102 protein-coding genes, 1 tRNA gene and 1 pseudogene (1 of these 104 cut by a window edge) are annotated in these 114,229 nt (G+C 70.4%); 29 read left to right on the forward strand and 75 right to left on the reverse strand.

What is annotated here, in order from left to right; all coding sequences use genetic code 11:
- Window positions 1-766: 766 nt before the first annotated feature.
- From rlmN to EDF24_RS10080, 3 genes are all read right to left on the reverse strand, one after another.
- Window positions 767-2,008 carry a 23S rRNA (adenine(2503)-C(2))-methyltransferase RlmN gene (gene rlmN / locus EDF24_RS10070; RefSeq protein WP_123656462.1) on the reverse strand — a complete coding sequence of 414 codons (1,242 nt, stop codon included), beginning with the start codon at window positions 2,006-2,008 and terminating at the stop codon, window positions 767-769.
- Window positions 2,009-2,038: 30 nt separating this feature from the next.
- Window positions 2,039-2,977, reverse strand: a complete 939-nt coding sequence (locus EDF24_RS10075; RefSeq protein WP_123702672.1) for a C40 family peptidase — start codon at window positions 2,975-2,977, stop codon at window positions 2,039-2,041.
- A gap of 172 nt (window positions 2,978-3,149) precedes the next feature.
- Window positions 3,150-3,917 carry a pyridoxamine 5'-phosphate oxidase family protein gene (locus tag EDF24_RS10080; protein WP_123702674.1) on the reverse strand — a complete coding sequence of 256 codons (768 nt, stop codon included), beginning with the start codon at window positions 3,915-3,917 and terminating at the stop codon, window positions 3,150-3,152.
- 57 nt (window positions 3,918-3,974) lie between these two features.
- Here EDF24_RS10080 and EDF24_RS10085 point away from each other — a divergent pair, with 57 nt between their 5' ends.
- Window positions 3,975-5,483: a PLP-dependent aminotransferase family protein gene (locus EDF24_RS10085; protein WP_123702676.1), complete on the forward strand. Its 1,509-nt coding sequence runs from the start codon at window positions 3,975-3,977 to the stop codon at window positions 5,481-5,483.
- Here EDF24_RS10085 and EDF24_RS10090 read toward each other — a convergent pair.
- From EDF24_RS10090 to EDF24_RS10120, 7 genes are all read right to left on the reverse strand, one after another.
- The gene (locus EDF24_RS10090; protein WP_123702678.1) at window positions 5,473-6,312 is read right to left on the reverse strand and encodes an alpha/beta fold hydrolase; all 840 of its coding nucleotides are present in this window, start codon (window positions 6,310-6,312) and stop codon (window positions 5,473-5,475) included. The genes EDF24_RS10085 and EDF24_RS10090 overlap by 11 nt on opposite strands.
- Window positions 6,313-6,668: 356 nt before the next feature.
- On the reverse strand, window positions 6,669-7,583 hold the full coding sequence (locus tag EDF24_RS10095) for a phosphogluconate dehydrogenase C-terminal domain-containing protein (protein ID WP_123702680.1): 915 nt from the start codon (window positions 7,581-7,583) through the stop codon (window positions 6,669-6,671).
- On the reverse strand, window positions 7,580-8,410 hold the full coding sequence (locus EDF24_RS10100; protein WP_123702682.1) for a sugar phosphate isomerase/epimerase: 831 nt from the start codon (window positions 8,408-8,410) through the stop codon (window positions 7,580-7,582). Before EDF24_RS10100 ends, EDF24_RS10095 begins: the two co-directional genes overlap by 4 nt.
- Window positions 8,407-9,198 (reverse strand): triose-phosphate isomerase family protein, encoded by a 792-nt coding sequence (locus EDF24_RS10105; protein WP_123702684.1) that lies wholly within the window; start codon window positions 9,196-9,198, stop codon window positions 8,407-8,409. Before EDF24_RS10105 ends, EDF24_RS10100 begins: the two co-directional genes overlap by 4 nt.
- A complete protein-coding gene (locus EDF24_RS10110) occupies window positions 9,195-9,677 on the reverse strand; it encodes a ribose-5-phosphate isomerase (protein ID WP_123702687.1) in 483 nt (160 codons plus the stop codon). Before EDF24_RS10110 ends, EDF24_RS10105 begins: the two co-directional genes overlap by 4 nt.
- Before the next feature lie 29 nt (window positions 9,678-9,706).
- The gene (locus EDF24_RS10115) at window positions 9,707-11,428 is read right to left on the reverse strand and encodes a dihydroxyacetone kinase family protein (protein WP_123702689.1); all 1,722 of its coding nucleotides are present in this window, start codon (window positions 11,426-11,428) and stop codon (window positions 9,707-9,709) included.
- A complete protein-coding gene (locus EDF24_RS10120) occupies window positions 11,425-12,807 on the reverse strand; it encodes an MFS transporter (protein ID WP_123656438.1) in 1,383 nt (460 codons plus the stop codon). Before EDF24_RS10120 ends, EDF24_RS10115 begins: the two co-directional genes overlap by 4 nt.
- Before the next feature lie 115 nt (window positions 12,808-12,922).
- Between EDF24_RS10120 and EDF24_RS10125 the strand changes: the two genes are divergently transcribed.
- Both EDF24_RS10125 and EDF24_RS10130 read left to right on the forward strand, forming a co-directional pair.
- Complete coding sequence (locus tag EDF24_RS10125; RefSeq protein WP_123656437.1) at window positions 12,923-13,669, forward strand: FadR/GntR family transcriptional regulator; 747 nt, start codon at window positions 12,923-12,925, stop codon at window positions 13,667-13,669.
- Between the two features lie 125 nt (window positions 13,670-13,794).
- A complete protein-coding gene (locus EDF24_RS10130; protein WP_123702691.1) occupies window positions 13,795-14,451 on the forward strand; it encodes a bifunctional 2-polyprenyl-6-hydroxyphenol methylase/3-demethylubiquinol 3-O-methyltransferase UbiG in 657 nt (218 codons plus the stop codon).
- Here EDF24_RS10130 and EDF24_RS10135 read toward each other — a convergent pair.
- From EDF24_RS10135 to EDF24_RS10150, 4 genes are all read right to left on the reverse strand, one after another.
- Window positions 14,404-15,384 (reverse strand): sugar phosphate isomerase/epimerase, encoded by a 981-nt coding sequence (locus EDF24_RS10135; RefSeq protein ID WP_123702693.1) that lies wholly within the window; start codon window positions 15,382-15,384, stop codon window positions 14,404-14,406. The two genes, EDF24_RS10130 and EDF24_RS10135, sit on opposite strands and share 48 nt — an antisense overlap.
- Window positions 15,381-16,547: a dihydrodipicolinate synthase family protein gene (locus EDF24_RS10140; protein ID WP_123702695.1), complete on the reverse strand. Its 1,167-nt coding sequence runs from the start codon at window positions 16,545-16,547 to the stop codon at window positions 15,381-15,383. The genes EDF24_RS10135 and EDF24_RS10140 overlap by 4 nt, the downstream gene beginning before the upstream one ends.
- Window positions 16,544-17,752: a Gfo/Idh/MocA family protein gene (locus EDF24_RS10145; protein WP_123703421.1), complete on the reverse strand. Its 1,209-nt coding sequence runs from the start codon at window positions 17,750-17,752 to the stop codon at window positions 16,544-16,546. The genes EDF24_RS10140 and EDF24_RS10145 overlap by 4 nt, the downstream gene beginning before the upstream one ends.
- Window positions 17,753-17,881: 129 nt before the next feature.
- Window positions 17,882-18,937 (reverse strand): LacI family DNA-binding transcriptional regulator, encoded by a 1,056-nt coding sequence (locus EDF24_RS10150; RefSeq protein WP_123702697.1) that lies wholly within the window; start codon window positions 18,935-18,937, stop codon window positions 17,882-17,884.
- Window positions 18,938-19,143: 206 nt separating this feature from the next.
- Here EDF24_RS10150 and EDF24_RS10155 point away from each other — a divergent pair, with 206 nt between their 5' ends.
- The 5 genes from EDF24_RS10155 to EDF24_RS10175 all read left to right on the forward strand — a co-directional run bounded on the left by EDF24_RS10155 (window position 19,144) and on the right by EDF24_RS10175 (window position 26,119).
- Window positions 19,144-20,424 carry an extracellular solute-binding protein gene (locus EDF24_RS10155; protein ID WP_123703423.1) on the forward strand — a complete coding sequence of 427 codons (1,281 nt, stop codon included), beginning with the start codon at window positions 19,144-19,146 and terminating at the stop codon, window positions 20,422-20,424.
- 109 nt (window positions 20,425-20,533) lie between these two features.
- Entirely contained in the window at window positions 20,534-21,511 is a 978-nt protein-coding gene (locus EDF24_RS10160) for a carbohydrate ABC transporter permease (protein WP_260233410.1), read from the forward strand.
- Window positions 21,508-22,428 (forward strand): carbohydrate ABC transporter permease, encoded by a 921-nt coding sequence (locus tag EDF24_RS10165; RefSeq protein ID WP_243698426.1) that lies wholly within the window; start codon window positions 21,508-21,510, stop codon window positions 22,426-22,428. Before EDF24_RS10160 ends, EDF24_RS10165 begins: the two co-directional genes overlap by 4 nt.
- Entirely contained in the window at window positions 22,428-24,116 is a 1,689-nt protein-coding gene (locus tag EDF24_RS10170; protein WP_123702701.1) for a hypothetical protein, read from the forward strand. The genes EDF24_RS10165 and EDF24_RS10170 overlap by 1 nt, the downstream gene beginning before the upstream one ends.
- Window positions 24,113-26,119 carry a DUF6807 family protein gene (locus tag EDF24_RS10175; RefSeq protein WP_123702703.1) on the forward strand — a complete coding sequence of 669 codons (2,007 nt, stop codon included), beginning with the start codon at window positions 24,113-24,115 and terminating at the stop codon, window positions 26,117-26,119. The genes EDF24_RS10170 and EDF24_RS10175 overlap by 4 nt, the downstream gene beginning before the upstream one ends.
- 64 nt (window positions 26,120-26,183) lie before the next feature.
- On the opposite strand, the gene EDF24_RS10180 is transcribed toward EDF24_RS10175, so the two are convergent.
- The 5 genes from EDF24_RS10180 to EDF24_RS10200 form a co-directional block, all read right to left on the reverse strand.
- Window positions 26,184-27,266, reverse strand: coding sequence for an NAD(P)-dependent oxidoreductase (locus tag EDF24_RS10180; RefSeq protein WP_123702705.1), 1,083 nt, complete (start codon window positions 27,264-27,266; stop codon window positions 26,184-26,186).
- A complete protein-coding gene (locus EDF24_RS10185; protein WP_132050527.1) occupies window positions 27,263-28,303 on the reverse strand; it encodes a hypothetical protein in 1,041 nt (346 codons plus the stop codon). Before EDF24_RS10185 ends, EDF24_RS10180 begins: the two co-directional genes overlap by 4 nt.
- A gap of 132 nt (window positions 28,304-28,435) precedes the next feature.
- Complete coding sequence (locus EDF24_RS10190) at window positions 28,436-29,428, reverse strand: aldo/keto reductase (protein ID WP_311316797.1); 993 nt, start codon at window positions 29,426-29,428, stop codon at window positions 28,436-28,438.
- On the reverse strand, window positions 29,425-29,826 hold the full coding sequence (locus EDF24_RS10195) for a cupin domain-containing protein (RefSeq protein ID WP_123702709.1): 402 nt from the start codon (window positions 29,824-29,826) through the stop codon (window positions 29,425-29,427). The genes EDF24_RS10190 and EDF24_RS10195 overlap by 4 nt, the downstream gene beginning before the upstream one ends.
- Entirely contained in the window at window positions 29,783-30,706 is a 924-nt protein-coding gene (locus EDF24_RS10200) for a helix-turn-helix domain-containing protein (RefSeq protein WP_123703430.1), read from the reverse strand. Before EDF24_RS10200 ends, EDF24_RS10195 begins: the two co-directional genes overlap by 44 nt.
- A gap of 133 nt (window positions 30,707-30,839) precedes the next feature.
- Here EDF24_RS10200 and EDF24_RS10205 point away from each other — a divergent pair, with 133 nt between their 5' ends.
- Together EDF24_RS10205 and EDF24_RS10210 are read left to right on the forward strand one after the other, a co-directional pair.
- Entirely contained in the window at window positions 30,840-31,553 is a 714-nt protein-coding gene (locus EDF24_RS10205) for an alpha/beta hydrolase (RefSeq protein ID WP_123702712.1), read from the forward strand.
- 71 nt (window positions 31,554-31,624) lie between these two features.
- The gene (locus tag EDF24_RS10210) at window positions 31,625-32,563 is read left to right on the forward strand and encodes a PD40 domain-containing protein (protein WP_123702714.1); all 939 of its coding nucleotides are present in this window, start codon (window positions 31,625-31,627) and stop codon (window positions 32,561-32,563) included.
- A 134-nt stretch (window positions 32,564-32,697) separates the two neighbouring features.
- On the opposite strand, the gene EDF24_RS10215 is transcribed toward EDF24_RS10210, so the two are convergent.
- Window positions 32,698-33,165, reverse strand: a complete 468-nt coding sequence (locus tag EDF24_RS10215; RefSeq protein WP_123702716.1) for a MarR family transcriptional regulator — start codon at window positions 33,163-33,165, stop codon at window positions 32,698-32,700.
- Window positions 33,166-33,258: 93 nt separating this feature from the next.
- On the opposite strand from EDF24_RS10215, the gene EDF24_RS10220 reads away from it, so the two are divergent.
- The 4 genes from EDF24_RS10220 (at window position 33,259) to EDF24_RS10235 (ending at window position 38,149) form a co-directional block, all read left to right on the forward strand.
- Window positions 33,259-35,103 carry an NAD(P)/FAD-dependent oxidoreductase gene (locus EDF24_RS10220; protein ID WP_123702718.1) on the forward strand — a complete coding sequence of 615 codons (1,845 nt, stop codon included), beginning with the start codon at window positions 33,259-33,261 and terminating at the stop codon, window positions 35,101-35,103.
- A gap of 130 nt (window positions 35,104-35,233) precedes the next feature.
- Window positions 35,234-36,436, forward strand: a complete 1,203-nt coding sequence (locus EDF24_RS10225; RefSeq protein WP_148070871.1) for a sensor histidine kinase — start codon at window positions 35,234-35,236, stop codon at window positions 36,434-36,436.
- Entirely contained in the window at window positions 36,433-37,146 is a 714-nt protein-coding gene (locus EDF24_RS10230) for a response regulator transcription factor (protein ID WP_123702723.1), read from the forward strand. The genes EDF24_RS10225 and EDF24_RS10230 overlap by 4 nt, the downstream gene beginning before the upstream one ends.
- A 106-nt stretch (window positions 37,147-37,252) precedes the next feature.
- Window positions 37,253-38,149, forward strand: coding sequence for a type II CAAX endopeptidase family protein (locus tag EDF24_RS10235; RefSeq protein WP_221181374.1), 897 nt, complete (start codon window positions 37,253-37,255; stop codon window positions 38,147-38,149).
- An 89-nt stretch (window positions 38,150-38,238) separates the two neighbouring features.
- Here the strand turns inward: EDF24_RS10235 and EDF24_RS10240 are convergent, their stop codons facing one another.
- The 3 genes from EDF24_RS10240 to EDF24_RS10250 all read right to left on the reverse strand — a co-directional run bounded on the left by EDF24_RS10240 (window position 38,239) and on the right by EDF24_RS10250 (window position 41,840).
- Window positions 38,239-39,846 (reverse strand): carboxylesterase/lipase family protein, encoded by a 1,608-nt coding sequence (locus tag EDF24_RS10240; RefSeq protein ID WP_123702725.1) that lies wholly within the window; start codon window positions 39,844-39,846, stop codon window positions 38,239-38,241.
- The gene (locus EDF24_RS10245) at window positions 39,843-41,093 is read right to left on the reverse strand and encodes an MFS transporter (protein ID WP_123656424.1); all 1,251 of its coding nucleotides are present in this window, start codon (window positions 41,091-41,093) and stop codon (window positions 39,843-39,845) included. The genes EDF24_RS10240 and EDF24_RS10245 overlap by 4 nt, the downstream gene beginning before the upstream one ends.
- A 90-nt stretch (window positions 41,094-41,183) precedes the next feature.
- The gene (locus tag EDF24_RS10250) at window positions 41,184-41,840 is read right to left on the reverse strand and encodes a GntR family transcriptional regulator (RefSeq protein ID WP_165931573.1); all 657 of its coding nucleotides are present in this window, start codon (window positions 41,838-41,840) and stop codon (window positions 41,184-41,186) included.
- 135 nt (window positions 41,841-41,975) lie between these two features.
- Between EDF24_RS10250 and EDF24_RS10255 the strand changes: the two genes are divergently transcribed.
- Window positions 41,976-43,208: an MFS transporter gene (locus EDF24_RS10255; protein ID WP_123702729.1), complete on the forward strand. Its 1,233-nt coding sequence runs from the start codon at window positions 41,976-41,978 to the stop codon at window positions 43,206-43,208.
- A gap of 7 nt (window positions 43,209-43,215) precedes the next feature.
- On the opposite strand, the gene EDF24_RS10260 is transcribed toward EDF24_RS10255, so the two are convergent.
- The 12 genes and pseudogenes from EDF24_RS10260 to EDF24_RS10310 form a co-directional block, all read right to left on the reverse strand.
- A complete protein-coding gene (locus EDF24_RS10260; RefSeq protein WP_123656421.1) occupies window positions 43,216-45,258 on the reverse strand; it encodes a hypothetical protein in 2,043 nt (680 codons plus the stop codon).
- Window positions 45,259-45,307: 49 nt separating this feature from the next.
- A complete protein-coding gene (locus tag EDF24_RS10265; protein WP_123702731.1) occupies window positions 45,308-45,973 on the reverse strand; it encodes a TetR/AcrR family transcriptional regulator in 666 nt (221 codons plus the stop codon).
- Window positions 45,970-47,409, reverse strand: a complete 1,440-nt coding sequence (locus EDF24_RS10270) for an MFS transporter (protein WP_123702733.1) — start codon at window positions 47,407-47,409, stop codon at window positions 45,970-45,972. The genes EDF24_RS10265 and EDF24_RS10270 overlap by 4 nt, the downstream gene beginning before the upstream one ends.
- Before the next feature lie 563 nt (window positions 47,410-47,972).
- Window positions 47,973-49,292 carry a Shedu anti-phage system protein SduA domain-containing protein gene (locus EDF24_RS10275; RefSeq protein WP_185021632.1) on the reverse strand — a complete coding sequence of 440 codons (1,320 nt, stop codon included), beginning with the start codon at window positions 49,290-49,292 and terminating at the stop codon, window positions 47,973-47,975.
- 129 nt (window positions 49,293-49,421) lie between these two features.
- Window positions 49,422-51,278 carry a hypothetical protein gene (locus EDF24_RS10280; protein WP_148070872.1) on the reverse strand — a complete coding sequence of 619 codons (1,857 nt, stop codon included), beginning with the start codon at window positions 51,276-51,278 and terminating at the stop codon, window positions 49,422-49,424.
- A gap of 8 nt (window positions 51,279-51,286) precedes the next feature.
- Complete coding sequence (locus EDF24_RS10285; protein ID WP_148070873.1) at window positions 51,287-53,851, reverse strand: sensor histidine kinase; 2,565 nt, start codon at window positions 53,849-53,851, stop codon at window positions 51,287-51,289.
- Window positions 53,844-55,211, reverse strand: coding sequence for a hypothetical protein (locus EDF24_RS18895; RefSeq protein WP_148070874.1), 1,368 nt, complete (start codon window positions 55,209-55,211; stop codon window positions 53,844-53,846). Before EDF24_RS18895 ends, EDF24_RS10285 begins: the two co-directional genes overlap by 8 nt.
- Window positions 55,208-55,810, reverse strand: coding sequence for a DUF1643 domain-containing protein (locus EDF24_RS19675; RefSeq protein WP_395868104.1), 603 nt, complete (start codon window positions 55,808-55,810; stop codon window positions 55,208-55,210). The genes EDF24_RS18895 and EDF24_RS19675 overlap by 4 nt, the downstream gene beginning before the upstream one ends.
- Window positions 55,811-55,833: 23 nt before the next feature.
- Entirely contained in the window at window positions 55,834-56,184 is a 351-nt protein-coding gene (locus EDF24_RS19630; RefSeq protein WP_311316798.1) for a helix-turn-helix domain-containing protein, read from the reverse strand.
- Window positions 56,114-56,533 carry a hypothetical protein gene (locus EDF24_RS10300; protein ID WP_260233411.1) on the reverse strand — a complete coding sequence of 140 codons (420 nt, stop codon included), beginning with the start codon at window positions 56,531-56,533 and terminating at the stop codon, window positions 56,114-56,116. Before EDF24_RS10300 ends, EDF24_RS19630 begins: the two co-directional genes overlap by 71 nt.
- A gap of 154 nt (window positions 56,534-56,687) precedes the next feature.
- Window positions 56,688-60,223, reverse strand: a pseudogene (gene mobF / locus EDF24_RS10305) (MobF family relaxase).
- A 55-nt stretch (window positions 60,224-60,278) separates the two neighbouring features.
- Complete coding sequence (locus tag EDF24_RS10310; protein WP_123703433.1) at window positions 60,279-61,157, reverse strand: hypothetical protein; 879 nt, start codon at window positions 61,155-61,157, stop codon at window positions 60,279-60,281.
- Between the two features lie 512 nt (window positions 61,158-61,669).
- Between EDF24_RS10310 and EDF24_RS19165 the strand changes: the two genes are divergently transcribed.
- The gene (locus EDF24_RS19165) at window positions 61,670-61,834 is read left to right on the forward strand and encodes a hypothetical protein (protein WP_185021633.1); all 165 of its coding nucleotides are present in this window, start codon (window positions 61,670-61,672) and stop codon (window positions 61,832-61,834) included.
- A gap of 181 nt (window positions 61,835-62,015) precedes the next feature.
- On the opposite strand, the gene EDF24_RS10315 is transcribed toward EDF24_RS19165, so the two are convergent.
- Window positions 62,016-62,282 carry a PQQ-dependent sugar dehydrogenase gene (locus tag EDF24_RS10315; protein ID WP_260233412.1) on the reverse strand — a complete coding sequence of 89 codons (267 nt, stop codon included), beginning with the start codon at window positions 62,280-62,282 and terminating at the stop codon, window positions 62,016-62,018.
- Here EDF24_RS10315 and EDF24_RS10320 point away from each other — a divergent pair.
- Complete coding sequence (locus EDF24_RS10320) at window positions 62,269-63,093, forward strand: site-specific integrase (protein ID WP_260233413.1); 825 nt, start codon at window positions 62,269-62,271, stop codon at window positions 63,091-63,093. The two genes, EDF24_RS10315 and EDF24_RS10320, sit on opposite strands and share 14 nt — an antisense overlap.
- 235 nt (window positions 63,094-63,328) lie before the next feature.
- On the opposite strand, the gene EDF24_RS10325 is transcribed toward EDF24_RS10320, so the two are convergent.
- Window positions 63,329-63,402, reverse strand: a tRNA-Pro gene (locus EDF24_RS10325).
- A gap of 276 nt (window positions 63,403-63,678) precedes the next feature.
- On the opposite strand from EDF24_RS10325, the gene EDF24_RS10330 reads away from it, so the two are divergent.
- Together EDF24_RS10330 and EDF24_RS10335 are read left to right on the forward strand one after the other, a co-directional pair.
- The gene (locus tag EDF24_RS10330) at window positions 63,679-65,193 is read left to right on the forward strand and encodes a hypothetical protein (protein ID WP_123702744.1); all 1,515 of its coding nucleotides are present in this window, start codon (window positions 63,679-63,681) and stop codon (window positions 65,191-65,193) included.
- Window positions 65,194-65,259: 66 nt separating this feature from the next.
- Entirely contained in the window at window positions 65,260-67,434 is a 2,175-nt protein-coding gene (locus tag EDF24_RS10335) for an ATP-dependent DNA helicase RecQ (protein ID WP_260233414.1), read from the forward strand.
- 37 nt (window positions 67,435-67,471) lie between these two features.
- Here EDF24_RS10335 and EDF24_RS10340 read toward each other — a convergent pair whose 3' ends face one another.
- The 8 genes from EDF24_RS10340 to EDF24_RS10375 form a co-directional block, all read right to left on the reverse strand.
- Window positions 67,472-68,344 carry an oxidoreductase gene (locus tag EDF24_RS10340; protein WP_123703440.1) on the reverse strand — a complete coding sequence of 291 codons (873 nt, stop codon included), beginning with the start codon at window positions 68,342-68,344 and terminating at the stop codon, window positions 67,472-67,474.
- 35 nt (window positions 68,345-68,379) lie between these two features.
- Window positions 68,380-68,694 (reverse strand): hypothetical protein, encoded by a 315-nt coding sequence (locus tag EDF24_RS10345; protein WP_123702746.1) that lies wholly within the window; start codon window positions 68,692-68,694, stop codon window positions 68,380-68,382.
- Between the two features lie 9 nt (window positions 68,695-68,703).
- Window positions 68,704-69,219 carry a hypothetical protein gene (locus tag EDF24_RS10350; protein WP_395867846.1) on the reverse strand — a complete coding sequence of 172 codons (516 nt, stop codon included), beginning with the start codon at window positions 69,217-69,219 and terminating at the stop codon, window positions 68,704-68,706.
- A gap of 126 nt (window positions 69,220-69,345) precedes the next feature.
- Window positions 69,346-69,891, reverse strand: coding sequence for a hypothetical protein (locus tag EDF24_RS10355; RefSeq protein ID WP_123656415.1), 546 nt, complete (start codon window positions 69,889-69,891; stop codon window positions 69,346-69,348).
- A gap of 41 nt (window positions 69,892-69,932) precedes the next feature.
- Window positions 69,933-71,459, reverse strand: a complete 1,527-nt coding sequence (gene der / locus EDF24_RS10360) for a ribosome biogenesis GTPase Der (RefSeq protein ID WP_123656414.1) — start codon at window positions 71,457-71,459, stop codon at window positions 69,933-69,935.
- Window positions 71,460-71,494: 35 nt separating this feature from the next.
- Window positions 71,495-72,148 carry a (d)CMP kinase gene (cmk, locus tag EDF24_RS10365; protein ID WP_243698430.1) on the reverse strand — a complete coding sequence of 218 codons (654 nt, stop codon included), beginning with the start codon at window positions 72,146-72,148 and terminating at the stop codon, window positions 71,495-71,497.
- A 206-nt stretch (window positions 72,149-72,354) separates the two neighbouring features.
- Window positions 72,355-73,470 carry a prephenate dehydrogenase gene (locus tag EDF24_RS10370; protein WP_123656466.1) on the reverse strand — a complete coding sequence of 372 codons (1,116 nt, stop codon included), beginning with the start codon at window positions 73,468-73,470 and terminating at the stop codon, window positions 72,355-72,357.
- Between the two features lie 5 nt (window positions 73,471-73,475).
- On the reverse strand, window positions 73,476-74,162 hold the full coding sequence (locus tag EDF24_RS10375; protein WP_123702748.1) for a TetR/AcrR family transcriptional regulator: 687 nt from the start codon (window positions 74,160-74,162) through the stop codon (window positions 73,476-73,478).
- Between the two features lie 92 nt (window positions 74,163-74,254).
- Here EDF24_RS10375 and EDF24_RS10380 point away from each other — a divergent pair, with 92 nt between their 5' ends.
- Entirely contained in the window at window positions 74,255-75,511 is a 1,257-nt protein-coding gene (locus tag EDF24_RS10380) for an NAD(P)/FAD-dependent oxidoreductase (protein ID WP_123702750.1), read from the forward strand.
- A gap of 22 nt (window positions 75,512-75,533) precedes the next feature.
- Here the strand turns inward: EDF24_RS10380 and EDF24_RS19365 are convergent, their stop codons facing one another.
- Window positions 75,534-76,295, reverse strand: coding sequence for a pseudouridine synthase (locus tag EDF24_RS19365; RefSeq protein WP_123703442.1), 762 nt, complete (start codon window positions 76,293-76,295; stop codon window positions 75,534-75,536).
- 198 nt (window positions 76,296-76,493) lie between these two features.
- Here EDF24_RS19365 and EDF24_RS19370 point away from each other — a divergent pair, with 198 nt between their 5' ends.
- Window positions 76,494-77,735, forward strand: a complete 1,242-nt coding sequence (locus EDF24_RS19370; protein WP_148070875.1) for a hypothetical protein — start codon at window positions 76,494-76,496, stop codon at window positions 77,733-77,735.
- Here EDF24_RS19370 and scpB read toward each other — a convergent pair.
- From scpB to EDF24_RS10430, 9 genes are all read right to left on the reverse strand, one after another.
- Entirely contained in the window at window positions 77,662-78,426 is a 765-nt protein-coding gene (gene scpB / locus EDF24_RS10390; protein ID WP_260233415.1) for an SMC-Scp complex subunit ScpB, read from the reverse strand. The genes EDF24_RS19370 and scpB overlap by 74 nt on opposite strands.
- Entirely contained in the window at window positions 78,416-79,273 is an 858-nt protein-coding gene (locus EDF24_RS10395) for a ScpA family protein (protein WP_123702752.1), read from the reverse strand. The genes scpB and EDF24_RS10395 overlap by 11 nt, the downstream gene beginning before the upstream one ends.
- The gene (locus EDF24_RS10400) at window positions 79,257-80,135 is read right to left on the reverse strand and encodes a ParA family protein (RefSeq protein WP_123656408.1); all 879 of its coding nucleotides are present in this window, start codon (window positions 80,133-80,135) and stop codon (window positions 79,257-79,259) included. The genes EDF24_RS10395 and EDF24_RS10400 overlap by 17 nt, the downstream gene beginning before the upstream one ends.
- A 47-nt stretch (window positions 80,136-80,182) precedes the next feature.
- A complete protein-coding gene (locus tag EDF24_RS10405) occupies window positions 80,183-80,992 on the reverse strand; it encodes an SseB family protein (protein WP_123702754.1) in 810 nt (269 codons plus the stop codon).
- Window positions 80,993-80,997: 5 nt separating this feature from the next.
- Entirely contained in the window at window positions 80,998-81,744 is a 747-nt protein-coding gene (gene priA / locus EDF24_RS10410; protein ID WP_123702756.1) for a bifunctional 1-(5-phosphoribosyl)-5-((5-phosphoribosylamino)methylideneamino)imidazole-4-carboxamide isomerase/phosphoribosylanthranilate isomerase PriA, read from the reverse strand.
- Between the two features lie 55 nt (window positions 81,745-81,799).
- The gene (gene hisH, locus EDF24_RS10415; RefSeq protein ID WP_123702758.1) at window positions 81,800-82,435 is read right to left on the reverse strand and encodes an imidazole glycerol phosphate synthase subunit HisH; all 636 of its coding nucleotides are present in this window, start codon (window positions 82,433-82,435) and stop codon (window positions 81,800-81,802) included.
- Complete coding sequence (gene hisB, locus EDF24_RS10420; RefSeq protein ID WP_123656404.1) at window positions 82,432-83,034, reverse strand: imidazoleglycerol-phosphate dehydratase HisB; 603 nt, start codon at window positions 83,032-83,034, stop codon at window positions 82,432-82,434. Before hisB ends, hisH begins: the two co-directional genes overlap by 4 nt.
- Window positions 83,031-84,137 carry a histidinol-phosphate transaminase gene (locus tag EDF24_RS10425; protein ID WP_123702762.1) on the reverse strand — a complete coding sequence of 369 codons (1,107 nt, stop codon included), beginning with the start codon at window positions 84,135-84,137 and terminating at the stop codon, window positions 83,031-83,033. The genes hisB and EDF24_RS10425 overlap by 4 nt, the downstream gene beginning before the upstream one ends.
- Window positions 84,138-84,223: 86 nt before the next feature.
- A complete protein-coding gene (locus EDF24_RS10430; protein WP_185021636.1) occupies window positions 84,224-84,643 on the reverse strand; it encodes a hypothetical protein in 420 nt (139 codons plus the stop codon).
- 239 nt (window positions 84,644-84,882) lie between these two features.
- On the opposite strand from EDF24_RS10430, the gene lexA reads away from it, so the two are divergent.
- Window positions 84,883-85,527, forward strand: a complete 645-nt coding sequence (gene lexA / locus EDF24_RS10435; RefSeq protein WP_123656402.1) for a transcriptional repressor LexA — start codon at window positions 84,883-84,885, stop codon at window positions 85,525-85,527.
- 169 nt (window positions 85,528-85,696) lie between these two features.
- On the opposite strand, the gene hflX is transcribed toward lexA, so the two are convergent.
- Window positions 85,697-87,229 (reverse strand): GTPase HflX, encoded by a 1,533-nt coding sequence (hflX, locus tag EDF24_RS10440; protein ID WP_123656401.1) that lies wholly within the window; start codon window positions 87,227-87,229, stop codon window positions 85,697-85,699.
- 61 nt (window positions 87,230-87,290) lie between these two features.
- On the opposite strand from hflX, the gene EDF24_RS10445 reads away from it, so the two are divergent.
- Window positions 87,291-87,905 carry a class I SAM-dependent methyltransferase gene (locus tag EDF24_RS10445; RefSeq protein ID WP_123702764.1) on the forward strand — a complete coding sequence of 205 codons (615 nt, stop codon included), beginning with the start codon at window positions 87,291-87,293 and terminating at the stop codon, window positions 87,903-87,905.
- A 69-nt stretch (window positions 87,906-87,974) separates the two neighbouring features.
- Here the strand turns inward: EDF24_RS10445 and dapF are convergent, their stop codons facing one another.
- The 14 genes from dapF to EDF24_RS10515 form a co-directional block, all read right to left on the reverse strand.
- Window positions 87,975-88,865, reverse strand: coding sequence for a diaminopimelate epimerase (gene dapF / locus EDF24_RS10450; RefSeq protein WP_123656399.1), 891 nt, complete (start codon window positions 88,863-88,865; stop codon window positions 87,975-87,977).
- On the reverse strand, window positions 88,862-89,839 hold the full coding sequence (gene miaA, locus EDF24_RS10455; RefSeq protein ID WP_185021637.1) for a tRNA (adenosine(37)-N6)-dimethylallyltransferase MiaA: 978 nt from the start codon (window positions 89,837-89,839) through the stop codon (window positions 88,862-88,864). The genes dapF and miaA overlap by 4 nt, the downstream gene beginning before the upstream one ends.
- Window positions 89,826-91,319: a tRNA (N6-isopentenyl adenosine(37)-C2)-methylthiotransferase MiaB gene (gene miaB, locus EDF24_RS10460; protein ID WP_123702766.1), complete on the reverse strand. Its 1,494-nt coding sequence runs from the start codon at window positions 91,317-91,319 to the stop codon at window positions 89,826-89,828. Before miaB ends, miaA begins: the two co-directional genes overlap by 14 nt.
- Before the next feature lie 28 nt (window positions 91,320-91,347).
- Window positions 91,348-92,247, reverse strand: coding sequence for a regulatory protein RecX (locus EDF24_RS10465; protein ID WP_123702768.1), 900 nt, complete (start codon window positions 92,245-92,247; stop codon window positions 91,348-91,350).
- On the reverse strand, window positions 92,244-93,311 hold the full coding sequence (recA, locus tag EDF24_RS10470; protein ID WP_123656395.1) for a recombinase RecA: 1,068 nt from the start codon (window positions 93,309-93,311) through the stop codon (window positions 92,244-92,246). Before recA ends, EDF24_RS10465 begins: the two co-directional genes overlap by 4 nt.
- A 257-nt stretch (window positions 93,312-93,568) precedes the next feature.
- Window positions 93,569-93,793, reverse strand: a complete 225-nt coding sequence (locus EDF24_RS10475; protein WP_123656394.1) for a DUF3046 domain-containing protein — start codon at window positions 93,791-93,793, stop codon at window positions 93,569-93,571.
- A gap of 100 nt (window positions 93,794-93,893) precedes the next feature.
- Complete coding sequence (locus tag EDF24_RS10480) at window positions 93,894-94,202, reverse strand: helix-turn-helix domain-containing protein (RefSeq protein WP_058725115.1); 309 nt, start codon at window positions 94,200-94,202, stop codon at window positions 93,894-93,896.
- 154 nt (window positions 94,203-94,356) lie between these two features.
- The gene (locus EDF24_RS10485; protein WP_260233416.1) at window positions 94,357-94,884 is read right to left on the reverse strand and encodes a CinA family protein; all 528 of its coding nucleotides are present in this window, start codon (window positions 94,882-94,884) and stop codon (window positions 94,357-94,359) included.
- Window positions 94,881-95,516 (reverse strand): CDP-diacylglycerol--glycerol-3-phosphate 3-phosphatidyltransferase, encoded by a 636-nt coding sequence (gene pgsA, locus EDF24_RS10490; protein ID WP_165931567.1) that lies wholly within the window; start codon window positions 95,514-95,516, stop codon window positions 94,881-94,883. The genes EDF24_RS10485 and pgsA overlap by 4 nt, the downstream gene beginning before the upstream one ends.
- A gap of 5 nt (window positions 95,517-95,521) precedes the next feature.
- Window positions 95,522-98,494, reverse strand: a complete 2,973-nt coding sequence (locus EDF24_RS10495) for a DNA translocase FtsK (protein WP_123702770.1) — start codon at window positions 98,492-98,494, stop codon at window positions 95,522-95,524.
- Between the two features lie 152 nt (window positions 98,495-98,646).
- The gene (locus EDF24_RS10500) at window positions 98,647-100,323 is read right to left on the reverse strand and encodes a ribonuclease J (protein ID WP_123656391.1); all 1,677 of its coding nucleotides are present in this window, start codon (window positions 100,321-100,323) and stop codon (window positions 98,647-98,649) included.
- A gap of 48 nt (window positions 100,324-100,371) precedes the next feature.
- Complete coding sequence (gene dapA / locus EDF24_RS10505; RefSeq protein ID WP_123656390.1) at window positions 100,372-101,349, reverse strand: 4-hydroxy-tetrahydrodipicolinate synthase; 978 nt, start codon at window positions 101,347-101,349, stop codon at window positions 100,372-100,374.
- A 114-nt stretch (window positions 101,350-101,463) separates the two neighbouring features.
- Window positions 101,464-101,988 carry a dihydrofolate reductase gene (locus tag EDF24_RS10510; protein ID WP_123702772.1) on the reverse strand — a complete coding sequence of 175 codons (525 nt, stop codon included), beginning with the start codon at window positions 101,986-101,988 and terminating at the stop codon, window positions 101,464-101,466.
- Window positions 101,988-102,818: a thymidylate synthase gene (locus EDF24_RS10515; RefSeq protein WP_123702774.1), complete on the reverse strand. Its 831-nt coding sequence runs from the start codon at window positions 102,816-102,818 to the stop codon at window positions 101,988-101,990. The genes EDF24_RS10510 and EDF24_RS10515 overlap by 1 nt, the downstream gene beginning before the upstream one ends.
- Before the next feature lie 103 nt (window positions 102,819-102,921).
- Here EDF24_RS10515 and EDF24_RS10520 point away from each other — a divergent pair, with 103 nt between their 5' ends.
- The gene (locus tag EDF24_RS10520) at window positions 102,922-103,833 is read left to right on the forward strand and encodes a TIGR01777 family oxidoreductase (RefSeq protein ID WP_123702776.1); all 912 of its coding nucleotides are present in this window, start codon (window positions 102,922-102,924) and stop codon (window positions 103,831-103,833) included.
- Here the strand turns inward: EDF24_RS10520 and EDF24_RS10525 are convergent.
- Both EDF24_RS10525 and dapB read right to left on the reverse strand, forming a co-directional pair.
- Window positions 103,830-104,273, reverse strand: coding sequence for a tetratricopeptide repeat protein (locus EDF24_RS10525; protein WP_395867861.1), 444 nt, complete (start codon window positions 104,271-104,273; stop codon window positions 103,830-103,832). The genes EDF24_RS10520 and EDF24_RS10525 overlap by 4 nt on opposite strands.
- A 2-nt stretch (window positions 104,274-104,275) precedes the next feature.
- On the reverse strand, window positions 104,276-105,022 hold the full coding sequence (dapB, locus tag EDF24_RS10530; RefSeq protein ID WP_123703453.1) for a 4-hydroxy-tetrahydrodipicolinate reductase: 747 nt from the start codon (window positions 105,020-105,022) through the stop codon (window positions 104,276-104,278).
- Window positions 105,023-105,045: 23 nt separating this feature from the next.
- On the opposite strand from dapB, the gene EDF24_RS10535 reads away from it, so the two are divergent.
- Entirely contained in the window at window positions 105,046-105,549 is a 504-nt protein-coding gene (locus EDF24_RS10535; protein WP_123702778.1) for a GNAT family N-acetyltransferase, read from the forward strand.
- Here EDF24_RS10535 and EDF24_RS10540 read toward each other — a convergent pair.
- Complete coding sequence (locus tag EDF24_RS10540) at window positions 105,546-106,148, reverse strand: histidine phosphatase family protein (RefSeq protein ID WP_123653899.1); 603 nt, start codon at window positions 106,146-106,148, stop codon at window positions 105,546-105,548. The genes EDF24_RS10535 and EDF24_RS10540 overlap by 4 nt on opposite strands.
- A gap of 8 nt (window positions 106,149-106,156) precedes the next feature.
- Window positions 106,157-107,491, reverse strand: a complete 1,335-nt coding sequence (locus EDF24_RS10545) for a pitrilysin family protein (RefSeq protein WP_123702780.1) — start codon at window positions 107,489-107,491, stop codon at window positions 106,157-106,159.
- Between the two features lie 240 nt (window positions 107,492-107,731).
- On the opposite strand from EDF24_RS10545, the gene EDF24_RS10550 reads away from it, so the two are divergent.
- From EDF24_RS10550 to EDF24_RS10560, 3 genes are all read left to right on the forward strand, one after another.
- Window positions 107,732-108,382 carry a TetR/AcrR family transcriptional regulator gene (locus EDF24_RS10550; RefSeq protein WP_185017162.1) on the forward strand — a complete coding sequence of 217 codons (651 nt, stop codon included), beginning with the start codon at window positions 107,732-107,734 and terminating at the stop codon, window positions 108,380-108,382.
- A 186-nt stretch (window positions 108,383-108,568) separates the two neighbouring features.
- Complete coding sequence (locus EDF24_RS10555) at window positions 108,569-109,534, forward strand: ferritin-like domain-containing protein (RefSeq protein ID WP_123653902.1); 966 nt, start codon at window positions 108,569-108,571, stop codon at window positions 109,532-109,534.
- A gap of 435 nt (window positions 109,535-109,969) precedes the next feature.
- Complete coding sequence (locus tag EDF24_RS10560) at window positions 109,970-110,497, forward strand: YbhB/YbcL family Raf kinase inhibitor-like protein (RefSeq protein WP_123702782.1); 528 nt, start codon at window positions 109,970-109,972, stop codon at window positions 110,495-110,497.
- Window positions 110,498-110,568: 71 nt separating this feature from the next.
- Here the strand turns inward: EDF24_RS10560 and EDF24_RS10565 are convergent, their stop codons facing one another.
- Window positions 110,569-112,857, reverse strand: a complete 2,289-nt coding sequence (locus EDF24_RS10565) for a polyribonucleotide nucleotidyltransferase (protein WP_123702784.1) — start codon at window positions 112,855-112,857, stop codon at window positions 110,569-110,571.
- A gap of 278 nt (window positions 112,858-113,135) precedes the next feature.
- Here EDF24_RS10565 and EDF24_RS10570 point away from each other — a divergent pair, with 278 nt between their 5' ends.
- Window positions 113,136-114,229: the 5' portion of a hypothetical protein gene (locus EDF24_RS10570; protein ID WP_132050389.1), read on the forward strand. 97 nt of this gene lie beyond the right edge of the window; 1,094 of the gene's 1,191 nt are visible here — the first part of the coding sequence; the start codon lies at window positions 113,136-113,138; its stop codon lies off the right edge, out of view.

Here is a 114,229-nt window from a genome sequence, read left to right on the forward strand (position 1 = left end):
GAATTGTCTCCGGACGTCCCACAAGTGGAACGCCACGGGGTCAATAAATTGGCATTGACAATGTGCACGCTGTTGAGTTCTCAAGGACCAGACGCACTCCCCGCTCGACCCGTAACAGGTTCCGCCAGAGAGGCATTCGTTCTTGTTACCGCCCGAGGACACGTCGAATTACTTCGACTTCTTCGGGGGCTGGTTGCCTGAGCGGGACCCCGTCCGGACTGCGTCTCCAGGGCTTGCACCCTGTGACCGTCTCGGCCGTTCCGTTCTCCGCCTCAGCGGCAACGAGTGATTACTTTACACAGGCCCTGGGGGCCCCGCCAACCGTCGTGCCTCCCGGGCGTGTCGCGGGGCTGGATCCCCGTGGTTCCGCGGATCGGGGCTCCGGATGTGGCGGCGGGCGACGGGTGCGCGCGCATCGTCCGACAGTGCAGAGGTCGATCGACTTCCGTCGTGTCGGAGCATGCGGACGCATCCGTTGCGTCCGCATGGGTCGACAGCGCGCGAGTCGATCGTCGAGCGCTGTGTCGGAAGGGTTGCGCGGATCGGGAGCGGCTCGCGCGTCGCCGCGGGCCGCAGGCTTCGGGCGGCAGCCGGCAGCGGGCACCGCGGGCAGCAGCCGGCAGCCGGCAGCGGGCAGCAGCGGGCGGCAGGCAGCGGGCACCGCGGGCAGCGGGCCGGGCAGCGCGGGCCGGGCTCCCCGGGAACGACGAAGGGCACGATGCGCGAACGCATCGTGCCCTCGGACCGGGCGCCAGGGACCGGGCGGCTACTCGGCTGCGGCGAGCTGCCCGCAGGCGCCGTCGATCTCCTTGCCGCGGGTGTCGCGGAGGGTCGTCGGGATGCCGGCGGCGTTGAGGCGGCGGACGAACTCGTCCTGCACGTGCACCTCCGACGAGGTCCACACGGAGCCGGGCGTCGGGTTCAGCGGGATCGGGTTCACGTGCACCCAGCCCTTGCCACGCTTGTTGAGCTTCTCCGCCAGGAGATCGGCACGCCAGGCGTGGTCGTTCATGTCCTTGATGAGCGCGTACTCGATCGAGACCCGTCGACCGGTCTTGAGGTAGTAGTTGTGGGCGGCATCGATCGCCTCGTCCGCCTTCCACCTCGAGTTCACCGGGATGAGCTCGTCGCGGAGCTCGTCGTCTGGCGCGTGCAGGGACAGCGCGAAGGTGATCGGGATGTCTTCCTCGGCGAGCTTCAGGATCGCGGGCACCAGGCCGACGGTCGACACCGTGATGCCGCGTGCACTCATCCCGAGTCCGTGCGGCTGCGGGGCCACCATCGTCCGGACGGCGTCCATCACGCGCTTGTAGTTCGCCAGGGGCTCCCCCATGCCCATGAACACGATGTTCGTGACGCGTTCGGCGTCGACGCGGTCCTTGCCGCCCTTGCGCGGGTCGCCGCCGAGCTCCCCGGCGGCGATGGCGGCGTTCGCGCGGACGATCTGCTCGATGATCTCCGCGGTGGACATGTTCCGCGTCAGCCCCTGCTGGCCGGTCGCGCAGAACGGGCAGTTCATGCCGCAGCCCGCCTGGGACGAGACGCAGAGCGTGATGCGCCCGGGGTACCGCATGAGCACCGACTCGACGAGGGCGCCGTCGTGCAGTTTCCAGAGGAACTTGATCGTGTCGCCCTTGTCCGTTGCGAGACGCCGGGTCTCGGTCAGCAGGGGCGGGAGCATGCCGGCGACGAGTTCCTCGCGCTGGGCAGCGGGCAGGTCCGTCATCCGGTCGGGGTCGGACGTGTAGTGCGTGAAGTAGTGCGTCGAGAGCTGCTTGGCGCGGAAGCCGGGCAGCCCGAGCTCCTTGACCTTCGCCTCACGCTCCGCGACCGAGAGGTCCGCGAGGTGCTCCGGCGGCTTGCCGCGCTTCGGCGACGCGAACTGCAGCAGCGGCCGGCCCTCGCCGTCGGTGGCCTGGGTCCAGCCCTCGGTCCGGGGACGCACCTGCGGGCGGGCAGAGCGTGCTGCCTGCTGTTCCTCGAACGGGGTGCGGGTCTCGGTGGCCATCACTCCAGCTTACGGGACGGGCGCGCCTCGTCAGGAACCGGCGGGCAGCAGGCGTGCGAAGTGGTGTGCGGCGGAGTACATCGGCACGATGTCGACGACCTCGCCCGGGTGCGGCGCCTGCAGCACGAGGCCGTCGCCGAGGTAGAGCCCGACGTGGTCCTCGTTGTCGTAGACGACCATGTCGCCCGGCTTCGCCTCGGAGTCCGGGATCGTCGTCGCGGCGGCGTCCTGCGTCGGGACGTAGTGCGCGAGCTGGATGCCCACCGCCTGGTACGCCACCATCGTCAGGCCGGAGCAGTCGATGCCCGCGTGACTCGCGCCGCCCTCGACGTACGGGTCGCCGAGGTACTGCAGTGCCGTCTGGAGGATCGTCGCCCGGTCGCCGCCGGCGGACAGTGCGGCGGAGATCGTGGCCTCGGCCTGCGCGGTCGTCACGCCGAAGCGGGTGACGAGTGTCGGGTAGGACACCACCGAGGTGGTCGTCATGCCGTCGGTCGAGGTGATCGGGATCTCGACGTCGTGCGCCACCGTGTACGTCTGCAGGTGCTGCGACGTCGTGGTGGTGGTCGGCGCCGCCGTGACCTCGGGCGTCGCGGCGTTCGCCGGCATCGAGAGGGTCAGCGCCGAGGTGAAGGCCAGGGCCGGTGCGAGCAGGATCGCCGCACGCTTGGCGTTGGCGGCACGGCGGACGTGCCGCGGGTCCAGGGCGCGCTCGGCACGGAGCGCTCCGGTGCGTGAGACGAACGCGGCACCGGCGGCAGCGCGGGCGACGGGTTCCGACGGACGCGCCGGGGCCAGCGAGACGACGCGGGCCGGCTTCTGGTGCTCGACGAAGGTGGAACGGGCCACGACGGGACCGGCGGCCGAGCGACGTCCGCGCGGACGAGCCGGGGGTGCCACGGGTGCTGCTGTCGACGGGGTCGGTGCGTGCAGGCCGTCGTCGGCTGCGGGCAGAGCGTGGCGTCCCATGGTTCCTTCCGGGTACGAGTCGACCGCCTCGGGAACGGGACTCGGGAAGATAACGTATTGGTCACGAACCTGATCCCGGCTGGGGAAGCGCTGTCGTTTCCTGCAGCCCGTCACAGGAACGACGGTCCGGTCCAGCCGTTCCCGAGCCGTTCGGGGCCCTGCAGCTGACCCGTCAGACGGACGTTGGCCGCATGACGGCGGCGAGTCGGGCCTCCCGGGCGGTCGCGACGGCCTCGAGACGTGACGCGAGCCCGACGACGGACGGGTCCACGCGCGCGTCCCCCGGCGTGTCCCCCGAAACGGTCCCCGGGATCGGAGCGCCTGCGCGGACCGCGAGCGGCAGGACCCCCGCCCAGACGCCGTGGTCCTCGCCGTCGTCGGCGGCCTCGCCGACGCCCGCGAACCGTACCTTGACGCTCGCGTGCTCGAGCGGGAGCTGCAGGACCTGGGTCTGGCGGACCTCCTTCGCGGTCATCTCGCGGACCTCGTCGCGGCGGCCGGGCATCAGGTGGTCGCTGACCTGCCAGAGCGCCTCGGCGCGGAGCTCGGCCGGGACGACGGTGGCGCGACCGGCGATCATCGCGCTGCGGTAGTTCGCCGAGCTGTCGAAGGTCGAGCGCGCGAAGACGATGCCGTCGAGGTGCGTGACGGTCGCCGCGACCTGGACTCCTTCCGGACCGGCGTCGAGGAACAGGCCACCGCCGGTGGATCCGTGCAGCAGGAGGACCGGACCCGCGCCGAGGTCGCCGACGCCGCAGAGGAAGGGCAGCACGATCGGGTGGCCGCCACGGACGAGGCCGACGTGGGCGACGAAGGCCTCGCCGAGGACCTCGCGGAGGGCCTCCGGGTCGGTCTGCTGGCGGTCGCGCTTGCGGCGGACGGTCATGTCGGGGTGGTCGGGGTGGTCGGGGAGGTGCGGGGCGGGGTCGGGCGTCGTCATGGGCCCACGCTAGGTTCGGGAGTGGACCAGTCAGTAGTCCAGATGACGGGATGATGCATGGACCAGTTCGGGAAGACGGCCGGGGTCGTCGCGCGGATCCGTGGGATGGTCCACGACGGGACGCTGCGGTCCGGGGACGCGCTGCCGTCCACGCGTGCACTGGCCGCGGAGCTCGGTGTCGCGCGGGGCACGGTCGTGGCGGCGTACGAGCAGCTCGACGGCGAGGGGTACATCCGGACGCGGCACGGGGCGGCGGCGCGGGTGGCGGCCTCGGTCGGCGGGCCGGTGCCGGTCGGCGCCGCTGCCGGCGTCCGGGTCGTGCCGGGCGTCTCGGCGGCCTCGGCCGCGGCGGGCGCGGGCGCCTCGGCCGCCTCGGGCGCCTCGGCCGCCTCGGCCGCCTCGGCGACGGACACGCCGGCCGTCTCCGCCGACGCACCGCGGGCCGCCGTGATCGACTGCCGCCCGGGCATCCCCGCGGTCACCGCGATCTCGGACCGGGACTGGCGGGCAGCCTGGCGCGCCGCAGCCGACCTGCCACTCCGCAACGCGCTCTCGGACCCGCTCGGCCTCCCCGCGCTCCGCGAGCAGGTCGCCGCCCAGCTCGGGCTGAGCCGGGGTTTCGCGCCGGATCCCCGCCGGGTGGTCGTGGCCGCGGGTACTTCGGAGGCGCTCTCCCTCGTCACCGAGGCGCTCCGGGTCTCGCTCGGCCGCGCCCCGCGGATCGCCGTCGAGGACCCCGGGTACCGGACCGGACACCGGGCGGTGGTGAGCGCCGGCGGCGAGGTCGTGGGGGTCCCGCTCGACGAGGACGGGATCGACCTCGACGTCCTGCGCGCGGGCGGCCGGTTCGACGCCGTGATGGTCACGCCGACGCACCAGTACCCGCTCGGGTCGGTGATGCCGGTCGCGCGGCGGCGAGCGCTCCTCGACTGGGCCGACGCGACCGGGACGCTCGTCATCGAGGACGACTACGACTCCGAGTTCCGGCACCGCGGGCAGCCCGTCCCCGCGCTCGCGGCGCTCGACCCGGGCGTGCTGCACGTCGGCGGGTTCTCGAAGTCCTTCGACCCGCGGCTGCGGTGTGCGTACGTCGTGCTGCCCGCGGGGCGCCCCGACGTCGCGCTCGCCGTCACGGCGGCCCGGGTCGCGCGGGGCGCCGTCGTCGCGGAACCGGTGCAGGCAGCGGTCGCGCACCTGCTGCGGACGGGCGCGTTCCGGCGGCACCTCGGCCGGGTGCGGCGGGACTACACGCACCGGCGTGCGCTGATCGTCGCGCGGCTCACGTCCGCCGCGGGCTCCGTCCCCGGCCTGGAGGCTCGGGCCCTGACCGGCGGGCTGCACACGGTGGTGTCGTGGTCGGGTCCACTGCGCGGTGCGGCCGTGGTGGGCCGGCTCGCGTCGCGCGGGGTGCTCGTGGCGGACCTGGCGGACTACGAGGTCACGGCGGGGAGCGCCGGCGAGGGGGTGGTCCTCGGGTACGGGGCGGTGTCGCTGCCGGCGTTGGAGCGTGCGCTCGACGCGTTGGTCGAGGTGCTCGGCGCGGGGTGTGGTTCGGTCACGGGGTGAGGTGCGCCCGCGCGCGGGCCTGCACGGCTGCGGCGTCGCGGTGGTCCCAGAAGGCGAAGTGCGTGCCGCCGGGGAGCATGACGAGCTCGGCGTCCGGCAGCTCCGACGCCGCCCGGGTGCTGTGGACGGGGAGGACCTCGGTGTCCGCGTCGCCGTGGACGAGGAGCACCGGCGCACGGACCTCCTCGAGTCCGAGCGACGTGATCGCCCCGAGGGTCCGGACGTCGTTCGACCACCCGGTGCGGTGCCGACCCGAGGTGTTCCCGGTCGCTGCGACGTCGAGCATGAAGGCGCGCCGATCCGGGTCCGCGAGCACGTCCGACACGTGGTCCCGCAGCGCTCGACCGCGGAGCGAGCTCACGCCGGACATCGCAGCGAGCACGGTCGTCCGCGGGGCATGCGCGGCGAGCCACCCGGACGCCCGGGCGCCGACGGCGGTGTGCGACACGACGTACTCCGCCAGGTGTGGTCGTGCGGGGGCCCACGCACCGCTGACCGCCGAGGCCGCGACGACCGCGTGCACCCGGTCCGGGTGGCGCGCCGCGAGCCGGTAGGCGGCCGGTCCCCCACCGGACCACGCGAGGACCCCGACCCGGTCGATGCCGAGGCCGTCGAGCACACCGGCGAGGAGGTCGGCCTCGTCGTCGATCGACGCGTGCGCCGGGTCGAGCGGAGTGCCGAGGTAGCCGGGTCGGGAGACGAGCACGCTCCGGAACGTGTCCTCCGGCAGGAAGCGGGACATCACCCGGGCGGCGTCGATCCCGCCCGGGGAGCCGTGGAGCACGAGGACGGGGACACCGGCGCCCCTGGTCGTGGCCTCCACGTGCATGCACCGAACCTAGTGGCCGCGCCCATGCGCACGCTGCCACCAACCGGAGACGTCGTTCAGGACGTGCGGCTCAGGACAGCGCGGCCACGATCGAGGCCAGGTGCGCCCGGCGCGCGAGGAAAGCGACAGCACCCCAGGCAAAGCGGCGCGCAACCGTGTACCCGATGTCGCACGATGGCGTGCACCGACCCGCGCGCGAGGGAAGCGACAGCGCCCCAGGCGAAGCGCCGCGCGATCGTGTACCCGATGTCGCATCGCTCACACGGGCGAGCAGCACGAACGCGACAGCGAACGCGACAGTCCCCGCCCGGGATCCGGACGGGGACTGTCGCGGCAGCGCGCAGCCGCAGCGCGCGTCAGCGCTTGACGGCGTCGATCTTGAGCATCTTGGCGATCACGCTGTCGAGCTCGCTGTCGTCGAAGACCTGCTTCCAGTCCTCCTTGATGAGCTTCTCGCGGCCGTAGCCCATCGCGATGTGGCAGGCGTCGGAGAACGGGTTCGAGCCGCGGAGACCGTTCGTCAGCGCGATCCAGGTGTGGCCGTAGAGCATCGCGCGGGCGGCATCGCGGGGCACGCCGACACCGGTCACGGTCTCCTCGAGCGCGTCGTTGAGGAAGTCGCCGATCATGCAGGCGATGGTCTCGACGAGCGTCGGCTCGAGCACGGCGAGCTGCTTCACGGTGACCCAGTGCACCTGGATGACGGGCGCGTACATCGTCGAGATCACGGCCTCGGCGATCGCCTTCGCGTGGTCACCCTCGTCGCCGAGGGACTCGGACGCGTCGAAGGCCGCGATGACCTCCTGCGGGGCGGCGATGCCACCGAAGGTGTCGTCCCACTCCTCCTTGGTGGTGCGCTCGAGGAACACCGACGGGTGGCACGGGTGCGCCACGGCGTAGTGGATGTCCGAGCGCTTCGCGAGCAGCCCGGCGTAGGCGGCGGCCGGGTCGAGCGTCAGGATCGTCGCGCCGGCCTTCATGGCCGGGACGAGCTGCTCGGAGATGCTGCCGAGCAGGACGTCGGGGACGGCGAGGATCACGACGTCCGCCGCGGCTGCTGCCTCGAGGCTGTCCGTGATGGAACGACCGAGGCCCTCGATGCGCTCCTGCCCTGCGGGCGAGGCCTCGCTGTAGAGCGTCGTGTACTCGCTCTTGGCGAAGTTGTTCGAGACGCGGGTGCCCATCTTGCCGCCGGCGCCGATCACGGCGACGGTGACGTCGGCGGTGCCCGAGCCGGCTGCGGTGGTGTGGCTGATGGCGGTGTCGGTCATGATTCCTTGCTCCTGGTGTACTCGATGGTCTGTGTGGTCCACGCCGCCTCGGTGCGGGTGGTGGTCTGTGCGGGGTCGCCGGTCGCTCCGACGGTGGCGTCCTGCCACGGCAGCCAGAACTCGATGACCCGGTTGATGCCGCGGACCTCGGGGGCGATCGCGGCACGGACGGCGTCGTGGTCGATGCGGCCGGTGCCGATCGGGACGCCGGTGTACTGGAACCCGACCCAGCCCGGCGAGCGGGTGAAGTCGGCGTCCTTGACGTGCCAGTTCACGACGTACGGCAGGCACGCCTCGACGACGCCGGACGGGTGCTCGAGGTTCGCGACGGTGTTCGCCGGGTCGAGGCAGATCCCGAGCGACGGTGAGCCGATCGCGGCGACGACGGCGACGAGCTCCGCGGTGGGCACGACCTCGTACGTCTCGAGGGCGAGCACCACGCCGGCCGCCTCGTACGCGGGAAGCGCCTCGCGCAGGCGTCGTTCGGTCTCGGCGGCGGAGGGCAGGTCGTCGCCGGAGCTCCACATCGAGCGGACCAGCGTCGCCCCGAGCGCGAGCGCGATGTGGAGCCAGCGCGCGAGGTGGGCGGGCGCGGTGCCCCTGGTCCCGACCTCGAGCGTGAGCCCGAGCGACGCCGCGAGCCCGCGGATCGATGCCAGACGCTCGTCCGACGCGGTGTCGAGCGGCAGGTGGTCGCAGATCTGGAAGAGGTCGACACCCTGTGCGGCGGCGTCGCGCATCGCGTCGTCGAGGGACATCGGCGACGGGACGCGGTCCGACATCCGCCAGAAGTACGCGTACGTGGAGAGGCCGAGGAGGGAGGTCATGCCGTCACCGCCAGCGCCTGGGCCTCGTCGAGGATCGTGCGGATCGCGGCGGGGTCGTGCGCGAACCGCCCGAGGAACAGGCCGCCGATGCGGCCCCGCCCGCGGGTGAGGAGGCCCGGTCCGGCACTGCCGCCGTAGACCACGACGCTGCCGGCGAGCTCGGGCTGGGTGGCGAGGTGCTCCTCGATGCCCGCGAGGACCTCGACGATGTGGTCGTCCGGCGCCGGCTGCGGTGCCCCGATCGCCCAGACCGGCTCGTACGCCACGATGACGGGACCGGCGATGCCGTCGGCGACGGCCGTCGAGACGAACCGGTCGAGCTGGCCGGTCACGTCCGCGATCGCGCTCTGCCGGGAGGCCCGGGTCGGCTCCCCGACGCAGATCAGGGGTCGCAGGTGGTTGCGGAATGCGGCGTGCACCTTCCCGGCGACGTCCTGGTCCGTCTCGTGGAACAGTCCGCGACGCTCCGCGTGCCCGATCTCGACGAGGTCGACGCCGATCTCGGCGAGCTCGCGGCCGGAGACCTCACCGGTGAAGGCGCCCTCGTCCGCCCACGCCAGGTCCTGGGCGCCGAGGAGCACCGGAGTCCCCTCGAGCGCGGCACGGACGGGGACGAGCGACGGGAACGTCGGGATCACGAACAGCTCGACCGCACCGCTGGTGACGGCGGGGTGGTGCCGGGCGATGTCGGCCACGGCGGATGCCCACGCCAGCGTCCGGGCGTGCCCGAAGTACATCTTCAGCGACACCCCGATCGTCAGCCGGGGCGTCGCCGTGGCCAGGCTCATGCGTCGGTCCCGACCGGGGCGCTGCCGTCGTAGGAGCAGATGGCAGCGACCTTCTCGGCGCTGGCGGACGTGGTGTCGAACTCGTAGCCGAGCCACTCCTTCGCCATCCGGCGGGCGACCTCGACCCCGACGACGCGCTGGCCCATGCAGAGCACCTGCGCGTCGTTGGAGAGGACCGAACGCTCGACGCTGAAGGAGTCGTGCGCGGTCACGGCACGGATGCCGGGGACCTTGTTCGCCGCGATCGCCACACCGAGGCCGGTGCCGCAGATCAGGATCGCCCGGTCCGCTTCACCGGCGGCGACCATGCGGGCCGCGTCGACGGCGACGTGCGGGTAGGCGGTGTGCCCGTCCGCGTCGACACCGACGTCGACCACGGACATGACGCGCGGGTCCGCCTCGAGGTCCCGCTTGATGATCTCCTTGTAGTCGAAGCCGGCGTCGTCCGAGCCGACGACGAGACGGAACTGGGTGCTCATGGGTGTGCCTTTCGTGTGGTGCGTGCGGGTCAGGCCGGGACGGAGATCGTCGACAGGACGGCCGCGGTGATGAGGGCGAACGAGATCGCTCCGGCGTCGGGCGTGCCGACCGCGTCCTCGCCGTGGGTCCGCGCGCGGCCCATCTTCGGCAGCAGTGCGGCGGTGGCGTCGGCGGCGGCGGTCGCAGCCGCGGTGGCCTCCGACCATGCGGTCACGAGGGGGTCACCGGCAGCGATCCGGGCGGCGAGCACGTCGTCGAACGGGACGAGCGCGTCGACCATCGTCTTGTCCCCGACGACCGCGCCGAAGGCGAGGACCGCGTCGACCGCGGCGTGCACCGCGCGCTGGACGGTGGCGGGCTCCGGACGTTCCTCGTCCCCGATGACGCGACCCATGGCCTCCAGGGCGGCTCCCCAGATCGCACCGGACGTGCCGCCGGCCTTGTCGGACCAGGCATCTCCGGCGATCGCGAGGACGCTGCCGGCGCCCGCACCGCGCACTGCGGCGTCGGTCGCGGCCGCGTCGGCGGCGGTGGACCCACGCTGCATGCCGATGCCGTGGTCGCCGTCGCCGGCGACCGCGTCGATCCGGCCGAGCTCGTCGGCGTGCGCGTCGATCGTGCGGCGGACCGCGGTGATCGCCTCGGCGACGACGCGGGCGGACTCCTGGGACTCGGGGGTGCCGGGGGTGACCGGGACCTCGACGCCGGCGGCGAGCACGGCCTCGGGCAGGCGCTCCTGCGGCACCGCACCGCCCTTGCGGAAGGCGGGGCTGTCGGCGGGCGCTGCCCACAGTTCCTCGAGCTCGGCGTCGAGCCAGAACAGCGTCAGGGAGACGCCGGCCATGTCGAACGACGTGACGAGTTCGCCGACCTCGGGCTCGACGACGATCGCACCGGCGGCGGTGAGCTGCTGCTGGACGGCACCGAAGACGACGAAGAGCTCCTCGTACTTCACCGAACCGAGGCCGTTGAGGATCGGCACGACCCGCGCACCGTCGACCGCGACGCCGGACGGCAGCTCGGTGAGGAGCTTGCCGACCAGCAGCGTCGCGAGCTCCGACGCCGTGGGGACGTCGGCCTCGTCGATGCCGCGCTCGCCGTGGATGCCCATGCCGATCGCCATCCGGCCCTCGGGGACGGTGAAGAGCGGCTCGTCGGCGCCGGGGAGCGAGCAGCCGGAGAAGGCGACGCCGAAGCTCCGGGTGCGGGCGTTGGCGCGGCTCGCGATCGCGGTGACCTCGTCGAGGGAGTCGCCGCGTTCGGCCGCGGCCCCGGCGACCTTGAAGACGCAGAGGTCACCGGCGATGCCGCGGCGCTCGTGCGCCTCGGTGCTCGGCGCCGAGGCGACGTCGTCGGTGACCCGGACCGTGCGGACGTCGATGCCGGCATCGGTCAGGGCACGGGCCGCCGCGTCGAAGTTCAGGACGTCGCCGGCGTAGTTGCCGTAGGAGAGGAGGACACCCCCGCCGTGCTCGGCCGCCTTCGCCACCGCGGTGACCTGCTGGGCGCTGGGGCTGGCGAAGAGGTTGCCCATCGCCGCTCCGGCAGCGAGTCCGTGACCGACCAGCCCGCCGAACGCCGGGTAGTGGCCGGAGCCACCGCCGACGACGAGGGCGACCGTGCCGTCCGGGCTGGTGGTCGAGCGGGCGACGCCGCCGTGCACCCTCCGGACCCGTGCCCGGTTCGCGGCGACGAAGCCGTCCACCATCTCGTCGGCGAAGTCCGCCGGGTCGTTGAACAGCCGGGTCATGCGCCTGCCTCCTGCGTGACCGCACGCTCGGCGTCGGTCGTCGTCGGTGCGTCACCCAGCCGGTGCCGACGGGAGACGATCACCATCAGCACGCTGGAGAGGACCATGAAGAACCCGACGATGAACATCGGGACCTGGTAGCCACCGGTCCACTCGCTCACCGCACCCGTGATGTAGGGGGCGGCGAAGCCACCGAGGTTGCCGACGGTGTTGATCAGTGCGACACCGGCGGCCGCTGCGGCCCCGGAGAGGAACTGCGTCGGGACGGTCCAGAAGTTCGGCAGCGCGGCGAAGATCGAGCACGCGGTGATCGCGATCACGGCCACCGTGGCGGCAGGCGAGTTCATGAACAGCGCCACCGGGATGCTGAGGCCACCGACCAGGGCGGGGAGCGCGATGTGCCAGACCTTCACACCGCGACGGAACGCGTCACGCGACCAGAAGTAGAGGACGACGGCCGCCGGCACGTACGGGATCGCCGTGATGAGGCCCTTCTGGAACAGGTCGAACGTGGTGCCGAACTGCTCCTGGAAGCCGTCGATGATCGTCGGCAGGAAGAAGCTCAGGGCGTAGAGGCCGTAGATGAAGCCGAAGTAGACGAACGCGAGCATCCAGACGCGGCCGTTGCCGAAGGCCGCGCGGAGGCCGCCCTTGCCGTGGCCGTCGTCCTTCGCCGTGTTCTCCTTGGCGAGTGCGGACTCGAGCCAGAGTTTCTCGTCCTCGTCGAGCCACTTCGCCTGGGACGGCTTGTCGCGGAGCACGAAGAGGCAGAGGATGCCGACGATGATCGCCGGGATCGAGACGCAGAGGAACATGAAGCGCCAGCCGGCCAGACCGCCGAGCAGTCCCTCGTGGGTCATCAGCCAGCCGGCGAGCGGGGAGCCGATGACGCTCGTGAGCGGCTGCGCCAGGTAGAACAGCGCGAGCATCTTGCCGCGGTGCCGTGCCGGGACCCATGTGGAGAGGAACAGGATCGCGCCGGGGAAGAACCCGGCCTCCGCGACGCCGAGCAGGAAGCGCAGCCCGACGAGCTGCGGGTAGTTCTGCACCCACGTGAAGAGCAGCGAGACGAGGCCCCACGTGATCATGATGCGGGCGAGCCACACGCGAGCACCGAACTTGTGCAGCGCGAGGTTCGAGGGCACCTCGAGCACGAGGTAGCCGATGAAGAACACCCCGGACGCGAAGCCGAACTGCGCTGCGGTCAGGCCGAGGTCGGCTTCCATCCCGTTCGGCGCCGCGAAGGAGATCGCGGTGCGGTCGAGGAAGTTGATGAAGAACATCAGGGCCACGAAGGGCACGATGCGGATGGCGATCTTCCGGATGGTCGTCTTCTCGACGATGGAGGTCGGAATGCCTCGCGTGGCGGGGATGTCCACGATGACTCCTGCTCGGTGATGGTGACGGGCGCTTCGGTGCGCCCAGAACAGTGTGCAGCGCCTCGTCACAATTTGTCAACCGGTTGACCAGTTGACCGACCGGTACGCTTCCCCCATGCCCGCGTTCAGCGAGAACGACCCCCTCAACATCCGGCTCGAACTCGAGTCCGTGCCGACCGGGTCCCCCGCCTCCGAGGTCGCCCGCCAGCTCGTCGCGCTGCTCACCGCCGGCGACCTCGCACCCGGCTCACGGTTGCCGTCGGAGCGCGTGCTCGCGGAACGGCTCGGCGTCGGCCGGTCGGCGGTGCGCGAGGCCCTCGCCGCCCTCGAGATCCTCGGCATCGTGCAGATCCGGCCCGGATCGGGCACGTACCTCCGTGGCGGGACGTCCGACCTGCTGCCGACGACGCTGTCCTGGGGGCTGATGCTCGCGTCGAACCGCACCCGTGAGCTGCTCGAGATCCGGTCCTCGCTGGAGCGGACGGCCGCGATCCTCGCCGTGCAGCGTGCCAGCGACGAGGAACTCGACGCACTCGGCGCGACGCTCGACCAGCAGGCCGCGGCCCTCGACGACCCGCCGGTGTTCATCGAGGCCGACGTCCGCTTCCACATCCTGCTCGCGCGGGCCGGCGACAACGACGTCCTCGCCGACCTGCTGCAGAGCCTCCGCTCGATGCTCAGCGTGTGGGTCGGCCGACGGGTCACCACGCGCGAGGCCACCGAGGCGGCGTACCGGGAGCACCGGGAGGTCTACGACGCGATGCGCGCCCGGGACGTCGCGGCGACCCAGCGGGCGATGGACGCGCACATGGCGACGGCGAGCGCCCGAATCGAGCACGCGGACCCCGTCCCCGCGGAGTAGCGGGGCGCGGACCCGCGCTGGGCCGGGCGGGAGGCTCGGGGTACGTCCGGCACCGAGCCTCCGGTCCGTTGCCGGTCCGGCAACGGGACTTGCCCCATGAACCCGAACTGTGTCTGACTCGGCGCATGCCGATCGATGCCGAGCCCTCCGCCGCCACCTACTGGGAGCGGCGGTATGCCGACGAGCAGCGGATGTGGTCCGGCCGGGTCAACGCCGTGCTCGCGGACGTCGCCGCGCAGCTGGTGCCCGGCACCGCGCTCGACCTCGGGTGCGGTGAGGGCGGCGACGTGCTCTGGCTCGCCGGTCAGGGGTGGACGGCCACGGGCGTCGACCTCTCCCCCACCGCCGCGGCACGGGGCGACGCCGCTGCTGCCGCCGCGGGCCTCGACACGAGGACACGGTTCGTCGCGGCGGACCTGGCGACGTGGGAGCCCGGGGAACGCTTCGACCTGGTGACCGCGTCGTTCCTGCAGTCCTGGCCGGTCGAGATCCCGCGGGAGGCGATCCTGCGCCGGGCGACGGGGTTCGTGGCGTCGGGCGGACACCTCCTGGTGACGGCGCACGCCGCGGCGCCGCACGCGCACGACCACGAGCACGCACAGGAGCACGAGCACGACCTGGACGGGTACCGCTTCCCGACGCCCGAGGACGACCTGCGCGCGCTCGACCTGGACGCCTCGTGGGAGGTCGTCGCCGCCGAGCTCCGCCCGCGCGCGGTGCCGCGGGACGACGGCTCAGTCCACGAGCTGCTGGACAGCGTCGTGCTGGTCCGCCGCGCCTGACGCTCGGTCGAGTGGCCCCCCGAGTGGCACCGCGAGTGGCACCCCGAGCGGCACGTGCGCCGCGACGCTCCGCGCCACCCGCGCCACCACCGTGGCAGGGTCGGCGTCCCAGACCGCCTGGTTGAAGATCTCCACCTCGACGTCCCCGGTGTACCCGGCCGCCGCGACCGCAGCGCCGATCGGCGCGAAGTCGATGTGCCCGTCCCCCGGGTACCCCCGCGACAGGAGCGGATCGGCCGCGATCGGCGTCACCCAGTCGCACACCTGGTAGGTGGCGATCCGGCCGGCAGCACCGGCGCGAGCGATCGACGCCTCGAGTGCCGGGTCCCACCAGACGTGGAAGGTGTCCACGGCCACGCCGACCGCCTCGGCCGGGAACGGCGCCGCCAGGTCGAGCGCCTGCCCGAGCGTCGACACGACGGCGCGGTCGGCGGCGTACATCGGGTGGAGCGGCTCCACCGCGAGCTGGACCCCGTTCGCCAGTGCGTGCGGCACGAGCTCCGCGAGGGCCTCGGCGACCCGCTGCCGCGCTCCGTCGAGGTCCTTCGACCCCGGCGGCAGTCCCCCGGCGACGAGCACGAGCACGGGTCGGGACCCGGGTGCTCCGGTGGCCGCGAGCGCGGCGGTCTCGTCGATCGCTCGACGGTTGTCGTCCATTGCCGCGCGGCGAGACGGTCCGTCCGGCAGCGTGAAGAACCCTCCGCGGCAGTGCGTGGACACCCGGAGGCCGGAGTCCGCGACCATGCGGACGGCTTCGGCGAGCCCGACCTCGGCGACGGGCTCGCGCCAGGTGCCGATCGCTTCGATCCCCGCGGCGGCGACGACGTCGAGCGCTGTTGCGAGCGACGCGTACTTGATCGTCGCCTGGTTGACCGAGAGCCGAGCGGGCGCCACCGCGGACGCGGAGGACCGTGCGGGTGCCGGAGCGCTCATGCCAGGACCCGCGCGGGGACGTCGACGCCGTTGAGCGTCAGCATCGCGTGCCAGCGCTCCGCCGCGCGCTCCGGGTCCTCGAGCGCGGATGCCGCGTTCGCGAGCCGCACGGTCTCGGACAGGTGCACCAGGCTGCGGCCCGCGTGCAGTCCGCCGACCATCGTGAACGACGGCTGGTGGCCGTTGAGCCACGACAGGAACGCGATCCCGGTCTTGTAGAACCACGTCGGGGCGGAGAAGACGTGTCGGGAGAGCGCCTCGGTCGGTTCGAGCACCGACCGGTAGGCCGCCTCGTCGGGCAGCGCTCGGATCGCCACGGACGCCGCGGGTCCGACCGCCGCGAAGGCGCCGAGCAGGGCGTCGGAGTGCGCGGTGCCGTCGCCGGCGATGAGGTCCACGTAGTGGAAGTCGTCCCCCGTGAACATCCGGACACCGTCCGGGAGCCGGGACCGGAGCGCGACCTCGGCGGACGCGTCGAGGAGGCTCATCTTGATGCCGCTGACCCGTTCCCCGGCATCGCGGATGACGTCGAGCACGGTGTCGGCGGCGGCGCTCCCCCGGCCGAAGTACCCGTCGAGTGCCGGGTCGAACGCGGCGCCGAGCCAGTGCAGCACGACGGGCGCTCCGGCGCGTTCGAGCACCCGCGCGTAGACCCGCCGGTAGTCGTCGGGCCCGGCGGCGACCCGCGCGAGGTGGCGGCTGGCCATGAGCACAGCGCCCGCGCCGGCGTCCTCGGCGTGGTGCAGCTGGCGGACGTAGGCGTCCACGACCGCGTCGAGGTCGGCGTCCTCGTCGGGCAGGTCGTCGGTGTTCACCCCGACGACGATCCGTCCGCCGACGGCCGCGGCCTCGCGGGCACTCCGCGTGACGAGTTCGCGGGTGGCGGCCGGGTCGAGGCCCATGTTCCGCTGCGCCGTGTCCATCGCGTCCGCCACGCCGAGTCCCCACGACCACAGGTGGTGCCGGAAGGCGAGCGTCGCGTCCCAGTCGAGGTCCGCCGGGGCGCCGGGCGCGGTGTCCGCGCCGAGTCGCGGGACGACGTGTGCGGCGGCGAACACGTCGCGCTCGGTGAGCGGGCCGGTCGGTCTGGTCCAGCCGGGCGCGTCGGCCAGTGCGACCGACGAGGTGCTCCCGTCGGCAGCGAGGAGCGTCAGGTCGCTCATGCGGAGACCGCCCCCACCGTCTCGCCCTGCTGCTGCACCTCGGCTGCGTCGCCGGTCGGGAGGCTCGGTGCGGCCTGGTCGGGCAGGCGCAGCTCCGGCAGGTCGATGCGTCGGCCCGTCGCGTCCGAGCGCAGACCGGCCTCGGCCAGCGCGACACCACGTGCGCCGGAGAGCAGGTCGTACGGGTGCGGTCGGCCGGCGACGAGGTCCTGCAGGTAGTCCTCCCACTGCGCGCGGAAGCCGTTGCCGAACTCCTCGTTGTCGGGGACCTCGAGCCACTGCCCGCGGTAGTCCCGCTCGTCCCGGAGGTCGGGGTTCCACACCGGCTTCGGGGTCGCGGTGCGCGGCTGGATCCGGCAGCCGAAGAGCCCGACGACCGCGCTGCCGTCTGTCCCGTCGACCTGGAACTCGACGAGCTCGTCCCGGTCCACCCGCACGGCCCAGCTCGAGTTGATCTGCGCCGTGATGCCGCCGGCGAGGTCGAACACCCCGTACGCCGCGTCGTCCGCGGTCGCCGGGTACGCGTGTCCCTGCTCGTCGGTGCGGGACGGGATGTGGGTCGCGGTCCTGGCGTACACCGACTCGACGCGGCCGAACAGCTGCTCGAGGACGTAGTTCCAGTGCGGGAACATGTCCACGACGATGCCGCCGCCGTCCTCCGTGCGGTAGTTCCAGCTCGGGCGCTGCGCACGCTGCCAGTCCCCCTCGAACACCCAGTATCCGAACTCGCCGCGGACCGAGAGGACGCGGCCGAAAAAACCGGAGTCGATCAGGCGGCGGAGCTTCCGGAGGCCGGGCAGGTAGAGCTTGTCGTGCACGACGCCGTTGGGCACACCGGCGTCGCGGGCGAGCCGGGCGAGTTCGAGCGCCTCGGCGGAGGTCTCCGCCGTCGGCTTCTCGGTGTAGATCGCCTTGCCGGCCGCGATGGCCTTCCGGAGGGCGCCGGCCCGGGCGCTCGTGACGGCGAAGTCCGCGAAGACGTCCCAGCGGGGGTCGGCGAGCGCCGCGTCGAGGTCCGTCGTCCAGTGTTCGAGGCCGTGCCGGGCGGCGATCTCCTCGAGCTTCGCGGCGTTCCGGCCGACCAGGAGCGGTTCGACCTGGACGCGGGAGCCGTCCGGCAGCAGGAGCCCGCCGTCGTCCCGGATCGCCAGGATCGACCGGACGAGGTGCTGCCGGTAGCCCATGCGTCCCGTGACGCCGTTCATGATGATGCCGATGGTGCGGGTGGTCAACGCGTGCTCCTTTGCTCGCTGCGGCCGCTCCCCACCCCTGTGGAAAGCGCTTGCCGGGAAACGTACACCACAGCGGGGCCGCTCCGCAGCCGTTGCCGTGGACTAGCGCGCGGTGCTGGCGCGCAGCACGACCTCGCCCGCGATCTCGGCGCCGTCGCCAGCTGCCCCGTCGACCGTGCCGTCGTCGGTGCCGAGCGCACGCCGCACGGCGCGGGCTCCGATCTCCTCGAGCGGGAGCCGGACGGTGCTGAGCGCCGGCGTGACGTCCGCGAGCATCCGCACGTCGTCGAAGCCGGCCACGCCGACATCGACCCCGGGAACGAGTCCGCGCTCCCGGATCGCGGCGAGGGCACCGACCGCCATCAGGTCCGTGACCGCGAACACGCAACGCGGCGGCGACCCGGCGTCGAGCAGCCGGCACATCGCCTCGTACCCGCCGTCGCGGGTGAAGGCGGAGTGCAGGAACGCCGAGTCCTCGAGGCGGATGCCGTGCGCCGCGAGCCCCGCCACGAACCCCTCGACGCGGGCGTGCGCGGTGACGAGCTCCGGGTCCCCGGCGAGGACGGCGAAGGACCGGTGCCCCTGCTCGACGAGTGCCTCGGCGAGGTCGGCGGCGCCGGCACGGTTCCGGACGACCAGCGGGTGGACGCCCTCGATCCCGGCGGTCGCCCCGTCGACGTCCGACACCAGCGCGGAGACGCCGGCACCTCCCGCAGTGAGCACCGCCACGGCGTCGTGGACGTCGGCGAGCGCGCCGCCGAGGTGTCGGCTGACCGCGAGCACCACGGCCCGGGGGCGGAGGCCGGCGACGACCGCGAGCACCTCGCGCTCGCGGGTGGCGTCCCCGCCCGTCGAGGTGATCGTGACGACGAGCCCTGCGTCGTCGGCGGCGCGGATCGCACCGGCGGCGATCGCGGCGAAGTAGGGGTCGGCGATGTCGCCGACGACGAGGGCGAGCGAGGTGGTGGTCCCCCGGGCGACGGCCTGGGCCTGCACGTTCGCGGTGTACCGGAGCTCACGTGCCGCGGCGTGCACCCGTTCGGTGGACTCGGGACGGACCTTCCGCGTGCTGCCGTTGAGCGCCCGCGAGGCGGTCGCGAGCGACACACCTGCCAGCTCGGCCACGTCTGCCAGGGTGGCGGTGCTCCGTTCAGGCATGACGAGCCTCCTGTCCGGACCGCGCGACAGCGCGCATCCACCGCGAGGATAGCGGTTTCCCGATCATGCCGGCGATGTCAGGACATCCCGTCGGAAAGCGCTTGCCAAGACGCCGTCGACTGGTGTAGACCTTGGACCCTCGGACCGAGACATCCCGAATGCTCCCCCACGGCGCAGGGCCGTGGCACCGAACGAAAGCAGTGACGATGAAGTCATCCAAACGCGTGCTCGCACTCGCCGGCGGCCTCGCCGCCCTCGCACTCCTCGCCGGGTGCGCCTCCGGCAGCTCCGGTGACAGCGGCGGGAAGGTGGACCAGCTGACGTTCTGGCTGTCCACCTCGACCGCGCAGGAGAAGGGCTACCAGGACCTCGCCACCGCGTACGAGAAGAAGACCGGTGTCGACGTCAAGATCGTCAACCTCCCCTACGACGGCCTGCAGACGAAGCTCCGCGAGTCGGCACAGGCGAAGTCGCTCCCGGACGTGGTGCGCGCGGCCGGCATCGACCCGATCTGGACCTCGCAGACCGTCGACCTCAGCTCGATCGTGGACGACGACGCGAACAAGATCGACAAGGACCTCATCGTGAAGGACGCGGACGGCGGCGTCACGTCGATCCCCTCCGACGTCACCGCGGCCGGGCTGTTCGTGAACAAGACGCTGTTCGACAAGGCCGGCGTCAGCTACCCCACCGACCCCGCGAAGGCGTGGACCTGGGACGAGTTCCTGAAGGCCGCCGATCAGGTCAAGGCCAAGACGGGCGCGAAGTACGACCTGACCTTCGACTCCTCGCCGTCGCGCCTCCGTGCCTACATGTTCGAGAAGGGGACCGACTTCATGCAGCAGAAGAAGGACGGATCCTTCCCGACGGACGCGAAGACCGTCTCGGCGCTGCAGGACTTCGCCGACATGAACGACGACTCGACGATGCCGAAGTCGGTGTGGACGAGCGGCCAGGACCCGAACGCGCTGTTCAAGAGCGGGCAGGTCGTCGCGTACTTCTCCGGCGTCTGGCAGACCTCGGACTTCGCGTCGAACGTCTCCTTCGACTGGGCGAGCGCCGCGACCCCGGCTGACCCGACCCACGCGACCGACATCAACGCCGGTGGCAACATCGTCGGCTTCGCCAACTCCGATGCCCGCGGTGCCGCGGCGAAGAAGTTCATCGCCTTCATGTACCAGCCGGACAACTACACGAAGCTCTCCGCGACGAACGGCTTCCTGCCCGTCGAGAGCGGTCTGACGATCGACTACCCGTTCACCTCGCAGGCCGCGAAGGACTCCTTCGCGCTCTACCAGAAGGAGATCGAGGCGGCCGACCCGATCTCGAGCTCCTGGAACCAGGAGAGCTCGAAGTGGGCGACCGAGGGCAAGGAACTCGGCACGGACCCCACCACCGCCGAGGTCGGGAAGCTCATCAACGGGCAGCAGTCGGCCAAGACGACGCTCGAGAACATCACGAAGTACTACAAGGAGCACGTGGGCTGACGCCCATCGGCCGGGGACCCGCAACGGTCCCCGGCCAGACCGTGCACCCCGGACCGTGACACTCGGACCGTGGACCCCGAACCGAGCACGACGAACGAAGAGGATCATCGTGAGCATCAGCACCGCAGCGGGTGACGTCAGCGCCACCCCGGCCGCCGCCCCACCCGGGCCGACCGCCCCGGACCGGGGCACGTCCGGCCGACGCCGCCGATCCGGCGTGAGCCGACCGGTCCTCGCGCCGATCCTCTTCGTCTCGGTGAACGCCGTCCTGTTCGTCGTCTTCTTCGTCTGGCCCGCCGTCATCGGTCTCGGCTACTCGTTCACCGACTACAACGGCGTCAGCGACCCGAAGTTCATCGGCCTGGAGAACTACACGCAGCTCCTCGGGGACAGCACCTTCTACGCGGCGCTGCTCCGTACCCTGCTCTACGCGGTCGTCGCGATCCCGCTCGGGTTCGTGCTCTCGCTCTCGATGGCGCTGATGCTCACGAGCCCGGCCGCGAAGGGCCGCAGCGTCGCCCGCATCGTCTTCTTCGTGCCGTGGCTGATCTCCCCGATCGTCACCGGTGTGATCTGGCGGTGGATGTTCGGCGAGAACTTCGGCCTCGCGAACTTCGTGATCGAGTCCTTCGGTGGCAAGGCCGTGCCGTGGCAGTCCAATGCCGACCTGTCCCTGCTGGTCGTGGTCTTCGCGACCGCGTGGGCCGGCGCCGCGTTCAACATGCTGCTGTTCGTCGCGGCGATCCGGAACGTGCCGCAGTCCTACTACGAGGCTGCGTCGCTCGACGGTGCGGGCACCTGGCACCAGTTCCGCTACATCACGATGCCGAGCATCGCGCCGACGTCCTTCATCGTCATCCTGCTGTCCTCGCTCGGGGCGTTCAAGGAGTTCGCGACGATCCAAGCACTCAACAACGGCGGGCCCGGCACCGACAACAACCTGCTCGTGCAGTACATCTACACGAACGGCTTCCAGAACGCCCACATCGGCTACGCCAGCGCCGCGTCGATGGTCCTCATGCTCATCCTCATGGCCATCGCGCTCATCCAGCTGGCCCTGAACCGCCGGACGGAGTCACGCCGATGACCGACACGACCCTCCCCACGACCGGCGTCGCGGAGCCTCGCCCCGCAGTGCCGACGGGAACCGCTCGCCCAGGTGTGCAGCAGAACCGGCCGCGACGCACCCCGCGCGGCAAGGCCGTCGCCGTCACCGCGCTGCTCTGGGTGTTCATCATCGCCTTCGGCTTCCCCGTGCTCTGGTTCGTCCTCAGCGCTTTCAAGCCCGGCAGCGAGCTGTTCTCCTACCCACTGTCCCTCTTCCCGAAGCACTGGTCGGTGGCAGGCTTCAGCGAGGCATGGTCGAGCTTCGACTTCGCCCGGTACTTCGGCAACACGATCATCGTCGCCCTCGTCACCACCGTGCTCACGGTCCTCGCGAGCGCCTGCACCGGCTACGCCCTCGCGAAGTACGACAACAAGTGGCTCAAGGTCTTCTTCGTCTGCATCCTGGCGACGACGATGCTCCCGACCGAGGTCATCCTCGCGCCGACGTTCCTCGTGATCCGCGACCTCGGTCTGTACGACTCGCTCGCCGGCATCATCGTGCCGTCGGTGATCACCGCGACCGGCATCTTCATGTTCCGGCAGTTCTTCCTGACGGTCCCGGACGACCTGGTGGAGGCCGCCCGCATCGACGGCGCGAGCGAGCTCGGGATCTTCGTGCGGATCATGCTGCCGATCTCCCGACCGATCATGCTGACGCTCGCGATCTTCTCGTTCCAGTGGCGCTGGAACGACTACATCTGGCCGCTGCTCGTGCTGAACGACCCGCACCAGTTCACGATCCAGATCGCGCTGCAGAGCATCGTCGGCGCGGAGAACGTCAACTGGACGGTCCTGCTCGGCGCCTCGGTGATCTCGATCCTGCCGCTCCTGCTGCTGTACCTGGTGTTCCAGAAGTACGTCAACGGCGCGGACCTCAACGCCGGGCTGAAGGACTGATGGGCCCGACGTTCCTCGACGCGATCCGCCCGGCCGCCGACGCGGAGCTCGCCGCCCTGCGGTCGTCGACCGACGACCCGGCCACGCTCCAGCACCGGGACCTGATGGCACGAGCGCTGACGCTGGTGGGTGCGTGGATCCGGACGGGAGGCCCGGTGCCGGTCGACGACACCGACCTCACCATCGCACACGGGTACGTCCTCGAGCTCGCCACGCGACAGTCCGCCGGTGGCACCTTCGTCGGCGGGGACAACGTCGACTCACCGCCGGACTCCGCGTTCACGGTGAACGACTGCTGTGACGCGCTGGAGCTCCTCGCCCCGTTCCGCGACGGCTCCGCCGCGGCGACCGCCCTCGCAGCGGACCTCGACACGATCGTGCGGCGGGCCACGCCGGCGCTCGTGACCGGTGGCGTGCACACCCCGAACCACCGCTGGGAGATCTCCGCCGCACTGGCGAGGACGCACCGGCTGCACCCGGACCCGGCGATCGTCGCCCGGATCGAGGCGTGGCTCGCCGAGGGCCCGGACATCGACGCGGACGGACTGTGGTCGGAGCGCAGCCCGAACTACGCCGCCGCCGTGTCCGTCCCGGCCTTCCTGGTGCTCGCCGAGGTGCTCGACGATCCCGCGCTGCTGGCGCCGGTCCGGGCGAGCATCGACGCCACGCTCGCCCTGCTGCTGCCCGACGACACGGTCGAGACCGTCCAGTCGCGGCGGCAGGACCAGTCACGACCGTTCGGCGTGAGCCGCTTCGCGCCGCTGCTCTGGCACGTCGCGGTGCTCGACGACCGGGCGGACGTCGCCGCCGTCGCCCGACGCGCAGTGGCGCAGCCGATGTGGCAGCCGGGCGCCGCCGCGGCCCGGGCGATGACCGACCCGCTGCTCGCGCGGCCGCTGCCCGACGCCGAGCCGCCCGCGGCTCCCCCGCGCGAGGTCCGGCACTTCGCCGACGCCCGGCTCGTCCACGTCCGCGAACCCCGGCGGAGCGTCGTCCTCTTCGCCGGATCCGACGTCCCCGCCGAAGGCCACGTCCGGTCCGGGCTCGCGAACAGCCCGACGTTCCTCCGGGTGTTCGCGGGCGACGTGGTGCTCTCCGACGTGCGGCTCTCCCGCGAGTTCTTCGGACTCGGCCCGTTCCGGGCGACGACCATCACGAGCGGCGAAGACCCGCTCCGGTTCCGGCTCACCGAGACCGTCTCCGCCGGCTACCACCAGCCGCTCCCGCGTGCCCGTCGCCGCCCGGAGGGCGTGTACCCGCTCCGCGACGAGGGCCGGTTCTCGGCCGCGATGGACTTCGGCGAGCGCGACGTCGACACGGTGACGCTCACCACGACGGTGGACGTGACCGTGCTGCCGGACGCCGTCGTCCTCGACGTGGATCAGGCCGGGGCCGACGTGCCGTGGGCGCTGCAGCTCTCCTTCCACGCCGGGGGTAGCTTCACCGGTGTGAGCAACGACGCAACGGGCGAGCTGGTCCTCGCCGAGGGCACCGGGACCTACCGGGTGGGCGGCGACGCGGTGACCTTCGGGCCGGGCAACGGTCGGGGTCCCGGGCAGCCTGCGACCTACTCCCCGGGCCAGGACTACACGTTCCTCGGCGGCACCGACCGGCCCGACGGCGAGCACGTGTTCGTCACCGGGCGCGCCCCCGGACGGACCCGCATCACGATCGGCACCTCGGCGTGACACCACCCGCGCCGGCCACCACACCGGCACCGACGCCCGGCGTCGTGCTCGTCGGTGCCCGCGGCTACGGCCTGCACCACCGCGCGAACATCGACCGTCTCGTCGCCGCCGGGGTGTGCAGGCTGACCGCCGTCGTCGACCCGACGCTCGGGATCACCGAGGACGGCGGCGTCCCGGTCGTCGCGGACGTCGCCGCTGCCCGGTCGGTCGGCCCCGTCGACGTCGTCGTGGTCGCGGCCCCCATCGCGGCACACCTCCCGCTGGCGCTCGCCGCGCTCGATGCCGGCGCCGACGTGCTCCTCGAGAAGCCGCCCGTGACGACCCGGGCCGCGCTCGCCGAGCTCCTCGACGCCGAACGGCGCACCGGCCGGGTGGTGCAGGTCGGGTTCCAGAGCCTCGGGTCCGCCGCCGTCCCCGCCTTCCGCTCCGGCGCGGTCGTCGGCCGGGTCCGCTCGGCCGCCGCGGTCGGGACCTGGCGACGGGACGCCGGGTACTGGGAGCGGTCCTCGTGGGCCGGGAAGCGCCGGATCGCGGGGGTCGACGTGCTCGACGGCGTGGTCGCGAACCCACTCGCCCACGCGGTGGCCACGGCCCTGGCGGTCGTCGGGTGCCGTCGTGCCGAGGACGTCGTGCGCGTCGAGGTGGAGCTGTACCGGGCGAACGCCATCGACGGCGACGACACCTCGGCGGTGCGGGTCACGACGGCCGCGGGTCTCGAGGCCACCGCCGCCCTGACGCTCTGTGCCCCGGAGGAGACGGTCCCGAGCGTCCGGGTCCGCGGCGCGACCGGCGCGGCGACGTTCGCGTACACGCTCGACGAGGTCACCCGCGACGACGGCGACGGCCGGGGCACGGACACGGACACGGACACGGTCCACCACGTCCGGACGGACCTGCTCGAGAACCTGCTCGACCACCGCCGCACCGGCGCGGACCTGCTCGTGCCGCTCGCGTCGACGGGTGCGTTCGTCGAGGTGCTCGAAGCCGTGCGCGCCACCGAGCCGGTGCAGATCGACCACCCGCACGTGGTCTGGACGGGCGAGGGTGCCGAGCGGCACCCGGTCGTCGCCGACGTCGAGGCGATCGTGGCCCGCGCCGCGGACGAGCTCGCGCTGTTCTCCGAGGTCGGCGCACCGTGGGCGCACGCCGCCCTGGACGAGGTGCTCCACCGCTTCGTCGTCGACGGCCCGGTCGGCACCCGCACCGAGGTCGCGACGTCCCTCGACGGCGCCGGCACCGTCCCGAGCTCGGTCCCCCGGCCCTACCTGCACCCGGTCCGGACGCTCGGCGGGGTGCACGTCAGCGCGCACCACCCCGGTGACCACGACTGGCACGCGGGCGTCGGCCCGGCGATCCCGGACGTCGACGGCGTGAACTGCTGGGGCGGCCGGACGTACGTGCACGGCGCCGGCTACGTCTGGCGCGACGACCACGGCACCGTCACCGTCGACCGGGCTGCGGCGCTCGGCGACACCCGGACGGTCGACGTCTCCTGGCGCGGCCCGGACGGTCGGCCGGTCCTGCACGAGGAGCGTGTGACGAGCGCCAGGGCACTCGGACCCGACGCGTGGGAGCTCCGGATCGCGTCGTCGTTCCGGACTCCCGGCGACGCCCCGGTGCGGCTCGGCGGCCCCGGCAGCAACGGTCGCGTCGGCGCCGGGTACGGCGGGTTCTTCTGGCGGTTCCCGGCGTGCGACGACGTCGAGGTGCGTACGGTCTCCGCGACCGGGGAGGCCGCGGTGCACGGCTCGGTCGCCCCGTGGGTGTCCTGGTCTGCGGACTTCGACGGCGGTGCGGCGACCATCGCGCTCGAGGCGCTCGGGCACCGCGACCCCTGGTTCGTCCGCGCCGCGGAGTACCCGGCGATCGGGTCGGCGCTCGCGTGGTCGACGCCGGCCGTGGTCCGCCCCGGCGTCCCGCTGGTGCGGGCGTTCCGCGCGGTGGTCGCGGACGGGCGAGCCGATCCCGTCGAGCTGCTCGGGCGGTCTTCCGCAGCCCACTGACGGACGGGAGGCCCGGTGCCAGCTGGCACCGAGCCTCCCGTCGGGTCGTGGTCAGACCACCGCGTCAGGCCGCTCGCAACGTCGGTGCGTCCTGGGTCGCCATCCAGTCGAGCAGGAGCGCGACGCCGCGCGACGGGTCGAAGCGCGGTTCGTAACCGAGCAGCGCGCCCGCCGCGGTGACGTCCGCGAAGGCGGCGCGGACGTCGCCGAGCCGGTACTGGCCGGTCACCTGGGGTGCCGGTGCGCCCGCCTGCTCGGCGATGACGCCGGCGAGGTCGAGCAGGGTCATCGGCGCACCGGAACCGATGTCGACGGTCGTCGTGCCGGCGCGGTCACTGCGGGTGGCCGCGGCGAGCGCCCGCACCACGTCGTCGACGAAGACGAAGTCGCGGGTGATCGAGCCGTCCTCGTAGACGGGGATCGAGCGGTGATCGCGGGCCAGGCGACCGAAGAGGCTGACGATGCCCGTGTACGGGTTCGTCAGCGACTGGCCGGGTCCGTAGACGTTCTGCAGCCGGAGGACCGAGAGGGGCGCACCGTGTGCGGAGGCCCAGGCGTGCAGCACGTGTTCCTGGGCGAGCTTCGTCGCCGCGTAGACGTTGGACGGACGCGGGTGGGTGGTGGCGGCGGCGTGGGCGAGCGGTGTCGCGACCGAGCCGTCCGGCGACGCCGGGTCCCACTGCGCGCGCTCCAGCTGGTGCACGTCCCGGGCGTCGGCGGCGAAGCGCTCCCCCGAAGCGGTGGCCCAGTCGCCCTCGCCGTAGACCGCGCGGGAGGACGCCAGGACGAAGCGCTCCGGGATGACCCCGGCGCGGTGCAGACCGTCGAGGAGCTCGCTCGTGCCGACCACGTTCACGCGGGTGTGGCGGCTGGCCTCGGTGAGCGACTGTCCGGTCCCGGTCTCCGCGGCGAGGTGCACGACGACGTCCGGGTGCACCGACCGCAGCACCGCGTCCCACATCGTCGGGACGGTGACGTCGAACGGGATGGCCGTGATGCCGGCGGGCAGGGCCGGCCAGCCGGAGGCGTGCACCTGCGGGTGCAGGGAGTCGAGCAGGACGACGTCGTCGCCGGCTCCGGCGAGGTCGGCGGCCAGACGGGAGCCGATGAAGCCGGCGCCTCCCGTGATCAGGACGGTTCGGGTCATGATGCCTCCTCGGCATGCTGCAGGACGTGCTCATCCAGGGCGACGAACACGGCGGGGTCCGGGCCGAACTTGCGCGCGAACGGCAGCCCGGCGGCCGTCAGCATCGGGACGTCGTCCAGGGTGAAGACGTCCGGTCGGCCGGAGGTGGTGTCCGACCAGCGGATGGTGTGCAGGCTCGCCCGCTCCAGGTGCAGGGTCGGGTCGTTGCCGATGATCGTCGCCGTGGCGGACTCGACCGGGATCATCGTGCGCTCGAAGTACCGGACCAGCGCGGGGTCGTTCGTGGTGCGGTCGACGACGGCCTGCATCGCGCGGCGGTCGATGGCGAACCAGCAGCTGTCGAACCAGCACGGCGCGTCCGCGGTGAACGGGCTGCGCAGCGCCAGGAACCCGATGCGTGCCGGCGCGCCGACCGCGGGTGCCGGGGCGTACAGGCGGACCGGCAGCCGGTGCTCGCGGAGCCGGTGGATCGCGACACCGCGCACCCAGCGGAACACCTTCGCGAGCGGCTCCGGCAGGCGGCGTTCGAACCCGATGTCGGGGAGCGCGCGGTACTGGAACCGGTAGCGCTGTTCGGCCTCGGCACGGATCGCGGGGTCCGGGACCTCGGCGATCGGCCAGGCTTCGATGACGGCGTTGTCCCCGGCGGCGCTCGCGGCGGTGAGGCGGGCGTGCAGGACCGCGAACGGGGCCGTCGGGTAGTCCTGCTCGGAGAGGAGCATCACCCAGTCGACGTCGAGGTTCGTCAGGACCCAGTCGAACAGCCGCCAGCGGGCGCGTTCGAGGGTGATGTCGCCCCAGCCGATCGTCTCCGGGCTGAGGAGGACGTGGACGCCGAGCGCTTCGAGCGGTGCACGGTCCAACGGGTGGTGGGTCTCGTCGTGCTGGACGACGACCTCCGCGCGCGGGTCGCCGCGGCGCAGCGTCCGGACGAGGCGGAGCAGCTGCTCGCCGTCACCGTAGGAGGTGAGCACGTAGGCCAGGCGGGGTGGCGCGTGCGAGATCCGGGGGTCGGGCTCGGGGTGGGGCTCGGACATCGCCTGCTCCTCGCGGGACGGTGTTGCCGCTGCCCGCGGGGAAGTGCGCCGCGGTGAGCACAGTGTGATCCCGGGAGGTGCCGGTGGTCGATGACGGATCCCCGATCGTGCGGGAAACCGCAGGGCCCGGCGTCAGCGGTTCGTCTGCGACTCGAGCCACTCGGGGTAGCGTCCGCCGACGATCTCGACGGAGTCGGAGAGCGCCGTCAGCCGGTCGACGTCCGCCGCGGACAGGGCGACCTCGGCCGCGCCGACGTTCTCCGCCAGCCGGTGCGCCTTCGTCGTGCCCGGGATCGGCACGATCCACGGTGCCCGTGCCAGGAGCCAGGCGAGTGCGATCTGGCCCGGCGAGGCATCGTGTTCTCCGGCGATCGCGCGGACGCCGTCGACGAGTTCCACGTTGGTCCGGAGCGCCTCCGGTCCGAACCGCGGGATGCTCGCCCGGAGGTCGTTCGCCCCGAAGGTCGCCGACGGGTCGATCGTCCCGGTCAGGAACCCCTTGCCGAGCGGGCTGAACGGCACGAACCCGATGCCGAGCTCGGCGCACGCTGCGAGCACCCCGTCCTCCGGCCGACGCCACCACAGCGAGTACTCGCTCTGGACCGCGGTCACCGGCTGGACGGCGTGTGCGCGGCGGATCGTGCCCTCGGCGGCTTCCGAGAGCCCGTAGTGCCGGACCTTCCCGACCGCGATGAGTTCCCGGACGGCGCCCGCGAACTCCTCGATCGGGTACTCGGGGTTGATCCGGTGCTGGTGGTAGAGGTCGATGTGGTCGGTGCCGAGCCGACGCAGGGAGCCCTCGACAGCGGACGCGACCTCGTCGGGCCTGAGCATCCGGCCGAGGAGGGTCCGGCTGTCGGGGTCGATCGCCTCGGCGAACTTCGTCGCGATGACGACGTCGTCGCGGACGGGCGCGAGCGCGGCGCCGACGAGTTCCTCGTTCGCGTGCGGGCCGTAGATCTCGGCGGTGTCGAAGAGCGTGACGCCCTGGTCGACCGCGCTCCGCAGCAGGTCCGTCATCGCGACGCGGTCCGGGTCGCCGCCGTACCCGCCGGTCATCGTCATGCAGCCGAGGCCGAGCGCGGAGACGTCGAGCCCCTGGCCGAGGGTCCGATGCGCGATCACGGGCGGTGGTAGTCGTCGTCGGCGACGTGCTCGAGCCAGGTGGTCGTGGTCGCCGGGTCGTCGGAGAGGTCGAGCATGGCGAGGTGCTCCATGTACCGGTCGGGGGTCGCACCGTGCCAGTGCTCCTCGCCCGCCGGGGTGTACACGGTCTCTCCGGGCTGTACCTCGATCACGCTGCCGTCGCGAGTCCCCATCAGGGCGACGCCCTCGGTGACGTGCAGGGTCTGCCCCTTCGCGTGCGAGTGCCACGCGGTGTGTGCCCCGGGCATGAAGCGGACCTTCGCCACCGTCATCGTCTGCCCGGGTTCCTTCGGCGCGGCGATCGGGTCGAGGTACACGTCCCCGGTGAACTGCTCAGGCGGGTTCTTCGTGGTGGGCTGCTTCGGTTCGATCCGCATGGTGCTGCTCCTGTTCTCGTTCTCGTTCTCGTTCCTTCGTCGCCACCCAGCTGGCGAGCAGCCGGAGGGACTCCTCGGTCGGCGAGCCGGGCTCGGCCGAGTACACGAGGAAGTTCAGTCCGGGTTCGCCCATCGGCTCCATCGCCTCGTAGACGAGGTCGAGGTCGCCGACGACCGGGTGGTGGAAGTGCTTGTCGCCGTGCGCGTGGTGGCGGACGTCGTGCGCGCCCCAGCGGACACGGAACTCGTCGCTCCGCGTGGAGAGCTCGCCGATGAGGTCCTGCAGCGCTCGGTCGTGCGGGTTCCGGCCGGCCTCGGTCCGGAGGATCGCGACGTTGATGTCGGCCGCCGTCGCCCAGTTCGGGTAGAAGCGCTCGGACAGGTCGCGGTGCAGGAACGCGAACCGGGCGAGGTTCACCGGGCGGTGTTCCTGCTCGTACATCTCCCAGTAGAGGCCCCGGAACAGCTGGTTCTCGGCGAGGACGTCCATCCGGCCGTTGCGGACGAACGCCGGGCCGGCGGTGAAGCCGTCGAGTGCCCAGCGGACGCTCGTGCGGACGTCCTTGGGGACCTGGCGCCGGCGCCGACGGACCGGGGAGGCGTTCGCCTCGCGGGAGAGGTCGAAGAGGTGCTCGCGCTCGGCGTCGTCGAGGAGCAGCGCGTCCGCGAGCGCCACGAGCACGGTGTCGGAGACCCCGACCAGGTCGCCGCGTTCGAGCTTGGCGTAGTACTCGACGCTCATGCCGGCGAGCATCGCGACCTCGGTGCGACGCAGTCCGGGCACGCGCCGTCCCGGTCCTCCGGGCAGCGAGACCTGCTCGGGCGTGATCCGGGCTCGGCGTGACGTCAGGAACTCCTTGACGTCGTCCTTGTGCGACATGCCCACCACGCTACGAACCGGCAACTGGACGAGGAATGCCCTGCTGGTACACCCTCGGCGGTCGGGATCGTGCTGGCCCGGTCCGTCGCGGTCGTCGTGACGGCGTCGCGGACGAGGCCGTAGCGTCGGCCCCATGGAACTCCTCTTCGTCCACGGCGCCCTGGTCCGCGACGGTGCCTGGTGGTGGCAGCCGACCGCCGACCTGCTCCTCGCCCGCACGGGTGTCCGCAGCCGTGCGGTGGCGCTGCCGTCCTGCGGCGAGACCGCGTCCGGCGTCCCCGAGGGCGGTCTGGTCGAGGACGCCGCCGCACTCCGGCGCACACTCGACGAGGTGGACGGGGCCGACGGGGCCGTCGTCGTCGGACACTCCTACGGCGGCACCGTCGTCGCCGAGGCCGGCCACCACCCCGCGGTCCGGCACCTGCTGTACGTGTCGTCGTACCTGCCCGACGTCGGCCAGGCGCAGGCTGCGATCATGAGCGGCGAGCCCGACCCGGTGTCGATCGCCGAGGTCGGCGACGGGACCCTGGCGGTCGCGGGGTACGACCGGTCGTCCTTCGGGGCACGGTTCCTGCAGGACGCCGACGACGCGACCCAGCGCGCGGCGTGGGAGCGGGTCACGGCGCAGACCGCGGCCGCCTTCGTCACGCCGACCACGGCCGCCGGCTGGGAGGGCGTCGACTCGACCTACCTCGTGTGCGCTGAGGACCGGAGCACGTCGACCGCACTGCAACGGGAGCATGCGTCGCGAGCGACCCGCGCCGTCGAGGTCCCGACCGGCCACCACCCGTTCATCACCCGACCCGACCTGGTCGTGGACCGGATCGAGGCGCTGCTCGCAGGGTGAGCCGCGAGCGCACGACCGTGTGGTTGGATCGTCCGGCACGAGCAACGACGCCGCAGATCCCGAGGGAACCCATGCCGACCGACACCACCCCGCCCGGACGAGTCCTGCTGGAGGGCCAGCGCTGCCGGGTCCGGATCTGGAATCGGGCGGACCGCTCGGTGACGACCGTGCACGAGAGCACGGAGCGCCTCTACGAAGCCCCGAACTGGACGTCCGACGGGCGACTCGTCCTGAACGCGGACGGCGTCCTCTGGACGATGCCGGCCGACGGCGCGAGCGCACCGGAGCGCGTCGCGATCGAGGGCGTCCCGCCGCTCAACAACGACCACGTCCTCGACCCGGACGGCGTCACGGTCCACGTCAGCGCCGAGGACTTCCACATCTGGAGCGCCCCGCTCGCCGGCGGTCCGGCGACCCGGGTCACGCCGGACGACGGCGCGATGCACTTCCTGCACGGCGTCAGCCCGGACGGCACCGAACTCGCGTACGTCCGGCTCGACCCGGACGGCGACGACGTGTGGTCCTCCGGCACGATCCACGTGCTCGCCGTCGACGGCACCGCTGACCGCGCCGTCACCACTGCCCCCGGTCCCGCCGACGGCCCGGAGTGGACGCCCGACGGTGCCTGGATCCTGTTCAACACGGCGCAGTTCGAGGAAGCGCCCGGCCATGCGCAGATCGCCCGTGTCCGTCCCGACGGCACGGAGCTCGAGCAGCTCACCGTCGACGAGCACGTGAACTGGTTCCCGCACCCGACGCCGACGGGTGACGCCGCGGTGTTCCTGTCGTTCCCGCCCGGCACCCAAGGGCACCCGGCGGACGAGCGGGTCCGGCTCCGCCAGGTGACCGGGCCGGGCACCGTCAGCGACTGGGGACCGGCGGTGTGGCAGGCCGCCGAGACGATCGTCGAGCTCGACGGCGGTCAGGGCACCCTCAACGTCAACGGCTGGGCGCCCGACGGGTCGGCCTTCGCCTTCGTCGACTACCCGATCGGCGCCCCCGCGCGGTGATCCGGACCGCCAGTCCGGACCGCCAGTCCGGACCGTCAGTCCGGACCGTCAGTCCGGACGGCCAGACCGGACGGCCAGACCGGACCGCCGGTCCGGAAGGTCGACCCGGACGGTCGGCCCGGCGCATCGCCGGGTCAGGAGCGCTCGCCGGCCTCCGGCCAGACGGCACGCTGGACCGCCGACATGCCGCGGTCCAGCGCCCGCAGGTCATCGAGGTCGAGCCGCCGCAGGACGCGCAACCCGTACTCGGGCCGCCGCGCCATCAGCTGCCCGACCGCATCGCGTCCGCGGGCCGTGGCACGGAGCCGCCGGACCCGCTGGTCCCCCTCGGCCGCCGTCCGCGCGACGACGTCCTGCTCGACCAGGCGGTCCACGACGCCGGACATCGAGGCGAGTGAGACGCCGAACGACGACGCGAGCGTCGTGAGGGTCATGCCGTCCTCGGCTGTCACGAGCACGGTGAGGACCTTGAGCTGCTGCAGCGTCAGCCGGAGCGAGAGCAGCGGCTCGACGATGTCGGCGAGCCCCTCGCTCTCGAAGCGTGTCGTCATCGCGCCGATGCGCTGCTCGAGACGCGTGCGCTCGTCGTCCTGGTCGGTCACGGCTCCAGCGTAGGGCAGGCTCTCCCCGAGCGGCTCCAGCGCCCACCAAGGCGAACTGCTTAGCCTGATGCTAACCAGTTCGAGAGGATGTCCATGACCGACAGGATCGCCAACGACAGCACCGCCGTCCAGACCGAGGCCGATCGCGTGTCCGCCGACCTCGCACGCCGCGGGGTCGACGTCGACGCGGTCCGGGCGAGGTACCGGCAGGAACGGGACCGACGCGTCCGACCGGACGGCGCGACCCAGTACCGCCGCGCGACCGGCTCGTTCGGCTACTACGCCACGGACCCCTACACGCCCCGGGCGGACCGGGAGCCGGTGACCACGGACGTCGAGGTGCTGGTCATCGGCGGCGGCTTCGGCGGACTCGTCACCGCGGCCCGGCTCCGTGGCCACGGCGTCGAGGACATCCGGATCATGGACGAGGCCGGCGACTTCGGCGGCACCTGGTACTGGAACCGGTACCCCGGGATCCACTGCGACATCGAGTCGTACGTCTACATGCCGCTCCTCGAGGAGGTCGGCACCGTCCCGAGGTGGCGGTACGCCCCGGGCGAGGAGATCCGCCAGCACGCCATGGCCATCGGGCGGACCTTCGACCTGTACCGCGACACCCTGTTCCAGACCCGGGCGACCGGACTGCGCTGGGACGAGGACGACGACGTCTGGACGGTCGAGACCGACCGCGGCGACCGCTTCCGGGCACGGTTCGTCGTCACGTCCTCCGGGACCCTGACGGAGCCGAAACTGCCGGGCATCCCGGGCATCGAGACGTTCCGCGGCCACACCTTCCACACCAGCCGATGGGACTACGGCTACACCGGCGGCACGGCCGAGGGCGGGATGACCGGACTCGCCGACAAGCGGGTCGCGGTCGTCGGCACCGGCGCCACCGGGATCCAGGTCGTCCCGTTCGTCGCCCGCGACGCGGAGCACCTGTTCGTGTTCCAGCGCACCCCCTCGACCATCGGCGTGCGCGACAACCGTCCGACGGACCCCGCGTGGGCCGCGTCGCTCCGTCCTGGCTGGCAGCGCGAACGCCAGGAGAACTTCATCCGCACGGTCTCCGGCGCGCCGGTCGACGAGGACCTCACCCGGGACGGATGGACGGCGACGGCGCGGATCCAGCGCACGATGATCACCGGCACCGTGGACGAGCGCGTCGACCCGGCCGACCGGGAGCGTCTCGACGAGCTGCTCGACCTGCAGCACATGACGGACGTCCGCGCACGTGTCGACGAGGTCGTCGAGGACCCGGCCACCGCCGAGGCGCTGCAGCCCTGGTACCGCTACATGTGCAAGCGACCGGCGTTCAGCGACCGCTACCTGCAGGCGTTCAACGAGCCGAACGTCACACTCGTCGACACTGCGGACACGGGCGGCATCACCCGGATGACCGAGACCGGCGTCGTCGTGGGCGACACCGAGTACCCGGTCGACTGCGTCGTCTTCGCCACCGGCTTCGAGGTCGGCGTCTCCGGGGTGCTCTCCGGCAGCCTGCCGGTGCACGGTCGCGGCGGCACCGCGCTGCTCGCGTCGTGGGCACGGGGCCCTCGGACGCTCCACGGCTTCACCACGCACGGGTTCCCGAACCTCTTCCAGCTCGGGCCGCTGCAGAACGCGAACTCGGTCAACTTCGTCCACGTCCTGCAGGACCAGGCCGACCACATCGCCGAACTGATCCGGTCCGCGCGGGCCACCGGTGCGCGGTACGTCGAGCCCACCCGCGACGCGGAGGACGCGTGGGCCGCCACGATCCGCGCCACCGCGATCGACAACGACGCGTTCCGCGCGGGCTGCACGCCGGGCTACTACAACCGCGAGGGGACCGCGACGACCGGGAACACGTCCTTCGGCCCGGGCCCGGTGGTCTTCCGCGACGTCCTGGCGGACTGGCGCGCACACCGGATGGACGAGGTGATGGTCACCACCTGAGCACGGTCACCCCGTGACGGACGGGAGGCCCGGTGCCGGCTGGCACCGAGCCTCCCGTCCGGTGGTGGTCGCGACCCGGCTACCGGACCCGCCGTCGAGCCGCGCAGCGGATCACGCTAGCGTCGAGACCATGTCGTCTCGTCCGCCGGTGCGCGACCCGCGGCAGCGGCGTGTCCGGGTGCCGTGGGACGGCCTGCCCGTCTGGGTCCGCGACGCCGCGGGTGGCCTCCTGCTCTTCGTCCTGTCGCTCCTCCCCCTCGGTGTCGCCGGGGTCGAGCTCGGCGAGCTGCACCACGCCGTCGCCGAGTGGGTGCCCCCGGTCCTCATCGCCGGGCAGTCCCTGACCCTCGCCGCCCGCCGGGTCGCCCCCGGGACGGCGCTCGCCGTGGTGGGCGCCTCGTTCGCCGCGGCGCAGCTCGCCGGCGTCGGCACCGGGGTGGCCGGGCTCGGCCTGTTCGTCGCGATCTACTCGTTCGCCGCCCACGAGCAGCGGCACCGGCGGACGATCGCCGTCGCCGTCGCCGCCGGGTACGTGCTGCTCGCGTTCGCCCTGCACGCCGAGGGCTCACCCGAGCGCCTCGTCGACTGGGCGACCTTCTTCCTGGTGCTCACGACCCCGTGGTTCGTCGGTCTCCTCGTCCGGCGCCGGGTCGCCGAGCAGGCAGCGCGCGAGATGCAGGCGGCGGAGGACGCCGTCCGCGAGTCCCGCAACCTGCTGGCACGGGACCTGCACGACATCGTCACCCACCACGTCACCGCCATGGTCGTGCAGGCCGACTCCGCCGCCTACCTCGACGCGTCCGAGGATGCCGAACGCGCCCGGACCCTCGAGACCATCGGGACCACCGGCCGCCGCGCCCTCCAGGAGCTCCGGTCGCTCCTCGGCGCCCTCGAGCAGACCATCGCCGCGCCCGGCGGCGGGCCGGCACCCCGGGAGGCCGTCGCCCACACCGTCGCGGACCTCGTCGCCGAGGCCCGGCAGCGCGGGTACCCCGTCGTCCTCACCGAGCCGGCAACACGGCCCGTCCTCTCCGACGAGGTCGCCCTCACCCTGTACCGCATCGCCCAGGAAGCCCTGACGAACGCCATGAAGCACTCCCCCGGAGCCCCCGTCGAGATGACCCTGACCGATCACGACGGACGCGTCGAGCTGCGTGTCGTGAACGACGTGACCGGCGACCCTCCTGGTGTTCCCGGCCGTGGCCGCCGGGGCATGGCGGACCGCGCCGCGCTCCTCGGCGGACGGCTCGACACGGGCGCCGTCGGCGGCCGCTTCGAGGTCGTCGCCTCGTTCGCCCCGGACGCCCACGCCACACCGGGCCGCCGCCGGTGAACGCGGCTGACGGAGCGACCCCGACACCACCCGACGCGGGCAGCCGCCTGCGCATCGCGCTCGTCGACGACCAGACCCTGGTGCGCGACGGGTTCGCCCGGGTGGTCCGCGCACAGACGGACATGGAGCTCGTCGGGCTCGGCGCGAACGGCCGCGACGCCGTCGACCTCGCCCGCGACGCGACGCCCGACGTGATGGTCGTGGACATCCGGATGCCGGTGCTCGACGGCATCGCGGCCACCCGGGAGATCCTCGCCGCGCCGCGTCACGACGGAGCGGTGCCACCGCGGATCCTCGTCGTCACGACGTTCAACCTGGACGAGTACGTCTTCGACGCCCTCCGTGCCGGAGCGAGCGGGTTCCTGCTCAAGGACGCCTCGCCCCCGCAGTTGCTCGACGCCGTCCGGACGATCGCGCGCGGCGAGGCACTCGTCGACCCCGCCGTGACGCGCACGCTCATCGGCAGCTTCGCGGGCCGGATCCGGCCCCCGGTCACCGTCGCCGACGAGTCCGGGCAGCTGACACCACGCGAGCTCGAGGTGCTGCGGCTCCTCGCCCGGGGCATGTCGAACGTCGAGATCGCCGAAGCCATGTTCGTCACCCGTGAGACCGCGAAGACCTACGTGTCACGGATCCTGCTGAAGCTCGGGGTCCGCGACCGCGTCCAGGCCGTCGTCTACGCGTACCGCACGGGCATCGCCGACGACTGACGGGCCGCCCGACGGGACTGTCCACCTTTGGGGGACCCGGCGGATCGCGCCGTTTCCTACGGTCGTCACGGCAGCAGATGCTGCTCCACGACGAAGGAGACCGACCATGGCAACGACCACCGCCGGGAAGCCGAGCGTGATGCGCCGGATCCTGACCTTCCCCCTCACCTGGATGATCATCGGCACGGTGTTCGTGTTCCTCACGAACGCGATCCTGGTCGGCGTCGGCTCGGAGATGGACGCCACCGGCGTCATCGTCACCGCGCTGATCGGCGCCGCAGCCGGGCTCGTGTTCTACCAGCTCACGATGTGGCTCGTCGCCCGCCGCCGGACCCCCGAGCTGACGGTGCGCGGCATCGGTCGCGAGACCTTCCTCGGCCTCGCGATCGGCGTCCTCTTCATCGCCGTGTCGTACCTGATCGTGGTCGCCACCGGCGCCTACACCGTGACCTGGGCGCCCCACGACGTCACCACGACCGTCGCGCTCGCCCTCGCCGTGAACGCCGGCGCCGCCATCGTCGAGGAGCTCACCTTCCGCGGCCTGCTCTTCCAGGGCGTGGAGCAGCTCTGCGGACCCCGCGTCGGCCGGTGGATCGCCCTCGCCGTCACCGCGGCCTTCTTCGGCGGCGCGCACCTCCTCAACCCCGGCGCCACGCTGTGGTCGTCCCTCGCCATCGCGATCGAAGCCGGTGTCCTCCTCGGTGCCGCCTTCATGTGGCGCCGCAACCTGTGGTTCGTCATCGGCATCCACTTCGCCTGGAACGTCGTCGAGGGCCTGCTCGGCATCCCCGTCTCCGGACACCGCGACCCGGGCCTGTTCGTCACCACCGTGCACGGCGACGGCCTGCTCTCGGGCGGCGCGTTCGGCCTCGAGGCGTCCTTCGTGCCGGTGCTGGTCAGCCTCGCCGTCGCGATCCCGATGCTCGTCGCGGCCCGCCGTCGGCGAGTCGCGCCGACCCGGTCCGCCGCGGCGCGCGTCCGTCTGGAAGCCGTCGGCCGCTGATCGGTCGTCATCCGACGGACGGGAGGCACGGTGCCGGCCGGCACCGGGCCTCCCGTCCGCGCGTCAGCGCTCCGGAGCCGCGGCAGCGATCACCACGCGACCTGCGTCCGGAAGAAGCGTTCCCAGAACGCCGTCCGCTCCGGGGTGGCGACCGGACGCATCGCGAAGTCGGTCCCGAGGTCCATCACCGTCGGCGGAGTGGCCGCGTACTCGGGCCATGCCGGCAGGCCGGGACCGTTCGGGTCGCCCGTGGCGATGTAGTTCACCCAGTACGCGGACATCGTGGCCGCGACCGCTCGGTCGTCGTCGTCCCAGTCCAGGTCGACGACGTCGAGGTTGTCGAACACGAAGTCGATCTCCGAACCGTGGCCGGCGCGACGGGGGCCACCGGACGGCGACGGCGGACGGTGCGTCCAGAAGTACGTCCGCACCGGGCGCTCGCACTCCGCGGTCCACGTCGTGCCCCACAGGGAGGTCGACACCGTCGCGTTGTCGTGGATCGCGTCGTTGCTCGCCAGGGCCGCCTCGTCGTCGTCCGTGGCGGGGTAGAGCGCGAGGAACTCGTCGGCGAGCGGACCGAACTTCTCGTGCGCGCCCCTGGTGAAGGACTCGAGGGTGACGTGGGTCGGCGGTCGACCCGGTCGCCACGGCTGCTCCCCCTTCGCACGGGTCGCGGCGAACGCGTCCTCGGGGATCGCGCCGCTCTCGTCGAGGTCGTTCCCGGCGATGTAGTCGACCCGGTTCTGGGCGCCGAGCGCGTACGTCTCGGCGTAGCCGTGCGGCAGGACCCAGCCGTCGACGACGGGACGGAAGAGCGGTGGGCGGGCGTCGCTCCCGGTCTCGACGTCCATGTCGCCGAGACGGTCCCGGTCGACGAGGTCGTCGAACGGCAGCGCGCGCATCGCGTCGAGGTCCGTCGCACCGCGCGCCGCGACGAACGCCGCGCCCTGCGCCTCGGCGGCGTCGCGGCCCCGGTACGACGTCGAGAGGTACCGCAGCTCGGTGTCGCCCGCGTGCCGGGCGTGGCTCTGCGCGATCACCCGGTGGAACAGGCCGGTCGCCAGCGGTGACATCGCGAGGAAGTTGCACGTGCCGGCCCCGGCGGACTGCCCGGCGATGGTGACGCGGCCGGGGTCGCCGCCGAACGCGGCGACGTTGTCCCGGACCCACTCGAGGGCGCGGACGCAGTCGAGCAGACCGTAGTTGCCGGAGGCGTCGTGCCCGGACTCCGCGCTCAGCTCCGGTGTCGCGAGGAAGCCGAGCGCCCCGAGCCGGTAGTTGAACGTCACGACGACCACGCCCCGACGCGCGAGGTTCTCGCCGTCGAACCGGGGGTCGGCGGCGCTGCCCTCCTGGAACCCGCCGCCGTAGATCCACACCAGGACCGGCTTCGGCTCGTCGCTGCCCGACACCGGCGTCCACAGGTTCAGCGTGAGGCAGTCCTCGTCCATCCCCAGCCCGAGCGCACGGGTCGCGGCGGTCTCCGGCTGGGGGCTGATCGCACCGAACCGGGTGGCCTGCCGGACGCCGTCCCACGGTGCCGGCGGCTGCGGGGCGCGCCACCGGAGATCGCCGACCGGCGGAGCGGCGTACGGGATCCCCCGGAAGACGCGCACGTCGTCGCGACGGCCCGTGGTCCCCTCGATGAGTCCGGCGTCGGTCGGGACGGTCGTCGTCGTGTGCTGGTCGATGCTCATGCCGTGGCCACGCTGTCGATCTGGCGCACGATGGCGCGACGGAGGACGACCACGAGCACGCCGCTGATCACGAGCGCGACCGTCATGCCCTGCCACATCGCGCTGTACCCGAAGGTCGTCGCGATCGACCCGCCGACGATCGGTCCCACGATGTTGCCGAGGTCGCTGCCGAGGAAGTTCGTGGTGCTGCCCGCGCCGCGTCGTTCCCTGGGGACCATCTTCATCGCCATCGACTGCAGCACCGGCTGGCACCCGCCGTAGCCGAACCCGAACAGGACCGCCGCGACGAGGAACGCCAGCAGGGAGTGCGAGACGCTGATGAGGAAGAACGAGCCGATGAAGAGCACCATCATCGGGACGAGCACGAGGTACCCGAAGCGGTCCGCCAGGCGACCGGCGAGCGGCCGGGAGACGAAGAGCACGCCGGCGTAGATCGTGAAGAAGAAGGAGATGTTGCTGCCGATGCCCTGCTGGCCCGCGAAGATCGCCAGGAACGGGTTCACCAGGCTGTAGCAGGCGAACACGAAGAAGGTGATGATCGCGGCGAGCAGGACCTCCTTCGCGAAGAAGTTCTTCGGCGAGAGCTTGAACCCCTTCGGACGCTTGTACTTGAGCTTGATCTGGGTGCACATGACGACGCCGAGGCCGACGAACCCGGCGGCGATGAAGAACGCCGTGTCGTAGGAACCCGCCGCAGCGACCTTGAGCGAGATGACCGGCCCGACCATCTGCGCGATGCCGGCGCCGAGCGTGAAGAACCCGAGCCCGGTGCCGATCCGCTCCCGCGGCAACGCGTCGGCCGCCATCGCGATGAACGCCGTCGTGCTGAACGCCTGGCCGGCGCCCTGCAGCAGGCGGAAGGTGATCAGCTCCGGGACGTTGCCCGAGATGCCGAACCCGAGGAACGCGATGCCGATCGCGATGATCGCGCCGAGGACGATGAACTTCCGGTTGAAGGCGTCGAGAGCCGGTGCCGAGGCGAGCTTGAACACGATCGCCGACCAGGCGAAGGCGCTGGAGACGATGCCGACGACCGCGGCGGTCGCGCCGAGCGAGTCGGTGTACTTGCCGATGAGCACGTTCGACATCTGCAGCCCGATGGACACGAGCACGTTCGTGGCGAAGATCGCGATGAACGCACGGTTCCAGATCTTCGAGGGTTCCTGCGCCACGGAAGCGTCCGCCTCGGCCGTCGCTGCCGGGACGGGCGGCCGCCCGTGTTCGTCGTCGATGATGTCCTTCGCCATTGGAGGGAGCCTTTCGCCTGGTCGTCGTAACTCACACGAAATCGTGTGAGATCGAAGATAGGCAGGAAGACCCGAGCCGTCAAGCCGGGCTCAGGCGACGGGCGTCGGGACGTCCAGCCCGTTCAGCTTGTGCTGCCGAGCACACGTCTCGATCGCCTCGGAGCTCGCGCCGGCCTCGAGGAGGTCGAGGAGCCGCTCGTGCTCGGCGATCGAGGCGCGGTGCCGCCCGGGGACGGTGTGACTGACACTCCGGCGGATCACGTCGAAGCGCTGCAGCTCGCTCGTCAGGAGCGACGCGATGTGGGCGTCGCCGCTCCGCTCGTGGAAGAGCGCGTGGAACCGACGGTTGAGCTGGCCGAACCGGTCGAGGTCGATGACGTCGAGCGCCTCCCCCATCTCCCGGTCGAGCGCCCGAGCCGCCGCGATGTCAGCAGCGGTCAGGTTCGGCTGCGCCAGCGCGGTCGCGAACCCCTCGAGCCGGGCGATCAGTTCGAGGGTGTTCCGGTGGTCCTCCACGTCGAAGAGCGCGACCCGCGCGCCGACGTTCCGGACGACCTCGATCCACCCCTCGGCCTCGAGCCGACGGATCGCCTCACGCAGCGGGATGTTGCTCAGGCCGCTCTCGCGGACGAGCTGGTCGACGACGATCCGGTACCCGGGCACGTAGGTCCGGTCGATGATGCGACGCTTGATGAGGGCGTAGGCGAGATCCGCCTTGCTCTCGCTGTCCGGCTCGCGACTGCTCACGCGAGCACGATAGCGCAGACCCCGTCGGACACGGTGCGCAGTCGACTTGACGAGCACGACCGACGGCTTTAAGTTCATGCATTGGATCGTGCACGATCCTGACCGACGTGCACGATCCTCGACAGGGAGGTCGAGATGCAGCAGCCGGGTACCGCGCCACCACAGCGTGTGTGGACCGCGGGGTTCGCGTGCCTGTTCGCGTCGTACGCCCTCATCTCGCTCGGGCTGACGATGAGCAACGTGCTCATCGGGAAGTACACCGACTCGCTCGGTGCCACGCCGAGCGTCATCGGCATCGTGAGCAGCGCGTTCGCGGTCACCGCGATCGTGTTCAAGTGTGTGTCCGCCCCGGCGATCGACAGCTTCGACCGCAAGTACGTGCTGATGGGCGCCGCGGGCGCGATCGCCATCGCGATGTTCGGCTACGGACTGTCCGACTCCGTACCGCCGCTCATCGTCTTCCGGCTCGTCCAGGGTGCCGGTCAGGCCTTCACCGCCACGTGCTGCATCGCCTTCGCGGCCGACCTGCTCCCCCGCGAACGGCTCGGCATCGGCATCGGGGTGTTCTCGCTCGCCCCGGCGCTCGCCCAGGTGATCGGCCCGAACATCTCCCTCGGCGTCTCAGCGGCCTTCGGCTACCGGACGCTCTTCCTCGTCGCCGGGGGCGTGCTGCTCGTGGCCGCCGCGCTCGTCACCCGTGTCCGCGCGCCCTCCGTGCCGCGTCGACCGTTCCGGATCACGCCCCGGAACGTCTTCGCGCCCGAGGTCGCCATCCCGGCGCTGTTGTTCTTCCTGCTCGTGGGGTCCTACAGCCTCGTCAACCCGTTCCTCGCGCTCTTCGCCGAACGGCAGGGGGCGGGTGCGCACATCGCGCTGTTCTTCACCGTCGACGCGCTGACCCTCTTCGTCTCACGCCCGCTCGCCGGCCGACTCGCCGACCGATTCGGCTACGGGGTGCTCGCGGTGTTCTTCGGCCTGTTCGCCGCGTCGCTCCTGGTGATCAGCACCGCGCACACACTCCCCGTGTTCCTCCTCGCCGCCGTCCTGCTCGGCTTCGGGTACGGGTCGTGCCAGCCCCTCATCGAGGGCATGGCGATGAAGATGGTGCCGGCTGACCGCCGCGGGGCCGCGAGCTGCACCACGTTCCTCGGCAGCGACGCCGGCGACTTCGCCGGCCCGATCGCCGGCGGTGCGATCGCGCAGTCCGCCGGGTACCCGGCGATGTGGCAGACGATGACCCTCCCCCTCGTCGCGGGCGCGGTGCTCGCCGTCGTGCTGCGTCGCCCGGTGGCGCGACGGCTCGCGCGGGCGGCACGGTCCGAGGCGGACGTGGTCGCGCAGCCGGCGGAGCGGGAGTCGACCGTCTGACCCTCCGTCAGCTGACCACCACCCGCACACGATCGAGGTCCTGGACGAGCTCGTGCGCGGTGCCGGACGCCGTGGTCGGCTGCGCGGTCACCCGCGCCGTGACGAAGTACGTCCCGGGCTCGTCGAAGACGACGTGCCGCGTCGCGGTGACGCGCCGGGCCGGGGTCACCGGCTCCGCGACGTAGCCCTCGTGCTGGCCGTCGTGCCACTCGAGCGCGACGACCTCGCCGCCTGCGGTCGGAACGGTCGCCGATGCGGTGATCGCGACCGCTTCGCCGACCCGCGCGGCGAAGCGACGGGAACCGTCGGACGACAGGTCCACGACCGGCTGGACACCGGCTCGCTCGGACGCCGTCGGCGGGACGACGACCTGCCCGTCGACGACGTCGTACCGCGTGGAGGCGGCAGGAGCGACGCCGTCCTCGACCCAGCGCGCGAGGGCTCGGAGGGCCTGCTGCAGGACACCGAGGTAGCTCACGGTGCGCGTCGGGAACTCCTGGTGCTCGTCGTCGCCGTGCAGGGCGTTGTCGACGTACCAGAGCCGGAACGTGTCGTCGGCGGCGTCGCCGAGGTGCTCGACGACCCGCGAGCGGTACCAGTCCGCCTGCCACGCGAACGCCTCGCGGTCGAGCAGGCACGCGACGACGATCGTCTTGTCGCTGATCCGGCCGGTCTGCACGGTCCCGGACGCACTGGCCGCGAACAGGGGTCCGAGGAGGAAGGGCCGCTGCGGCGAGCCGGGCCGGCCGTCGGCGTCGCGGAACTGGTCCCACACGGCGTACGAGGCGTCGGGGACCTGGTGCCGGTGGTAGGTCTGCGCGGCGAGGAAGTTCGCGTTGTCGACCCGGACCCGGTCGCCGACGGCGATGCGGCCGACCGTCTCGGGGTCGTTGTCGAGGTCGATGACCGCCGCGTCGCCGGTCGTGCCGCTGAGCCGGATCCGCGCGCCGGCCGCTGCACCCGTGAGGACCTGCAGTTCCGCTCCGGCGACGTCGTGGTCGAGGGTGTGACCCAGCGTGAACGCCGCCACGTCCGTCGCGCGGACCTCGTCGTAGACCGGTTCGACCCCACCGACACCGGTGAACGCCGACCGGTCCGGGACGAGGCCCGCGGCCACGGCGTCCGCGGTGGACAGCAGGGCCGCGACCGACGTCTCCACGAGGGTGCGCTCCGCGTGGATCGGGTCGTCGGGGTCGGCGCCGAGGTAGCCGTCGACGTTCCAGAAGTCGTGGTCGAAGTACGCCGGGTCGGCCATCACGATGCCCGGGTAGAGCGCGCTGAACGCGTGCGTCCCCAGGGTCCCCCACGCGAACCAGGCGCGCGGCGGGAAGCCCATCCGTGTCACCTCGGCGAGCGCCGCGGCCTGCGCCTCGGTCAGCACGTCGGCGAGCAGCTCGGCCGGTGCGCGGTCGCTGCCGGCGTCGTACGCGTCGACGATCGCCGGGAAGGCGTCGTGCAGGATCCGCTGCGCGTGCATCCGCACCGTGAAGACGTTCGGGATCGCCATCGGACTCCCGACGACGTAGGGCACGTAGCCGTCCCAGACCCCCGTCGTGTTCTCCGCGGCGCCGATCGTCCGGTACGCGCCGCCGCTGCCGCCGTACGCGTAGCCGAACGGACGGTGCGGTCCGTAGACCTCCTCGGCGACGACGCGCGAGTACCGGGCGGCCGCGGCGTTGGCCTCGTAGGCGCCGATCCGCGGGTCGACCCCGGACATCGGGTCCCCGGCCGCCTCGCCACCGCCGTTGGTCTCGACGAAGTACGCGCCGCTCGCGGCAGCGAAGCCGATCTTGTCGGCCTGTCCGGACGCCTGCTGCGCGAGGTCCTCCGACAGGGGGCGCGGCGTGACGTGCTGGAAGAAGCGCCCCTGGTACTGCTCGGCGGGCGGGAAGTAGAACGAGAAGCGCGTGTCGGTGCCCGTGAAGCCGCCGTGGACGTAGCGGTGCCGGACCGGTTCGTCACGCCACTCGTCCACGTCCGTCCAGGGGCGCGCGGCGGTGTCCGCGAAGGGGATGTCGGTCGGGTCGGACACCTGCGTCGTGTCGGTCATGGTGCTCCTCCTCGCTCCACCGGGTGGGGCGACGTCGTGGGGTGGCGGGTCAGAGCCCGGCCGTCGGGGTGGTCATGGTCGCGATCATCTCGGTCCAGTTCCGGCCGGTGAGCCGGCGGATGCCGTCGAGGAGCATCTCGCCGATGTCGAGGTCGGGGTCGACCGCGTTCATCGTCGCCAGTCCCTCCCAGAGGGCGAAGACCTGGCGCCCGACCGCTGCCGGGTCGAGGGACGGGTGCGCGAGGCCGCTCCGCTGCTGCTGTTCGACGACCGCGGTCCACAGCTCGATGGCGGCCGCGGTCCGGTGCGCGATGTACTCGGCCGCCGGGTGGTCCTCGGACACGGCCTGCCCCTTGATCACCTGGTAGAGGCGTCGTCGGTGCAGCTCGGTCTGGGTCCGGGCGTTCGCCACCTCGCGGAGGCCGTCGAGATCGAGGTCCGTGGCGAGGGCGCTGGCGCCGGTCGTCGGGTCCCGGTGCGCCGCGAGCGAGTCCGAGAACTCGAGGGCGGCGATGACGAGGTGGTCCTTCGTCGGGAAGTGGTACAGCAGGGTCGCCTCGTTGGTGCCGGACCGCTCGGCGACCAGGGCCGTGGTGACCTTCTCGTGGCCGAGTTCGTCGACGATGTCGAGGACGGCACGCGCGATGGTCTCGCGGCGCTGCTGCGACCGGGCGTAGGGGCCGCGCTTGTTCCGGGTGCCTTCGGTGGTGGTCATCGCATCACCGTAGGGCCGTCACCGGTGTCGTCTCCCGATGCCGTGCCCTTCGCCGCCCGCTCGCGCTGCACCATCACCGAGGCGGTGATCGCCGGCAGGTCCCGTTCGAACCGCTGGTACCGCCAGGCGATGACCGCGGCCACGATCGACAGCGCGGCCGGCAGCCAGCTGTTCACGGCGATGATCCCGAGCGTCGCCGACGGCGTCTGCACCGCGCGGGTGCCGTCGTACCCGGCGATCGAGAGCACGATGCCGCCGATCCCCGCGGCGACGCCGACACCGAGGTTCTGCGCGAAGCTGGTGACGCCCCCGCCCACGCTCTCGAGACGTCGGTTCCCCTTCGACTCGTTGTACGTCGCGTTGTCGATCACGAGCACCGGGAGCAGGAAGGCGATCGGCGTGCTGCCCGCGGCGGTGAACAGCGCGGCGACGAGCAGCAGCGGGATGTTCGCCCCGGCGAAGGAGTACATCGCGAACCCGATGGCCCCGAGCACGGACGACACCATGATGATCGCGGAGATGGAGTACCGCTTGATGATCCGGGGGAAGAACAGCATCACGGGCAGGATGAGGATCGCCAGCGCACCGGCGATGCCGAGGAGTCCGACGTTGCCGACGACGTAGCGGTAGTAGTAGGCCAGGGCGCCGAAGTTGCCGAGCACGGCGATGACGAACTGGATCCCCGAGACGCTCCACAGGTACGGGTTGCTCTTCAGGACCGTCATGATGTCGCGGAGCGTCGCCCGCTGCGTCTCCGCCGGGTTCGGCTGGTGGGTCTCCCGCACGGTGCAGAACCGGATGAGGCCGATGAGCGCCAGCGGGACCGCGAACACCAGGATCATGTGCGACCACGCGGTCGTCGACTTGCCCGCCTGCCCCACGAGCACGGGGAAGACGATGCCCACGACGAGACTGATCACGCCGATGACGATGCCGGACGCCGAGGAGGCCTTCGTGTACGCGTCCCGGTTCGCGAAGGCCCGCGCGAGGTAGAGCGGCTGGTTCGCGAGGAAGAGCGGCGAGAACACCGCGGTCACGAGCAGGTAGCTGACGAACACCCACGCGTACTCGGCGACCTCGCCGAGCCCGCCGGGAGTGGAGAAGAGCACGGCGGTGAAGACCCAGATCCCGATGATCGCGAGGTCGTAGGGACGCGCTTTGCCCCACCGGGTCTCCGGGGACGCGTCGACGAGCCAGCCGGCGAAGAGGACCCCGACCGCGTCGACGAGCTTGCTCGCGAGGAGGAGCCCGCCGACCACGGCGGGGGCGAGCCCGAGCGTGTCCGTGCAGTAGATCGTGAAGTACGTCAGGACGATCACGGACCCGGCCTGCGACGCGTGCGAGGACGACCACGCGAGCAGCCGGCCGAAGGAGATCCGGCCCGTCGGGTCAGGGGTCGTGGTCGGCGGGGACTGGGGTTCTGACGTCGCTGTCATGAGACTCCTCCATTGGAGCACCAGGGGTTCGGGTGAGCTGATCGTAGGAGTGCCCGCATCCCGCTGTCAACACCAATGTTGAGTTCACCCTAGGTTTCCGTCGGAAAGAAGCAGTTCCACCCCCACAAGAGGGGACGACGATGGTCCGTTTCCTAGTGCTCTTCGAAATTTGGACACCGGGAACGGGCGAGCGGCAGACCGCCGGGCGGCAGTGGTCGCGGCGTCAGACGTCGCCGCGTCCACGGCGCCGCACCCCTGGAAACGACGAAGGTCCCAGCCGATCGGCTGGGACCTTCGTCGTGGTCGGGTCTTCGTGACCCTGGTGTTCGGTCGGGCTGACAGGATTTGAACCTGCGACCCCTTGACCCCCAGGTGCCAGGAGTAGTCCTCCAAGGCCGCATAGCCTAGGGTTCTGCCTTCCCAGAGAGAGCTTCACACGTCACGCTTTGCATGGTTTTCAGGTCGTTGGTCACCTAATTGGTCCACTCCGCCGCGGGGCCAAAGCGCGTCCCGGCGCTCCCCGGAAACTTGAAGCGGGGCGGTCGATGGCTCTGCCGCCCGCTTCACCATGGCAGTCGGTTGAACTCCTCGTCCTCGTCTTCAGCGAAAAGCTCATCAAACGTGGACGCAGATGACACCGGAAGAGAAACGACCTGTTTGCCAACCTGCTCGTTCAGGTTGTCCACTGCGAACTTGGTCTTGTACAGAGCGTGTCCACTCAAGTTCCGCGCACCTCGGAGCAGCCAATCCCACGAGTGCACTGCGATTCTGGCGGCCTCCTCAGACCGTGCCCGAGACGCCTGCCGCTCGGCTGCAGGGTCGTCGCGGCCGATGATGACAAGGCCCGGAGCGCGTGTAGTAAGCCCGTGATAGCCCTGCTCCATCTGCGCATAGCTCACATTGCGAGTGAGCCACTCCCGCCAGTCCTCAACCTGCTCTATTGCGTGTCGCGTCTGTTGTGCGAGCTTGCCCTTGTTCGTAAGAATCTTGTGCCGCGCGCCCTCGATCTCGATCGTCACCCATTGAGGGCCGACGCTATTGATACCTAGGACGAGGAAGTCGGGCACATACTCGGAGCCAAGTCGCGGCTTCGGGATCACGAAGGTCTTCCAGCCTCCGACGACGGTTGATGCCAGCAGTTCGGGATACTGGGTTAGCACTTTCTGCAGCGGCTCTTCGCGTTTCTCCCCTGATTCGAGCAACTCTTCGAGCGCTCGAATCGCCTCCGGTGCCGGTACGTGACTCTTGAGTTCGTACTTCGCCAGAGGAGCGAAATTATCTAGGTTCGTGGAGGCTGAGACGGTCGCGTTCAGCACAGACTCACCGACGCTCTTTACCGCAGCCGCATACCCCGGAGATCCGACGCGCTCGACCGTTTCGAGATTGTTCGGCCATGCGCTCCGAACTGGCTTTAGCTTCATGAAGATACGGCCACTGTCCTGGATGGTGGAAATGACCCTGCGTTCACCGGCCTTCCAACCAGCACTCGAAACGACATCGCCGACCTGGGGTCGCAGGGCACGCATGCCACGAATCGTCTTCAGGATGTAGCGCGACTCAAACCAGGCCGTCACCTCCTCGTGCGTACCCGTAATGAGGGACTCGGTACGGGTGACGCCTAATTCGTCCTCGATGTCCCCGAGTACTTCGGGGACATCGTCAACCGCTCGGAACCCGATTCTCAGCTCGGCGCTCAGATGGTGACGTATCACCACCGCCGCGACTGGCGCCGGTAACGAACCGGAAAGCGGCACTCCGAGGCTCTTCGCGACGACCAACTGCTCGGCTGAGGGCCCGGTTACTAGCGTATCGAGGCGGTCGGCAACCAATTGCCACCGAGGAACTGTTGTCAAGGACCCGGCCTGTCCGTCGCTGTTCAACATATCGCGCGTCCTCATTCCGCTCTCGTTGTTCCGATGGTCAATCCGAAGTCGTGACGCCGGCCGACCATGCTGCGCGAGGACGTGCTATCCGGTCGTTGGTGGTCGATAACTTAGGTCTCCGGCCCGCAACTACACCTCTTCTTCGGCTTCGACAAACAAGGGAGCATCGAACGCTGGGCGTGCATGATGGTTCGCGAGTAGCGCCAAGAGTCCCCGGGCGGCGTTATCTGCGATTCGCGCGTATCGCTCTAGGCCAAACTCGATCGTGTCTTTGGCCGGGTCAATCTTGGCTGTCAGTCCGAGTTTGTGCTTGGGCTTTGTACTCAGCAACGCGGCTACCAGATGCCTGGTGACTGCTCGACCTTCTGCTTCTTTGCCCTCGACGACCGAGGTACCCTGCTCCAAGGTCTTGTATTCCTTGAGCAGGTCTGCGCACTCGGCTTTCATCCGCTCGAATCTGCGGAGCCACGAGCTGGGGAGAGACTTCGAGGCTGATGCGTCTGTCTTGATGATCGACTTCCCGGAACCACTGGTGATGCAGGCATCCAGCGCCAGTGTCGGCACATGAATCTGTCGAGCGAACTGGATTCGCCACAGTTCGTTTTCGCTAGGAATGAGAATTCCTACGTCTGCCTGGTTGTCTTTGAGGTCTCTATACGTGTCCGTGTCTGGGACTTTGACCGCTCGACGGATCTCGGTCAGAACCAGGGAGTTGAGTTCGTTGCCGCGTTTGCCGTCTGCTCGGACGCTGAGGTCACAGGCCTGCGCGAGAAGAATGTAGTACCTGTCGGCACCTCGTGACTTTCCGTTCGCGAGCAAGTCGTGTACGCGGAATATGTCGCCTATCTCCAGTGGAAGTGCCAGGCCGGAGAGAGTGGTTGCGTCATCGAACCGTTCATCCCACTCGATTTTGGAGATCTCGGACGGCTTCTCGGCCGCTTCGAAGTACAGTTCAATACCCGCCGCGTTGCGTAGTTGTTCTAGGGCGCCTTCGATGAAGGCGCCATCTCTCAGCTCTTTGGCTAGATGCTTGCGAGACACGGCAGCGGGCATTCGCATAGCTAGGTCGGTTTCGAAGACTCCTTCCGACCTGGCTGCTTCGAATGATGCGAGCAAGGCGTACCTGGTCACGTCACGCATGAAGTTGATACCTTGAGCGCCCGCAATCTCGAGACTCCGTATCGCGTGCGCTCTGAACTCTTCAAGTTCTCTCGAGAACAGCAGGACCCTCAGGGCTTCGGGAAACGAGTCCGTCTGGAGGCGCCGTTTCGCCACGACGATGACCGGTCGGGGCGGCGTGACGCCCGCGCTGATCTCGCGTGCGATCTCGTCTTCGCGCCCTTCGTCGGATGCTGTGTGGGTGAGCAAACCTACGTAAACGTGGTCGCGATCGTCTCGCCCTAGGACTCCCCGCACCAGGTCGTCTCCGGCGGTCGCGGACTGTCCCTCATTCTCGAAACTGCGATCGAACAGGAGGAGAGTCGGCCTCACATCGACGAGGAGCTGCTGTCCAGTGGCACGCCATTCCACGAGCCCCATTCTGACTAGTTCAATGTCATCGCCGAGCAGATCAGGTAGCGCAAGCAGGGCAGCGTTGTTGCTGACGACCGCCTCCGGTTGCCTTTCAAGAGGTCCTTCGCCTGCCGCGCGCGACGCAGCAAAACTCAGTTCGACTCGGTTGTCGTCGCCGAGTTCTTCCCAGCGCTCTTCTACTAGCGTGATGGCCTCGTCCAAGTCGAGAGCATCGGCGGACCCGTCCTTCTCGTCTGGGAGAATGAACCGTGCGACCAGGACTGTGTCTAGAGTGCCTGCTCGTAGCGCACCGATGACCGACTCCTTGCTTTGAATCTGACCTTGGGCATGGTCGTCATCCACGTTGATCACCCGGGTGATACCGAGAGCGTCCAACAGCTGTCGAGTCAGTCTCTTCGTTGGCGCAACATCCTCAGGCCCGTCGGACTGTTCGCTCAGTTCTTCGTCTGTCATGTCAGTTCTCAGGCATCTCTTGTCGACGATAGGGCTCGTGCGAAGCTCAATCGAAGGCGGCTTCGCCTTCCCTGTGCGTTTCGATCGGGCGCCAAGATGATTGATGCGTCCATCGAGTCGAGGAGTTGTCGAACGACGAACAGGCCCAGTCCGCGTCCCTGTTGCGCGGGTTTCATGGTGATAAATGGTTCGAATGCAAGCTCCTCGATCGACTCATCGAACCCAATGCCGTTGTCCTCGATAGTGATGTGGGGCTCATCAACAGTCACGGTGATGACGCCCTCGTCGATCGTTTTCGTTGCTAGGCCCTGGAGAAGCCAGTATTCGCTGTTTAGAACCAAGTTATCGAGGACCTGCGTGAGCTTTCCCGAGTTGGCGCGAATGGAGAAGTCGTTGACGACGTTCGTTTCCATCCGCAATCGGTTCGCGCCCCACCGTTCGAGGTAGTACCTGCGAAGGGTCTCGATCTCATCCGACATTGCTATGTCATCGCGGCGCTCGCGCATGTATCGCAGCGATGGCGTGAGACGCGAGACTTGTTTACTCAGCGCTCCGGAGGACGATCTCACGTGCTCAACGAATGTCCACACCCGCTGATCCTTGTGGTTGATGCTGTTGAGATAAGTCGTGATCTGCGCGCTTCGAGCTCGAAGCCCGTCACTGATGTGCTGCACCTCGTGCGCGAGCGTTTCCGCGCTGAGGCCGAGGGCCACTGATTCCCATGCATCGCTAATCTGCTCCTGCGCCAGATCGAGCTGTTGGGCGAGGAGTTCAACGCCTTGCTTCAGCGACTCTTGCTCGTTCAAGAGGCTGTCAAGGTTACGGATGAGGTCTTCGGCCTCAGAAGCAGCGAGACGAACCCGGGAGATCGTTTGATCCAAGGCGTTCGTTAGTGCCGGGTCCTGGAAGACCGTGGACTCGCTCACTTGCTTCTGTCGTTCGAGTTCCTCGGTCGCCTTCTGAATCTGCTGGATCGAAGATCTGGCGTTCGCCGTTTGACGCGCGAGACGGCTGGTTTCGTCGATCTGACTGGTTGCCTTGCGGATGAGGTCCTCGGGCGTCGCTCGCGGCTCGATGTTCGCCGCTTGCCCGAGTCGTTCTGCGCGGTACTCGTTGTAGCTTCTCCGCAGATACTCCTGGACCCGTCCTGTGTAGTCTGCCCAGGCAGTCAAGAGTCTGTAGAAGTTCCGGTACGCAGGAGTGTCCCTGAATGCTTCCCTGTTAGTTGTCTCTTCGAGGGCAGCATTTTCCTTCGCGCTGATGCTGACGTAGCCCGTGACATTGCCGGGGCGGAGGCTGTAGTAGGAGGCGCCGGATGTCCACTTGGCGCCGAGGCCCAGCCAGTCGTCATCGACCCGAACGCCGAATCCATCGCGGTAGACCTTGATTCCAACGAGTGCCTTGACGAACTCGCGGTAGTCGGATGCCTTGTCAAAGACGCTGGTGGTGTCCCTGGTCAGTGGGATTCCGCTCACCTCGCCGTGGAATGCGCCGGGATTCACCGGAGCGTCACCGACCATCTCCACCTTGCTCAGTTCCTCTAGCTTCTGGCTGAAGGTACTCGTGAGGAAGTGCTTGTCGTCGCCTAGCTGGACGCCGAGAGCCTTTCCGTTCTTTGCTTTCTCGTTCAGCAGCCACTCGGTGAAGGCGTAGCCGTTGTCGAAACCGATCAACTCGTCAAAGGTGGCGATGTCGGCCCGACCTTGCGGTGGACGGAGAACCTCCGCGGTGAATCGGCCTTCTATGGACAATTCTCTGCCGTCAAAATTGAAGCTGTAGGAGATCGGTGCGGCAGCCAGGATGCTCTGTGCAGTCTCGCGGAGGTTGATCGATTTATTGTCGATTGCGAGAGTCATCCGGAATCCGGCGACTCCCTCATATGGCGAGATCATCGCTGCCAACTCGCGTTGGAGGTCGTTGGTTTCGTTCTGTTTCCAGAATTCTGGGTCGCGCAGGCCGCGGATCTCCAGCGTCGTCCCCGGCTTCAACGATCCGGGCGGCAGCCGGTGTACCTCAATCGGAACGGCGTTGAGGCTATCGGCAGCGGCGAATCTGCTCCAGATCATCGACACCTTCAACGGCGGGGATTCTTCTGCTAGGTCCCGCGTGCGAGTGGTGAGTGTGAGCACGTCCCCAAGCCGTTGGGCGCCGAGGCGACCTAGCCCTTTGTCTCCGAGCGGGGTCCGCTTCTTGGCCGTAGTCTCGCCGCGCGCCTTCATTTCCTGCTTGTGGCTAAGCGACACGGTCAGCCACCCGCGACGAATTGCCTCAAGATCCATGCCGATGCCGTCATCCTCAATCGTGATCGAGCCACGAAGTGTCGCACGGGGCGTCTCGTCCGATTGCTCGCGGGAGTCTTCCGAGATGACTTCACCGGTTACCGCGTCGGTAAGGACGTCCGTATCGATGACGACCCGGACTCTGGTTCCGTCAGCATCGTATGAGTTCTTGACCAACTCGCTGAGAGCTTGCATGTCGTCGGTGATCAGGTCGGCACCCAGTTTGAAGACGACGGAAGGGTGAACCTCCAGCCGCAGCGTGTCGACAATCGTTTCGTCTACGGAGTCAGCCATGGTCACTCTTTCGCCATGCTCGTGTGACCAGAATCCACTCGCGCGCCATGGTCGCACCTTCGCTGTTCTTCGCGGCCATGCGTTTGCGCGATCCCGGCAGAGTGCGCTCGATGATGGTGACTATCTCGTGATTCTCAGCTTCCAGAAGCTCCCGTGTGATGTCCACGAGTGGGAAGGTTCGTTTCCCTACACGTCGCTCTCCAAGAGTGAAGAAGCAAAAGGCTCCGTCCTTGAGTCTTGCGCTGACGGCGCTGAGCGCATCACGGTAGTCACGAGTAAACGACAAGACTTTGCGTCGCAGGGGCGGGGCGCTGTCGATCTCCAGGATGAATCGCTCGAAGGATTTCGAGACGCCTGCCAGCTCGTCCCGGGCATCATCAGCGTGTTTGAGTGAACCACCCAAACTAAGTGAGTCGATCCGAGAGGTTGAGTTCAGAAGAGCTGGGTCAAAACCGCCGGGAATATCGCGTGTATCTATCCAACGAAGCGGAAGATAACTGTGCTGTCCGTACGGGACTGTTGTCTTGTTGTCTCCGTATGGAGGCGAGGTCATGAGCACGTCCGCCTTCCGGGGTGCTACCCAGCGGTCGGTAACTGAACCGGGCAGCAGCGTCGCCGTCGGAAGATGATCGTCACCAACGGCCGACATTTTCGTCCAATGCAGTTTCAGACGCACGGCGTTGCGCCCTGCGACCGCGCGGAACACCTTGATCGCGTCGGTCTCACGTCGGTCGATCTCATCTTGGGTGTAGGTGTGAAGCTTGAAGGTTGAGATGCGCGAGTTTGAGACTAAGCGGATGGTTTCGGCGAAGCAGATCCACATGAAGCGCCGGGTGACTAGATTGCTGCGGTGCTTGATTGCTTCCCGAAGGCTGGCGAGCCCTGCTTTGATTTCTGGTTTGAACCACTTATCGACGCCTGGAAAATCGGGAGCCTGAGCGTCGCTATACGTCGTTAATGCCTCGCTGATCGTCCGTCGTATTGCGAGCTGGGCGGCACCTAAAGTCGGCGGCGTGGCCTTGACCTGGCAGAGCAAGATAGCAAGTGGGTTGATGTCGCTTCCGTGGAAGTCGAGCCCTCGATACAAGCTCTCCAGCATGACTGTCCCTGACCCCGAAAAGGGGTCGTACACGAGCGAAGTATCTGGTTCGATCGCGAGCAGGTCGTCTAGCAGTGCGCCTTGAAGCTCTGGGACCATCATCGCCGGATACTGGAAGAGCGCGTGGTTGCCTGACCGACTCCGTAGCGCATTGAATGACCAGAACTCCGGGTCGTCCTGGATCCGTTGCGCAAGCAGGTCTCGCAGCAGGTCGGACGGGCTGGCCGTCTGCACCACGCGGGGCTGGATTGGGAGGCTCAAGCGGAAGTCCTCACGCGTGCGAACCTGGTGATGTCGACCGTATCCAGTGTCATCGAGGCAATCGACCCCCCGTCGGGCTGACGGCGCCCAAGCATCGAATCCGTCCGGTGCAGCCGCAGAGCCTGCACGAATCGGTGTTCAATGCTGGAGCCTGTGTAGAGACCTCGCTGGGGCCCAACATATTGCCGCCACCGGGACGGGTGGCGAGCCTTTTCATCCATCATCAAGACGTGTTGGTGACCGTGTTCGATCGCTCGCGCCACCGTCCATGTGATCTGCTCACGTTTCCAGGTGTTCGCAATCCCGCGTAGGCGTGAGTCACCCCATCCGAATAAGAGGTGGTCCGACTTTCGAATTGCATCTTCGATCCCAGGCCGTGCTGCCTGCCAGGCATCAGGAGTGGTCGCCAGCTCGGCTAGATCACGAGAGTTGCGAGTTTGTAGTCCGACAAGGTTCACGATCGACACTCGGCAGAAGCCCAAAGCTTCTGCGGCCACACGGAGATTCCCGTGGCTGACAGAGTGGGGCCCTGAGAACGATGGGTTGAGCAGAACGGCGCACAGAGCGGAACCATCAGCGTTTCCGACCGAGCGAGCCATCGGGGCGGTCTCAATCTGCACAGTCACTGCTCCTCACGCGCCTTAGTGTCCTTGTCTCCTCTGACATAGGCGAGGACGTCACTCTTCAGGAATCGCCAAGCGCGCCCTACCTTTTCCCCAGGGAGCGCTCCGTTGCGCGCAAGGGACAGAAGAGTCTTGCTACTGACGCGGAGCAAAGCTGCGGCTTCCTCCGCTGTCAGGATTTCGTGCTCTTCTGCCATCTTCCCGTAATCTCCTCTGGCGGGTCGTAAGTTCACGCTACCAGGGCGAGGGCTCGGTCTGGCGAAGCACGCTGAGATGAGGTCAAATTGAGCCGCGAGACGCAGTCTCCGTAGTCGCGGTCGGTCCAGCGTCAGGTAACGACACCGACCCATTCGACGCGTCGAGCTGCTCGACCTCAGGCAGCCGGCTGTGGTTTTCGCGTCGCTTCACGATCCGAACTCTGAGGAGTTCGAAGACCGACATCGGCCCGATCCAGGCCATCTTGAGCGCGTTCCAGATGAACAGAAGCACCAAGAGGTGCAGCCACCCGGGACCGCCGTCCTCGGCGAGCTGCGCGCAGATGCTCGCGGCGTACAGGTACGGGATCGCCAGCACCATCACTGGGACTCCCCATCGCAGGCCGCGCCTGGTGCGGATTGCGTCGAGCAGGATGTTGGTGGGCATGTAGCGGCGCAGGAAGTACCGGGTGCGGACGCTAAGGGCCCAGATGAGTCGGAACATGGACAGTCCTCTTCAAGGGTTCGGCGACAAGAACCTGAAAGGACCGCCCGTTGCCGGGCAAGGTCATACTGTCGCGAGGAGCGACAGCGCCAATATAGAGACCGCCTCGACATCTACGATACGACTTCGCCGCAACACCGGGAAGGGCCGGCGATCAGAACGAACGGCCCAGCGGCTCGCGTCCACGTTGCCGCCCCGGCGCCTCTTCCCGGCCGGCTGTGACACTACGTGCCCCGTCGAGCGCCACCTTCGCACGGGCGGCATCGATCTTCTGCGCGGTCGCCACCGGGGTGGGGCCGAGAGGAGTTTCGTCGGTGACGCCATATCGGTCGCGGTAGGCGGCCACGATGCGGGCATTCCTGAGCCAGGCGTGTCGCTTTGCCTCCGGGCGAGGTGGCGAGCCGAGAGCTTTCGTCCACATGGCTCCTTGGTTGAGGGCGCTGTCGAGCACGGCATCGACTCGCTTTTCGGTCAGGTCACGTCGTTCGTCGAGTGCTTGGCGCATGTCGTCGGCCATGGGACCGCTCGCAGCGGGAACAAGTCCTGCGATCAGCCGCGGCGCCTCGCGTACGCGGCCGGAGCGTGCCGGCCGTGCGGTCGCCCGCGCCACCCGGTGGTGGAGGACCGAGGCGATGTCGTCGGCGTCACCGAATCCCCGCGCGGCCACGAGACGCGGGAGCAAGCGGTCGAGGTCGTGATGGTTTGCCTCGGCCCGGCGTAGCTCGGCAGTCAGAGCCCCGAACGCATCGGAGTCGATGGCAGCGCTTGCCTGTTCTTCGGTGAGGAGTCGTGGATGAGAGTGGCCCAGCGGTCGCGTTGAGCGGCCGCCGCGATGGTCTCGTACTCCGCGGCGAGCTGGGCGACCGAGCCCCACTGTTCCTGTTCGTTGGTGATGGTCTCGTTCGCGGACAGCTCGGCGCCGACGTGTTGCAGGACGCCGTAAAGCACGGAACGTGCCGTGGCGTCCGGGTTATCGCCCGGGTGCGGGGCGGCGTGGCCCTCGTCGACTCGGTCGAGGACCACATAGGCGTGGTTGGAACGCTTGCCGCGGGTCATCGAGACGTAGAAGTTCTCCCTCGTCGTGGTCGGCTCCACCAGGACGTGCGCGGTGTCGGTGGTGATGCCCTGTGCGCGATGGGCCGTGACTGCGTAGCCGAGGTCAACGTGCTCGGCAACGTAAGCAGCCGGGAGCACGATCGCCGCGCCGAAGCGGCGTCCAGTTCGGCGGATGGTGACCGAGCCGTCGTCGCGGACGTCCTTGATGGCCCAGGTGTCGCCGTTGCGGACCCAGTCTTTGCCGTTGCGCAGCCTGCGGTCGTTGCGGCGGGTGATGATCGTGTCCCCCGCGCCCGCCATCGTTCCGTCAGCGAGTTCGACTTCTGGGCCTGGCATCAAGGTGCCGTCGAGAATGAGGTCTGCGCGGGCGCGGGTGTTGAGCGCGGTCGCCTGGTCGCGGGTCTCCGCGACCAGCACCGATGCCAGTCCTGAATCTCTGTCAGCTCGCCAGGCCGAGTAGGCGGCATCGGTCATCAGGTCGGCCTCACCGCTTCGGATGCGGTCATGATCGAGGTAGGTGCCAATCACTGCCGTGCGTCCGTGACGTAACGCGAGTGATGCGGTCTTCTCCCACCCGTTCGTGAAGCGGTGGACGTCAACCAGCTCCGGCGCATCGTCCCGGCCGGCCACCAAGAGATTGAACGCGCCGCCTGCGTCTACGGACTGGAGCTGGGCGAAATCGCCGACCAGCAACACCTTCGCTCCTGCCCGCTCAGCCAGGTGCGTGATCCGATCTAAGGATAAGGTGCCGGCCAGCGACGCCTCGTCGATGATGACGAGCTGACCTGCATCAAACGAGGTCTCGTGCACGAGGTGGTTCTGCCACCATTTCGCCGTGTTCTCGGCCTGAATGCCGAGATCGTCTGCCAGCACTTGCGCGGCCACAGCGGAAGGCGCGAGTCCGACGACGGACCCTGTCCCGTGCTCGACTTCCCACGCACGACGCAGGGCATTCATGGCCGTCGTCTTGCCCGCGCCGGCGGGGCCGACCAGTACGTCGAGCACCCGGCCAGAGACGGCAATCTTCATGAGCGCGTCGGCCTGGTCCTCACTTAGCATCCGGCCCTCGGCGTCGGGGCGAGAGGTGATCTTCTCGACCGAGCCCACCGAGACAGCGGGTGCCGTCAGCGTGCGAGAGCGGTCGACCAGTCGGTTTTCGGCGGCCAGCAACAGCTCGGAGGAGAACACGGTCGAGTGCTTGGGCCGGAACACGCTGGTTCCGTTGACACGACGGAATGCCGCCGGACTGGTGGCAAGGTCCGGTGGGGTCAGCCGCAGCGACGCCTGTTCGGCAGCGTCAGCAATCATCCCGACGATCGCCTCTCGATCCTGCATGGACGCGAAGCGCCAACGCATCGTCTGACGCGAGGCCTCGGCCATCAGATTCCATCGCCGCCAGGTCGACCGCTTCTCGCCGACAACCTCGACTACAGCGGTACCGAGCCCTTCGATCGCCTCCAGCGGCACATCGTCGGCGCGCAGCAGGAGCGAGCCGTTGTTGTTCGTGAGGTTGCGTGCCCACGTAGTGGCGTCCCGACCGAGAACATTGGTGGCGCGCGATCGCCATTCGACAGTGAGGTCAGCCAGCGACCGGACCTCTTTGCCGGGCCGTGTGGAGAGGGTTGCTTGGGCGCGCAGCTTCAGGATTGTCGCCGGGGGTGGCCTGCGACCGTGTTTGCTCACGTAGTCGGCGATGAGGCGGTCGGTCTCGGTATCGATGTGCCGGGCGCGAGTCGAGAACTCGGCCACCAACTCTTCCGGCACACCGCTGATCGCCCACGCGGGATTGCGGTCACGACCCCTGTCACGCGCTTCCCACTCGACACCGAATGTGCGGGTCATGTGGTCGGCGAACACTGCCTCGTGCAACTCGGATAGCGCGACGACGGCTGCGTGCATCGGACGCCCATCGAGGCTCCGCCACTTCCCGTCGAGAGCGGTCTGGACCTTATTGGAGATGACGACGTGAGTGTGCAGATGGGGATCACCAGCGCGGGAGTCGAAGTCATCGAAGGCCGTCGCAACCAGTCCCGTGACATCGACCTGCGCAACGGCTCCGTCTCCGGCGGTTGCGCCGGTGCGAGTAGCTGCAACCTCGCGTTCCATGAACGCAACTACCTCCGCAACTGCCGCGTGGTGCGTCTCCCCTATCAACGCCTGCGTCCCTGCATCCGCGACCGCCCACAACGCGGATGCAGACTTCGGAACTGAGAAGGTGAAGTCGAATCCCGCCACGGCCCGCCGCGTCCCGCGCTCGGTCTCCTCCGCCTCTATCTCCGCGACCGCATCTCCCAACGCGCCAGGAGACATGCCCGGGTCGAGGCCCGAGATCCGCTCCTCGATCCGCTCTGAGGCGGACTTGTAGGCCGGGAACGCTAACCCGAGGGGATCTCCGGAAATCGGGTCGCGGCCCATCCCCATCAGGAGCTGGAGTTGCGCCTCGGACACTCGATCACCTACTGCGAGCTGGCCGCTCCCGAGGGACGCGACGCCCGACCCGAGCCATCGACCCGGTGGGGTTCCGGCTTCGGCGTAGTAGCGAGTCAATGGCGTAGAAAACGATCTGTCGCCGTCTGCGGCGGCGACCGTGCGCAGGAGGTACTTGTAGCCGTCACCGGCGGACATCACTCGCATCGAGACCGTCACACGCAGCAGGTGCGCTTACCCTGCTCAGCGCTGCGGGGTCGTGTTAGGCGGGCAGCCTCTTGCAGGCGAACTCCCCGATCTGGTCCTCGATTAGGAACTCGTCCCCAACTAGGTCGGCATACATGGCGGCGATGCCTTCCGGCTCGCCCGCGGCTCGGAAGCGGATGCGGTCAGAGTCCGTATGGATCAGATAGGCGCTGCACTCGCACGAAGTCATGAATGCGTAGAACCGTCCCTGGTGTGCTTCTTGCAATAGCGCCTCGGGGTAGTAGATCTCGTGCTTGCGGCACAGCGCGGGGACTTTGATTGCACCGTTCTCGAAGGCGCTCTGCGGGAGGTGAGCTGCGTGGGACCAGGGTCGTAGTCGCACCTCGCCACCCGTTGCGCGCAACGTCCCGCCGTCGGCGAGAGCGAGCAGAGACTTCTCTGTGCACGTCTGTCCGGCTGGCCACATCACCGACGTTTCCGATGGCCACAACGGTGGCATCCCCAGCTCCGTCTTCGTGTCCACCTGAAAGCCTGGAGTGGTGAACCGCACGCCGTGCAGGAGGAGCGCTCCGAGGACGATCGTCATCGCGTAGCCCTGGGGCAGCGGCGGCTCGGGAAAGTCTGGGATGCGAACTGTCAGTGGCGTTACTCGTACAGCCGAGAATCCCTGGACTCCCTCGAATCGGCCTACCCAGAACTGGCTGAAATCCAGCGGTTGCACCAGCTCGCGGCGCTCGTAGAGTGCCCTGTACTCCGTCGGGGCGAGCCCATAGCCATTTTCCCGCTGCTCCTTGCTGGAGAGGAGCATCGCGGTCAGCGCGGTCTTCTGTACCCACGTTGCGATCGCCGCTTGATCTTCCAGCGCGATCGTTCCGGGCTCGTCAAGGATCAGCGGGGTCAACGCTCGCTGCGCGACCGTTTCGAGGTTGCTCATCCACCCGTTGTTGCACGAGGCGCAGAAGTTCTTCACCGTCTGCCGGAATGGGGGCTGCTCACCCATGTCGCGCGGCAGAGCATTCAACGGGCCCGCGTGATGACGCATCGGAGCGAGATCCAAGCCAGTCCTACTCACCCACTGACCGAAAACATGCTCGCGGGTCAGGGGGCCCACCGACCCACAGAAGGCACAGGATTCAGACATGCCCCCATTCTCCGGCACGGGTGCCGCCCCTCGACCTGCAAGAGGCGTGCTGGCTCGGCTGGCTCGGGTGAGGGGTGCGCGAAGCGTCGTGTCGGCGCGGTGCTGGAGAGCTCTCGGCGGCTCATCGGCGGGAAGCGGTTGTGCACCTGGCAGGTGACCAGCCCGGTAGGAAGCGCTTCGACCGAGGATCACCGATCTGCCGGAGTCCTCATGCGCGAACCGAACGACACTGTCGATAGAAGACTGCGCGTGGGATCGCTGTTCTCCGGCTACGTCGCTGTGGAGGAGTTCGCCCTCGATGAGACTTGGAGCGCGACATCCGTATCGAGTTCGCCCGTGACTTCAAGACCCGAGCCGCCGAGAACAGCAATCGACTGGCCGCTCTCATCCGAGAGACCGTCCCGGCCGTGTCTGATGCCGCATCACATCAGTTCGCAGGCGCCGCCTTCGTGGTCACGGCCGGGCTGTGACCCCACGCCCGCCCGACTGAGGTGGTCGCGGCGGTGAGTCGGGAGATGGGCGTCACCGACTCGTTCGCGTCGTTCCGGGACAACCTTCGAGAAGGGCTCGTGGCCCAACTGATCGGTCTTGTGGCTCAGCAGCCTGAACGGCCGGGCACCGAGCACGCCGTCGAGTGAGGGGTCGGCGTGCTCATCGCGGTGTCAGCTCGAGTAGCCGCCCGCGGTCTTCGTCCTCCAGCATCCATACGGTGCCGTCATCGGCCACGACGACGTTGCAAATGCGGGCTCCCATGTTCCAGCGGTCGACCTGTTGCGCGTGCCCCGCTTGGTCGACAGTCACGCGGATGAGGGACTGCCGAGTGAGGCCACCGATCAGGAACGAGTCGCGCCAGGTCGTCTTGCCGGCGCTCGGGCACATTCGAGTCGCCAAGATCACCGCCGGGATGATCGATCGCACCATCGACACCTGGGAGACCCAGCACTCCGCCTCGACGATCAAGAACTCCACCGCGCCACTCGTCCGGGTCCTGGACGAAGCCGTCCGCGACGACATCATCTCGATCAACCCCGCCAAGCACCGGGCGAGGCGCAATCTCGGCAAGCACGTCACCCATGCCACTGGGGCGCTGCGCCAGTACGCGCTCCCGGATCTCGCCACACTGAGGAAGCTCGCCGACGCCTGCGGGCAGGTGCACCAGTCCTACTCCGATCACGTCATGCTCGCCGCTCTCCTCGCAGCCCGCGGCTCCGAAGTCGCAGGGCTCCGGGCCGGGGACGTGGACTGGGACAACCGCATCGTCTGGATCAGACGCCAGCACTACCCCGGCAAAGGCGGCCTCGTCATCAAACAGACCAAAGGCCGCAGAGACCGCCCAGTCCCGATGCTCGAAGCGCTCGAAACCATCCTCGAACGTCTCACCGACGGCAAGGAGCTCGATGACCCGCTCCTGCGCGGGCCGCGCGGCGGCGTCCTCACCACCGCCACCGTCCGCGATGCAACCCACTGGGACGACCTCGTAGGACAGCTCGGCTTCGGCAACCTCACCCGGCACGGCCTGCGGCACACCGGAGCGACCTGGATGGCCGACGCCGGCATCGCCTTGCACGTGCTCCAAGAGATCCTCGGACACCAGTCGATCGAGACCACCAAGGGGTACCTCCACCCCGACCACCGGCACCTCGCCGAAGCCGCCCGACAGGCCAACCAGTTCCTCTCCGCTTCCCCCACCAGAAGGGACACCACCCGCCGCGACGGACCCCGCCTGTGACCGCCCGCGGAACCCGTGCTCCGACCCCTTCAGAAGAGGCCGGAGCATCGCCCTGCGCGGATTCTGGTCCACTCGACGGGCACCTTCTGGTGCACTTCACTGGCGACCAGGCCGAACGGGATTGGTCCACTTCAGCAGCGCGCGGCTCGGGCAGATCGAGCCAGTGGACCAGCCAGTGACCACCCCCAGAAACGACAAAGCCCTGGTGAAAGTTGCCTCTCACCAGGGCTTTTTGTCGGGCTGACAGGATTTGAACCTGCGACCCCTTGACCCCCAGTCAAGTGCGCTACCAAGCTGCGCCACAGCCCGCGAGTCCTTGCGAACTCTGAGTCCTTGCGAACTCGAAGCCCCGGAGGACTTCGCCACCCGCACCCGACCGAGCGCGGAGCAGCCCGACCAGCATAGCGGACGCAGGACCCCTACCGCGCCACCCGCGCGCACCCGCCCCGCGCCGGTCGAGTGCGCAGACGTTGTGGGTGTGCGGCCACCTGGAGCACGACGTCTGCGCACTCGATCGTTCCCGCCTGCGGCAGGGCGGCCACCACGGCCACCACCCGCCCAGCGCGCCTCCCCTAGGGTGGCCCGATGCGTTCCCGACCCGCCCGTGCCCTCCTCGCGCTCGCGGTCACCGGCCTCGTGGTCGGTGTCGCCGGATGCAGTGGTTCCGCACCCGACACCGCCCGCCCGACGCTGACGAAGGCACCGTCCGACACCGTGACCGTCGCCGCCGAGCCGGATCCGGCCGCGCGGTCGATCCGGGCGAGTCGCGCGCTCTTCGCCAGCGCTCCCGGGGCGGTCGTCGCACCGTCGGACGACGCCGAGGCGATCCGCCACGCGGCGAGCGCCGCCCGCACCGCCCACGTCCCCGTCCTGCTGACGGACACGAAGGACACGAAGGACACGAAGGGCACGAAAAACGCGGAGGACACGAAGGGCGCGGCCGTCGGCAAGGAACTCGACCGCCTCGACGCCCGCTGGTACCAGGCCGAGGGCGACGTCGAGGTCGACACCGGGCTCGAGCGCCGCGCCGCGCCGGACGCGACGACCGCTGCGGCGACGACCCGGGCCTCCCGGCCGGCGACCGTGGTGGTGGCGGACAGGACGGCCGACGCTGCGGTCGTCGGGACGGCGACGGCGGCGGGTGCGCACGTGGTGACCATGCCGGAGGGCGTGACCGACCCGGCGGCCGCACCCGACGTCCTCAAAGCGCTCCACGCGCACCGGTCGTCGCCGACGGTCCTGGTCGGGTCCGCGTTCGCGGACCTCGGTGACCCGACGTGGACGGTCCGCGCGGCGGAGAGCGGGTGGCAGCTGCCGCACGGTGGCCAGCGGCCGTTCGACGGGCACCGGTACGTCGCGACGTACGGCGCACCGGGCGCGCCGGCACTCGGCGTCCTCGGCGAGCAGGACCCGGCCGCGTCGGTGGCGCGGACGAAGCAGCTCGCGGCGTCCTACGACAGCGTGTCGGACGAGCCGGTCACGCCCGCGTTCGAGCTCATCGCGACCGTCGCGGCGGGCAGCGCCGGGGCGGACGGGGACTACTCGAGCGAGCTGCCGGTCTCCGCCCTCGAACCCTACGTCGATGCCGCGCACGACGCCGGCATGCCGGTGATCATCGACCTGCAGCCCGGGCGCTCCGACTTCCTGTCGCAGGCGAAGCGCTACGAGTCGCTCCTGGAGCGGCCGGGGGTCTGGCTCGCGCTCGACCCGGAGTGGCGACTCGGGCCGGACCAGGTCCCGCTGGAGCAGATCGGGAGCGTCAGCGCCACCGAGGTGAACCAGGTCTCGGACTGGCTCGCGTCGCTGGTCCGGTCGGAGGGCCTGCCGCCGAAGGCCCTGGTCCTGCACCAGTTCCGGCTGTCGATGATCCAGGACCGGTCCGCGTTGCGGTCCCATCCGGAGCTCGATCTGCTCATCCACGCGGACGGCCAGGGCTCGCAGCCCGACAAGCAGGCCACGTGGAAGGCGCTGCACGCCGATGCCCCGGCGGGCGTGCACTGGGGGTGGAAGAACTTCTTCGACGAAGACCAGCCGATGCTCTCCCCGTCCCAGACCATGGACGAGGTGGCGCCGACGCCGTCGCTGGTCACGTACCAGTAGCGCGAGTTCTCCACAGCCTGGAGGCCCGGTGCCGGTTTCGTCGGACGGTCCTGACAGCATGGGGTCATGTCCACCCCCGCGCTCGGCTCCGTCCCGTCCGTCCCGGCCCCGGCACCCGCCGCGGCTCCGCCGTCGGCGGAGATCGCTGCGGAAGCGCAGGAGGCCCTCGCGGCGCTCACCGGCCGCCCGGACGCGGCCTTCCACCCCGGCCAGCTCGAGGCGATCTCCGCTCTGGTGGAGCACCGGCAGCGCGCCCTCGTCGTGCAGCGCACCGGGTGGGGCAAGTCCGCGGTGTACTTCCTCGCGACCCTGCTCCTGCGTCGTCGCGGCGGTGGGCCGACGGTCCTCGTCTCGCCGCTCCTCGCGCTCATGCGGGACCAGGTCGCGGCGGCCGCGCGGGCCGGGGTCCGCGCCGTGTCGATCAACTCCGCGAACGCACACGAGTGGACGGAGACCCAGGCGAAGCTCGCGCGCGACGAGATCGACGTGCTCCTCGTCTCCCCCGAGCGGCTGAACAACCCGAAGTTCCGCGACGAACAACTCCCGTCGCTCATCGCCAGGATGGGGATGCTCGTCGTCGACGAAGCGCACTGCATCTCCGACTGGGGCCACGACTTCCGGCCGGACTACCGCCGGCTCGCCGAGCTCATCCGCTCCCTGCCGCACGGCGTGCCCGTCCTCGCCACCACCGCGACCGCGAACGAGCGCGTGGTCGAGGACGTCGCCGAGCAGCTCACCGCCGGCCCGTCCGACCCGGTGTTCACCATCCGCGGGTCGCTCGCACGGGCCTCCCTGCGGCTCGGTGTCCTGACCCTGCCCGACGCCCGCGCGCGCCTGGGGTGGCTCCTCGCGCACCTCGGCGACCTGCCCGGCAGCGGCATCATCTACACGCTGACGGTCTCCGCGGCCGAGGACATCGCCCGACTCCTGCGGGAGAGCGGCTACGCCGTCCGCGCGTACACCGGCCGCACCGACACCGACGAGCGTGAACAGCTGGAGCAGCAGCTCAAGGGGAACGAGCTGAAGGCGCTCGTCGCCACCAGTGCGCTCGGGATGGGGTTCGACAAGCCCGACCTCGGGTTCGTGGTGCACGTCGGTGCGCCGTCCTCCCCCGTCGCCTACTACCAGCAGATCGGGCGCGCGGGGCGTGCCACCGACAACGCCGACGTCGTCCTGCTCCCCGGGTACGAAGACCAGGAGATCTGGAAGTACTTCGCCAGCGCCTCGATGCCGACGTCCGCACGCGCCACCGCGGTGCTCGGAGCGCTCTCCACGGACAGCGCCCTGTCGACCGTCGCGCTCGAAGGGCTCGTCGACATCAAGCGGTCCACACTCGAACTCCTGCTCAAGGTGCTCGACGTGGACGGTGCCGTCCGCCGGGTCGCCGGCGGGTGGGTGTCCACCGGGCAGCCGTGGGAGTACGACTCCGTGCGGTACGAGCGTGTCGCCGCTGCCCGGGCGGCAGAAGCGGCGTCGATGCTCGACTACGAGTCGACCTCCGCGTGCCGCATGCAGCTCCTGCAGCAGGACCTCGACGACCCCTCGGCCGAACCGTGTGGGCGCTGCGACAACTGCGCCGGGGTCTGGTACCCGGTCGACGTCCCCGACGGCGCCACCGCCGGTGCCGCCTCGGCGCTCGACAAGGTCGGGGTGGAGATCGCCCCGCGCGCCCAGTGGCCGTCGGGCATGTCCGCGCTCGACGTCCCCGTCCGCGGCAAGCTCGCGCCCGGTGAGGTGGTCGCGCCCGGCCGCGCCGTCGCACGCCTGACCGACCTCGGGTGGGGCGGGCCGCTCCGGGCGCTCTTCGCACCGGGGGTCCCCGACGCGCCGGTGTCGCGGGAACTCCTCGACGGGTGCATCCGCGCGCTGCGGGACTGGCCGTGGGAGACCCGGCCGACCGGCGTCGTGGCGATGTCCTCGCGGTCACGGCCGCAGCTCGTCGCGTCGCTGGCGCAGGCGCTGTCGTCGATCGGCAAGCTCGAGTTCCTCGGGACGCTCGACCGCGACGGTGGGGTACCGCGCGGGGACGGCGCGACGAACAGCGCCTACCGCCTGTCCGGCGTGTGGGAGACGTTCGCGGTCGGCCCCGAACTGTCGGCGGCGCTGCAGTCGCACGACGGGCCGGTGCTGCTCGTCGACGACCTGGTCGACAGCCGGTGGACGATGACCGTCGCCGGCCGGGAACTCCGGCGTGCGGGGGCGTCAGCGGTGCTGCCGTTCGCCCTCGCGACCGTGGCGTAGCCGCGCGCGGGTTCCAGCCGAAGGGTCCGGGCGGCGCCTACTCGGCGCCGATCGCGTCCAGTTCCGCCAGGGCGTCGTCCGGCAGGGTGAACCCCGCCGACGCCACGTTGTCCCGCAGGTGCGCCACGGACGACGTCCCCGGGATGAGCAGGATGTTCGGCGAGCGCTGCAGCAACCAGGCGAGTGCGACCGTCAGCCGGGACACCTCGAGCCGCGCTGCGACGGCGTCGAGCGCGGACGACTGGATCGGCGAGAAGCCGCCGAGCGGGAAGTACGGCACGAACGCGATTCCCTGCTCCGCCGTCAGGTCCACGAGTGCGTCGTCCTCCCGGCGGGCCACGTTGTAGAGGTTCTGCACGCAGACCACCGGGGCGATGGACTGGGCCTCCGCCAGCTGCTCCGCGGTGACCGTCGACACACCGAGGTGGTTGATGAGTCCCTGCTGCTGCAGCTCGGCGAGCGCCTCGAACTGCGGCGCGATGGACCCGGGTTCGGGCGCGTCGAAGCCGCCCATCCGGAGGTTCACCACGTCGAGCCGCTCGACGCCCAGGTTCCGGAGGTTGCCGTGCACCTGTTCGACGAGTTCGTGCGGCTCCCGGGCGTTCGGCCACCCGCCCCGCTCGTCGCGTCGCGCGCCGACCTTCGTCACGATGCGGAGGTCGGCCGGGTACGGCGAGAGGGCCTCGCGGATGAGCTCGTTCGTGACGTACGGCCCGTAGTAGTCCGAGGTGTCGATGTGCGTGATGCCGAGTTCCACGACGGTCCGGAGCACCCGGATCGCCTCGTCGCGGTCGGCGGGTGGGCCGAAGACGTGCGGTCCGGTGAGCTGCATCGCGCCGTACCCGACACGGGTGAGTTCGAGGTCGTCGGCGAGGCGGAAGGCACCGCCGGGGAGCGTCGTGTTCGTCATGGCGTCCACGATGCTCCGCACGCCGGCGGGGACGGTCAGGCCCGGTACCCCACCAGTCGTCGCACGGCTTCCTCGACGCGTGTGCGTCGCTCACCCGGGTGGACGTGCTCGGTGAAGGCGCCGTCGGGCAGGCGTGCCTCGGCATCGACGACCGCGAGCACGTACGCCAGCAACTCCGCAGCGTCGAACGCCTCGACGTCGACCGCGCCGCCACCGGACTCCGCGAGTGCGGCGATCGCCTCCGCGGTCGCAGCCGGCAGCGCCCCACCGGCCACCACGGACGCGAAGAGCTCACCCGCGAACCGCGGGAGGTCGTCCGGCCGGAACCGCACGCCGAGGATGATCGCCATGGACCGATCCTACGGAGCGGTGGGCCGTGCGGGCTTCGGGAACGTCGTGCGCATGTGGTCCGAGGTGAGCACGTCACCGATGCCGATCATGAGCACGGAGAACACGATCTGCTCGACGACCATCCAGAACGGGTACAGGTTCGGGATCGCCGCGATGACGAGCGTCACGACGGGGAAGATCCGGCTGAACAACCGGAGTCGCTGGTACGCCCAGTAGTAGCCGAGCTGCGCACGCCACGCGAAGACGTAGAGGGTCAGGGTGATGAGGAGCACGACGGTCGCCCGGAACCAGACCGCCCACGGGATGGTCTGGCCCGCGTGCGTGAGGACGATCGCGATGACGATCGCGGCGAGTCCGACGACGGTCTCGGCGACGAGCAACCACCGGATCCAGCGGAAGGACCGCACGGTGTCCGGGTGCTCGAGCATCGACTCACGGATCACGTACCCGCCCGCTCGGCCGCCGGCCAGCCGGTCGAGCCGCAGGCGGCACCACATCCGGTCGGCCAGGGTCTGCTGCGTCACCCGTCCATGGTGCCGTATCCGGCGCACCCGGCGGACCACGAGCCTCCAGTCCGGAACGACGGCCAGGAGGCTGGACACGCGTCGCCAGCGCTGGTCGCGTCCGTCCCGTGCGCGGTTCCGGGGCCGTCAGCGGCCTGGCAGGAGCTCGGCACCACCCAGGATGGTGGTCGTGTTCCAGTCGAGGACGACGAGCGAGTGCACCTCGTCCGGCAGGATCTGCGGGATGCCGACGTCGATCACGGCCGAGGTGGCGCCGTGCGGGATCACCCCGATCTCGACGGGGTCGCCGTCCGGGATCCACCGCGCACGCTGCCCGGTGCCGACGACGTCACCGCCGGTGAGCTGCACGCGGATGTCGGCCGTCGCGATGTCGGTCGTGAAACCCGTGATCGTCACGCGGATCGACCGCGCGCCGGACCGGGTGACGGTCACGTGCCCGGTGGTGTGCACGCCGATCGAGACGATCGTGCCGTCGACGGGCAACCCGGTGCGGTACCAGGGCTCGTCGAGCGGGGGCAGCGTCGCCACCGCGTTGACCGGCGCCCGGCCGACGGTCGTGTGCGCGACCGGAGGCGGCGCGAGCAACCAGAAGCACAGCGCGGCGATGATCGCGACGCTGACCGCTCCGATTGCTGCCCAGCCGTTCGGCGTGGGCCCGTGCCCGGGTGACATGCACGGAGCGTACGCCCGTGCACGTCACCCGCGCTGGTGGATCAGGTGCGCTTCCGGCGCTCGCGCACGCGCATGTTCACGGTGATCGGCGTGCCGGCGAAGCCCCAGACCTCGCGCAGACGCCTGGTGATGAACCGGCGGTACTGCGGGTCGAGGAACTGCGTCGTGAAGAGCACGAACGTCGGCGGCTGGCTCGCGGCCTGCGTGCCGAACAGGATGCGCGGCTGACGGCCACCGCGGACCGGGTGCGGGTGCTCCTGCACGAGCTCGGCGATGAAGGCGTTGACCTTGCCCGTCGGGATGCGGGTGTCCCACGACTCGAGCGCGGTCTCGAGGGCCGGGACGAGCTTCTCGAGGTGACGACCGGTGCGTGCCGAGATGTTGACGCGGGGCGCCCAGGCGACGTGCGCCAGGTCCTGCTCGATCTCGCGCTCGAGGTAGCGACGGCGCTCGTCGTCGAGGAGGTCCCACTTGTTGTACGCGAGGACCAGGGCGCGACCCGACTCGAGGACGAGGTCGATGATGCGGAGGTCCTGCACGGAGACGGGCTCGGTGACGTCGAGGACGACGACCGCGACCTCGGCCTTCTCGAGGGCGGCCGTGGTGCGGAGCGAGGCGTAGAAGTCCGCGCCCTGCTGGAGGTGCACGCGCTTGCGGATGCCGGCGGTGTCGACGAAGCGCCAGACACGGCCGCCGAGCTCGACCTGCTCGTCGACCGGGTCACGGGTGGTGCCGGCGAGCTCGTTCACGACGACGCGCTCTTCACCGGCGGCCTTGTTGAGCAGCGAGCTCTTGCCGACGTTCGGGCGACCGAGGATCGCGACGCGGCGCGGGCCACCGATCTCCTGCTTCGCGACGGCGGAGACGTCGGGGAGGGTCGCGATGATGAGGTCGAGGAGGTCCGCGACGCCACGGCCGTGGAGCGCCGAGACGGGGTGCGGCTCGCCGAGCCCGAGGTTCCAGAGCGCGAAGGCCTCGAGGTCGCGGCGGTCGTCGTCGGCCTTGTTCGCCACGACGATCACGGGCTTGTCGGTGCCGCGGAGCATCTTCACGACGTGCTCGTCGGTCGCGGTGATGCCCACCGTGACGTCGACGACGAACAGCACGGCGTCGGCGAGGTCGATCGCGACCTCCGCCTGGAGCGCCACGGACGCGTTGATGCCCTTGGCGTCCGGCTCCCACCCGCCGGTGTCGACGAGGGTGAACCGCTTGTCGTTCCAGTCGGCCTTGTAGCTGACGCGGTCGCGCGTGACGCCGGGGACGTCCTGCACGACGGCTTCGCGGCGACCGAGGATGCGGTTCACGAGCGCGGACTTGCCGACGTTCGGGCGACCGACGATCGCCAGGACCGGCAGCGCGGGGAGGTAGGCGATGCCGTCCTCGCCGAGGGTGCCGGCTTCGAGGAGGGCGACGTCTTCCTCGTCGAGCTCGTAGTCCTCGAGCCCGGCGCGGAGCGCGGTCGCCCGCTGCTCTGCCTCGGATTCGTCGAGGCTCGCGATCCGCTCACCCAGGGAGTCGTCGTACTCCGGGAAGTCGTCGTGCTCTGGTCCGTTGTCCAGTTGCGCCATGGTGGTTTCCTTGCCGGCGACCGTGTGGTCGCGTGTCAGTGCCCGGCCGTGCGGGCCAGGTCGACGACCGCCTGGACGGTCTGGTCGAAGTCGAGGTCGGTGGAGTCGAGCGTCGTGACACCGTCAGCGGCGTTCATGAAGTCGACGACCTTCGCGTCGGCGGCGTCTCGTCGGGCGAGTGCTGCCGAGGTCTCGGCGGCCGACTGGGTCGTGACCTCTGCCGAGCGCCGAGCCATTCTAACCTGCTCGTCGGCGGTCAGGAGGATCCGGACCTCGGCGTCGGGTGCGACGACCGTCGTGATGTCGCGACCCTCGGTGATGATGCCCCGCGCGTCGGCCTTCCGCATCACGTTCCGGAAGAGCTGCACGAGGCGTTCGCGGACCTCGGGGAGCTTCGCGATGTGCGCCACTGCTCCGGTCACCTCGGGGGTGCGGATCGCGTCGGTCACGTCGGTGCCGCCGACCCGGACGAAGTACGCGTCGGGGTCGGTGCCGATCTCGTACTCGAACGTGTCCCAGCTGGCCAGGATCGCGCTCGCGTCGTCGAGGTCGACGCCGAGCTGCAGCGCGTGCCAGGCGAGCGCCCGGTAGGCGGCGCCGGTGTCCTGGTAGCCGAAGCCGAGCGCACGGGCAGCTGCCCGGGAGACGCTGGACTTGCCGCTCCCAGCGGGGCCGTCGACGGCGATCACGAACTTGGCGACGTACGCGCCGTCGGCGAGGCCGGACGGCAGCGGGTCACGGGTGAGACCGGGCTCGCCGCCGCCCTGGCCGTCGGCGCCACCGCTGCCGGCGCTCCCCGTTGCCGGCCCGGGCTGGTCCCCCGGCGTCGGGAGACCCGTGTCGGGGCTGTCCGGGCCGCCGGTCACGCCGGACTCGTCGTGCATCTGGTCGGGGTTCAGGCCCATGCTGCTGCGATCCTCCATCCGCGGCTCTCGAGTTCCTCGACGAGTCGCTGTTCCTGCTCGGGGACGACCGACACCTCGACGATGCCGATCGGTGCGCCCGGTGAGTGCTCGAGGCGCAGGTCCTCGAGGTTGATGCCGATCTCACCGATGGTCGTCATGAGTTCGGCGATCTGCCCGGGTCGGTCGTCGACGAGGACGACGACCTGGGCGAAGCGCTTGGTGGTGCCGTGCTTGCCGGGGAGGCGCTCGACACCGCGGTTGCCCGACGCGATCGTCTCGGCGATCGTGCGGGGCGCACCGGGGGCCTCGGGGTCCGCGAGTGCGTCGATGACGCGGGTGAGCTCGTCGCGCAGGTCGGCGAGCACCGGTCGGATGTGGGCGGCGTTCGCACCGATGATCTGCACCCAGAGCCCCGGGTCGCTCGACGCCACGCGCGTGACGTCACGGACACCGCCGCCCGCGAGTTCGAGCGCCGCTTCGGGTGCGTCCTGCAGGCGCGACGCCATCAGGGTCGAGACGAGCTGCGGGACGTGGGACATCATCGCGACCGCACGGTCGTGGGGCTCCGGCTCCATCTGGATGACCGTCGCCTCGAGGTCGAGGGCGAGGTCCTCGACCACGGCGGCGCGCCGGTACGTGATCGCGTCGTGCCCTGCGATCACCCAGGGACGGCCGATGAACAGGTCCGCCCTGGCCGCCGTCGGGCCGCTGCGTTCCCGGCCGGCCATCGGGTGGGACCCGATGTACCGGGAGACGTCGGCACCGGCGGCGCGGAGCCGCTCGAGCGGCACGGACTTCACGCTGGCGACGTCCGTGACCACGGCGTCGGGGTAGGCCGCGAGCTCACGCTCCACGACCTGCGCGGTGACGTCCGGCGGGACCGCCACCACGATGAGCTCCGGCGCGTCGCCCTCGGCCGGACGGCGCCCGGCGCCGTAGTCGACGGCGAGTGCCAGTGCGGCCGGTGAGACGTCGTCGAGGATCACCTCGACCCCCTTCTGCCGGAGGCCGAGCCCGATCGAGGCGCCGAGCAGACCGGCACCGACGACGCGGACGGGCCCGCGGACCCGACGGTCGACCTCGGCGGTCGTGTCGTGCTGGCTCATGTCGGTCACCGCGTAAGCCTATCGACCGGCCCCGTGCTGTCGGTCGGCGTCGGTCGGTTGGTTGCTCCTGGTGGGGTGGTTGCTCCCGATCGGGTGGTGGCTCCCGATCGGGTGGTGGCTCCTGGTCGGGTGAGGGCGAGCGTCGCGGCGCGGGCGGTGGCGATGACCTCGTCCTGGGGCGCGTCGGTCCCGAGGGCGGCGAAGAGCGCGGCGCTCACGGTGTCGAAGGCCATGCGCGCGCGGAGCTTCTCGGTCCACGGGGCGTCTGCCGGGACGAGCCGTTCCACCACCTCGTCGAACCAGGAGCGGATGTCACCGCCCTCGGTCGCGAGCTTGTGCATCATCGGGCGGTTGGCGTGGGCGAAGCGCATCCCGCGGATCCGTCCGGCCGACGTCGAGTCCACCCACCGGAGCGCCGCACGCTGCAGCAGGTCCGGGGCCGGCGGCTGGTCGTCGATCCACGCGAGGAGTTCGTCGAGCTCGCTGCGACGGTCGTCGAGGAGCGCACGGAGGATCGCTTCCTTGCTGGCGAAGTGGTAGTAGAGCGACGACTTCGTGACCCCGAGCGCTTCGGAGATGTCCCGGATCGAGGTGCCTTCGAACCCCCGGCTCGTGAAGAGCTCGAGGGCGACGCGGAGGATCTCCGCGCGGGTCTCGCTGCCCGGGCGTCGGGTCGGGGTGCTGTCGGTCACGGTGCTGAGTCTACTTGCCGAACGATCGTTCGGGAGGTACCGTTCCTCCTGACCGAACGATCGTTCGGCAGACAGCGTCGACAGGAGACCTCATGAACCCGCAGCCCCGCATCGCCGTCATCGGCGCCGGCCCCGGAGGACTCCTCTGCGCCCGCGTCCTGCAGCTCGCCGGTGTGGACGTCACCGTGTACGACGCCGACGCGTCGCTGTCCTCCCGGACGCAGGGCGGCACGCTCGACCTCCACGCGGACAGCGGGCAGATCGCGATCGAGGACGCCGAGCTCCTCGACGAGTTCATCGCGCTCGCCCGCCCCGAAGGCCAGTCGAAGCGGATGGCGGCGCCGGACGGCGCCGTGCTGATGGAGCACCTGGCTGCGCCGGACGAGTTCGCGGCACCGGAGATCGACCGCGCGCAGCTCCGCACGCTGCTCGCCGACTCGCTCCGCCCGGGCACGATCCGCTGGGGGCACCGGCTCACGGAAGTCCGCGGCGGCTCGCGCGGTCTGCGCTTCGCCGATGCCGACGGGGCTTCGGCCGACGTCGTGATCGGTGCCGACGGGGCGTGGTCCCGCGTCCGTTCAGCCCTGACCGACGCACTCCCCCGGTACACCGGGGTCAGCTTCGTGGAGGTCGTCTTCTCGTCGGTGTCGACGGCGCACCCGCACATCGCACGGCTCGTCGGCGACGGCCACCTCTGGGTGAACGGCGACGGCCGCTCGATGATCCTGCAGCGGAACAGCGACGACGTCGTCCGGGGGTACCTGGGCATGCGCGTGCCGCTCGACTGGCTCGCCGAAGCCGGCCTCGGCGTCGCGGACGGGCGCGGTGGGCTGCTCGCTGGCAGCCCGTCCCTCGATGCGAACGCGACCCAGCGGACGGACACCGAGCGCGTCCGGGCCGAGATCCGGTCACGGTTCGCAGACTTCTCGCCCGACCTGCTCCGCATCGTCGACGAGAGCGAAGGGACGCTGCCGAACCGCCCGATCATGGCGCTCCCGACGCCGATGGCGTGGGAGCACGTCCCCGGCGTCACGCTGCTCGGGGACGCCGCGCACGTGATGTCGCCGTTCGGCGGCAACGGGGTGAACCTGGCGATGCTCGACGGTGCGGAACTCGCGCGTGCGATCATCCTGGCGCTGCGGGACGGCACCGACCTCGACGACGCGATCCGTGCCTACGAGCAGACGATGATCGACCGTGGTGCATCGATCGGTGCGGGCGCCAACGCCGCGATCGTGGAGCACTTCGCCGCCGGTGGCCCCGACCTCGACGGCGTCCCGGACTTCGACGTCGAAGCCGAACGCTGGCGTGCGGGAGCGGACGAGTACCGTGCGGCACGACGCGAGTAGTCCACGCCGTGCCGCAGCGGGGTCAGTCGCTCGACTCCTCGGCGGTCTCGTTCGCCGCGGTGCCGCGCTCGGCGGCTTCGGACGTCGCGCCACGCGCGATGCCGAGCAGCTTGCCGAGCTCGACGCCGTTCACCTCCCGGGTCCGCCCGCTCGGCAGGCTCCCGAGGTGCAGCGGACCGAACGAGCGGCGGACCAGCTCGTTCACCGGGTGCCCGACCGCGTCGAGCATGCGGCGGACGATGCGGTTGCGCCCGGAGTGCAGCGTCAGCTCGACGAGCGACTCCCCGCGGGACGACTCGAGCAGCCGGACCTTGTCCGCGGCGATCGGGCCGTCCTCCAGGTCCACGCCGTCGAGCAGGACCTGCACGGTGGCCGGCGACACGTTCCCGGCGACCTTCGCGATGTAGGTCTTCGTCACGCCGAACGACGGGTGCGCGAGCACGTGGGCGAGCGCGCCGTCGTTCGTCAGCAGCAGCAGGCCGGACGTCTCGGCGTCCAGGCGCCCGACGTTGAAGAGGCGCTCCTCGAACTTGTCGACGAACTGCGACAGGTCGGCTCGGCCGCGCTCGTCGAGCATGCTCGAGACGACACCGGTCGGCTTGTTGAGGAGCACGTACCGCCGGGTCGTGTCGACCTGCACGGGGACTCCGTCGACCGCGATCGCGTCCTTCTCCGGGTCCACGCGACGCCCGAGCGCCTCGACGACCTCGCCGTTGACGCTGACGCGGCCCTCGGCGATGAGGTTCTCCGCCACGCGGCGCGATGCCACTCCGGCGGCGGCCATCACCTTCTGGAGGCGCTCACCCTCCGGCTCGGCCGGGGCTGCGGCGCCCTCCGCTGCGTCCCAGTCGGGGATGATCGGGCGTTCCGGCGTGCCCTCGAGCGGAGTGCCGTTGCCGTCTCGCTGCCCTTCGGGACGCGGGGTGGTGCCACGGTCACGGTTCCGGACGGTGGCCGTCCCGCCGACGTACCGGCGCCCGTTGTGCCACACGCGGCTCGCCTCGCCGTCGCGGGACTGGGTGCTCCGACGGTCGTCGCCGCGCCCACGCTGCTCACGGTCGCGCTGGTCGCGGTCGGCGTTGTTCCACCGGGGGCGGTCCACGCGGCGGTCGCCGGTCGGAGCCGGGCGTCCCTCGCCGTCGCGGCGGCCGTACCCGCGGTCATCGCGCCGGTCGCCCGAACGGTCGTCGCGGCGATCGGTGCGGTCGTCACGGCGGTCGGTCCCACGCGGGCCCGTGCCACGGGTGTCGTGGCGGCTGTCGTCGTGGCGGACGAACCCACGGTCGTCGCGGCGCGGGGCACCGCGGTCGTCCCGGCGGACGAACCCGCCGTCGTCGCGGCGGGGCGCGCTGCGGTCATCGTCGCGTCGGCCGTACCCACGGTCGTCACGGCGGGGCGCGCTGCGGTCATCGTCACGGCGGCCGTACCCACGGTCGTCACGGCGGGGAGCACCCCGGTCATCCCGACGCGGAGCGCCGCGGTCGTCATCGCGTCGGCCGTACCCACGGTCGTCACGACGGGGAGCACCCCGGTCATCGCGGCGCGGGGCACCCCGGTCGTCATCGCGGCGGCCGTACCCACGGTCGTCACGACGAGGAGCCCCCCGGTCGTCGTCCCGCCGGCTCGGCGCGCGGTCGTCCCGCTGGCCGTGCGGACGGTCGCCGCCGGTGCGGTTGCCGTAGCCACCGCGATCCGCCCCACCGGAACGGTCGCCACCGGGACGGTTGCCGTAGCCACCGCGGTCGGCCCCACCCGAACGGTCGCCACCGGGACGGCTGGTGTACCCACCTCGGTCGCCAGCGCCGGGACGGCTGCCGTAGCCACCGCGATCCGCACCACCGGAGCGGCCACCGCGGTCGTCATCGCGACGCCCGTACCCGCCGCGGTCGGAGCCGCCACGGTCCGAGCCGCCGGAACGTGCACCGTACCCACCGCGGTCAGCGCCACCGGAGCGGCCACCGCGGTCGTCATCGCGACGCCCGTACCCACCGCGGTCCGAGCCACCACGGTCCGAGCCACCGGAACGCGCCCCGTACCCACCGCGATCCGACCCGCCCGGGCGACCCGAGCCTCCAGACCGTCCGCCGCCGGAGCGGCCCGCGTCTCCACGCCCAGCACCCCCGCGACCGGCGTCGCCATGTCGTCCGTCCTCATACGCGGCCATCGGGGATCCCTTCGTTCTGCTCGAAACCGTCAGCGCCGTCTTCCAAGAGCGGCGAGATGAGCGGCAGTTCCTCGAGCGAGTTGATGCCGAGCTGCTGCAGGAGCAGATCGGATGTGACGTAGTTGATGGCGCCGGTCTCGGAGTCGGTGAACGACTCCTCGATGAGCCCGCGCGCCACCAGGGTCCGGACGACCCCGTCGACGTTGACGGCCCGGATCGATGCGATCTGGGAGCGGGTGATCGGCTGCTTGTAGGCGACGACGGCCAGCGTCTCGAGTGCGGCCTGGGACAGCCGGGAGGGCCGCTCGGCCTCGACGAACTGTTCGACCACGGCGTCGAGGTCGGCTCGGACGTAGAACCGCCAGCCGCCGCCGACCTCGCGGAGTTCGAACCCGCGGCGGATGGTGCCGTCGACGCCGTCGAAGTCCGCGACGAGGCGCTCGATGGCCTGCCGCACGACGGGCACGGGCGCACCGACCGCCGTGCCGAGTGCGACGAGCGACTGCGGCTCGTCCGCGATCATCAGGATCGCCTCGAGCTGTCGGTCGACGGGCGCCTCCGACGCGGGCGCCGGCACTGCGGCTGCGGCTGCGGCTGCGGCTGCGGCTGCGGCTGCGGCTGCGGACGTGGATGGAGACGCGGACGCCGCGGCGGCGTGCGCGCGCATCGACTCCTCGATCGCCCGTGCGTCGCCGATCTCCTCGGCGCCACCGGGTTCGGCGCTGGAGACGTCGTGGACGTCATCCGTCATAGTCGGCTCCAAGGTTGGCGAGGCTCTCGTCGGTCCAGTGCTCCGCGGTCCACCGCAGGGTGAGTTCCCCGAGCGGCTCGTCCTGCTCGAAGGTGATCGACGCGTTCCGGTAGAGCTCGAGGATCGCGAGGAAACGAGCCACCACGATACCCGTCATGTCGACGCCGGCGACCAGTTCACGGAACGAGACGTCCGGGGCGCCCTCTGCGGCGCGGGTGCGGAGGATCGACACGACGACGGCTGCTTGCTCCCGGATGCTCACGAGCGGGGCGTGCAGGTGGTCGAGTCCGACGGTCGGGATCTCCCGCGGTGCGAACGCCAGCGCGGCGAGCGCGGCGAAGTCCTGCACGGAGAGCGTCCAGACGAGTTCCGGGGTCGTGGCGCGGAAGCGTTCCTCGAGCCGGACCCTCCGGACGTGACGGCGCGACTCGGTCGTCCACCGCGACCCGAACCAGTCCGCTGCCTGCTTGAACGCCCGGTACTGCAGGAGTCGGGCGAAGAGCAGGTCACGGGCTTCGAGGAGCGCGACGTCCTCCGCGTCGACGAGTTCGCCCTGCGGCAGGAGCCCGACGATCTTCAGGTCGAGGAGGGTCGCGGCGACGACCAGGAACTCGCTCGCCTCGTCGAGTTCCTCGGCGGACTCGGCCTGGCGGACGTAGGCGATGAACTCGCCGGTGACGACGCCGAGCGCGACCTCGGTGATGTCCATCTCGTGCTTCGTGATGAGCGAGAGCAGGAGGTCGAACGGTCCGTCGAAGTTCGTGAGCCGGACCCGGAATCCCGGCGTGTCGGACGTGCCCGACCCGGAACCGGACCCGGCCGCAGTGAGGTCAGGCGACGGCGCCACGCTGGACGAGCTCTCGTGCGAGCTGCCGGTAGGAGTGCGCCGCAGCGTGGTCCGGAGCGGTCTGCGTGATGGGGCGCGCCGACACCGTGGCGTCGGGGAACTTCACGGTGCGACCGATGACGGTGTCGAGCACCCGGTCGTCGAAGGTGTCGACCACTCGCTCCATGACTTCCCGCGAGTGCAGCGTCCGCGAGTCGTACATGGTGGCGAGGATGCCGTCGAGCTTCAGCGCGGGGTTGAGCCGGTCGCGCACCTTGTCGATGGTCTCGATGAGGAGCGCCACACCGCGGAGGGCGAAGAACTCGCACTCGAGCGGGATGAGCACCCCGTGTGCGGCGGTGAGCGCGTTCACGGTGAGGAGCCCGAGCGACGGCTGGCAGTCCACGAGGATGACGTCGTAGTCGCCGGCGACCTTGCGGAGGACGCTCGCCAGGATCTGCTCGCGGGCGACCTCGTTCACGAGGTGGACCTCGGCCGCGGAGAGGTCGATGTTCGCCGGGATGACGTCGAGGTACGGGGTGTTCGTCGGCTGGATGACCTGGTTCGGGTCCTTGATGGAGCCCATGAGCAGGTCGTAGACCGTGGGGATGTCGTGGGTCCGGACACCGAGGCCGGCGGACAGCGCGCCCTGCGGGTCGAAGTCGACGGCGAGGACCTTGCGGCCGTACTCCGCGAGCGCCGCTCCGAGGTTGATCGACGTCGTGGTCTTGCCGACGCCGCCCTTCTGGTTGCAGAGCGCGATGATGCGGGCGGGGCCGTGACCGTCGAGCTCCTCCGGCACGGGGAATGCCCGAACGGGCCGGCCGGTCGGACCGTACGTGGTCTCGCCGGTGCCGGGCTGGGTCGTCGGGTTGGTGCTCACCGGGCCATCGTACCGGCGCACCCGCGCTGACCCACGCGCGACGCGGGTCAGGCTGCGCGCAATGCGACGCGCATGCTGTCCACGCGCTCCGCGATGGCCGCGTCCGTCGACCACCGCTGCTGCAGGCGTCCGACGAGCTCCCCGACCTGGGCACGATCGAGCCCCGGGTGCAGGGCGAGACCGACCGTCAGTTCCGGGCCCGCGAAGCGCCCGAGCGGGTCGCCGGGTTCCAGCTCGACGCGAGCGACGCTCCGCTCCCCCTCGACGGAGGCCGCGAAGGCCGCAGCGACCGCGGTGTCCTCGAAGCACGGCGTCCACGGGAGGTCCTGGCCGAGCGCCCACACCGCGGGGCGACGCAGGACGAACTCGCTCGGCGAGGTCGGGTCGAGGACGACGAGCTGGGTGTCCTCGCTCGCCGCCGCCATCGCGACACGACGCGATTCGACCGGGATCGGCCGCGCGGTGGCGTCCCAGGCCTGCATCGCGGCGACCGAGGTGAACGCCGGCATCACCGTGCGCCCGTCGGGACCGGCGACCGTGACGATGGAGAGCTCCTGGGTCTTGTCGACGAGGCGACCGTCGGGTGTCTCGCCGACCTCGCCCGCTTCGGCGACGAGCGGGATCAGCAGCCGGGCGGTGCCGAGCGCCCGCACGACGGCGCCCTGCGATCTCCCTGCCGCGAGGTCCGCGATCGCCGCCAGGACCGCAGGGTCGGCGAGTCCGTCGTCGTCCGCGAACGCGTCGTCGTGGCTGTCGAAGGTGCGGCCGGCCCACGGGAACCCGGCCGAGTCCACGGCGTGTGCGTGGCCGTCGGTGTCGTCGGGTCCTGCCCCGCGGCCGTTCGAGATGCCCGCCACGGGCGTTACTCCGACGCGATGTCGAGTGCGGCCGGCAGCGTGAACGCGCCGGAGTACAGGGCCTTGCCGATGATCGCGCCCTCGAGGCCGTGCGGCACGAGCTCGCGCAACGCGACCAGGTCGTCGAGGGTCGAGATGCCGCCGGAGGCGACGACGGGCTGGTCCGTCCGGTCGCAGACCTGGCGCAGCAGTTCGACGTTCGGCCCCTGCAGCGTGCCGTCCTTCGTCACGTCGGTGACGACGTACCGAGCGCACCCGGCCGCTTCGAGCCGGTCGAGCACCTCCCACAGGTCGCCGCCGTCCTCTGTCCAGCCGCGCGCGGCCAGCGTGGTGCCGCGGACGTCGAGCCCGACGGCGATCTGCTCGCCGTACTCGCCGATCACGCGGGCCGCCCACTCCGGGTCCTCGAGCGCCGCGGTGCCGAGGTTCACTCGTGCTGCACCCGTCGCCAGCGCCGCTTCGAGTGCTCGGTCGTCGCGGATACCACCGGACAGCTCGACCTGGACCCCCTCGACCTCCCGGATGGCGTGCGCGATCACGCGGCGGTTGTCCCCGCGGCCGAACGCGGCGTCGAGGTCTACGAGGTGGATCCACTCCGCGCCCTGGTCGCGCCAGGTGCGCGCGGCGGCAACGGGGTCGCCGTACGACGTCTCACTGCCGGCCTCACCCTGGGTCAGGCGCACGGCCTGGCCGTCGACGACGTCGATCGCGGGCAGCAGGACGAGGGGCGGGGTGGAGGTCAGGTCGGTCATGGTCCTGTCGGTTCTGTGGCTGGTTCGAGATCGGTCGGGAGGCTCGGTGCGGGTCTCAGAGAGACCGCACCCAGTTGCGGAGCAGCTGGATGCCGGGCTCCCCGGACTTCTCCGGGTGGAACTGGGTCGCGGTCAGCGGTCCGTTCTCCACGGCCGCGATGAAGCGCTGCCCGTGCTCCGCCCAGGTGAGCTTCGGCGCGCGGAACGGGCCGTACGCCTCGAGTGGGAAGTCCGTGACGCCGTAGGAGTGCACGAAGTAGAACCGCTCGTCGCGGAGGCCGTCGAAGAGCACCGAGTCATCGGGGGCGTCGATCGTGTTCCACCCCATGTGCGGCAGGACATCGGCCTCGAGCTGCTCGACCGTGCCCGGCCACTGTGCGAGGCCCTCGACGTCGGCACCGCGTTCGACCCCGCGGGAGAACAGGACCTGCATGCCGACGCAGATGCCGAGCACGGGACGGCCGCCGGCGAGCCGGTGGTCGACGATCTCGCCACCCTGCACCCCCTCGAGCTGGTCGATCACGGCGGCGAACGCGCCGACGCCGGGGACCAGGAGACCGTCCGCTTCGAGGGCGGCCCGCTTGTCGGAGGTCAGGGTGACGTCGGCGCCGGCGCGCTCGAGGGCCTTCGCCGCCGAGTGCACGTTCCCCGACCCGTAGTCGAGGACGACGACGTTCGGCCTCGTGCTCACAGTGCGCCCTTCGTGGAGGGGATGCCGTCGACGCGCGGGTCCAGCTCGACCGCGCGGCGCATCGCCCGCGCGAACGCCTTGAACTCGGCTTCCGCGATGTGGTGCGGGTCCCGTCCGCCGAGCACGCGGACGTGCACGGTGATGCCGGCGTTGAACGTGATGGCCTCGAACACGTGACGCACCATCGAGCCGGTGAAGTGGCCACCGATGCGGTGGAACTCGAAGCCCTCGGGTTCCCCGGTGTGCACCAGGTACGGGCGCCCGGAGACGTCCACCACGGCCTGGGCGAGCGCTTCGTCGAGCGGGACGAGCGCGTCGCCGTAGCGGCCGATGCCGGCGCGGTCGCCGAGCGCTGCCTTCAGTGCCTGCCCGAGCACGATGCCGGTGTCCTCGACGGTGTGGTGCACGTCGATGTCGGTGTCACCGGTCGACTCCACACGGAGGTCGATGAGCGAGTGCTTGCTGAACGCGGTCAGCATGTGGTCGAAGAACGGGACGCTCGTCGAGATGTCGGACTTGCCGGTGCCGTCGAGGTCGAGCGACAGGGACACGCTCGATTCGCTCGTCGAACGGGTGATCTCGGCGGTGCGCGCGGTCATGCTCTCAGCCTAACCGGCGGCTGTTCCCGGGTGACGCGGCGCATGGCGTCGAGGAAGGCCGTCGTCTCCGCTTCCGTCCCGGCACTCACGCGGAGGTGGTTCGGGATCCCGAGGTCGCGCACGATGACGTCCTGCTCGAGGAGCGACTCGAACGCCGCAGCGGGGTTCGCGACACCGCCGAACAGGACGAAGTTCGACCAGGTCTCGTGCGGGGAGTACCCCATGTCACGGAGCTCGCGGACCATGCGGTCACGCTGGCCCCGGATGTCGTCGACCATCGCGAGCATCTCCGGCGCGTGCCGGAGCGCCGCGACCGCAGCGACCTGGGTCAGCACCGACAGGTGGTACGGCAGGCGGACGAGGCGGAGCGCGTCGACCACCGCCGGGTGCGCCGCCATGTAGCCGACGCGGGCGCCTGCGAACGCGAACGCCTTGCTCATCGTGCGGGACACCACGAGCCGTTCACGACCGGGCAGCAGGGTCAGCGCCGTCGGCTGTCCGGGGGGCATGAACTCCGCGTACGCCTCGTCGACCATCACGATGCCATCGGTGGCGTCGTAGACAGCCTCGATCGTCGCGAGTTCGAGGGGCGTCCCGGTGGGGTTGTTCGGTCCGCAGAGGAACACCACGTCCGGCTGGTGTTCGCGCACGGCAGCGACGGCGGTCTCCGGGGAGATCCGGAACTCCGCGTCGCGCTCGGCAGCGATCCAGCGTGTCCCGGTGCCCGAGGCGATGATCGAGTGCATCGAGTACGTGGGCGGGAAGCCGAGCACGCTCCGGCCCGGCCCGCCGAAGGCCTGGAGGAGCTGCTGGATGACCTCGTTCGAGCCGTTGGCCGCCCAGATCTGCGCAGCCGTCAGGTCGTGCCCGAGGTACCCCGCGAGCGATTCACGCAGCTCGGTGAACTCGCGGTCCGGGTAGCGGTTGACCGAGGCGAGCGCCTGCCGGATCGAGGACACGATGTCGTCCGCGACGTCCTGCGGGACCGGATGCGTGTTCTCGTTGACGTTGAGCTGCACGCTGACGTGCTTCTGCGGGGCGCCGTAGGGGCTCTGACCGCGGAGGTCGTCTCGGATCGGGAGGTCTTCGAGCGTGAATGCCACCGATCCATCGTAGAGCGGAGCGCCTCCACGATGACCGGCCGTCCGGACGGTCCTGCCGGTCCTGACGGTCGGGTCCTTCCTGCGCGCTACTTCGCGTCCGCGTACTTGGCCGGGATCGCGATCTGCTCCCCTGCCTGCACCCCGGAGCCGTCGAGCGCGTTGAGGCTCACGACGTCCTGGATGAAGTCACGCGGGTCGGCGTTCGGCGCAGTCTGCTCGGCGAGCTGCCAGAGCGTCTCACCGGGCTCGATCGTCACCGTCTGGAAGTGCACGTTCGCCGCGGTGTTGCCGGCCGAGGCCTGGCCACCGTTCAGCGCGAACAGGCCGACGATCAGCAGCAGCGGGATCGCGGCCAGCGTCGTGAAGACCACACGGCCACGGCGGGTCAGGCGGAGCCGCGTGCGAACAGTGCCGCCCTGCACGGTGCCGCCCTGCACGGAGCTGCGCTGCACGGAACCGCGCTGCGAGGTGCTGCGCTGCATGTCTGCGAGTGCGATGGTGCTCATGTCGTGGTGCCTTCCTGCTCAGGTGAACCGAAGCGATGTACCGAACATACGTTCGAACGGACGGCCGCACAAGTCCCCTGGGGAGATTTCCGGGGAGTTTTCGTGCGACACGCTCGAACAGGTGTTTGTCCGGCGTCATGCGGTCGGATACTGTTTCGACTGACTGGGACAAGTCTCACGGGGACCACCGACATTCCCCGATCGGCAGTCCAAGGGTCGCGACGAGAAGGCGAGACGACGTGCCGGACGAACTGCGGGGACAGAAACCGCTGACCGCGAAGCAGCAGGCGATCCTGGACGCGATCCGCGCCTCCATCGCGAGCCGCGGCTACCCGCCGAGCATGCGCGAGATCGGCGATGCGGCCGGCCTCTCGTCGCTGTCGAGCGTCTCGCACCAGCTCGGGCAGCTCGAACTGGGCGGCTGGATCCGCCGTGACCCGAACCGTCCCCGTGCCCTCGAGGTCCTGGTCGACGAGCCCTCAGCGGCCGCCGACGGTCCCGACGTCGATGCCACCACCCTCGTGCCACTGGTCGGCCGGATCGCCGCGGGTGTCCCGATCACCGCCGAGCAGCACGTCGACGAGATCATCCCGCTGCCCCGCCAGCTCGTCGGCTCCGGTGACCTCTTCATGCTCAAGGTCGTCGGCGAGTCGATGATCGACGCCGCGATCTGCGACGGCGACTGGGTCGTCGTGCGGTCGCAGCAGACCGCCGAGAACGGTGACGTCGTCGCCGCCATGCTCGACGAGGAAGCGACGGTCAAGGTGTTCCGCCAGCGGGACGGTCACACCTGGCTGCTCCCCCGCAACACCGCGTTCGAGCCGATCCTCGGCGACGCCGCGACCGTGCTCGGCAAGGTCGTGGCGGTCCTCCGCTCCCTCTGACCTCTGCGCGGAGCCGCTCGATCGACGCCGCACAACCAAGGCCGGTCCGAACCACGTGGGTACGTGGTTCGGACCGGCTTTCGTTGTGCGACTGCGGACGGAACTGCGCACCCAGCCGGGGTTCCTGGCGGACGCCAGCCGGGCCTCCCGGCCGGGTCGGGACCGGACCCTAGGCGGACGGAACCGGTGCGGCGGGCGTGACCACGTACGGGTCGAGCTCCGCGACCTGCCGCTGGAAGACCTTCACCCGGAGGCGCGTGCCGGACTCGACGTAGTCCACCGTCTCGACCGATCCGGTGTCGTGCAGCTGGGAGACCAGGTCCCCGCGGTCGTACGGCACCACCACCGTGAGCGAGACGTCCGGCTCGGGGAGCCGGTCCTCGATCGCTGCGAGCAGGTCGCCGATGCCCTCGCCGGTCCGCGCCGACACGAAGACGGCGTCCGGGGCGAGACCCACCAGCACCAGCCGCTGGGCCTCGTCGATGAGGTCCGCCTTGTTGAACGCGACGATCTCGGGGATGTCCCGGGCACCGACGTCGCCGATCACCTCGCGCACGGTCGCGAGCTGCGCGGCCGGGTCCGGGTGGGAGCCGTCGACGACGTGCACGATGACGTCCGCCTCGCCCACTTCCTCGAGCGTCGATCGGAAGGCCTCGACGAGCTGGTGCGGCAGGTTCCGGACGAAGCCGACGGTGTCGACGAACGTGAACTCGCGGCCCTTCGTGCTCTCCGTCCGGCGGACGGTCGCGTCGAGGGTGGCGAACAGCTGGTTCTGCACGAGCACGCCCGCGCTCGTCAGACGGTTCAGCAACGAGGACTTGCCGGCGTTCGTGTAGCCGGCGATCGCGACGCTCGGGACCTCGTTGCGGTGCCGGTCGGCGCGCTTGGCCTCTCGAGCGGGTCGGAATCCGGCGATCTGGCGGCGCAGCTTCGACATCCGGGTGTGGATGCGGCGGCGGTCCAGCTCGATCTTCGTCTCACCGGGACCACGCGAACCCATGCCCGCACCGCCCGAGACCTGACCACCGGCCTGGCGGGACATCGACTCACCCCAACCGCGGAGTCGCGGGAGGAGGTACTCGAGCTGCGCGAGCTCGACCTGCGCCTTGCCCTCACGCGACTTGGCGTGCTGGCTGAAGATGTCGAGGATCACCGCGGTGCGGTCGATCACCTTGACCTTCACGACGTCCTCGAGCGCACGGCGCTGCGAGGGCGCGAGCTCGGTGTCTGCGATCACCGTGTCGGCGCCGGTCGCCTTGACGACCATCGCGAGTTCCTCGGCCTTGCCCTTGCCGAGGTAGGTGGAGGGATCCGGATGCGGCCGGCGCTGCAGGAGCCCGTCGAGGACCACGGCGCCCGCGGTCTCGGCGAGGGCCGACAGTTCACGGAGGGAGTTCTCGGCGTCGGCGGCGTCGCCCTGGGCGTACACGCCGATCAGGACGACCTGCTCGAGCCGGAGTTGCCGGTACTCGACCTCGGTGACGTCCTCGAGTTCGGTGGAGAGACCGGCGACCCGTCGGAGCGCCGCACGGTCCTCCCGGTCGTACTGGTCGCCGTCGCCGGCCCAGCCCTGCTCGTCGACCGAGCGGGTCTGGATCGCTTGTGCCGGCGCGAAGATGGACGAGCTGGCTCGCGAGTCGGCGTTGCGCAGCACGCGCTCGACGACGCCGTCGCCTTCAGCTTGGTTGTGGGTATCCGTCATGCTGTCCACAGGGTACCTCCGCAGCCCGCAGGACACACGGGGTTCCCGGTACGGTTCTTCCATGGCGAACGACCACTACTTCTCGGCCACCCCGGAGAGTCAGGCGCGACCGCGTCAGATCGCCGTGACCCTGGCGGGGCGTTCGCTGTCGCTGACCACGGCGGCGGGGGTGTTCAGCCCGGACGGGCTCGACCGGGGCACCCGGGTCCTGCTGAACTCGGTGCCGCCGCCCGCGCACGACGGGGCGCTGCTCGACGTCGGCTGCGGCTGGGGTCCGATCGCGATCACCATGGCGATCCACTCGCCGGACGCGCAGGTCTGGGGCGTCGACGTGAACGAGCGGGTGCTCGACCTCGCGCGACGCAACGCGTCCACCGCCGGGGCGACGAACGTCTCCATCGCCTTGCCCACCGACGTCCCCGCGGGGCTCCGGTTCCGGACGATCTGGTCGAACCCGCCGATCCGGGTCGGCAAGGACGAGCTCCACGACATCCTGATGACCTGGCTCCCCCGGCTCGAAGTGTCCGGCGACGCCTGGCTCGTCGTCTCGAAGGACCTCGGCGGCGACTCCCTGCAGCGCTGGCTCCACGACACGCTCGGGCCGTCGTTCCACGTCACGCGGGCGACGACGGACAAGGGCTTCCGCGTGCTGCGGGTGCACCGCACGGCGGAGTAGCGCGCGGCGGGCGCGCGCACCGCGCACGCATCGCCGCACAGAGCGGCGCGCCCCGCGCCCCCGCGCGCGTCAGACCGTCAGGTCGCCCGAGAACACCAGGTCGGCCGGGCCCGCCAGCGCGACGTGCTCCCCGTCCTCCGCCGCGAACATCCGCACGGTGAGCACACCACCGGGAACGCGCACGCGCCAGGTGTCCGGCGCCGCCGACCCCGCCCAGTGCCGGGTGGCCAGCGCCGCGGCGACCGCCCCGGTCCCGCACGACAGGGTCTCGCCGCTGCCGCGTTCGTGCACGCGCATCGTGATCTGCCCGACGCCGTCCTGCACCAGCGGATCCCCCGGCAGCACGAACTCGACGTTCGCCCCCGCGGAGGGTGCCGGGTCGAGCACCGGCACGTAGGTGAGGTCCACGTCGGCGAGCTCGTCCTCGGTCGCGACGGCGACGACCACGTGCGGGTTGCCGACGTCGATGCCGAGCCCGGGCCGCGCGGTGTCGAGGTTCTTCGCGCGCACCATCACGTCGTCGGACCCGCGGCCGTCGATGCCGAGGCCCCAGCGGCCGAGGTCGGCGGAGAACCCGTTCGCCTGCCGCTGGATGTCGACGATGCCCTTGCGGCTGCCGACCGACAGGGTCTCGCCCGGTGCGAGGTCGACGAGCCCGGATTCGGTGAGGTACCGGGCGAACACCCGGATGCCGTTGCCGCACATCTCGGCGACCGTGCCGTCGGCGTTGTGGTAGTCCATGAACCAGGTCGCGTCGGGGTCTTCCGCGACGATGGCCTGCCCTTCCGGGATCGCGTCCGAGCGGACGGCGCGGATCACGCCGTCGGCCCCGACACCGAAGCGCCGGTCGGCGATCGCGCGGATCCGGTCGGGGGTCATCTCGACCGTGGCGTCGGGGTCGGCGAACAAGACGAAGTCGTTGCCGGTCCCCTGGCCCTTGGTGAAGTGCAGCTCGGTCACGGGACGATCCTACGGGCCAGCGCCGTGAGCCCGTCGCGGTCGGCGCCGGTCACGTCGAGGTCATCGGCCTCGGCGTACCGCTTGAACCACGAGACCTGTCGTCTGGCGTACTTCCGTGTCGCGATGCCGGTCGCCTCGACGGCTTCGGCGACGGTCGAGGATCCCCGCAGCACTTCGAGCGCCTGCGAGTACCCGATCGCCGCTCGCGCCGTCCGGCCCTGTTCGAGTCCGACGTCGCGGAGCCCGGCGACCTCGTCCACGAGCCCGTCGGCGAACATCCGCTCGGCGCGGGCGTGCAGCGCGGTCACGAGTTGCTCGCGATCACGACGCAGGTGCAGCACCCGGGCTGGTCGCCACGCGCGGGGCGCGGACGGGAGGCTCGTGGTGACCTGGTCCGATCGGCTCGCGATCTCCACGGCGCGGATCAGCCGCCGCGGGTTGCGTGCGTCGATGGTGTCGGCTGCCGCGGGGTCGAGTTCTCGGAGGCGTGCGAGGAGGACGCTCGGCCCGTGTTCCGCGTGCTCGCGCTCGAGCTCGGCGCGGAGCTCGGGGTCGGTCCCGGGGAAGTCGAGCTCGTACAGGACGGAGGACACGTACAGTCCGCTCCCGCCCACGAGCACGGCCACGCCACCGTCGTCGGCGATGTCGGCGATCACCGCGCGGGCGCCGCGCTGGTACGCGGCGACGCTCGCCTCGTCGGTGACGTCGAGCACGTCGAGCTGGTGGTGCGGGATGCCGTGCCGTTCGGTGACCGGGACCTTCGCGGTGCCGATGTCCATGCCGCGGTAGAACTGCATCGCGTCGGCGTTCACGATCTCGGCGCGACGACCCTGCTCGCGGTGCCGGTCGGCGATGGCGATGGCGAGGTCGGACTTCCCGGTGCCGGTGGCCCCGACGACGGCGATCAGCCCGGCCGAACCGGGGTCCGCGAACGTCCCAGGCGCATCCGCGCCGACGTCCTCAGCGGCCGACACGGAGCGTCGGCAGGCCGAGCGAGACCGGCTTCGGCCCGTCGCTCGGCGAGGAAGGCGTGGGAACGCCGCAGGATTCGGCCTGCGCACGGTCCCAGGCTTCCCCGGCGCGGGTCCGTCGGATCCGGAGCGGCGCGTCGGTGTCCGCGATCAGGAAGTGCGGCGCCGCGCGGGTGATCTCGACGGTGACGACGTCGCCGGGGCGCGGGACGTCGGACCCGGCCGGGACCGAGAAGTGCACGAGCCGGGAGTCCTCCGCGCGACCGGACAGCCGGTGCGTGGTGTCGTCCTTCCGGCCTTCCCCGGTCGCGACCAGCACCTCCACGGTGCGGCCGACCTGGTTCGCGTGTTCCTCGGCGGTGATGCGGTCCTGCAGGGCGACGAGTCGCTCGTACCGGTCCTGGACGACCGCCTTCGGGAGCTGGTCGTCCATCGTCGCAGCAGGCGTCCCCGGGCGGATCGAGTACTGGAACGTGAACGCCGAAGCGAACCGGGCCTGCTCGACGACGCGCATGGTGTCCTCGAAGTCGTCCTCGGTCTCGCCGGGGAACCCGACGATGATGTCGGTGGAGATCGCCGCGTTCGGGATCTTCGCGCGCACCCGGTCGAGGATCCCGAGGAACCGCTCGCTCCGGTAGCTGCGACGCATCGCCTTGAGGACCCGGTCCGACCCGGACTGCAGCGGCATGTGCAGTTGCGGCATCACGTTCGGGGTCTCCGCCATGGCGTCGATGACGTCGTCGGTGAAGGCTGCCGGGTGCGGGCTGGTGAAGCGGACCCGCTCGAGCCCCTCGATCTGGCCAGCGGCGCGGAGCAGCTTGCCGAACGCCTGACGGTCGCCGAACTCGACGCCGTAGGAGTTCACGTTCTGCCCGAGCAGGGTGACCTCGATCGCACCGTCGTCGACGAGCGCCTGGATCTCGGCGAGGACGTCCCCGGGGCGTCGGTCCTTCTCCTTGCCGCGGAGCGAGGGCACGATGCAGAACGTGCAGGTGTTGTTGCAGCCGACCGAGATCGACACCCAGCCGCTGTGGGTCGAGTCGCGCTTGGTCGGGAGGGTCGAGGGGAAGACGTCGAGCGACTCGAGGATCTCGAGCTGCGCCTCACCGTTGTGCCGGGCGCGTTCGAGCAGCGTCGGCAGCGACCCCATGTTGTGCGTCCCGAAGACGACGTCGACCCACGGCGCCTTCTCGAGGATGACGTTCTTGTCCTTCTGCGCCAGGCAGCCGCCGACCGCGATCTGCATGCCGGGGTGCTCGCGCTTGATGCCGGCGAGCTGCCCGAGGTTGCCGTAGAGCCGGTTGTCCGCGTTCTCCCGCACGGCACAGGTGTTGATCACGACGACGTCGGCCTGCGCACCGTCGGCAGCGACGTACCCGGCCGCCTGCAACGACCCGCTCAGGCGCTCGGAGTCGTGCACGTTCATCTGGCACCCGTAGGTGCGGACTTCGTAGGTGCGGGGGCGCGCTGCGACGGTGGCCATGGTCGTCCCAGTGTAAATCGCGGGGCGACTACTCGAAGCGCACGGGCCCACGCGGCCCGCCGGAGCGCGGACCGGCCCCACGCCCACCGCCGTCGAGCGCACGCTCCACCGCGATCCGGACGATGCCGCCGTTGTAGCCCTTGCGCATCAGGAACCCGGACAGGCGCCGCTCCGCAGTCGCACGGTCGAGCCCGCGGAGCTGCCCGGCACGCTTCACCGCGAGGTCGATCGCCCGGACGAACTCGTCGTCATCGTCGTCCGTCGCTGCGTCGAGCGCGGCGTCGATCGCCGTCTGGTCGATGCCGCGACGACGGAGTTCCGCGACGACCCCCTGCTTGCCGAGGCCCTTGCGGTCGTGCAGCCGGTCCACGAGATCGGTCGCGAGGGCGACGTCGTCGAGCAACCCCACGCGGGTCAGGCGGTCGATCTCGTGCTCGACGACGTCCGGGTCGAGGTCGTTCTTCGTCAGGGTCGTGCGGAGCTCGGATGTACTGACGCCCTTGCGTCCGAGCGCCCGCATGCTGAGGCGTTCGGCATCAGCGCGCTGTTCGTCGAGGGGACGGGGGGCGTCAGCGGGGTCTATCTCGTCCCCGCCGACGATCGAGAACACCGACGCGGTGCTGGCATCGGCACCAGAGTCCTCAGCGTCGTACCCGGCCATCTCGGCCCGGGCACTCCGCCCGGAACCGTCGCCGACGACGGGCGACACCCAGTCGGCCTGAGCGCGGGGGCCACGCAGCGGCAGTGGCACCGGGGTGTCCGCGTCCGCGCCCTCGTCGAGCATCGACGACGGGGGCATGCGCACGTCGCCGTCGCCGCCGTCGTCACCGGCGGTGGGTTCGGGCTCCGGAGTTGCACGACGGCGGGTCCTCGCACCGAACAGGTCGGTGACCGGTGCGAGGTCCGCTTCGTCGTCGCGGGTGGTCACGCGCCCTTGCGTGCAGCGAGCTTGGGCTCGATGGACTCGACCGGAGCGGCGTCCGCATCGGCCTTGGCCCCACCGATGCCGAGCTTGGCGAGGATCTTGCCTTCGATCTCGGCGGCGATCTCCGGGTTCTGGATCAGGAAGGAACGCGAGTTCTCCTTGCCCTGCCCGAGCTGGTCGCCGTCGTAGGTGTACCAGGCGCCCGACTTCTTGACGATGCCGTGGTCGACACCGAAGTCGAGCAGCGAGCCTTCCCGCGAGATGCCCGTGCCGTACAGGATGTCGAACTCGGCCTGCTTGAAGGGCGGCGCCATCTTGTTCTTGACGACCTTGACGCGGGTGCGGTTGCCCACCGCGTCGGTGCCGCTCTTGAGGGTCTCGATGCGACGGATGTCGAGACGGACCGAGGCGTAGAACTTGAGCGCCTTACCGCCGGAGGTGGTCTCCGGGGAGCCGAAGAACACCCCGATCTTCTCGCGCAGCTGGTTGATGAAGATCATCGTGGTCTGGGTCTGGTTCAGCCCACCGGCCAGCTTGCGGAGCGCCTGCGACATGAGGCGTGCCTGCAGACCGACGTGGGAGTCACCCATCTCGCCTTCGATCTCGGCGCGGGGCACGAGCGCCGCGACGGAGTCGATGACGATGAGGTCGATGGAGCCGGAGCGGACGAGCATGTCCGCGATCTCCAGTGCCTGCTCGGCGGTGTCCGGCTGGGACACGAGGAGGGCGTCGATGTCGACACCGAGCTTCTTCGCGTACTCCGGGTCGAGCGCGTGCTCCGCGTCGATGAAGGCCGCGATGCCACCGTTGCGCTGGGCGTTCGCGATGGCGTGGATCGTCAGCGTGGTCTTGCCCGAGGACTCCGGGCCGTAGATCTCGATGATGCGGCCGCGCGGGAGTCCACCGATCCCGAGCGCGACGTCGAGGGCGACGGAACCGGTCGGGATCGTGGCGACCGGGGCGCGCTCGTCGGAGCCGAGGCGCATGACAGCACCCTTGCCGAACTGCCGGTCGATCTGCGCGAGTGCGGTCTCGAGGGACTTCTCGCGGTCTGCTGGTGATGGCATGGTGTGCTTCCTTCGTGCTCGATGTCTGCCGCCTGTAGGCTGTCTGATCCCCGGGGGCCGATGGTGCAAGGCCCCTGGTTCTCGGACAAGGCTTCGGGCGTTCCCGATGACTCGAACCTAGGGCGGGCCACCGACATCACTGCCGGTCACCGCGCTGCCTGTGGACGAACTCGTCGTTCTGCGCCGCTGTGGAGGAAGCTACCACCCGTCGAACACGTGTTCGAGCGACACGCCGAACAGGTGTTCGGAGAATCCGGTCAGTCCCGGGGCTCCAACAGTCCCTTGCCGTGGCGACGGTCCTGCGGCACGTCCTGGGAGTCGCAGAGCGCGTCCCAGACCTTGCGGGTGTCGATCCCGGCGGCGATCGCATCGGCGGCGGAACGGCCCCCGAGCTCCTCGAGCACGACGTCGCGGGCGACGACCGCACCGTAGGCCTCACCGAAGACCTGGTCGACGGCTCGCCAGAACTCACTCACGCGCATCCCACCAGCCTAAACGCGGAGCCCGGCGAACGAGCACGGCCCGCAACGAGCGAACGCCCCCGCCGGCGAACCGGCGAGGGCGTTCGTGGTGCAGTGCGGGTCAGCGCACCGCGAGGTCGTTGTCGAACTCGGCGACGAGTTCGTCCGGGAGCGTGTCCGGGACCGGGGTGAGTCCTTCCACGACGGCGAGGCGGTCGCCCACTTCGCGCATGATCGTGGAGATGGGGGTGTCCAACGCATCCGCAACGGAAGCGAGGATCTCCGAGCTGGCTTCTTTCTGCCCACGCTCGACTTCACTGAGGTACCCGAGAGCAACACTGGCCTTGGACGCGACCTGACGGAGGGTCCGGCCCTTCTGCAAGCGGAAGTCCCGCAGAACGTCGCCGATTTCCTGACGAACGAGAACCATGAGAACTCCTCCTCTCTGTCGTCTCCAAAGCCCGATGGGTCGGGATGACCGTCACGGGTTCAGCAACAGTAGCGTTGCCGGTTGCAGCATGCTAGCCACCTGGGCTGCCGTCCTGCTGGAGATTGCGTGAGATGTAACCCAGCGGTAACGCGGGCTATTCCCCGGTCGCCAGCTCGTCGAGCAGCCGTACCAGGAGTTCGGAGACGGAGGCCCGACGGATTGCCTCGCGGTCGCCCTCGAGGTGCAGTTCGACCGCCCGTGATCCGGACGCGGACGCGATCCCGACGAACACGGTCCCGACGGGCTTGCCGTCCTGCGGGTCGGGTCCGGCCACCCCGGTCGTCGAGATCCCCCACGTGGCGGGCACGCCGTCCACCGCCAGGGCGGTACGCACCCCTTCCGCCATCTGCGTGGCGACGTCCGGGTCGACGGCCCCGCGTTCCGCGAGCAGGGACGAGGAGACCCCGAGGACGGACGCCTTGATCGGCGTCGCGTACGCCACCACCCCACCGCGCACCACAGCGCTCGCGCCCGGCACCTCGACGAGTTCGGATACGACGAGGCCGCCGGTGAGCGACTCGGCGACCGCCACGGTCTCCCCGCGGACGGTCAGTTCCGCGATCAGCCTCGGCGCGATCCGGACAGGAGGCTCGGCGTGCGACACGTCGGAGGCTCCGCTCACGCGGCGGTCCGGTTGTGCTTCCACGCCTGCCAGAGGTAGTCCAGGCCGCTCAGGACGGTGGCGATGAACGCCGCGGTCATCAGGATGCCGTTGGTCCAGTGCGCGAAGTCGCCGGCGAAGTTCCACCACGGGAAGAGCGCGAGCGTGATCGCGACGGCCTGCAGCACGGTCTTGATCTTGCCGCCGCGGCTGGCCGGGATGACGCGGTCGGACAGCACCGCGAACCGGAACACCGTGATGCCGATCTCCCGCACCATGATCAGGACGGTCACGTACCAGGGCAGTTCGCCGAGGATCGAGAGCGCCACCAGGGCACCACCGATGAGCACCTTGTCGGCGATCGGGTCGACGAGCTTGCCGAAGTCCGTGACGAGGTCCTGCCGACGCGCGATGATGCCGTCCGCGCTGTCGGTGACGATCGCCACGACGAAGATCACCGCCGCCCAGATCCGGACGGGGCCGTCGTGGCCGGCGTCCGACAGGAGCAGCACGAAGAACAGCGGCGCCATCAGGATGCGGATGACGGTGATGATGTTCGCGACGTTCGCCGTCGACGCGGGACCCGGACCCTTGCGGATCAGCCGTCCGCGCCACGGGAACCGCTTCGTGTTGGTGCCTTCCGAGGCGGTCATCGTGTTCACTCCCTGCCGGTGAGGCCCCAGGCGTCCTCGTCCGGTTCGTCCTCGACTTCATCGTACCCGCGGGTCATCTCCCCCACCGGGTCGGCACCGTAGCGGTCCCCGCCGTCCGACGGGCCTGCTGTGGCCGGGCCGGCGGCCGGGGCTGCCGGAGCGGCGGGCGCGGGGGGCTCTTCGCCGCGGAGCTTCGCGAGCACCGACGGCAGCTGATCGGTCGTGACGAGCACGTCGCGGGCCTTGGAGCCCTCGGACGGACCGACGATGTCGCGGGACTCCATCAGGTCCATCAGGCGTCCGGCCTTCGCGAACCCGACGCGGAGCTTCCGCTGCAGCATCGACGTCGAGCCGAACTGGGTCGACACGACCTGCTCGACGGCGGCGAGCAGCAGCTCGAGGTCGTCGCCGATGTCCGCGTCGATCTCCTTGCGCTCGACCACCGCGGCGACGTCCTGCCGGTACTCGGGCTGGGCCTGCCGGGTGACGTGCTGGACGACCTCCGCGACCTCGCTCTCCTGCACCCAGGCACCCTGGACGCGCACGGCCTTCGAGGAGCCCATCGGCAGGAAGAGCCCGTCGCCCTGCCCGATCAGCTTGTCGGCGCCCGGCTGGTCGAGGATGACCCGGGAGTCGGTGACGCTCGTGACGGCGAACGCGATCCGCGACGGGACGTTGGCCTTGATCAGACCCGTGATGACGTCGACCGACGGGCGCTGCGTCGCGAGGACCAGGTGGATGCCGGCGGCGCGGGCGAGCTGGGTGATGCGGACGATCGACTCCTCGACGTCGCGCGGGGCGACGAGCATGAGGTCGGCGAGCTCGTCCACCACGACCAGCAGGTACGGGTACGGCTTGAGCTTCCGTTCGCTGCCCGCCGGCAGCACGATCTCGTTGTTCTCGATCGCCTTGTTGAAGTCGTCGACGTGCCGGAACCCGAACGACGCGAGGTCGTCGTACCGCATGTCCATCTCCTTCACGACCCACTGCAGCGCTTCCGCCGCCTTCTTCGGGTTCGTGATGATGGGGGTGATCAGGTGCGGGACACCGGCGTAGATCGAGAGCTCGACGCGCTTCGGGTCGACGAGGACCATGCGGACCTCGGACGGCTTCGCACGCATCAGCAGCGACGTGATCATCGAGTTGATGAACACCGACTTGCCGGAACCGGTGGAGCCGGCGACGAGCAGGTGCGGCATCTTCGCGAGGTTCGCGACGACGAAGCCGCCCTCGACGTCCTTGCCGACGCCGATGGTCATCGGGTGCTTGGACTTCCGCGCCGCGTTCGAGCGGAGGACGTCGCCGAGGGAGACGATCTCACGGTCCGTGTTCGGGATCTCGACGCCGATGGCGCTCTTGCCCGGGATCGGGGAGAGGATCCGGACCTCGTTCGAGGCGACCGCGTACGACAGGTTCTTCGAGAGTGCCGTGACGCGCTCGACCTTGACACCCGGGCCGAGTTCGATCTCGTAGCGCGTCACTGTCGGGCCACGCGAGAAGCCGGTGACCTTCGCGTCGACCTTGAACTCGGTGAGCACGCCGGTGATCGCCGCGACGATGTCGTCGTTCGCCTGGCTGCGCGCGACGGATGGGGTCCCCGAGCTCAGCGTGGTGGCCGCGGGGAGGCGGTACGGGCGGGAGGGGTCGTCCGCAGCGCCTGCCGCGGGGAGGTCGTCGGGTTCGTCCGCCGCGCCCGTCACGTCGTCCACGGGGTCGGCCGGGAGGCTCGGGGAGACGACCGCAGGGACGCCACCACTCGGACGGATCACCGCGGTCGCGTCGTCCGGCACCGGCGCGCCGAAGTCGCGGAGGGCCTGCTCGGCGCGCTCGAGGTCGGCCGCGACCTCGGTCTCAGCGGAGCCGCCGAGACCCGCAGCGTCGTCGAGGCCTGCAGAGCCGCCGAGACCCGTGGAGTCGTTGAGGTTCACCGATGCCGGTTCGGCCGGCGTGTGGTCGATCAGCCCGGCCGCCGCCCCAGCGTTCGGGGACGGTGCCGCGGACGGAGCGCCGGCGTTCGCCGCCGGGATGACGGGGCTGTCGTACGCGGGGTCTTCTTCGCGCCCGGACTTGTTCCGGCGCCACCAGGGGATGTTGCCTTCCGCGGCACCTTCCGCCGGTTCGTCCCCGTCCTCGCCGAAGCCGAGGTCCTCGAACAGCTGCAGGCCCTGCGAGTCGGTCTTGTTGGCGCGCTTCCGCGACGGCTTCGTGGCGGCGGGTGCTGCCGTGTCCGGCTCCGGCTCGGCCGCGGGTGCCGGGGCGCCGAACAGGTACGCGTAGAGCTCGTGCAGCCGACGACCGACCTTGTTCGGCGGGGTCTTCGTGATGATGAAGAGCGAGAGCACCAGGAGCACGATCGCGACCGGGACGGCGATCCACGCGGTCGCGACGGCCACCAGCCAGCCGATGACGACCCAGCCGATCACGCCGCCGGCAGCGGCGAGGGCCGGCATGCCGTCCGAGGCGCTCGGCTGCCCGCCGAAGACGTGGCAGAGCGAGGAGATCGAGACGAGGAGGAGTCCCAGCCCGATCCCGATCCGGGTGTTGTCGTGCACGGACGCCGGGTGCCGGAACAGCCAGCCGGCGAACACGACCATGATCACCGGGAGCGCGAACGCCAACCGGCCGAACAGTCCGCCGAACGTGTACGCGTCGAGCGCGATCGAGACGGCGTTCGTCGGGTTCAGCCACTCCACCACGGCGCCGGCGATCGCCAGCACGAACAGGAAGAACGGGAAGCCGTCGCGGCGCTGGTCCTTCTCGAGGGACTCCTTGCCGAGGAGCCGGAACATCGCGCCGACGCCGTGCGCCATCGCGAGCCAGGCGGTGACCAGCGGGTTCTGCCCGCTGAACTCCACCGCGGGGGCTGCCTGCGGGAGCTTCTTCGTGGTGGCCTGGGTGCGCGACGAAGGACGCGACCCGCTTCCGCGGGACGACGAGGACGCGCGCGAGCGCGTGGTCGACTTGGTGCCTCCGGCCATGGGCAGAACCCTAACGCCACCTGGGGACGTTCCCGGGGAGGCGCGCACGGCTGTGGACAACGGCAGGAGGCCCGCCGCACGTCCGAGACGGACGTGGGACGGGCCTCCAGGCCGACAGCCGACAGCCGACAGCCGACAGCAGCAGCCGAGCGCTACGCCTCGATGATCACCGGGACGATCATCGGGCGACGACGGTGCTTCGTGTTGACCCACCGGCCGACGGTCCGACGGACCACCTGGCTGAACGCGTGCTGGTCCCGCGTGCCGTTGCCGGCCGCGTCGGCCAGCGCACGCGCGATCTGCGGGCGGACGTCGTCGAAGACGGAGTCGTCCTCGGCGAAACCGCGCGACTGGATCTCCGGGCCGATGACGCACTGGCCGGTGGCGAAGTCGACGGCGCAGAAGACGGAGATGAAGCCCTCCTCGGCGAGGACGCGGCGGTCCTTGAGGTCGGCGTCGGTGATCTCGCCGACGGTCGACCCGTCGACGTAGACGTACCCGATGTCGAGCTGCCCGGCGACGTTCACGACGCCGTCCTTCAGGTCGACGACGATGCCGTCCTGCCCGAGGATGACGTTGCGCGGCGGCACCCCGGTCTGGATCGCGAGGTCCGCGTTGGCGTACAGGTGGCGGTGCTCGCCGTGCACGGGCAGGACGTTCCGCGGCCGCAGGATGTTGTAGCAGTAGAGGAGCTCGCCGGCGGAGGCGTGTCCGGAGACGTGCACCTTCGCGTTGCCCTTGTGCACGACCTTCGCGCCGAGCTTGGTGAGCCCGTCGATCACGCGGTACACGGCGTTCTCGTTGCCCGGGATGAGGCTCGACGCCAGGATGACCGTGTCGCCCTCGCCGATCTCGATCTGGTGCTCGAGGTTCGCCATGCGCGCCAGGACGGCCATCGGCTCGCCCTGGGACCCGGTCGACATGTAGACGATCTGGTCGTCCGGGACGTTCTTGGCCTTCTTCGTGTCGATGAGCACGTTCTCCGGCACGCGGAGGTACCCGAGGTCGGCGGCGATCGTCATGTTGCGGATCATCGAGCGGCCCATGAACGCGACCTTGCGGTTCGCGGCGGCCGCGGCGTCGAGGACCTGCTGCACGCGGTGCACGTGCGAGGAGAAGCTCGCGACGACGACCTTCTTGCGGGCGCGCATGATGATGTTCTCGAGCACGGGTCCGATGTCGCGCTCGGGGGCGGTGAAGCCCGGCACGTCGGCGTTCGTGGAGTCCGGCAGGAACAGGTCGACGCCGGCTTCACCGAGGCGCGCGAAGGCGCGGAGGTCGGTGATGCGGTCGTCGAGCGGGAGCTGGTCCATCTTGAAGTCGCCGGTGTGCAGCACACGACCGGCGGGGGTCGTGATGGCGACGGCGAGGGCGTCCGGGATGGAGTGGTTCACCGCGACGAACTCGAGGTGGAACGGGCCGAGCTGCTCGGTCTGGTCCTCGGCGACGACCAGCGTGTACGGCTTGATCCGGTGTTCCTTGAGCTTCGCCTCGACGAGGGCCAGGGTCAGCGTGGAGCCGATCAGCGGGATGTCGTCGCGGAGCTTCAGCAGGTACGGGACGGCGCCGATGTGGTCCTCGTGGCCGTGCGTGAGCACGACGCCGAGGACGTCGTCGAGGCGGTCCCGGATCGGCGCGAAGTCCGGCAGGATCAGGTCGACGCCCGGCTGGTGCTCTTCGGGGAAGAGGACGCCGGCGTCGACGATGAGGAGCTTGCCCTCGTACTCGTAGACGGTCATGTTGCGACCGATCTCGCCGAGGCCACCGATCGGGATGACGCGGAGGGTGCCCGGCTCGAGGGGCTGGGGTTCGGAGACTTGCGTGGGCATTCGGTCCTGACTGCTTCGGCGGCGCGCGATCCCGCGCGCCGCGGTCGATCAACGGGTGGTGCCTGGCACCTTCGGAAGCGCACCGCCGGCGGCCGCGTTGCGGTCCGGGCGGAAGTTGGAGAAGTCGGCGCCGGGGATCCCGTGCACCGCTTCGAGGGAGGTCTCGATGGCGTACGCCTCGGAGTCCTCCGGGCCGACGAGCGGCAGACGGACGCGCGGGCTGCCGATGCGGCCGAGCCCGTGCAGGATGTACTTCGCCGCGACGGTGCCGGGCACGTGGGTCATCACCGCGCGCACGAGCGGCTCGATGCGCTGGTGCTCGCGGGTGGCCGTGGCGAGGTCCCCGGCGTTCACGGCGTCGATGATCGTGCGGTACGGCGTGCTGGTGATGTTCGCCGTCACGCCGATGAGTCCGGTGGCGCCGATCGACAGGTGCGGGAGCACGTTCGTGTCGTCGCCGGAGAAGTACATCAGGTCGGTGTTGTTCAGCACGCGGGACACCTCGGCGAAGTCGCCCTTGGCGTCCTTCACGGCGAGGATGTTCGGGTGGTGCGAGGCCCGCACGATGGTCTCGTACGTGATCGGGATGCCGGTGCGACCGGGGATGTCGTAGAGGATCACCGGCAGGTCGGTGGCATCCGCGATCATCCGGAAGTGCGTCAGCACGCCCGACTGGGTCGGCTTGTTGTAGTACGGCGTGACGATCATCACACCGTCGGCGCCGGCCTTCTCGCTCTGCTTGTAGAGGTGGATCGCGTGCGCGGTCTCGTTCGAGCCACCGCCCGTGATGATCTTCGCGCGGCCGCCGGCGACGGACTTGCCGACCTCGACCAGGCGGAGCTTCTCCGGGTCGGTGAGCGTCGAGGTCTCACCCGTGGTGCCGGTGACGACGATGCCGTCGGCGCCGGCGGTGATGCAGTCGTCGATGTGCTGCTCGACGCCGGGCCAGTCCACTTCGCCGTCAGCGGTGAACGGGGTCACGAGGGCGACGAGGACCTGACCGAAGGGATTCTCACGCGGGGACACGGGCACCAGCGTACCGGGGATGCGGACCGGTTCGGCCGTCCGGATGGACGGTGGTCGGACGGGAGGCCCGGTGCGGCCCCGTCACGCCGGTGGCGACCGGCGGGCGGGCGCGTCTCAGGCGCGGCGTCGCCACTCGACGAAGCGGTAGCGGACGCCGCCGTTGCGGGACTCGTGCCAGGCGCCGTCGTCGACGACCTGCCAGGTGTCGGTCTGGTCGCCGATCGCCGGCGCGGTCGTGTCGCCGGGGACGTCCGTGTCGATCACGGTCTCGGACACCCGGTCGGCGAACGGCAGCGCGGCCGCGTAGACCTGGCCACCGCCGATGATCCACACGGGTTCGTCGGTGTCGAGCGCCGTCGCCAGGTCGTGCACGACCTCGGCCCCCTCGGCCGTCCACGACTCGTCACGGGTCAGGACGACGTTGCGGCGGCCGGGCAGGGGTCGGAAGCGCGGCGGGAGCGAGTCCCAGGTGCGCCGACCCATCACGACGGTGCCGGAGCCGGTGACCTGCCGGAAGTGCGCGAGGTCCTCCGGGACGTGCCACGGCATCCCGCCGTCCGCGCCGATGACCCCGCCGGTCGACCGCGCCCAGACCATCCCGACTCCGCGGATGGGTTCCGACCAGGGTTCGGTCGGCATCAGACGGCGACCGCGCCCTTGATCGCCGGGTGGTGGTGGTACCCGACGACCTCGAAGTCCTCGTACACGTAGTCGTCGATGGAGTCGCGCGGCGCGATCTCCAGCGTCGGCGGCGCGTACGGCGTGCGGGAGAGCTGCTCCTCGACCTGCGCGACGTGGTTGTCGTAGATGTGGCAGTCACCGCCGGTCCAGACGAAGTCGCCGACCTCGAGCCCGGTCTGCGCCGCGATCATGTGCGTCAGGAGCGCGTACGAGGCGATGTTGAACGGGACGCCGAGGAACATGTCCGCGCTCCGCTGGTAGAGCTGGCACGAGAGCTTGCCGTCGTTGACGAAGAACTGGAAGAACGCGTGACACGGGGCGAGCGCCATGTCCGGGATGTCCGCGACGTTCCACGCCGAGACGATCAGCCGGCGGGAGTCCGGGTTCGCCTTGATCTGCTCGATGACCTGGGCGATCTGGTCGATGTGCTCCCCCGAGGGCGTCGGCCATGAGCGCCACTGCACGCCGTACACCGGACCGAGGTCGCCGGACTCGTCAGCCCACTCGTTCCAGATCCGGACGCCGTGCTCCTGCAGCCAGGTGGCGTTGCCGTCGCCGCGGAGGAACCAGAGGAGTTCGTACGCGATCGACTTGAAGTGCACGCGCTTCGTGGTGATGAGCGGGAAGCCCTCGGACAGGTCGTAGCGGAGCTGCGCGCCGAAGACGCTGCGGGTGCCGGTCCCGGTGCGGTCGCCCTTCGGAGCGCCCTCGGTGAGGACGCGGCGGAGCAGGTCTTCGTACGGGGTGGCAACGGTGGCGTCGGGCTGGACGGTCGCAGTGTCGGTCACGGCAGAAGCCTAAACGGGACCACCCACACTGGCGAGCCGACCTGCGCGGCGTACCCCGGGCCTCCAGTGGCGGATGCGTACCGTTGCTGCCAAGGAGGCCCACATGGCGGAACAGCCGCTCTCGATCCTGGTGGCCGGCGCGTCCGGCTTCATCGGGACCCCCCTGGTGCGTGCGCTGCGCGACGCCGGGCACCACGTCTCGACCCTGGTGCGGCGCGAACCGCACTCCCCCACCGAGTTCCGCTGGGCGCCGGGCAGCCGCCCGCTCGACCCGGCCGTGCTCGACGGCGCGGACGTCGTGATCAACCTCGCCGGTGCGAACATCGGCAAGCTGCCGTGGACCGACTCGTACAAGCTGGAGATCGAGCGCTCCCGCATCGACGCGACCGACACCCTGGTCGAGGCCATGCGGCACGCGAGCACCCCGCCGCGACTGTTCCTCTCCGGCTCCGCATCCGGCGTCTACGGCGACCGTCCGTCGGACGTGTTGCAGGACGACGCCGCAGCGGGGTCCGGGTTCCTCGCCGAGGTCTGCACCGCGTGGGAAGCAGCGGCGAACCAGGCGCCGGACGGGGTGCGCGTCGTGACCCTGCGCACCGGGATCGTCATCGGGCAGGGCGGCGGCGCGCTGGCTCCGCTCATCCCGCTCACGAAGTTCGGCCTCGGCGGTCGGCTCGGCACCGGCGGACAGCACTGGCCGTGGATCGCGCTCGAGGACGAGGTCGGGGCGATCGTGCACCTCGCGACCGCACCGGGCGCCGCGGAGGTCACCGGACCGGTGAACCTCGCGGGACCGGAGCCCGCCGTCGCCGACCGCATCACGAAGCGTGTCGCCGAGGACCTGCACCGGCCGTACGTGTTCCGGATCCCGGAGTTCGCGCTGAAGACGCTGCTGCGGGAGGCCGCTGACGAGATGCTCCTGTCGAGTCAGCAGATGGTGCCGACGAAGCTCCTGGAGTCCGGGTACACGTTCCGGTACACACGCGCCGAGGACGCGGTCGACGCGGTCTTCTAGCGCGCGTGCGTCAGCGCGGTCCGCATCGCCGCCCGGGCCCGCTTCCGGTCCCCCGCGGCGTCGTAGACGACCCCGAGCCGGAACCACGCGCGCCAGTCGTCCGGCGCCGCCTCGACCGCGGCCTTGTACTGCGGGAACAGCTCGTCCGCGGCGGCCCGGTCCGGCCGCCCCGACGGACGGACGGGGACGACGTCACCGGGTGTGCCGCCTTCGCGTTCGAGCCGGGCACCGAGACGCGTGATCCGCAACCCGAACCGGAACTCGAGCACGAGCAGCAGTGCCCCGATGACCGCGATCACGAACAGCGCGACACCGATGGCGATGCCGATCGCCAGACCCGTGGCGATGAAGGCGACGGCGCGCTGGCCGACGAGCACGATGTACAGCGCGAGCAGCACCGTCATCAGGGCTGCGCCCCAGAACGGCGAGCGGATCCCCACGGTCAGCCGATGCCGAGCACGGAGCCGAGCCCGACGGTGAGGCCGCGGAGGTCGACGACCGCGGACAGTGCGGCGCGGATGCCCGGCGCGTAGGCGATGTCGTCGTTGGTGTCGTGCCGGATCGTCAGGGTCTCCCCCGGGCCGCTCAGCACCACGTCCTGCACGGCCTTCACGCCGGGCAGTCGCAGCGAGTGGATCGGCACGCTCGCGACCTGCTGCCCACGGGCGCGCTGGTCGACGTGCGGGGCGTCGACGGGGCCGACGTCCCGACGCGCCTCGGAGATGAGCTCCGCGGTGCGCACCGCGGTGCCGGACGGGGAGTCGATCTTGCCGGCGTGGTGCGTCTCGATGATCTCGATCGCGGGGAACCACGGCGCGGCGATCGTGGCCAGGTGCGTGCCGAGGACGGATCCGATCGAGAAGTTCGGGACGACGAAGGCCCCCTGCTCCGGCCGTTCCGCGAGCGCGGTCCTGAGCGATGCCAACCGGCTCGCCGACCAGCCGGAGGTGCCGACCAGCACGTTCGCGCCGCTCTCCAGCGCGTTCGAGACGATCGCCGGGCTGAGCGCCGGGACCGTCACGTCGACGACGACCGCGGCACCGTTGAACACCGACGGACCGGCTTCGTGCGCGCCGTCCTTCGACGACAGGCTCGCGACGAGCTCGAAGCCCGGCAGTTCCTCGACCACGGCGGCGACGAGGCCCCCGAGTCGACCGGTGGCGCCGACGACGGCGACGGGAGTGACCATGCGCTCCATCCTAGGATCGACGCATGACCATCGATCGCACCCCGGTCACCGTGCGCACCGTCCCGGCGGACCTGCCCGAGGTCGATGCGCTCCTCGACGCCTACCTCGACGAGCGCGAGGCGACGTTCCCGAGCGCGCAAGGGACGTACTCCCGGAAGCGCACGCCGGCGGTGGAGTTCACGCCGCCGCGGGGTGTGTTCGTCGTGGCGTACGACCCGGACGGCGTCCCGATCGGCTGCGGCGGACTCCGGCGCATCACGGACGACGGCGACGACGTCCGGTTCGAGGTCAAGCACGTGTTCGTCTCGCCGGCGGGCCGCGGCCGCGGGGTCGCGACGGCGGTCATGGACGAACTCGAACGCGCGGGTGCCGCACTCGGGGCGACGGCGATCGTGCTCGACACGAACGACTCCCTCGTCGCGGCCGGCGCGATGTACCGCAGCCGCGGCTACGCCCGCGTCGACCCCTTCAACGACAACCCGAACGCGACCGCCTGGTACCGCAGACCCGTCGGGCAGCGTCCCTAGACCGGCTGGGCGACCGGCAGCCCCGTCCGCAGCTCGACCGGCAGGTGCGCCGTGTCGTTGAGCGTCACGAGCTCGGCGGGCTTCGCGGACCGGATCCGGATCACCGTCAGCGCCGTGTGTGCGACGTTCGTGCCCATCCAGCGCCACTCCGGCGCCTGGAAGACCTCTCGCACGAACCACCCGATCACGGCGTTGTGCGTGATGATCAGGTCGTGCCGGTCCTGCATGGCCGGGGTGAACCACTCCGCGACGGCGTCGCCCATCTGGGCCTGCCCGGCGATGATCTCCTCCTCGGTGATCCCGCCGTAGAACTTCTTGTACGCGGTCGGCATGTCCGGGGTGGGACCGGACGGGATGCAGTCGAAGAGCAGCGTCGACGGCTCCGGCTGGATCGCCGGCAGTCGCTGCGCCAGGAACGACGCGGTCTCGGTCGGCGCGTCGAGCGGCGAGTGGTAGACGCCGTCGAAGGGCACCCCGCCGAGCCGGTCGGCGATGAGCATGGACTGCCGCTTGCCGCGCTCGGACAGCTTGCCGTCGCGGAGGCCGTGCTCAGCGTCCTGGTGCTCGCCGTGGCGCACGAGGTAGAGGTAGTGCGACATCTCCCGCATCAACCGCCGATGCCGATCGCGCTCTCGAGAGCCGCGCGCTCGACGTCCCCGACGACCGCGGTGATCTTCGGGCGGGTCAGGAGGTCACGTGCCAGGTCGAGCACGTCGCCCCTGGAGACCCGGTCGACCCGCTGGAGGGCGGTGTCGAGATCGGTGAACTCGCCGGTGCCGAGCTCGGCGCGACCGAGGCGGGTCATCCGGGCGTCCGAGTCCTCGAGCGAGAGCGTCAGCGCGCCCTCGATCTGGCCCTTGGCACGACGCAGCTCGTCGTCCGTGATGCCCGAGTCGACCATCCGCTCGAACTCGGCGTCGACGATGTCGATCACCCCGGCGACGTTGTCCGGGGCGCAGCCCGCGTAGACCCCGAAGGCGCCGTTGTCGAGGTAGGCGGGTGCGAAGGACGACACCGCGTAGGCGAGACCACGGCGCTCGCGGACCTCCTGGAAGAGCCGGGAGCTCATGCCCCCGCCGAGGACGGCGTTCAGCACGCTCAGCACGGGGCGGCGTTCGTCACGGAGGTCGAGGCCCTGCGAGCCGCGCAGCATGCTGACCTGCTCGGTGGGGCGGTGCACGACCGTGAGCTGTTCGGCGGCGCGGTCGGCGACGGGCTTCGCGGTGCGCCGCGCGACCGGGGCCGCCTTGTCGGCGTTCTGGAAGACCTCTTCGACGAGGGCGCAGAAGCGGTCGTGGTCGACGGCGCCGGCGGCGGTGATGACCAGCCCGCTCGGCGCGTAGTGCTCGGCGTAGTGCGCCATCACCTCGTCACGCTGCACCGCGCGGATGCTCTCCGGGGTGCCGCCGATCGGACGGCCGAGGGCGTGCCCCTCGAAGGCGGAGGCGAAGAACGCTTCTCCGGCGAGGTCGGCCGGGTCGTCCGCGGCCATCGCGAGTTCTTCGAGGATGACCCCGCGCTCGATGTCGAACGCCTGCGGCTCGAGCACCGAGTTGGTCACCATGTCACCGATCACCCGGACGGCCATCGGGACGTCGGCGTCGCGGACGCGGGCGTAGTAGCAGGTGTACTCCTTGGCGGTCGCGGCGTTGTGCTCGCCACCGACGGAGTCGAACGCGACGGCGATGTCGAGTGCGCTGCGCGTGGTCGTGCCCTTGAACAGCAGGTGTTCGAGGAAGTGCGTGGAGCCGAACTGGCCTTCGCGTTCGTCGCGGGAGCCGACCCCGACCCAGTAGCCGATGCTCGTCGAGTGGGACGCCGGAACGGCCTCGGTCAGCACGCGGACGCCCGACGGGAGGACGGAACGGCGGACGAAGGATCCCCCGGACGTCAGGAACGACGTGTCCGGGGCCTGGAGGGGCAACGGCACTGGGTGGTTCATCGCCGTCGAGCCTACTGACTCTCCGGGGTGCCTCATCCAGCATCTGGACTGTGCCTCGAAGTGGGGTACAGAAATTGAGGACAGACCGACTCGTCTGTCTGTCCTCCTTGTGCTACAGTCGTGCATGCCGGATCGGTAGTCCCCCTAGATTCCGATCCGGTGGCTCGGGACATCAGTCCTCGGCGGCACGAGTCCCCCCGCTCAGCCGCGGAGCCGATGAGTCCCAAGGAGAGCCACGCTGTGACGGTCGATTCCCCCCAACCGGCCGTCCAGCGTCTCCTTGGACCGAGCGATCCGAACCTTCCGTCGCCGGACGGGTCGAGCCTCCCCCCGGCTCCCCGTCCCGGCGGCGCGAAGGTCCGGATCCTCGAGACGGCAACGCGGCTGTTCTACGAAGAGGGCATCCACAGCGTCGGCGTCGACCGCCTCATCTCCGAGGCGAGCGTCACGAAGGCGACGTTCTACAAGCACTACGGGTCGAAGGACAACCTGATCCTCGCCTACATCCGGGCGCAGCACGACCACGTGCAGGACCGCTTCGAGCGACTCATCGCCGACGCCGACTCCCCCGCGCAGGCCGTCCGGTCCTGGGTCACCGCCGTCGCCGACGAGGTGCACGAGCCCGGTTTCCGCGGTTGCGCGTTCCTCAACGCCGCGGCGGAGTACCACGACCCGCGCGACCCCGTACGCGAAGTCGTCGCGAGCCACCGCGACTGGTACACCGAGCGCCTCGCCGACCTCCTGCAGGAAGCGGGTCACCCGCTGCCCGGCGACGGCGCGGACGAGCTCATGCTCGCCCGGGACGGCGCGATGTCCGGCGCGTACGCGGGCGACGCGATCGCCGCGACGGCGGCGCTCGGCCGGGTCGCCGAGCGCGTCCTCGCCGGCTGAGCGAGCGGGCTGAGCGCGCCTGCCGAGCTGGCCGACCGCCGCTTTCCGCGCACCCCTGGTGATGCCCCCTCTTCGGGGGTAGCTTGACGCGCACGATCGACCAACCCGCCGATCGCGATCCCGTCGACCCGTTTCCCTGCAGCGTCGGCGGGACCTCAGTGCTGCCAGCACGACTCGAGGACAACGATGTTCGACAACGCCTTCATCCGCCATGCCGTCGACCGGAGCGCCGAGAACGCTCTCGACCGCCGACGCTTCTTCGCAGCCGCCGGTGTCGCCGGCGCCTCAGCCGGCCTCGCCGCGCTCGGCACCTCGGTGCTCTCCGCCGCTCCCGCCGTCGCCACCCCGCAGGAGGACGGCGCCGTGTCCGACGCCGCCATCCTCAACTTCGCGCTCAACCTCGAGTACCTCGAGGCCGAGTTCTACCTCCGCGCCGTCTTCGGCACCGGCCTCGCCGCCAGCATGACCGGAGGCATCGACCCCCAGGGGCCGGTCGTCGGCGGCCGCCGGGTCCCGTTCAAGACCCCCGCCATCAGGGGCATCGCGACCGAGATCGCGAACGACGAGCGGGCGCACGTCGCGTTCCTCCGGTCCGCGCTCGGCGGCGCCGCGGTGGCCCGGCCGAAGATCGACTTCACGAACAGCTTCACCGCGGCCGCCCGGGCCGCCGGGGTCGTCGGGCCGACCGGCAGGTTCGACCCCTTCGCGAGCGAGGAGAACTTCCTGCTCGGCGCGTACGTGTTCGAGGACGTGGGGGTCACCGCCTACAAGGGTGCGGCCCCGCTGATCACCAACAAGACGTACCTCAGCGCCGCCGCGGGGATCCTCGCGGTCGAGGCCTACCACGCCGGCATCATCCGCTCGAAGCTCTACGACAAGGGACTGCAGGTGCCGGCGAACAAGATCTCCGACGCCCGCGACTCCCTCGACGGCGGCACCGACGACGACCAGGGCATCACGACCCGGGCCGGCGCGGTGAACTTCGTCCCGACCGACGCGAACTCGCTCGCGTACGGCCGCACCGCGGAACGCGTGCTCAACATCGTGTTCCTCAACCCGAACCAGATCGACAAGGGCGGCTTCTTCCCCGAGGGCGTGAACGGCGCCATCGTCGCGAGCGGCAACCCCGGCAGCGCGACCGGCCCCGCCTGATCCGCCGGTCTCGGCCGCGCGTCGCGCGCCGCGCGCCGCGCGCGCCGCGCGCGTCGCGCGCGTCGTGCGCTCCCGCTGAGATCGCACCATCTGTCGCTCCGCCGCGGCGGACCCGACACGGATCGCGATCTCGGCGGCGCACCAACGAAGCGTCCGACCACGACCGGACGGGCGCGCCCCGCTCAGCGGCAACGCGAAGCGTTGCGCGGGGCGCGCCGACCGAGCCTGCGAGGGAAGGGTGCCAGCTGGCACCGGGCCTCCCGTCCGCCCCCAGGGCACGCGCACGCTCGCTGAGATCGCACCATCTGTCGCCCGGCACCGTCTGACGCGACAGGTCCTGCGATCTCGGCCGCGGGACGCCGTCCCGGTCGTCCCCTGGGGGCGACCGGGACGCCGTCCCGGTCGCCCCCAGGGGACGGGTGGTTGCCTGGGTACATGGCCAACGACCCGCTCTGGCGCCTCCCCGAGGTGCCCACCTTCACCCTGACCAGCCCCGACTTCACCGACGGCGGCGAGCTGCCCACCTCCGCACGCGGCTCCGACGTCGGCGGCGAGGACCGCTCCCCCGAACTGACGTGGTCCGGCGCACCGGAGGGCACCCAGAGCTACGTGCTCACCGTGTACGACCCCGACGCCCCGACCGGCTCCGGCTTCTGGCACTGGGCCGTGTCCGACATCCCCGGTGACGTGACCTCGCTCCCCGCCGGTGCCGGGACCGACGACGCCCTGTTGCCGGCCGCCGCACTCCGACGTCACAACGAGTTCGGTTCGGACACGTTCCTCGGGGCCGCTCCGCCCGCCGGACACGGCTCACACCGGTACTTCTTCACGCTGAGCGCCCTCGACGTCCCACTGCTCGAGGTCCCCGTCGACGCGACCCCCGCGGTCGTCGGGTTCATGCTCCGCGATCACCTGCTCGCCCGCGCCGTCCTGATGGGCACGCAGGAGACCCCCGCCGCCTGAGCCCGCACACGCGGAACGGCCGCCGCCCCGAGGGGCGACGGCCGTTCGTGCTGTCAGGCGACTGGCTGGGTTCAGCCCTCGGCCGGCGCGGTGGCGTGGGTCTCGTGACCCGCGCCGCCCTCGACGTCGACCTCGTCCGCCACGACCGGCGCGAGCGAGAGCTTGCCGCGGTCGTCGACCTTGGTGACCTCGACCAGGATCTTCTGGCCGACGCCGAGGACGTCCTCGACGTTCTCCACACGCTTGCCACCGGCGAGCTTGCGCACCTCGGAGACGTGGAGCAGACCGTCGCGACCCGGGAGCAGCGACACGAAGGCGCCGAAGGTGGCGATCTTCACGACGGTGCCGAGGAACTGGTCCCCGATCTCCGGGTTGGTCGGGTTCGCGATCGCGTTGACCTGGGCGCGAGCCGCCTCGGCCGACGGACCGTCGACGGCGCCGATGTAGACGGTGCCGTCGTCCTCGATGGAGATGTCGGCACCGGTCTCGTCCTGGATGCCGTTGATCGTCTTGCCCTTCGGGCCGATCAGCTCGCCGATCTTGTCGACGGGGATCTGCACGGAGATGACACGCGGCGCGGTGTCCGCCATCTCGTCGGGGGCATCGATCGCCTCGGTGAGGACACCGAGGATGGCCGAACGGGCTTCCTTGGCCTGCTTCAGCGCGGCGTCGAGCACCGACGACGGGATGCCGTCGAGCTTGGTGTCGAGCTGGATCGCGGTGACGAACTCCGAGGTACCGGCGACCTTGAAGTCCATGTCGCCGAGTGCGTCCTCGGCACCGAGGATGTCGGTCAGCGCCGCGTAGCGGGTCTGGCCGTCGACGGTGTCGGAGACGAGGCCCATCGCGATGCCCGCGACCGGTGCCTTGAGGGGCACACCGGCGTTGAGGAGCGACAGGGTCGAGGCGCAGACGGAGCCCATCGACGTCGAGCCGTTGGAGCCGAGGGCCTCGGACACCTGACGGATCGCGTAGGGGAACTCCTCGCGCGAGGGCAGCACCGGCACGAGGGCGCGCTCGGCGAGGAAGCCGTGCCCGATCTCGCGACGCTTCGGCGAACCCACGCGGCCGGTCTCGCCGGTCGAGTAGGGCGGGAAGTTGTAGTGGTGCAGGTAACGCTTCTTCGTGACGGGCGACAGCGAGTCGATCTGCTGCTCCATCTTGAGCATGTTCAGCGTGGTGACGCCCAGGATCTGGGTCTCGCCGCGCTGGAAGATCGCCGAACCGTGGACGCGCGGGATCACGGCGACCTCGGCGTCGAGCGGACGGATGTCGGCGAGGCCGCGGCCGTCCATGCGGATCTGCTCGGTCAGGATGCGGCCGCGGACGACCTTCTTCGTGACCGACTTGTAGGCGCCGCTGACCTGGCCGTTGGCGCTCTCAGGGAGCTCGCCGGCCGTCACCTTGGCGGCGATGGCCTCCTTGACGCGGGCCTTGAGGGCGTCGTCCGCGTCCTGGCGCTCGAGCTTGCCGGCGATCTTGTAGACGTCGCCGAGCTCGGCGAGGGCGATGGCCTCGACCGCGTCGTAGACCTCGGGGGCGTACGGCGGGAAGACCGGGTAGTCCTGGATCTCCTTGGCCGACTGCGCGGCCATCTTCGCCTGCGCCTCGACGAGGACCTTGAGGAACGGCTTCGCCGCCTCGAGACCCTGCGCGACGACGGCCTCGTCGGGCTTGGTGGCGCCGCCCTGGATGAGGTCCCAGCTGTGCTCGGTGGCCTCGGCCTCGACCATCATGATGGCGACGTCCTCGTTGCCCGCCTCGTCCGTGACGACACGGCCGGCGACGGTGAGGTCGAAGACGGCGTCAGCGAGCTGCGACGCCTTCGGGAACGCGACCCACTGGTCGGTGCCGTTCGCGCCGGGGATGAGCGCGAGGCGCACGCCGGCGATCGGGCCGGAGAACGGCAGGCCGGAGATCTGCGTGGACGCCGATGCCGCGTTGATCGCGAGCGCGTCGTAGAACTCGTCCGGAGCGATGCTCAGGACGGTGATGACGATCTGGACCTCGTTGCGGAGGCCGTCGACGAACGACGGGCGCAGCGGCCGGTCGATGAGTCGGCAGACGAGGATCGCCTCGGTCGAGGGGCGGCCTTCACGACGGAAGAACGAGCCGGGGATCTTGCCGGCAGCGTACGAGCGCTCCTCGACGTCGACCGTCAGCGGGAAGAAGTCGAAGCCCTCACGCGGGTGCTTGCCGGCGCTGGTGGCCGAGAGCAGCATGGTCTCTTCGTCCAGGTACGCGGCGACGGCACCCTGTGCCTGCTGCGCGAGACGGCCGGTCTCGAACCGGACCGTCCTGGTGCCGTAGCGACCGTTGTCGATGATCGCTTCAGCGAACTTGATTTCGGGACCCTCCAAGAGGATGCCTCCTTGCGTCTGTGATGCAGCAGACCCGGCCTCGGGCACACGCGTGCACGTGCGCTCCACGACGCGGAACGCATGCCTGGCCAGCAGTAGAAGCAGTCGGGACGTGATCGGCCCGCATGCCACCACCGATGACCAGCTTCGTGCCGGTCTGCGTGCGATGTTGTGTGTCGTCTCGGGAAACGGTCCCCAGACACCGCGACTTTAGCATTCAGCGGTGCATCGACGGCGAGGCTGGTGGCGAACGGGCGTGTCCCCGATAGCCTTCGACCATGCGTCGATCCCCTGTCAGACGCGTGCTCGTCGCGGCCGCAGTGCTCGTCGGTGCGCTCGTCGCCCCCGTCGTGACCGCCGTCCCCGCGAGCGCGACGGACTACCCGAGCTGGCAGGACGTCGAGAAGGCCAAGGGGAACGAGCAGGCGAAGGCCGCCGAGGTCGACAAGGTGCAGGCCGCGCTGCAGTCTGCCCAGGCCGAGGCCGCGACCAAGTCGCAGGCCGCGCTCGACGCGTCCGCGAAGGCGACCGCAGCCGAGGCGGACCTGAGTGAAGCCACCCAGACCGCCACGAGCCTCCAGGCCCAGGCCGACCAGGCGTCGGCGACCGCGAAGCGCGCACAGACGCGTGCCGGACAGCTCGCCGCCAACCTGTACCGCGACGGGTCGACGAACCAGATGACCACGCGCATCGCGACCGCGAAGGACCCCGACGAACTGCTGTACCAGCTCGGCGCGCTCGACCAGCTCTCGAGCAGCTGGGCGGGCGTGATGGACGAGGCGTCCGTCGCCGCGAAGACCGCGTCGTCGCTGCACGACCAGGCGAAGCGCGCCGAGACCGAGCGAGCCTCCCTCGCCCAGGCCGCCGAGGAACGTTCGGCCGAGGCGAAGTCGGCGGAGCAGGTCGCCGACGCAGCCGTCGCGTCGACCAAGGACCACAGCGACGAGCTGTACGCGCAGCTGGCATCACTCAAGGACACCAGCGCCGCGACCGAGCAGCAGTACGAGGTCGGGCAGGCGGTCGCGGCCCAGGCTGCGGCACAACGTGCGGCGGCGAAGGCGGCCGCGGAAGCGAAGGCATCGGCTGCCGCGACCACGACCACGGGGAGCTCCGCGAGCGCCGGGACGTCCTACCCGAGCACCGCCGGCGTGACGGTGGACCCGGCGGCGGCGAAGGCCTACGCCCGGAGCGTCCTCGGCAACTACGGCTGGGGCGACGACCAGTACGGCTGCCTCGTGTCGCTGTGGACGCAGGAGTCGGGGTGGCGGGCGAACGCGCTGAACTCCTCGAGCGGTGCGTACGGCATCCCGCAGTCCCTGCCGGCGAACAAGATGTCCGCCGCCGGAGCCGACTGGCGGACGAACCAGAACAC

The organism is Curtobacterium sp. PhB130 (genome assembly GCF_003755165.1).
Classification (GTDB): Bacteria; Actinomycetota; Actinomycetes; order Actinomycetales; family Microbacteriaceae; genus Curtobacterium.

Bases quoted from the DNA above. Each gene is read 5' to 3' on its own strand.
- rlmN (WP_123656462.1), bottom strand. From the start codon at position 2,008: ATGGCCACCGAGACCCGCACCCCGTTCGAGGAACAGCAGGCAGCACGC.
- EDF24_RS10075 (WP_123702672.1), bottom strand. From the start codon at position 2,977: ATGGGACGCCACGCTCTGCCCGCAGCCGACGACGGCCTGCACGCACCG.
- EDF24_RS10080 (WP_123702674.1), bottom strand. From the start codon at position 3,917: ATGACGACGCCCGACCCCGCCCCGCACCTCCCCGACCACCCCGACCAC.
- EDF24_RS10085 (WP_123702676.1), top strand. From the start codon at position 3,975: ATGGACCAGTTCGGGAAGACGGCCGGGGTCGTCGCGCGGATCCGTGGG.
- EDF24_RS10090 (WP_123702678.1), bottom strand. From the start codon at position 6,312: ATGCACGTGGAGGCCACGACCAGGGGCGCCGGTGTCCCCGTCCTCGTG.
- EDF24_RS10095 (WP_123702680.1), bottom strand. From the start codon at position 7,583: ATGACCGACACCGCCATCAGCCACACCACCGCAGCCGGCTCGGGCACC.
- EDF24_RS10100 (WP_123702682.1), bottom strand. From the start codon at position 8,410: ATGACCTCCCTCCTCGGCCTCTCCACGTACGCGTACTTCTGGCGGATG.
- EDF24_RS10105 (WP_123702684.1), bottom strand. From the start codon at position 9,198: ATGAGCCTGGCCACGGCGACGCCCCGGCTGACGATCGGGGTGTCGCTG.
- EDF24_RS10110 (WP_123702687.1), bottom strand. From the start codon at position 9,677: ATGAGCACCCAGTTCCGTCTCGTCGTCGGCTCGGACGACGCCGGCTTC.
- EDF24_RS10115 (WP_123702689.1), bottom strand. From the start codon at position 11,428: ATGACCCGGCTGTTCAACGACCCGGCGGACTTCGCCGACGAGATGGTG.
- EDF24_RS10125 (WP_123656437.1), top strand. From the start codon at position 12,923: ATGCCCGCGTTCAGCGAGAACGACCCCCTCAACATCCGGCTCGAACTC.
- EDF24_RS10130 (WP_123702691.1), top strand. From the start codon at position 13,795: ATGCCGATCGATGCCGAGCCCTCCGCCGCCACCTACTGGGAGCGGCGG.
- EDF24_RS10135 (WP_123702693.1), bottom strand. From the start codon at position 15,384: ATGAGCGCTCCGGCACCCGCACGGTCCTCCGCGTCCGCGGTGGCGCCC.
- EDF24_RS10140 (WP_123702695.1), bottom strand. From the start codon at position 16,547: ATGAGCGACCTGACGCTCCTCGCTGCCGACGGGAGCACCTCGTCGGTC.
- EDF24_RS10145 (WP_123703421.1), bottom strand. From the start codon at position 17,752: ATGAACGGCGTCACGGGACGCATGGGCTACCGGCAGCACCTCGTCCGG.
- EDF24_RS10150 (WP_123702697.1), bottom strand. From the start codon at position 18,937: ATGCCTGAACGGAGCACCGCCACCCTGGCAGACGTGGCCGAGCTGGCA.
- EDF24_RS10155 (WP_123703423.1), top strand. From the start codon at position 19,144: ATGAAGTCATCCAAACGCGTGCTCGCACTCGCCGGCGGCCTCGCCGCC.
- EDF24_RS10165 (WP_243698426.1), top strand. From the start codon at position 21,508: ATGACCGACACGACCCTCCCCACGACCGGCGTCGCGGAGCCTCGCCCC.
- EDF24_RS10170 (WP_123702701.1), top strand. From the start codon at position 22,428: ATGGGCCCGACGTTCCTCGACGCGATCCGCCCGGCCGCCGACGCGGAG.
- EDF24_RS10180 (WP_123702705.1), bottom strand. From the start codon at position 27,266: ATGACCCGAACCGTCCTGATCACGGGAGGCGCCGGCTTCATCGGCTCC.
- EDF24_RS10185 (WP_132050527.1), bottom strand. From the start codon at position 28,303: ATGTCCGAGCCCCACCCCGAGCCCGACCCCCGGATCTCGCACGCGCCA.
- EDF24_RS10195 (WP_123702709.1), bottom strand. From the start codon at position 29,826: ATGCGGATCGAACCGAAGCAGCCCACCACGAAGAACCCGCCTGAGCAG.
- EDF24_RS10200 (WP_123703430.1), bottom strand. From the start codon at position 30,706: ATGTCGCACAAGGACGACGTCAAGGAGTTCCTGACGTCACGCCGAGCC.
- EDF24_RS10205 (WP_123702712.1), top strand. From the start codon at position 30,840: ATGGAACTCCTCTTCGTCCACGGCGCCCTGGTCCGCGACGGTGCCTGG.
- EDF24_RS10210 (WP_123702714.1), top strand. From the start codon at position 31,625: ATGCCGACCGACACCACCCCGCCCGGACGAGTCCTGCTGGAGGGCCAG.
- EDF24_RS10220 (WP_123702718.1), top strand. From the start codon at position 33,259: ATGACCGACAGGATCGCCAACGACAGCACCGCCGTCCAGACCGAGGCC.
- EDF24_RS10225 (WP_148070871.1), top strand. From the start codon at position 35,234: ATGTCGTCTCGTCCGCCGGTGCGCGACCCGCGGCAGCGGCGTGTCCGG.
- EDF24_RS10235 (WP_221181374.1), top strand. From the start codon at position 37,253: ATGGCAACGACCACCGCCGGGAAGCCGAGCGTGATGCGCCGGATCCTG.
- EDF24_RS10240 (WP_123702725.1), bottom strand. From the start codon at position 39,846: ATGAGCATCGACCAGCACACGACGACGACCGTCCCGACCGACGCCGGA.
- EDF24_RS10245 (WP_123656424.1), bottom strand. From the start codon at position 41,093: ATGGCGAAGGACATCATCGACGACGAACACGGGCGGCCGCCCGTCCCG.
- EDF24_RS10255 (WP_123702729.1), top strand. From the start codon at position 41,976: ATGCAGCAGCCGGGTACCGCGCCACCACAGCGTGTGTGGACCGCGGGG.
- EDF24_RS10260 (WP_123656421.1), bottom strand. From the start codon at position 45,258: ATGACCGACACGACGCAGGTGTCCGACCCGACCGACATCCCCTTCGCG.
- EDF24_RS10265 (WP_123702731.1), bottom strand. From the start codon at position 45,973: ATGACCACCACCGAAGGCACCCGGAACAAGCGCGGCCCCTACGCCCGG.
- EDF24_RS10270 (WP_123702733.1), bottom strand. From the start codon at position 47,409: ATGACAGCGACGTCAGAACCCCAGTCCCCGCCGACCACGACCCCTGAC.
- EDF24_RS10275 (WP_185021632.1), bottom strand. From the start codon at position 49,292: ATGTTGAACAGCGACGGACAGGCCGGGTCCTTGACAACAGTTCCTCGG.
- EDF24_RS10280 (WP_148070872.1), bottom strand. From the start codon at position 51,278: ATGACAGACGAAGAACTGAGCGAACAGTCCGACGGGCCTGAGGATGTT.
- EDF24_RS10285 (WP_148070873.1), bottom strand. From the start codon at position 53,851: ATGGCTGACTCCGTAGACGAAACGATTGTCGACACGCTGCGGCTGGAG.
- EDF24_RS19675 (WP_395868104.1), bottom strand. From the start codon at position 55,810: ATGGCTCGCTCGGTCGGAAACGCTGATGGTTCCGCTCTGTGCGCCGTT.
- EDF24_RS19630 (WP_311316798.1), bottom strand. From the start codon at position 56,184: ATGGGTCGGTGTCGTTACCTGACGCTGGACCGACCGCGACTACGGAGA.
- EDF24_RS10300 (WP_260233411.1), bottom strand. From the start codon at position 56,533: ATGTTCCGACTCATCTGGGCCCTTAGCGTCCGCACCCGGTACTTCCTG.
- EDF24_RS10310 (WP_123703433.1), bottom strand. From the start codon at position 61,157: ATGAGCAACCTCGAAACGGTCGCGCAGCGAGCGTTGACCCCGCTGATC.
- EDF24_RS10320 (WP_260233413.1), top strand. From the start codon at position 62,269: ATGATCGATCGCACCATCGACACCTGGGAGACCCAGCACTCCGCCTCG.
- EDF24_RS10330 (WP_123702744.1), top strand. From the start codon at position 63,679: ATGCGTTCCCGACCCGCCCGTGCCCTCCTCGCGCTCGCGGTCACCGGC.
- EDF24_RS10335 (WP_260233414.1), top strand. From the start codon at position 65,260: ATGTCCACCCCCGCGCTCGGCTCCGTCCCGTCCGTCCCGGCCCCGGCA.
- EDF24_RS10340 (WP_123703440.1), bottom strand. From the start codon at position 68,344: ATGACGAACACGACGCTCCCCGGCGGTGCCTTCCGCCTCGCCGACGAC.
- EDF24_RS10345 (WP_123702746.1), bottom strand. From the start codon at position 68,694: ATGGCGATCATCCTCGGCGTGCGGTTCCGGCCGGACGACCTCCCGCGG.
- EDF24_RS10355 (WP_123656415.1), bottom strand. From the start codon at position 69,891: ATGTCACCCGGGCACGGGCCCACGCCGAACGGCTGGGCAGCAATCGGA.
- der (WP_123656414.1), bottom strand. From the start codon at position 71,459: ATGGCGCAACTGGACAACGGACCAGAGCACGACGACTTCCCGGAGTAC.
- EDF24_RS10370 (WP_123656466.1), bottom strand. From the start codon at position 73,470: ATGAGCCAGCACGACACGACCGCCGAGGTCGACCGTCGGGTCCGCGGG.
- EDF24_RS10380 (WP_123702750.1), top strand. From the start codon at position 74,255: ATGAACCCGCAGCCCCGCATCGCCGTCATCGGCGCCGGCCCCGGAGGA.
- EDF24_RS19365 (WP_123703442.1), bottom strand. From the start codon at position 76,295: ATGGCCGCCGCCGGAGTGGCATCGCGCCGCGTGGCGGAGAACCTCATC.
- scpB (WP_260233415.1), bottom strand. From the start codon at position 78,426: ATGACGGATGACGTCCACGACGTCTCCAGCGCCGAACCCGGTGGCGCC.
- priA (WP_123702756.1), bottom strand. From the start codon at position 81,744: ATGACCGACCTGACCTCCACCCCGCCCCTCGTCCTGCTGCCCGCGATC.
- hisB (WP_123656404.1), bottom strand. From the start codon at position 83,034: ATGACCGCGCGCACCGCCGAGATCACCCGTTCGACGAGCGAATCGAGC.
- EDF24_RS10430 (WP_185021636.1), bottom strand. From the start codon at position 84,643: ATGAGCACCATCGCACTCGCAGACATGCAGCGCAGCACCTCGCAGCGC.
- hflX (WP_123656401.1), bottom strand. From the start codon at position 87,229: ATGACGGATACCCACAACCAAGCTGAAGGCGACGGCGTCGTCGAGCGC.
- EDF24_RS10445 (WP_123702764.1), top strand. From the start codon at position 87,291: ATGGCGAACGACCACTACTTCTCGGCCACCCCGGAGAGTCAGGCGCGA.
- miaB (WP_123702766.1), bottom strand. From the start codon at position 91,319: ATGGCCACCGTCGCAGCGCGCCCCCGCACCTACGAAGTCCGCACCTAC.
- recA (WP_123656395.1), bottom strand. From the start codon at position 93,311: ATGCCATCACCAGCAGACCGCGAGAAGTCCCTCGAGACCGCACTCGCG.
- EDF24_RS10475 (WP_123656394.1), bottom strand. From the start codon at position 93,793: ATGCGCGTGAGTGAGTTCTGGCGAGCCGTCGACCAGGTCTTCGGTGAG.
- EDF24_RS10480 (WP_058725115.1), bottom strand. From the start codon at position 94,202: ATGGTTCTCGTTCGTCAGGAAATCGGCGACGTTCTGCGGGACTTCCGC.
- pgsA (WP_165931567.1), bottom strand. From the start codon at position 95,516: ATGACCGCCTCGGAAGGCACCAACACGAAGCGGTTCCCGTGGCGCGGA.
- EDF24_RS10495 (WP_123702770.1), bottom strand. From the start codon at position 98,494: ATGGCCGGAGGCACCAAGTCGACCACGCGCTCGCGCGCGTCCTCGTCG.
- EDF24_RS10500 (WP_123656391.1), bottom strand. From the start codon at position 100,323: ATGCCCACGCAAGTCTCCGAACCCCAGCCCCTCGAGCCGGGCACCCTC.
- EDF24_RS10510 (WP_123702772.1), bottom strand. From the start codon at position 101,988: ATGCCGACCGAACCCTGGTCGGAACCCATCCGCGGAGTCGGGATGGTC.
- EDF24_RS10520 (WP_123702776.1), top strand. From the start codon at position 102,922: ATGGCGGAACAGCCGCTCTCGATCCTGGTGGCCGGCGCGTCCGGCTTC.
- dapB (WP_123703453.1), bottom strand. From the start codon at position 105,022: ATGGTCACTCCCGTCGCCGTCGTCGGCGCCACCGGTCGACTCGGGGGC.
- EDF24_RS10535 (WP_123702778.1), top strand. From the start codon at position 105,046: ATGACCATCGATCGCACCCCGGTCACCGTGCGCACCGTCCCGGCGGAC.
- EDF24_RS10540 (WP_123653899.1), bottom strand. From the start codon at position 106,148: ATGTCGCACTACCTCTACCTCGTGCGCCACGGCGAGCACCAGGACGCT.
- EDF24_RS10545 (WP_123702780.1), bottom strand. From the start codon at position 107,491: ATGAACCACCCAGTGCCGTTGCCCCTCCAGGCCCCGGACACGTCGTTC.
- EDF24_RS10555 (WP_123653902.1), top strand. From the start codon at position 108,569: ATGTTCGACAACGCCTTCATCCGCCATGCCGTCGACCGGAGCGCCGAG.
- EDF24_RS10560 (WP_123702782.1), top strand. From the start codon at position 109,970: ATGGCCAACGACCCGCTCTGGCGCCTCCCCGAGGTGCCCACCTTCACC.